Here is a 114,951-nt window from a genome sequence, read left to right on the forward strand (position 1 = left end):
GGTTCAAATCCTGCCCCCGCAACCAATAATCCCGGCGATAACAAAGAGCCCCTGACAAGGGGCTTAAGACGAATTCTCACTGATTAGAACCTATTTGCCCATTCTCTACGTCCGATGGACATGATGCGCCAGGGCTGGCTTTCGCGCTTGCGCCAAGCGTCACAGCAGTGGGCAACGATATCGTCATAGGATTTGAAGATCCGGTTCGATAGCCAGTTCTCGGTGAGCGTCCGGCGAACGCATTTCCGGGTTCTGGAGAGATGGATGCTATAGGCCGCGTTTCATCTCATCGGCCATGATGCGGTTGATTATTTCAGGATCGCATTGTGTCTCGACGAGGAACTCGCGGATAGCGCGGTCCCACGTCCTGATGTCGGCGAGTAGGCTTTGAAGTTCTTCGATGCCGTTCTCGGTCAGACCCTTCGTGCCATCCTCACTGCCATCACTGACGTAGACCAGTTCGCCTTCGCAGATGTTGTCCGAGTTTGCGGTGATTTCCTCGATCAGTTCGAGGTTCTCGCCGATCATGCCGGCGACGTGGCTGAGCGTGTAGATGAACCGTGAGCGTGCCATCAGGCGGCCTCGCATCAAGCTTTTGCCGGCGTCCAGTTCCAGGGCAGCAGGTCTTCAAGTCGATCCTTTGGGTGATCCTGGATCCGGGTGAGGACATCTGTCAGGTAGACCTCCGGATTGTGGCCGTGCAGTTTGACCGTCTCGATGATGGTCAGAATGTTGGCGATGCGCTCACCGCCCTTGTCCGAGCCGGCAAACAGCCAGTTCTTTCTTCCAATTCCCATTCCCCGTTCATTCTGCCCATGTCGGCGATGAAGTCGAGGTTCATTATCGCTGGCATCCGTATTTCGGCCAGAACGTAATCGTTCGCCGTATCGAAGAACGCGCGACAGGTCGATTTCTGAAGGTTTTGGGACCGTCAGGCGTGGTGGTTTCGATTGCCGGGTGGATGATCGACCCCGTGGTGTGCGGCGGCATGACCATGGGACCACCAGGCGTCGATCTCGTGGCGCTGATCGAATTGAACAGGCTGGTCACCAGGACCGACAAGCCTGCAGTCTTTCGAAGTGGACTTAGAATCACTCAGGAGGACCATCATGAGAACCCGCAATACGCTGATGCCGGCGTCCGGCCGGCAGCTCGACCTGATGTTCAAAACCCAGACGCTCGACGGACTGAGCGAGAAGGATCGCAAGAAGGCGATATCAACGCTGGCTTGCCTGCTGATGCAGGCCGCAGGCCTCCTCGTCGAGGAGTTCAACGATGACCAGCAATGATATGATTCCGACAGCGCTGCTCTCGCGCAAAGCTGTCGTCTACGTGCGTCAGTCCTCTCAGTCACAGGTTCTGACCAATCTGGAAAGCCAGCGACGGCAGTACGATCTTGTTGACGTTGCATGACAACACGGCTTCAGCGACATCGAGACCATAGACGACGATCTCGGACGCTCTGCAAGCGGAACGGTCGCGCGTCCTGGCTTCGACCGTCTTGTCGCGCTGTTGTGCGCCGGCAAGGTTGGCGCCGTTTTATGCTTCGATGCCTCTCGGCTCGCCCGCAACGGCCGCGATTGGCATCACCTGCTCGAACTATGCGGCCTGGTCGAAGCCCGCGTCATTGACCATGACGGCGTCTACAATCCGTGTCGACCCAATGATCGGCTCCTGCTTGGAATGAAGGGCAGTATCAGCGAGTTCGAACTCGGCGTACTCAGAGCCCGCATGCTCGATGCCGCCAGATCGAAGGCGCGCCGTGGAGAATTGCGGCTTTCCGTTCCATTCGGTTACATCTGGCATCGAGAAGCGGGGCTCGGGCTTGATCCCGATCTGCGATTGCAGGAGGGTGATCCGGTCTGTCTTCGCCCGCTTCCATGAGCTTGGCAGCGCACGCCAGGTACTATTGTCGATGACATTGGACAATATCCACTTCCCGCGACCGTCGGACGAAGGACGCATGACCAGCTTTGTCTGGACCCCGGTCCGTTACCGGAATGTCATCGGCATCCTGAAGAACCCCTTCTATGCGGGCGTCTACGTCTATGGAAAGAGCGAGAAGCGGACTGCCATCGTTGATGGGAGGGCACGGCGCAGCTACGGGCATGGCAAGCCGGTTGGCGCCTGGGAAGTGATGATCAGGGACCATCACGAAGGTTACATCAGTTGGGAAGAGTATGAGCGTAACCAACAGCAACTGGCGCTGAACAATTATGGTCGCTCAGGCGGGACCAAATCATGCCGCCTCCACGCAAGCGACCAGCGGACCAAGCAGCTTCAACTCAACGTCAGCCGGAACCTTCATGCGCCGACCGTTTCGCAGCAAGATCTCGACGATCGCCGGCCTCGTTGCCGCCGTAGTCGGCTGGCATGAGCCAACCTCCTCGGTGATCTCCACCGGGAGGAACACCGTCGGCCGATCGGCATAGCTGAAGGATTGCCGCCATAAGCGGATCTGCCCAGGATGAATGTCGTGCCGGCGCGCCACATCGCCAATGCGAGCACCGGGCTCATCAGCTTCCGCAAGTATCCTCAGCTTCGCCTCGTCAGACCAACGCCGTCTGCGTTCGGTACCGGACATGAGCTCCATGCGAGCCATGAAACCTCTTTGTTCTGGTATTAATGTCAGCATTAATGCTGGTTCGAATACCAGAACATCGCCTGATTTCCCCGATCAGCAAAAACAGCTCACCGGACGCTCAGCGATGAAGGCGTCCTTTTCGGCGACGACCGCCTGCTCATGCTGACGGGCGGCACGCTCGACCGAAAGTTCGAACTGCATCGCGGCAAACGCCTTCACCACCTCTGGCGGAAGGTCCGGAAACTGGCTGAGATCAAGCGGCGATGACATGCGCCCTTATCGCAAGGCAGCACAAAAAAGCCAAACAAAACAATGCAAAGACGGCCGGATATTCACCCCGCCGCCGACGGCGCGGCAACCCGTCGTGCCATCACCCGTCGCCAGTCAAGACCTTCGAACAAAGCCTCATACTGACCCCTGGAAAGACGCATCGTCCCATCCTGAACCTTGGGCCAGGCAAAGCTTCCCTGTTCGAGGATTTTGTAGATGAGTACCAGCCCTGTGCCATCCCACACCAGGATCTTCAGACGATCACCACGCTTCGACCGGAAGGTCACCATCACCCCGGAATGCGGGTCGAGCTTCAACCCGGTCTGCACCATCAGAGCCAGCGCCTGATGCCCGCAGCGGAAGTCAACCGGCCGCGTTGCAATCAGGATCGGCAGGCGTTGGCCTGCGACGATCATGAGGCTCCTCGCACAGCGCGAACCAGAGCAGCGACCCGGTCAACCGGCACATCGCAAGGAATACGCATCACAACGTCTGAGCCAATCTCCAACGTCAACACCGATGATCCCGCCTGCGGCACTTCGCAGGCCAGCTTTGGCAACGACAAGGGATTGACAGGCTCAAGGCTCTCCGAAGCGATTGCCAGAGGCACGAATGCAGGATCGCCACCATCATGCGGCGACAAAGTCGTGGCCGCCGCAAGCGGCAGGGCCAGAATACCGTCGCGCACCTGACGTCGCCAATCGGAAAGCTGGTTTGCTACAACACCGTGACGACGAGCGACATCCACGACACGCGCACCAGGCTCAAGGCTTTCCGCGACAATGCGAGCCTTCACGTCATCCGGCCACCGCCGGTTACCGCGGCGCGGCTCAACGACATCATAGCGACCAACAAATCCATCATCCGCCATGCAAATCTCCAGATAAAGCTGGAAACCTTCTCGCATGCCCAGCTTTGCTCAAAAAGCAGCGGATCCAATGGGACACAGACGGCGCTTACGATGAGGACCAGGTTTCCCCAAAATGAGTTGACGCTACACAGCGTCAACTTCGCTCCTACCCACGAGCCCAACAGCCATCACCAACAAAGCGAACTAAAGAGTACCGTGAAAAATGGTGTGAACCCTTCAACGGCTCACACCAAGGCATCCGCTACCTCGCAAGCCAACCGCCATCGACAGCCAGTACCTGACCGGTCACATAGCCACTGGAAGGAGAGGCGAAGAACAGGGCTGCCGTGTCCAGGTCTGAGGGAGTGCCCCATCGGCCAGCCGGAATGCGCTCGAGGATTGATCGGTTTCTGCTCGGGTCGTTTCTCAACGCTTCCGTATTGTCGGTATCCATATAGCCCGGTGCAATCGCATTGACCGTGATCCCCTTGGCCGCAAGCTCATTGGCCATGAGCTTCGTCAGACCGGCAACCGCGTGCTTGCTCGAGGTATAGGACGCAACGCGAATGCCGCCCTGGAAGGACAGAAGCGAGGCGATATTGATGATTCTGCCTGCGATCTGCTTGTTGACCATATGCTTGACGACCGCCTGCGAGAGCATGAAGGTGCTCTTCAGGTTGATATTCATGATGTCGTCCCAGTCCTGCTCCGAAAAGTCGGTGAAATCCGCTCGACGGATCTGTCCCGCGTTGTTCACCAGAATATCGATGTTGGCGGTTTCCGTCAGTTTGTTGACGACATCGGCAAGGCCGCCTGGATCGGTGAGATCATAGACGATTTCTTCGAAATTACGGCCCGCATCGGCAATCTTCTGTGCTGTCTCACTCATGGAACGAGAGCCGAGAGCTATGATGTCGGCACCCGCATTGGCGAGTGCCAGTGCCAATCCTTGGCCCAGTCCTGTTCGCGCGCCGGTCACCAAGGCGCGCTTTCCACTCAAATCGAAGAGATTCATCTTATTTGAGCTCCTTCATCGGCACGAAGTCCATATCGGTGAAGGATTGGTTGTCACCGGCCATGCTCCAGATAAACGCATAGGAGCCGGTACCCGAACCACAATGAATCGACCAAGGGGGAGAAACTATGGCCTGTTCGTTTCGGATGATCAGATGGTTCGTCGCCTGAGGGCGACCCATCAGATGCACAACGAAGGCTTCTTCCGGAATTTCGAAATACACATAGGCTTCCATACGCCTATCATGCAGATGGGCTGGCATCGTGTTCCAGACGCTGCCTGGCTCCAGGCGTGTCAGACCCATCAGTAGCTGGCATGTCGGCAGAACCTTGGGGTGGATGTATTGATAGAGCTTGCGCTTGTTACACGTCAGTTGATCACCAAGATTGTTCTCGATGGCATCGCTCTTGCTAATGATGCGGGATGGGAATGCTGCGTGAGCGGGCGCGCTGTTAATGTAGAATTTCGCGGGCGCCGACGGATCGACGCTCTCGAAGCTAATGTCCTTGACGCCCAGGCCGAGATAGAGGCCGTCCTGGAAGTCCACTTCGTAAACGGTGCCATCAGCTGTCACCTTGCCCTTGCCGCCGATGTTGATGAGGCCGAGTTCACGGCGCTCCAGCAGAAAATCTGTCCCCACCACCTTGGCCAGTTCGGGGCCAATCTGCACGGCCTGCGACGTTGGCATTACGCCAGCAATCAACATACGGTCATAATGCGTATAGGCCGCATGGATTTCACCGGCGACAAACAGACGTTCGATCATGAAATTCTCACGCAATTCTGCGCTCGTCATGCGTTCAGATTGCGAGTAATGGACGGCGTGCCGCGTCTCAATGGTGGTTGTCATTCTTTCAAACTCCCTGTTATTCAAAGATGTCCGGATGCGCCCCTTCGAGGGCGGGAAGGTCTTGCAACAATTCGGACAGGTGATTCTTCATTGCGGCTTCTGCGGCCTCGACGTTGCGGGCATCCAGAGCGGCAACGATGGCCTTATGTTCCTGAAGCAGCTTCCTAAGTGTTTCTTCCTTGCCCAGTGAAAGGCAACATGCCCTATCGATATGGGCCTTTAGGTCTTCCACAACGTTCCACGCCATCATGAGGCCCGCACCATCGGCAAGCGTGCGATGGAACAGATCATCGTAGCGGCGAAATTCCGTGCGATCGCCTGCCTCTACGGCGCGTTCCTGTGCCTTTAGGCAATCGTCCAGCCGACTACGAGCATGAAAGTGGAACGAAGCGCAGGCGTAGCGAATCACCGCAGTTTCAATGGCTTCGCGAACAAAGGCGGCCTGCATGAGCTTGGCCACGGAGATCTTCGCCACCACGGCACCGCGCTGCGGCAAAATCTCAACCAGCCTGCTCTTGGAGAGCGCGATCAGAGCTTCCCGGCCGGGTTGTCGCGAGGAACCGTAGCGCTCGCCTATTTCTTGCTCGGATAGCCGAGAGCCAGGCGGCAGGACGAGGGTGAGGATGTCGCCCCGAAGCTGCCGCTCCACGCGTTGCGTTACGCTTTCCGATGCAGCCTTGCCTGTCATCCAGCTCATATCCTCTATTGTTGTCACTTCCATACAGTTTCATACTTCGACATTCAAGGTTGTTTTGAGCTGTTCGGATCCGTTGCCGAAAGAGCGGCAACAGCATGTCGCGTTCAATCGTCCTCGATTGAACGATAACGTACATGCGGCAGGAAAAGATCGAAAGCGCGGCTCTACTGGATCCAATAAGGTGCGCCGCGCTTTAGAACCTCGGGCGAATTGCCTCAGATTTGTCGGCCGAGGCTTTAGCGGTCGGCACACGTTACCGTGCAGGTTGAGAAGGGAAAATTTGATGTAGATCACCACTGACAGAGGTGAGAATTTCGCCTTGCTTTAGCCATTCCACAGCAAGCGGCCAGAGCTTTTCGCGATAGCGATCGTGAAAAAAGGCGAAGTGACCGATAGTCTTTTCGTCTATGGTTTCGGGTTTCAACCTGAGAAAATGCCGATCGGCATTTTCGTAATAGCTGAGCAGCCGTTCGGTAGCAGAAACAGTTGCGAATGGATCATCGGTCGTTGCGATGGCAAGGATAGGCGCGGACAGACCGAGCATGTTTTGCTTCAGATCCGCTGCAGCCGCTTCAGTGCGGCTACGCGGTTTGCGTCTAATCGAGCGTTCGAAAGCTGGTCCCATTCTGCTCCAGTCGAGAGCAACGCCAGCTGGCGTATCTTCCATCCAACCCAGTTTTTTCGCTGGAAAGTAGCCGCAAAGCCTTGTCAGCAACGGCATTACGACATGCCAGCGCCAGAGCATTGCCCATTTTTGCTCGTCCGCATAGTCGCGGTAATGGGCGAACTGAGCACCGACCATGAGCACACGCTGAACCAGATGATTTGATTGCGCGAGCCCAAGTGCAAAGCCACCTATGGAGTGGGCGACCGCATGGATCCTGGCATCGGGTGAAAGCTGGCGAATGTACCGAAGAGCGCCTTCGAGATCCTTCTCGCCCCAGTCTGCCCAATCGGCACTACAGTCTTTCAAGGATGGTGGGCGAGATTCGCCGATACCTCGATAGTCATAGGTCAAAACGTCGTAGCCATGCTCGAACAAATACTGCGCAAAGCGCGCATAGTAGCGGCAGCGCACGGACGTGGCGCAGGTTATGAGCACAAAAGGTCTGTTTTTGACTTCTCCAGAACGCCAGACGAAGCCGCCGAGAGAGTAGCCGTCAGTGGCTTCAAAGCGGATCGACTGTTCTATCCAATCTTGCATGCTTCATGTTCCTCAGCTTGGGAGATCATGAAGAGAAGTTCGAACCGCTGCAATTCATCAAAAGTGTAGCTTCCTGCAGTATCGTGATCGCCCGTCTATTGGCGGAGCTTTCGCTGCGCAACCTCACGCGTACGACCGGCAAGCGTTTGGAAATGTGCGGACCTTGCGCTCGTTCTTCGCCAGAAGAAGCCGATTTCTCGATGGGCCGGCCAATCCGAAATCTCCTTCAGGACAATGCTTGGCTCTCTGATCATTTCAGACAAGGCGTATAATTCTGGAAACAGTGACAGACCCATCTCAATGGATACCATCTGCCGCAATGTATCGAGGCTGGTTCCCTCGTAATCTTCCGCCATGATGGCGCCGGATACGGTTGCAAGTTCCCGCACATTCTCCAGCAGCCGGTGGCCCTTGCCGAGTGTGAGGAGCGTTTCGCTCTTCAGATCCTTCAACGCGACCGTTTTTCTGTCTGCCAGTCTGTGCCTTGATGACACGCCCAGGAAAATTCGCTCAACGCAAATCTGTTCGAAAGTGAAGATGTCTTCATTCTGCGGCTTCTGACCAAGGGCGCAATCAATGGCGCCATTCAGGACCTGATCTTCCAGGAAAGCTGGACGATCTTCCCGAACGTGCAGCCGAAGCGTCGGATAGGCTTCATGCAACTGAGGCAATACCGAAGGCAGAAGATAGGGCCCGAAGGTTGGCACGACACCGAGGCGGATGAGACCACCCAGATTATCGCGTCCCGACGTCGCAATGGCCACGATCTCGTCCAGCGTGGAAAGAATGGTGCGCGCTGCGGCAGCGATTTGATGCCCGACGGGGGAGAGGGTAATCGCTCCGGGCGTGCGTTCGATAAGGCTCACATACAGTTGTTTTTCCAAGAGCGCAAGTTGTACGGACAGCGTGGGTTGGGAGACATGGCAACGCTCGGCGGCGCGACCAAAGTGACGGGTAGCGTCTAGCGCTACAAGATACTCCAGTTGGCGGTGTGTCGGTCTGAATGGCATATGATAGATATTGTCTATCAAAGTCATTGTGTCAATGAATTGGAACTATCGTTCCATTTTTGTGATGCTGCGCGCCATTGGAGGTAACGATGACGCCGCTGTTGAAAGCCCTGAAGAATCGCTATTCGCTTATAGAGCGCAAGATTGAGCTGGAAGCGAATATGCCCCAGCCAGATCCACTTCGCATCATGGAGTTGAAACGCTTCAAAATGCAGATGCGAGACCAGATCACTTGGATGGAGCGTTCGCCGTAGTCGGCTGTGGAGGGTTTCTGATAAATCTCTGTATTTAAAGTAATTTTCTATCCAGCGAAATTCTCAGCTCGTTTCCTTGTAAAAGGCGCCGATGGCAAGAAGAAGCCAACCAGCGATCATGCCAAGGCCTCCCATGGGCGCCGCCATAGGAAACAAGGCGCCATGGCCGAAATGGCGAGATAGCAGATCGCCAGCAAAGAGCATGGTTCCAATCGCCAGGACAAAGGCTGAAAGGTGCGCGGTCTTGAGCCGCGCTCCGGCTATCCAAAGCCCAAGAAGAACAGGCGCATGGGCAAGACACATGGCGGAGGCAGAGCCGAGCAGGCGCGTATCTTCACCATGACTTGCCGCAGCAGCAAGCATGACGCCAGAAGCACCCAGAAAGCCGGAGAGCATCAGGATGAGGGGACGTGTACGTTCCAGCATCAGGCTTGATCCTCCCCGCGGTTCTGCATGTGGTGCGCCAGACGCTCTACTGGAGCCCAGATGATCTCGCGCAGTTTCGGATTGGATATCGTCTCCTCCATGGCGCGGGAGAAGCAGAGAAGCCATTCATCGCGCTCCGCAACACCGATTGCTGCGCCGAAGTGGCGTGCTCTCAAACGTGGATGGCCGTATTTCTCGACATAGACCGGAGGACCGCCAAGGTAGCCCGTCAGGTAGTCGTAGAGCTTGGCCTCGCTGCCCGAGAGATCCTTCGGATGAATGGCGCGGCAACGGGCAGCCTCAGGCAGTTCATCCATCAACTGATAGAAGCGTTGCGTTAGCCTGCGAACCGTCGAATCTCCGCCGATTGCTTCATAGAGAGTTATCGTGTCGCCGCTCATCTGCTGCTCGCCATCGTTTTCCCGCTTATCGAGGTAGCGGCAAGCCGGGACATGAGCAAGCGGTCGTTATGCCACGGGCGAGTTATTCGGAGCCCGCATCCACGTCATCCGCCTCTTTGTCAGGCAGAGCGCCAGTTCCCGGTGTCTTTTCCTCGTCTGTCAGCTCGTCTCGCGCATGCGGTCCCGCAGGCGGAGTTTCCTTTTCAGGCACTGTATTCTGCTTCGTCTGCTCAACGGCCGTCTGGGCGGCTTTGTCTTCGGTCATGGAAGGTCTCCGTTTGCTTTGGACAACGAAAACCCGGCATAGAAGTTCCTCAGGTCAGGGCCGGAGCCTCACCGCCCTCGATCATTTCATCGGGAATGTCGTCGAAGGAGGCATAGTTGAGGTTATAGAGCTTTGAATAGAGCTTTTCGTTACGCATCAGTTCCGTGTGGTTGCCGCTCTCGATCAGTTCGCCGTTCTGCAACACGATAATGCGATCAGCCTCGCGAATCGTTGCCAGCCGATGTGCGATCACCAAGCCTGTGCGTCCCTCCAGAAGCTTGACCAGTGCCTTCTGGATCAGCATTTCCGTATAACTGTCGATGTTGGCGGTTGCCTCGTCGAGAACAAGGATCTTGGCATCCGCGACAAGGGCACGGGCGAAGCTGATGAGTTGCCGTTGGCCGAGTGACAGGTTTCCGCCCCGTTGGCCCAGCAGGCTGTCATAGCCCTCTGGCATGCGCATGATGAACTCATGGGCGCCCACGGCCTGGGCGGCCTCGATGACCTGTTCGCGCGTGGCGTCCGTTTTGTGATAGCGAATATTTTCCAGAACGCTTCCGGTAAACAGGAATGGCTCCTGAAGCACCATTGCAATCTGACGGCCGAGCGATTCCTGCGTCAGGTCGCGTACATCATGACCGCCAACCAAGACAGAGCCCTGTTGCACATCATAGAAGCGGTGGATCAGCGACATGCAGCTGGATTTGCCGGAGCCGGTCGGACCAACCAGAGCGACCGTTTCGCCGGGATTGACCCGGAAGCTGACATTCTTCAGCACCGGGTGCTTGGGATTATAGCCGAACACGACATCGCGGAACTCGACGGAGCCATCCATATCCGGCGAAAGAACGGTCGCATCTGGTTTGTCCTTGATGTCTACCGGCACATCCAGGACGTCTGTCAGGCGCTGACCGGAGGCCATGGCGCGCTGCATCACCGAATATTGCAGGGTAAGAGACCGGATAGGGTCGAAGAAGCGTTGGATGTAGAAGAGGAAGGCGACCATGACGCCCACGTCCAGTGCCTGATTGAGAACACGCGCACCGCCGACAACGATAACCAGGGCCATGGCAATGCCGGTCAGCGTATCTACAATCGGCACCATGACCTGCGCCAGACGCGCTGCATGCAGGTGGGTGCGCAGGTTCGCCTTGGCCTTGTCATCGAACAGCATGAAATTCACGCTCTGGCGATCCATGCCCTGTACGGCGCGAACACCATGAATGGCCTCTGCCAGAGCACCGCTGGCGATGGAATTTGTTTCATGCGCAGCCATGAAGGAAAGCCGTGCCTTCGGCAACCAGAACAGGCGCACGACAAACAGTACCGGCAGAGCCGAGAGTGTAAGCAGGCCAAGTCCAAAATCGAGATAGAGCATCACGGCCACGATGCCGATCAAAAGCGTGATATCGCCGACCGAGAGCACCGAGGTTTCCAGAAATTCCTGCATGGAATTCACATCGCCCTGCAGGCGCGACATCAGCCGTCCGACCTCCGTCTTGTCCATGAAGGAGAGCGAAACACGCTGCAAATGGGTGAACATTGCGCGGCGGATATCGAACAGCACGTCCTCGGCAACATTGCCGACCAGGGTTTCCTGTGCGTAGGAAGCCACGAAGTTGATCAGGATCGCAATGAGAAAGGCAGCGAGTGCATAGAGCAGGACATTGTCTCGTGCGCCTTGCTGCATGCCGTGGTCGATCGCGTAGCGAATGATCAAGGGAATGATCAATTGCATGGCGGTGAAGGCCAGTACCGCAGCTACCGCCAGCCAGACCTTGTGTTGATAGGGCTCGACGAAAGCCCAGATCCGCTTGATGATGTTTTTGTCGAAGACCTTGCCGAAGATCTCCTCTTCGATCCGGTGGGAGCCTACCACAGCGCGGGGCGGGCGGCGTCCGTCATCGCGAATGTCCGAGCGTTCGGTTTCGAGTTCCTCTGCCATCTCGCCCTCCTCAGCCGGTCAAAATGTCATCGTCTGGACGAATCTGCAGGTCGTAAAGCGCGCGGTAACGCCCGTTCAGCGCCAGCAATTGATCGTGCGTTCCCTGCTCTACGATGCGGCCTTCCTCAACAAAGAGGATCTTGTCCGCGTGCATCAGTGAACTCAAACGATGCGCAACCACGATGGTGACGCGGTCGCTGGCATAGCGGCGCATGGCGCTTCGGATACGCTGTTCGGTGGCAGCATCGATGGCAGCTGTCGAATCGTCGAACACCATCACCGCGGGCTTCAGCATCAGCGCGCGGGCAATGGAGAGACGCTGGCGCTGACCGCCGGATAGCGACACACCCCGTTCTCCTACGACTGTCCCGTAACTCGATGGCAGACCTAGCACGTAATTGTGCAGTTGTGCGCTCTCGCTTGCCTTGGCAATGCGGTTCTCGTTGGCCCAGGGGTCGCCATAGGCGATGTTGTTTTCAATCGTGGTCGTGAACAGAAAGCTGTCTTGTTGCACGACCACCACGGAACGGCGCAGGGACTTCAGCGAAACGTCCTTGATATTCTGCCCATCGATCGTGATGCGACCTGTATCCACGTCGTAAAAACGTGGAATGAGGTGGGCAATCGTGGATTTGCCGCTGCCCGGTGGGCCGACGATTCCTATCGTTTCGCCGCGGTTTGCCTCAAAACTTATGCCATTCAGCGTCGGATTTTCGGGGGCGGAAGGATATGCAAAACCGACGTTTTCAAACCGCAGCCTGCCCTCGGTTATAGTCAGTTCCGGCGCCTTCGGCGCGTCCTTGACCGCGATATCCATGTCGAGAAGACCGAAGAGGCGCGCACCGCAGGTAGACGCACGTGCAAAGGCATTCACCATCAGGCCAAGCTGGCGCACCGGCATTTGCAGGATGGTCATGAATGTCAGGAAAGAGGCAAGTGTACCAACTGTTATTTCGCCGGCAATCACCTTGCTTCCACCCACCCACAGGACAAGGCCCATGGAGATGAAGAAGGAGAGATTCATGGCGCTGGTATTGGCAACGCGAATGCCCACGCGTTGATGGGCAAGCTCTAGCGCATTGCGGGATGCCGCATCGAATTTGGTCAATTCATGGTCCTGTGCCGCGAAAGCGCGAACGACCCGGATGCCGCCGAGGTTCTCTTCCATCACGCGCGTCAACACCTGTAGGCGCTCTTGCAAATCCAGCCAGGTCGCGCGCAACCTCAACTGGGCGACCGACGACCGCCAGCCAACGAAGGGTACGAAACTGAGCGCCAGAAGGCCCAGGAGAAGATCTGTCGATAACAGCAGATAGGCGCCAATACCGATCAGCACGGATAGTAGAACCATGCGAACCAGGGCCGTGGAGAAATACATGCGCACGCCTTCCAGATCGAGAAGGCCGATGGTGATAAGATCCCCGGAATGAACACTGTCATGGAAACTGAAGGAGAGCCGCTGGATCTTTTCGTAGCAGGCAAGACGAAGCTCATAGCCTATGTGGTGGCCGACCGCCTCGCTGAAGTAGTTCTGCACCATGGTGAAAAGACCGCGGAGGATGCTCGCTGCCAGAAGCAGAATCGCTGTGACCAGAAGTGCATCCTGCGCATCGGTATTGGAGGAATCTCCCGCCACGATGCCCTGCGCCTGATCGATTGCCCGACCCAGCAGTTGCGGAATCATCAGCTGAAAACCGGACGCAATGAAAGTGGCACCAATGGCGAAACTTGTTTGCCAGGGGTGGCGTAGGGCCATCACGGTGATGCGGGTGATGATGGAGAGGCCTTTGCCCCAACCGGCAGCCTTGACGTGTGCGATCGATGCAGCCGAGCTCACGCCGCTGCCTGAAGAAACAGTCGTCACAGTGGTATCCAGCAATTCTATTGCCACCGATGTTGCCACCGGCGGAACATTCACGGAGAAGATGGTCGGAACAGGAACTCTCTGGAAGAGAGACTAATAGAGACCGATTCTTCCTATATTGGAAGCTGCAGCTTGAAAATTGCTAAAATGGCCGAAAGTGCGGCACGTCAGACAGGTGACACAATTTTGAGATTATTTGTCAGATGTGTGGCGGAAATGTCATCATGAAAAGAAGAGGCCGCGCTTGGGGTTCAAGGCGCGGCCCAAGAGACTGAAGCGTCAGGAGATCACGCTGCCAGTGGTTCCGGAGATTTTGCTCCGGTCATGAATGCGACCGCATCGGACATCGAGTAGTCCTTGGGATTGATGACGGTCAGACGTTTTCCGAGGCGGTGAATGTGAATGCGGTCCGCCACTTCGAACACATGCGGCATGTTGTGCGAGATGAGCACGATAGGAATGCCGCGCGAGCGGACATCGAGAATGAGTTCGAGAACGCGGCGGCTTTCCTTGACGCCAAGTGCTGCGGTCGGTTCATCGAGGATGATGACCTTCGAGCCAAAGGCGGCTGCGCGTGCAACGGCTACGCCCTGACGCTGACCGCCGGAAAGCGTTTCCACTGCCTGGTTGATGTTCTGGATGGTCATCAGGCCAAGTTCTGAAAGCTTTTCGCGCGCAAATTTCTCCATCGCCGGACGGTCCAGCTTGCGGAAGACGCTTCCCATGACGCCGGGTTTGCGGATTTCACGACCAAGGAACATGTTGTCCGCAATCGAGAGCGCCGGTGAGAGAGCGAGGTTCTGGTAGACCGTCTCAATGCCGGCCTGTCTCGCTTCGATCGGGGAGCGGAAGCTCACCGCCTTGCCTTCCAGCTTGATCTCACCTTCATCAGGATTGATCGCACCCGAAATGGCCTTGATGAGCGACGATTTGCCAGCGCCGTTATCGCCGATGACCGCCAGAATTTCACCCGGATAGAGATCGAAATCTGCGTGATCGAGCGCCGTCACCTTGCCGTAACGCTTGACCAGTCCACGGGCGGAAAGAATGGGTTCCTGTGCCATTAGCCTGCTACCTTTCTGATCCACTGGTCGATTGCCACGGCTGCGATAATGAGAAGGCCGATGAGCATATAGGTCCATTGCGGGTCGGTGCCGATGAGGCGAAGTCCAAGCTGGAACACGCCAACGATCAAGGCGCCGAAAAGCATTCCGAGGATGGAGCCGCGTCCGCCAAAGAGCGAGAGGCCGCCGATCACCACGGCCGTGATGGATTCGATGTTTGCGAACTGGCCAGCTGTCGGAGAAACCGAACCGATACGGCCGATCAGGGCCCAGCCGCCGAGAGCGCAGATAACGCCGGAGATCGTGTAGACAGAAATCAGCATCTTCTTGACGTTAACACCGGCAAGTTCCGCCGCATCCGGATCATCGCCGACCGCATAAAGATGGCGCCCCCAGGCTGTCGAATTCAAAACATACCAGAGGCCCGCCACCAGCAAGACCATGGCGATCACGCCATAGGTGAAGACGGCACCGCCCAACTGGATGCTTTGCCCGAACAATTGCAGCAGAGGTGCGCTTGCCGCGAGATCTTGCGAGCGAATGGTCTCATTGGCCGAATATAGGAAGTTGGATGCAAGAACGATCTGCCACATGCCCAGCGTTACAATAAACGGCGGAAGCTTCACACGTGCAATCAGGAAACCGTTAATCGCGCCGCACAGGGCACCCACACCAAAACCTGCGAGAATGGCAAGCGGTGCTGGGACGCCATAATTGATGGCAAGCTGGCCCATTATCACGGAAGACAAAACCATGATCGCGCCGACCGAGAGGTCAATACCCGCCGTAAGGATGACCAGAGTTTGCGCTGCACCGATGATGCCGACGATCGCCACCTGCTGCAGGATCAGTGTCATAGAAAAGGCCGAGAAGAACTTCGTTCCCAGGATAGAGCCGAAGATCACAACCGACATCAAGAGCACCAACAGCGGAACGGCTGCCGGGTTCCCATGAAGAAAATGCTGAAACTTCTGCAGTGCGGTCTTGTCGTGCGTATCGAACTGCGCAACCTGCGTCGAACTACCTGACAGAACCTTTTCATATTCGAGATGTGGCTTGGTGGCGGCTTGTGGCTCGCTCATGGTTTTCCTCCCTAGGGCATCATCACTGGATGCGAGGGCCGGCATGCAGGTCACGAACCTCAAATCGCCGGCGATGGAAAATTCATTCTTCAATCGGAGAAGGTATTCAGCACGTTATCGCTGTTTGCTCTCTAAATGGAGGGCGGCCGAAGCCGCCCGCCGATCTTGTCTCTCAACGGTAGTGAGGCATCAGCCCCAGCACTTCGCAGTGCCTTCCTTCGTGTCGATGGAAGGAACGCCCTTGGCGGGCTTGTCGGTGACCAGCGAAACGCCGGTGTCGAAGAAGTTCTTGCCTTCGGTTGGCTTCGGCTTGGTGCCATCCTTGGCGAAGGCTGCAATCGCTTCGATGCCCTTCGATGCCATCAGCAGCGGATATTGCTGCGATGTTGCACCGATCACGCCTTCCTTGACGTTCTTGACACCTGGGCAGCCGCCATCCACGGACACGATGAGCACGTCCTTCTGTTTGCCAACTGCCTTCAGTGCCTCATAAGCACCGGCAGCTGCCGGTTCATTGATGGTGTGAACGACATTGATACCCGGATCTTTCTGGAGAAGGTTTTCCATCGCCGTACGACCGCCCTCTTCGTTACCGTTGGTAACGTCGTGGCCGACGATGCGCGGATCCTTTTCGTCGCCGATGCGGTTAATGTCGCCAACATCAATGCCGAAGCCCTTCATGAAGCCCTGGTTGCGCAGAACGTCAACAGAAGGCTGTGCCGGGGTCAGGTTGAGGAAGGCAACTTTCGCCGTCTTCGCCTTGTCGCCGAGTGTTGCTGCTGCCCATTTGCCGATCAGCTCACCAGCAAGAAGATTGTCGGTCGCGAAGGTTGCATCGGCAGCAGAGATAGGATCCAGGGGAGTGTCCAGTGCGATCACGAGGACACCGGCCTTGCGCGCCTTTTCAACGGCAGGAACAATGCCCTTGGTGTCGGAGGCCGTCAGAAGGATACCCTTTGCGCCGTCTGCGATGCAGGTTTCTATTGCAGCGACCTGGCTTTCGGAGTCGCCGTCGATCTTGCCGGCATAGGACTTCAGTGTCACGCCCAGTTCCTTGGCCTTTGCAGTCGCGCCTTCCTTCATCTTGACGAAGAAGGGGTTGGTGTCCGTCTTGGTGATAAGGCATGCGGAAACGCCGGCTGCAGAGGCCGGAGCAGCAAAGGCAACGCCAAGTGCGAGTGTCGCGAATGCAGCTGTCAGAACGGTTTTCTTCATGGAACTTCCTCCCAGGTTAACTCAGGATCCGCGCGGCGGATCTTGTTCGGGCCTCGACCGGTTTCAAGCACCAGACGCCTCCTCCAAGCCGCCTGCCCGTGGCCCTCATAATGTCGAAACTTCTCATACTGTCAATAAATAAATCCAGTTGATTTATTAATTCTTGATCGATAGGTTGGGGCTTGAGGAGCTTGGGTGCCTTAAGGGAGGGGTGGCCATGACTGTCCATGACAACTCCAGCGATAGCGTCGTTCTGCCGCCTGCTGTCAGCTTTGCGGGCGGTTCCAATCAGGTGCGCGTACGTGCACACAACGAAAGATTGGTCCTTTCGCTTGTGCGTCTGCACGGATCGCTTTCCAAGGCAGACATCACCAGAGCCAGTGGTCTTTCTGCTCAAACCGTTTCCGTTATCATGCGCTCCCTCGAAAATGATGGTCTTCTGCTGAGAGGCGAACCGGTACGCGGGAAGGTGGGGCAACCTTCCATTCCCATGCGTCTCAATCCTGATGCGGTCTTTTCCTTTGGGGTGAAGATCGGGCGGCGCAGTGCTGATGTCGTGCTGATGGATTTCATAGGGCGGATCCGCCATCAGTTCCGACAGACTTATGCCTACCCAAAGCCGGGTGAAATCATCGCCATCATCATGTCGGGGATCGAGTCGATTGAAGCCCGACTGGATCGGGATATCCTGTCGCGCATCGCCGGTATCGGGATTGCAGCACCCTTCGAGCTCTGGAACTGGGCTGAAGAAGTCGGCGCCCCTCCAGGGGCCATGGATGAGTGGCATGGTGTCGATCTCCAGGCCGAAATTGCTGTCCGGGTTCGCCATGCGGTTCACCTTCAGAACGACGCAACGAGTGCCTGCGGTGCGGAGCTCGTCTTTGGTGTCGGTCCTTCCTATCCTGATTTCGTCTATTTTTTCATCGGCTCCTTCATCGGCGGCGGCATTGTCCTGAATTCGGCGGTCTATTCGGGCCGAACGGGCACCGCCGGCGCGCTTGGTCCCCTGCCGGTGCGTGGCAAGAACGGCGAGAACCGGCAGCTTCTGGATATCGCTTCGATCTTCGTCCTCGAGAAGCTGCTCCTCGAGCGGGGCATCGATCCACAGCCTCTCTGGTATTCGGCTGACGAGTGGGTCGACTTTGGTGAACCGCTGGAACTGTGGATTCGCGATACCGCAGAGGCGCTTGCGCAAGCCATTGTCGCATCGGCCTCCGTCATTGATTTTGGTGCTGCAGTCATCGATGGCGGTTTTCCTGGCTGGGTGCGAAAGCGCGTCGTGCAGGCAACGAGGGAGGCGGTTACCCGGCTCGACCTGCAGGGTGTCATCATTCCCGATATTCTGGAAGGTGGGGTGGGCGCTCAGGCGCGTGCCATTGGTGGCGCCAGTCTTCCGATCTTCGCCCGCTACCTCATCGACCAGAACGTACTTTTCAAGGAACTCGCCTGATGCTCAAGGGTCTCAATCCATTGCTCAGCCCGGAACTGCTCTTTACCCTGCGTGCCATGGGGCATGGAGATGAGCTGGCAATTGTCGATGGCAATTATCCGGGTCTCGAACATGCGCGGCGGCTGGTGCGGCTGGACGGCCATCACCTGATTCCGGTCCTGGATGCAGTTCTGTCGGTCCTGCCGATCGATGACTTCGTCCCGGAGGCCATTTTCCGCTCGACTGTCGGCAAGGACCGAGATGCACTCGATCCTGTTCACGAAGACATCATCGCCTGCTGCGGGCGGCACGAACCCAAGCAACCTGTCGTCCCGTTGCTCGGCCCGGACTTTTACCCGCGCGTGAAGGCGGCACACACCGTAATTCAGACAAGCGAGCCTCGGCTCTATGCGAACGTTATTCTCAAGAAGGGTGTCATTTATCCTTGAGAGGGGCGGGTGCTGCCGTACCATCTGGGGCGGACCTGCGGCAGTACCCGTACCAGTTCTGCAAAGAAAAAGACCGGCAAATCGCTTCGCCGGCCAAGCTCCCATGGGGGATGTGTCGCATCTCACCGAAACAGGCTGGGCAGCCACAATGAAAGTGCGGGCACGTAGGTCACGAGCATGAGCACTGCAACACTGGCACCAAAGAAGGGCCAGATGGTGCGCATGGCTTCGCGAATGGTAATTTTTCCGACGGCACAGGCGACGAACAGCACCGTTCCCACGGGCGGTGTGTTGAGGCCGATACCTGCATTCAGGATCATGATGACGCCGAAATGAACCGGATCGATCCCGAAGGCTTTCACCACCGGTAGCAGAACCGGCGTCGAAATGATGACCAACGGCGCCATGTCCATGAATGTGCCGAGGATCAGCAGGATGATGTTGATGACCAGCAGCACGATGATCGGATTGTCTGAAATCGCCGAAATTGCGCTGATCATCAGGCCCTGCACCTGAAGGAATGCCATCAGCCAGGCAAAGGATGCAGCCGTGCCGATGACCAGCAAAACCATGGCTGTTGTGCGCACGGCACCCATGACGGCTTCGACGAAGCCATGCCAATCAAGTTCGCGGTAGACGAACATGGCCACCAGCAGTGCGTAGAGCACAGCGATGCAGGAGCTTTCCGTTGCCGTGAAGACGCCGGAGCGAACACCGCCGAAAATGATGGCAATCAGCAGAATGCCGGGCGCTGCGGAGACAAAGTAATACAGAACCTTGGCAAAGCCTGGAAAGGGCTCTGAAGGATAGCCGCGCTGCTTGGCCACGAACCATGCCGTGAACATCAAGGCGGCTGCCAAAAGAAGTCCGGGAATGATGCCTGCCGTGAAGAGGTCCGCAACGGACACATTTCCACCAGCTGCGATCGAGTACAAAATCATGTTGTGCGATGGCGGGATCATCAGGGCAATGATGGCTGCATTGGCAGTCACGTTGACTGCATAGCCACGGTCATAGCCGCGCGCCGCCATTTGCGGGATCATCAAACCACCGACGGCTGATGCATCCGCCACGGCAGAGCCGGAGATACCACCGAACAAGGTGGATGCGACCACGTTCACCTGCCCCAGACCGCCGCGTAGGTGGCCGACAATGCCGGCAGCGAAGCGGATGAGACGCGTGGCGATACCGCCGCGCACCATGAGGTCTCCGGCGAAAATGAAGAAGGGAATCGCCATCATCGCGAAGACGTTCATGCCAGAGTTCATCTGCTGGAAGATGACAATGGGCGGCAGGCCCATATAGAGAATGGTGGCAAGTGAGGCGATACCCAGGCAGAAGGCGATGGGCATGCCGATCAGCATGAGCAGGGTGAAGGACCCGAAGAGGATCGTATAGGCCATTATGCTGCCTCCAGAACTTCAGTGTCAGCAGCAGGCTCTAGATCGAGTGCCACGTCGATAAAGCGTTCAAGGCCGAAAAGAGCGATCATTGCGCCACCCACGATCAAGGGGAAAAAGTCGACGCCGCCGGGCCAGCCCAGAACGGGAATGGTTGCGCCCCAGGTGCCTGCAGAAAGCTGGACGCCATAGTAAACCATGGCGGCGCCAAAAAAGGCGACGAGCCCGAGGCTTACCAGATCCATCAGGCGCTGGATCGAGCGGGGCATGGCATAGCGCACGATATCAAGGCCGAGATGCACGCTCTCACGCACACCGACCGCGGCGCCCAGCATGATGAACCACAGCATGAGGTGTAGCGAGAGCGGCTCGGACCAGCTGGGAGAATCGTTCAAAACGTAGCGGGCAAAGACCTGCCACCCGACGATTCCGGTCATCAGGATGATGCCGGTCCCTGCAATGTAAAGCGAAAGCCGACTAAGCCCGGCCAGGAATGGGCGGATGCCCAGCATGAATTTTCTCATTTCCCCGAATTCCTTCTGCGCTACTGTCAGATCAAGCGCATTGAAAAAGCCGGCTCCTAATGCATGTCGCGCTCAACCGAATTCGGTTGAGCGGAACGAACATGCATCATTTCAAAGTCTTACAGCGTCGTTCGTGCGTTCAATGGAACGCCCGGCGCTGTAGGGCGAGCCGGCTTGCAATCGTCGTGTTACTTGACGTCCTGGATGCGGGTCAGCAGATCCTTGAGCTTCGGATCGGTGACGAACTTGTCATAGACCGGCTTCATGGCAGCCGAAAATTCGGCCTTGTCGACCTTGATGACGTTCACACCACCGGCACGAACCTTTGCTTCGGAGGTCTTTTCGCGCGCGCTCCAGAGTTCACGCATCTTCGCAACAGATTCTTTGGCTGCAGCCTTGATGATCTTCTGATCTTCCGGCTTCAGCTTGTCCCAGGAGATCTTGGACATGACCAGGATTTCCGGGTTCAGCGAGTGTTCCGTCAGTGTGTAGTTCTTCGCGATTTCGTAGTGACGGGCCGATTCGTAGGAAGGCCAGTTGTTTTCCGCACCATCGACAACGCCGGTTTCCAGCGAGGAGTAAACCTCACCCATCGGCATGGGCGTCGGGTTGGCGCCGAAAGCCTGCATCATGGCAATCCAGAGGTCGGACTGCTGGACACGAATTTTCAGGCCTTTGAGGTCCGAAAGTTTCTGGATTGGCTTCTTCGTTGTGTAGAAGGAGCGGGCACCGGAATCGTAATAGGCAAGACCGACGAGACCATGCGGCTCGAATGCCTTGAGGATCTCATCGCCGATCGGGCCGTCAACCGTCTTGTGCATGTGTTCTGTCGAGCGGAACAGGAACGGCATGCCGAGCACGACCGTTTCCTTGACGAGGTTGTTGAAAGGCGCAGCGTTGACGCGGTTGATATCGATGACGCCGAAACGGGTCTGTTCGATCGTATCCTTCTCGCTGCCAAGAACGGAATTGTTCATGACCTGAATGTTGATGCGGCCACTGGTGCGCTCTGACACGAGCTTGCCCATGTATTTGACCGCATCGACGGTCGGATAGCCGTCTGGGTGAATGTCGGCCGAGCGCAAGGTAATCTGCTGCGCCTGTGCTGCTAGTGCCGTGCTCATGGCAAAGCCAATCGCGAGGCCAAGAATCTTGGTCAGTTTCATGCTTTCCTCCTGTTGTCGCGTGGTCGTTCTCCTCCAACCACGCTGTTTATGTAGGCGTGTCTAAAGCGTGTCGCGATTTTTCAGATTCGCTCCTGACGCTTTAAGTGTTTGTCTTACCGCATGTCGTTATCGCAAAACCGCCGCACACTTTTGCGCGCCATGCTCTAGCCCTGCCACTTGGGCAGGTTGAAAAGTTCTTCCGGGTTCTCGATGAGTGCCAGATGCCTGCTCTTTTCGTTCGGCAGCCAGCCGAGAACAGTTTCCAGCAGGGCAATGTCGTCCGGATAATCCTTCTGTTCCTTTGCGAGATTGTGAGGCCAGTTGGTGCCCCAGACGATGCGCTGAGGCGCATAGGCCGAGATAAGGCGCGCGATGGCTGCCACGTCGTCGTAATCCGGGCCGCCGGTCTTCGAGCTTTCATACACTCCGGCAAACTTGAACCAGCAGCGTCCCGTATCAATCAGTCTCTTGACTGCATCGACATGTGGGCTGTCCGGCGTTATGCCACAGAAGAACTTGCCATGGTGATCCAGCACCCAACGGGAACGCAGCCGCAGAAGCCTTGGCTCGTGATCCAGAATGTTGCTGCCGTCGAACTGAACGGCCAGCATCCAGTCGCGTGCGGCAGCTTTGGCATCCAATACTTCTAATGCAGAAAGATCGGTTGCGCCGCCGGGTAGATCCATGATCCGCAGGCCAATTACACCTGCTTCGCCCAGTGCATCAAGTTCTGCATCGGAAACATCCGGTCCAACAGCCGCCACGCCCCGCGCCAAGTTGCCCATGGCGTTTAGGCAGGCAACCGTATTGCCATTGTCCCGTTGCTGCGCATTGCCCTGGGTGATGATGACCCTGTCGATGCCAAGCCATGTCATAAACTCGCGGTACTGATCCGGCGTCGGCAGGTCGCCCGCCGGCAATCCCGGACCGCCGGGAAGAGCCGGATAACCGGGCAGATACATGTGCATCTGCGTATCGACCGCGCCTTTCGGCAGGGAAATGCAAGGCTTGCGGCCAGTGGTCGGGCGAACGAGCATCACGCGTCCTTCATCTTGAATTCGGCGAGCGCATCGCGGTTGATTTCAATGCCGAGACCTGGACCATCGGGAATTGTGACGACGCCGTCAACATGCTCGATCGGGGTCTTGACGATAGCCTGTCGGAACGGATTATCTGTGCGGTCGAACTCGAGGATCGGCTCGATTGGGTTGACGCGCACGGGGCTCGGGATCATCGCAGCCATGAACTGAAGTGCAGCGGCAATGTGAACGGCCGTTCCCCACACATGCGGCACGACGCGAACACCATGCAGTGCTGCCAGATCGGCAACGCGCTTTGCTTCCGTAAAGCCGCCAACGCCTGCAAGATCAGGCTGAAGGATATCGACGCAACGCGTTTCGACCGGCTCACGCATGCCCCAACGGGAATGCCATGTTTCACCACCGGCAACCGGGATTGGCTGGCGCTGGCGGACCTCGCGATAGGCGGCCAATTGTTCCGGCACGACTGGCTCTTCGAACCAGTCGAGGTTGAGTTCCGCGGCGGCCTGACCGAAGCGGACGGCTTCCACCACGTCGTAACCGTGGTTTGCGTCTACCATGATGCGCATGTCGGACCCGACGGCATCGCGCGCAGCCCGAACGACGCGCAGGTCTTCCTCGACCCCGAAGCCGATTTTGATCTTGGTGGCGTGGAAACCTTCCTTCCAGTAGCGGGCAACGTCCGTCGCATTGTCCTCTACGCGGTCGACGCCGTCACGCTTGAAGCTGCCTGTCGCATAGGCCTTCACACTTTCCCGGAAACGCCCGCCGAGCAGGATAGACACAGGCACGCCGAAATGCTTGCCCTTGATATCCCAGAGCGCGATGTCGATGCCGGACAGTGCTGTGACAGCAAGACCGCGCTGACCCTGATCGCGCAGTGCGTTGTAAAGGCGAGCCCAGATCTTTTCCGTTTCGAGCGGATTTTCGCCGATCAGCCAGTTGGCATAGGCCTGAACCACGGCCGCATTGGGCCTTGCTGGCCCAAGGCATTCGCCCCAGCCCGTCGTGCCGTCGTCGCACACGATCTCCACCAGAATATGTGCTCGGCGGTCGAAGCGCATGGATGCGCTCTCGAATGCCACGTCGAGCTTGTGCTCCAACAGATGCGTGCGAACTTCGGCAATCTTCATAGTTTTTTCCCGTTGCAGCGTTTCATCCGCACCAGGTCGGATGAAACGCCCAGTCTTCAGTCAGTTGGATCAGCCGCGCTTCCAGGGGCCGATGAGGTCCAGCAGCATGCCTTCTTCTTCCTTGGTCAGGTCGTCGAGTGGCGCGCGAACCTTGCCAGCGTCAAAGCCCTGCAGGCGCACGCCCGCCTTGATGGCAGCAACCGCATAGCCCTTGCGACGGTTGCGGATTGCCATAAACGGATAGAAAAAGTCCTTGAGTATCTTCTCGCAATGTTCGCGTTCACCTGCGCGTAGAGCCTTGTAGAACTCGACGGCGAGGCCGGGTACGAAGTTGAAGACGGCAGACGAATAAGTCGTGAAACCAGCGCCGAGATAGGCTTCGGCAAACAGTTCAGCAGTCGGCATGCCACCGAGATAGGTCAGGCGATCGCCCATGGTGGCGGTGATCTGGCGAACAAGGCCAATATCTCCGGTGCCATCCTTGAAGCCGACCAGGTTCGGGCACTCGTCACACAGGCGCTTCAACGTGTCGACGGAAAGTACCGAGTTATCGCGGTTGTAGACCATGACGCCGATGCCAACGGATTGGCAGATTTTCTTGACGTGCTGATAGAGACCTTCCTGCGGCGCGTCGATGAGATAATGCGGCAGAAGCAGAATGCCGTCTGCGCCAGCCTTTTCGACAGACTTTGCCAGTTCGGTGCCGACGTGGCTGCCAAAACCACAGCCGGAAACGATTGCGGTCTTGCCGGATGCTTCCTTTGCCGCCTTGACGATGCCGGGGATTTCATCCGGTGAGAGCGAGAAAAACTCGCCTGTACCGCCTGCTGCAAACAGAACTGGCGCCTCGAAGCCGGACAACCACTCGATATGGCGACGATAGCTTTCAGCCTGAAACTGGCCTTCGCCGTCGAAATGCGTCACTGGGAAAGACAGAAGGCCAGCGCCGAGCGCCGCCTTGATCTCTTGAGGCGTCATAATCAGTGTATCCTTTGTAGAAGTCTCCTCCGCTCAATTTCGTATAGACTCAACATACAAGTGTCAATAACTTATCTTACAAATTGCCGCTGCTCTCGGAGAAGCGTGCGGTAGCGGGATTGGCTGCCGCGCAGATGGCGTCGCATTGCATCGCGGGCTGCGTCTTCATCCCCAGCTGAAATGGCGGAAATGATTGCATTATGCTCCTCGTTCAGCAGTTTGATATAGGCAGCCTGATCGGCTTCCGATTCTTCATTTCGAAGCGCTGCACGGGGGATGATGTTCTTGCCGATCAGCGACAGGAAATCCCTGAAACGTGAATTGTTTGTCGCTTCTGCGATGGCCAGATGAAGAGCGAAATCCGCCTCGCTGGTGGGCTTGTTCGCATCAAGACAGGCCTGCACTGCATAATGACGCTCGAAAATAACCTCTTCCTGCGCAGGAGAGCGGCGAAGAGCAGCAAGGCCTGCCGCTTCCACTTCTACCGCCGTGCGCAGCTCCAGAAATTCGATGACGGAGGAAACACGCGCATAGTCAATGTTTTCGATCGACATGGGGGCAGGGCTGCTAGCAACCGGCGGCTCCAGTACAAAAACGCCGGCGCCCTGACGCGCCTCCACGAGGCGGTCCGCCCGCAGTGCAGCGATAGCCTCGCGCACAACCGTTCTGCTCACGCCATGCTTTTCGCCCAGTTGCGCTTCGCTCGGCAGCTTCGTGCCGGGCGGATAGTGCCCTGCAGTGATTGACTGCCGCAGAACGTCGCCCAGTCGCGAGGCCAGCGTGCCTGCACCGCCCGGTGTCCCGCTCTTGCCTGCAATTGCCATGGACATCTCCTTCAAGGCCTGCATCTCCGGATGGTCTGCTTCGCCCGCCTATACATCAATGCAATAGCTGTAGCGTGTTGACGCGCTTCTGCCAACATGTATGATGAGTTGACCCGGCGAGCCTACGAGTTGTGGCGCGCTGCCTGCCGATGGAGGAAATCTTGAAACGACTGTTGATCACCGGTGCCGCCGGCGCGCTGGGGCGTGCCATGCGCACGCGCCTTGCCGATGTGGCCGATATTCTGCGCCTGTCAGATATCAGCAATCTGGGTGAGGCCGGACCGAACGAGGAACTCGTCCAATGCGATCTGGGGGATGCGGAAGCGGTGCACAGACTGGTCGAGGGATGCGACGGGATCGTGCATCTGGGTGGCGTGTCGGTTGAGGACAAGTTTTCCAAGATCCTGAATGCAAACCTGCTCGGCCTGTACAATCTCTATGAAGCGGCACGCGCCAACGGCCATCCGCGCATCCTGTTTGCCAGTTCCAACCACACAGTCGGCTTCTACCGTCAGGATGAGAAGATCGACGCGACATCACCAACGCGGCCGGATGGTCTCTACGGCGTTTCCAAATGTTTTGGCGAGCAGCTCGCCCGCATGTATTTCGAGAAATTCGGGCAGGAAACGGCATTGGTTCGTATCGGCAGCTGCATGGAAAAGCCGAGTAATCATCGCATGCTGTCGAGCTGGATGTCTTACAACGACTTTAAACTCCTGATCGAATGCACATTCCGTGCGCCGATGTTGGGTTGCCCGGTGGTCTGGGGTATCTCGAACAATGATGCGGCGTGGTGGGACAATTCGCACGCCAGCTATCTGGGCTGGAAGCCGCAGGACAATGCCGAGCACTATCGTGCGGAAATCGATGCAGCGCTTGGCAAACCTGATCCGAAAGCTGCGCTTCATGTTTATCAGGGCGGCAATTTCGTTAACGATCCTATTTTCAAGGAAGGTTGACATTGCTGCCGCAGGAGCCGTTTGGCGGGGGCGGCTCCTGCATCTTTCTCAATCGTCGGAATAACGTTCTTCCGCCCATGGGTCGCCACGCATGTGGTAACCATTCTTTTCCCAGAAGCCTGGTCTGTCCTGCCGTGTGAATTCGATGCGGGTCAGCCACTTGGCGCTCTTCCAGAAATAAAGATGCGGAACAACTAGGCGCATGGGGCCGCCATGTTCGGCGGTCAGCGGTTCACCCTGCCAGTGTGTGACAAGCATGGCGTCTTCCACGGCAAAGTCCGACAGAAGAAGATTGGTCGTGTAGCCGTCATAGCTCGTCAGCATCACAGCATCTGCATCTTCTTTCGGGTGAACCTGATCCAGCAGATCTCTGGTCGTTACGCCGGTCCATTCATTGTCATAGCGCGACCAGGTGGTAACGCAGTGAATGTCCGTCGTGAGTTTCGATTGCGGCAGCGCCTGAAATTGTTCCCAATTGAACGTCAGCGGATTTTCCACTTCGCCTCTGATGTCGAGCCGCCACTGCATTGCGGAGATAACAGGCTGTTGCCCAAGGTCCAGGACCGGCCAGTTCGTGACCAGATGTTGGCCCGGTGGCAGACGATCCGTCTCCGGTCGTGTGATCCTGCCTGTCAGAAACTTTCCCTCTGCCGCCCACTTCCGTTTGGTTGCGGTGAGTTTTGTTGTTTCAGGCTGGCTGGGTTCGTCCGCCATGGATCCTGCCTCATATGTTCGTCATCCGGTTCAATGTGTGGCGACTAAAGGTGGCTGTCCAGACGCTGATCGATTTCTTTCATTATATCGAGACGGATATAATGCTGGATTGTCGAGCGAGATTCGCTATATTCACGCAGATATTTCGATCGGGAGAGTCTATGAAAACCCGCCGTCTGGTCATCAAACTCGCCGCTTCCATTTCTCTGTCAGTCCTTCTCGTTCTGCCGACACAGAGTTTTGCGGCTGAAAAGATCACCGTCTTCGCCGCCGCCAGCATGAAGACGGCGTTGGATGCAGCCAATGTTGCCTACACGGCCAAGAGCGGTAATCAGGTCGTGGTTTCCTACGCTGCGAGTTCGGCACTGGCCAAACAGGTAGAGGCGGGCGCTCCTGCTGATGTGTTCATCTCTGCCGATCTTGACTGGATGGACTATCTGACGAAGAAAAACCTGATCAAACCAGATAGCCGCAAGAACCTGCTTGGCAACCGCATTGTGCTCGTCGCCCCTAAGGACAAGGCAAAGCCGGTCGATATAAAGGCCGGGTTCGATCTTTCCGCGCTGGTGGGAGATGGCAAGCTTGCCATGGGTGCCGTCGATAGCGTTCCCGCTGGCAAATACGGCAAGGCCGCGCTGGAAAAGCTTGGTGCCTGGAGTGCTGTTGCGCGGAAGGTGGCCGGTGCGGAAAATGTTCGCGCGGCAGTTCTGCTCGTATCGCGGGGTGAAGCGCCCTACGGCATCGTCTATCAGACGGACGCAGCCGCTGATCCCGGTGTTTCCATCGTCGGTACCTTCCCTGCTGATAGTCATCCCGCCATCATCTATCCGGTTGCCCAATTGACCGAAAGCAAGAGTGCAGCAGCAACTGATTACCTGAAGTTCCTGTCTTCCGTTGAAGTTTCTGGCTTTTTCACAGCGCAGGGCTTCACAATCCTCAAATGATGCCCTCGCATAACAGCCTCCACGCGGTTAAAGTTTTCACAAACGGGGCGCTTGCGTGGAATTGCTAAGTCTGAGTGAGGAGGAGTGGACGGCGATCAGGCTCAGCCTGAAGGTGGCCAGTGTTGCCGTCCTTACCAGCCTGCCGCTGGGTGTGCTGGTTGCCTATCTTCTGGCGCGCAAGCGCTTTTGGGGTCATGCGCTGCTCAATGGCATCGTTCACCTGCCGCTGATCCTCCCGCCAGTCGTGACTGGCTATCTGCTGCTGATCGCTTTCGGGCGCCGCGGGTTCATCGGTTCATTTCTGGAAAGCACCTTCGGGCTGATTCTGTCCTTCCGCTGGACCGGGGCGGCGCTGGCCTGCGCCGTCATGGGCTTTCCGCTTCTGGTCCGCTCTATTCGTCTTTCGATCGAGGCTGTGGACGGAAAGCTGGAAGAGGCGGCTGCGACATTGGGTGCATCGCCGGTCATGGTCTTTCTGACGGTCACGTTGCCGCTGATTTTACCCGGCATCATCGCCGGTCTTGTTCTCGCTTTTGCAAAAGCCATGGGCGAGTTTGGTGCCACGATCACCTTTGTTTCCAACATTCCCGGTGAAACGCAAACACTGTCCGCTGCCATATACACTTTCACCCAAGTGCCGGGGGGGGATGCGGGTGCTCTGCGCCTGACGCTTATTTCGATCGCAATTTCCATGGCCGCGCTCCTGCTTTCGGAAGCGCTGGCGCGCCGTGTCGGAAGAAGGATCGAAGCCGAATGACCTTCACAGTAGAGATTCGTCATCGACAGGGCGGTTTTCGCATTGAGGCGGAATTCGCTTCCGAGGGAGGTGTGACGGCACTCTTCGGGCGTTCCGGCTCTGGCAAAACATCCGTGCTACGCATTGTCGGCGGGTTGGTGAGACCTGATCACGGGCGCATACTCGTCGGCGATCAGGTGCTGCTGGATACGAACAAGGGCATCTGCTTGCCCCCGCATCGACGGGGTCTGGCTTACGTCTTTCAGGAGCCGCGGCTGTTTCCGCATCTGACCGTTCGCCAGAACCTAGGCTACGGTCAGTGGTTCGCGCGCAGTCGATCCTCTTTCGCCGATCCTGAAAAGATCATCAGCATGCTTGGGCTGGAGGCGCTGTTGCCGCGTCGTCCTGGCCTTTTGTCGGGCGGTGAGAAACAACGTGTCGCCATTGGCCGGGCGCTTCTGGCCGCTCCGCGTATTCTTTTGATGGACGAGCCACTGTCGGCGCTGGATGAGGCGCGCAAGGCGGAAATCCTGCCCTATATCGAGCGGCTGCGCGATGAGTTGAACCTGCCTATCCTCTATGTCAGCCATTCGGTGGGCGAAGTGGCACGTCTGGCCGACCACGTCGTCGCCATGGCGGATGGGCGTGTGACTGGCATCGGCGGCGCTTCCGAGATCCTCGGTATGCAGACGATGGCGACGGGGCGGGAGAGCGGCAGCGTTCTGGAAGGGCTGGTGCGGTTGCATGGTGAAGATCCCGACCTTGCGGCCATTGAGCTTCGCGGCTGCTGCCTCCTCGTTCCGCGCGGCGATCTCCATGAAGGGCAAAAGCTTCGCGTCCATATTCCTGCCCGCGAGGTTTTGCTGGCGACCGCAGAGCCACACGGGATCTCCGCCCTCAATGTGCTCAGGGGTGAAATCCAAGCCCTGACAGGTTCGGACGGTGGCGCGGTGGATTTAACGCTTCTGTGCGGCGAAGAAGTGCTACGCGCCCGTATTACCGGTCTTTCTGCCAAGCGGATGGACCTTGCGGTAGGGCAATCCATTCACGCAATCATCAAGACGGTTGCGCTGAATGCACCGGGTCTAGCGCACTGATCGTGCTGCGATGTTCATTCAGCCAATTGAGGTCGTCTGCAAGCGCGTTTTGGAGGATCTCTTCCATGTGACGGAAGCGGCTGATCAGTTCCTCGCCAAACTCGGTCAGCTGCGCTCCACCGCCTTGCTTGCCGCCGCGCTGGGATTCAACTGAAGGTTCTTCGAACATCGTGTTGATCGCATCCACTAGCAGCCATGCCCGCCGGTACGACATATCCATCCGGCGACCGGCAGCGGAGATGGAGCCAGTGTCGCGGATATGCTCAAGAAGCTCGATCTTGCCGCGCCCAAGCCGCTCTCCAGGCGGAAACGAAACTTTCAGCAGCGGTTTCAGGGTCTGATCGGGCGGATTTGCCATGGCGTAGATGAACCTATGCGGAGATGTCAAGAGGTCAACAGGCGTCCATTGTGGCCGAGCGTCATCATGCTTTCAATTGACAACCATACGTTAACGACAGAAGACTTTGCCGATCGGCGATCATTGCCGACATTGCCGTTCATGCTGCGGTGGGAGGACATCATGTCGAAGCGAATCTCGTTTGCGGTCGCCTCTTTTCTGGCTCTTGGCCTTCTCGGTCCCGCTCAAGCGCAGCAAGCAATAAAGGCACCACAGTCGAACCGGACAATCGAGACGGTTGAGGACAGCGATTACATCGGCTTCGACCTGAGGACGGTCAAAAACGTTACGCTCCAGCAGTGCCAGACGGCCTGCATCGACGATAAATCCTGCCGCGCCTTTACCTTCAATGTGAAGGCGAAATGGTGTTTCCTCAAATCTGATTACAACCAGCTGAACAGCTTTGCCGGCGCAGTTGCCGGCAAGATCGTTGTCGCCAACAGCCAGCCGGATATCGGTGCGCCGCCAGCGCTTTCCATGGTTGGCGATGAGGCGACCAATCAGGCTGCTGCTCTTCGCGATGAATTGGCCGTTCCGCCAGAACTGGAAGGGCAGGGGCTGGAAAGCCTGAAGGCGCTCGCGCAGCTTGAATTCGTCAATGGCAATCCACCCGCCGCGATAAACGCGCTGACGGCGGCGCTCAACATCGAACCGGATGATGCGGGCCTGTGGAGCGAACTGTCGCGTGCGTCCGCTCAGATTAAGGATGATGCGGACGCCAAGGCACGGGCTGTTTCTGCTGCGATCAATGCCTATGATGCCTCCCGAACAGCACAAAGCCGCGCCGAGGCGCTTGCTTTGCTGGGCGATGCGCTTCATGCGCAGGAAAACCACCGGGGCGCTATTGATGCGCTGAAGGAAAGCCTGGCGCTTATTCCTTCCAAGACCGTACAGGCACGTTACAACGACCTCAAGGAGCGCTTCGGCTTCCGCGTTGTCGGTAACAGCGTGGATAATGATGCGGCAAGCCCGCGCGCCTGCGTGCAGTTTTCAGAAGCGCTTTTGAAAACCGGCACCGATTACGGCCAGTTTGTCGTCCTCAACGGTCAGGCCCCGCAGGCGGTCGAAGCCAAGGACAAGCAGATCTGCGTCGAGGGTCTGAAGCACGGCGAGCGATACAAGCTGACGCTTCGCCGCGGCCTGCCCTCAATCGTTGGCGAAAACCTGCAAGCCGCCGTCGATTTGAATGTCTATGTCAAGGATCGCTCACCCGCTGTTCGCTTCACAGGTGACAGCTTCGTTCTGCCATCCACGGCGAGGCGCGGTATTCCGATAGTTTCGGTCAACACCACCAGCGCCAAGCTGAAGCTTTACCGCATCGGTGATCGGAGTATTGCGCCGCTGCTCGCCAATTCGCAGTTCCTGACCCAGCTGGATGGTTATACCGCCGGTCAGGTGGAGCAAAGCAATGGCGAACTGGTCTGGCAGGGCTCCATCGACATTGCACAGGACATCAACAAGGATGTGGTGACGAGCTTCCCGGTCGATGAGGTTTTGCCGAAGCGCAAGCCCGGCGTCTATGTGCTGACGGCGGCGACTGGCACGGGCACTGTGAATGAATGGGACAACAAGGCGACGCAGTGGTTTGTCGTGTCCGATCTGGGCTTGAGCACTTTCGCCGGAACCGATGGGCTGAGTGTTTTTGTGCGATCGCTGGGTTCCGCCGAACCGGCAGTGGGCGTTGATCTGCAATTGCTCGCCAAAAACAATGAAGTTCTCGGCACCGCCAAAACAGATGCCGATGGCAAGGCTGTGTTCAGCGCCGGTCTCATTCGCGGCACGGCCAGCATGGTTCCAGCCGTCTTGATGGCCTCGAAGGGCGGCGAGGATTTCGTTTTCCTCGATATGACGCGCGCAGGCTTCGACTTGTCCGATCGCGGCGTGACGGGCCGTCCGGCTCCGGGTGCTATCGACGTTTACGCCTGGACGGAGCGGGGCATCTATCGCCCGGGTGAAACGGTTCATGCGGCGCTTCTGGCGCGAGATGTGACATCCAACGCCATCGAGCAATTGCCACTGACCTTCGTGTTTCTGCGCCCGGATGGTGTTGAAGACCGTCGCATGACCGGCACGGGAACGCTGGGCGGCTATGCCGTGGATCTGCCGGTTCTGGCCAGCGCCATGCGCGGCACCTGGACAATGCAGGTGTTCACAGACCCTAAGGCGACCGCAATTGCCGAGAAACGCTTCCTCGTCGATGACTTCGTGCCGGACCGGATCGAATTCGACCTGAAAAGCGAGGCAAAGGAAATCATCGTCGGCGAAAAGACGCCGGTGACCGTCGATGGCCGCTATCTCTATGGCGCACCTGCTGCCGGACTGGGCCTTGAAGGGGAGATCGTGCTGAAGCACACGCGTCAGCGCGAGACTTTCAAGGGCTATTTCTTCGGTCTGGCAAATGAAGAGGCGAGTGAGGCCGAGCGGTTGCCGCTCGAAGCGCTTGATCCGCTGGACGAGCAGGGCAAGGCCAGTTTCGATGGCGGGTTGACCGAGCTTGCCTACACCACCCAGCTGACCGATGCGAACATCGTGGTCCGCCTGAAAGAGGGTGGCGGTCGCGCTGTGGAGCGCACGCTGACACTGCCTGTTCGCGCCGATGGTGACCGTATCGGTATCAAGCCGGAGTTTTCCGGCGATCTTGCCGAGAACACTGTGGCGAATTTCAATGTCATCATGATTGGTGCCGATGGCCAGAAGCGTGCCGCCCCTGGCCTGTTGTGGAAGCTGGTGAAAATCGAGCGCGATTATCAGTGGTATCGCGAAGGAAATTCCTGGCGTTATGAGCCAGTCAATCGCACCAAGCAGATCGCGAATGGCAAGGTGGATGTGGCCGCCGTCGATGGGGGCAAGATTGCTGTACCCGTTCAGTGGGGTCGCTATCGCCTGGAAGTGACGGGGAGCGGGCAGGACGCGCCTGCCTCCAGCGTCGAGTTCGATGCGGGTTGGTTCGTGACCGCAAGCTCGACCGAGACGCCGGATGCGCTGGAAATCGCACTGGACAAGGCCTCCTATAAGGTTGGTGAAACGGCGAAACTGAAAGTATCCTCCCGCTATGCCGGTCAATTGATGATCGCCAATGGCGCTGAGAACCTGATTTCCGTCCAAAATGTCTCGATCGGTGAAAAGGGCGGCGAGGTTTCCATTCCCGTCACCAAGGAATGGGGTGCGGGGGCCTATGTCACCGCCTCGCTTTATCGTCCCGGCAATGCGCGGGAAAGCCGCATGCCGATGCGCGCCATCGGCGTCACCTGGTTGAAGGTGGACCCGCAGGATCGGGATCTCACGGTGTCGCTGACAGCGCCAGAAAAAATGCTGCCGCGCCAGCCGCTTCAGATCGGCGTGGATGTGAAAGGTGCAGGCGTGGGGGAAGAGGCCTATGTCACGGTTGCGGCTGTCGATGTCGGTATCTTGAACCTCACGCGCTATGAGCCGCCTGCGCCTGACAACTGGTATTTCGGCCAGCGCCGTCTCGGCCTTGAAATCCGCGATATCTATGGTCGCCTGATCGATGGCTCGCTGGGGGCGACCGGCAAGCTGCGCACCGGCGGCGATGGCGGAAGTGTTGCGCTTCAGGGAAGCCCGCCGAAAGAAAAGCTGATTGCCTTCTTCTCCGGCATCGTTCGTGTTGGGCCGGATGGCAAGGCCAATGTCAGCTTCGATATCCCACAATTCAACGGCACGGCCCGCGTGATGGCCGTCGCCTGGACGAAAACGGCAGTCGGCCATGGCACGAAGGATGTGGTGATCCGCGATCCGGTCGTCGTGACCGCCAGCCTGCCGCGCTTCCTTGCCCCCGGCGATGAGGCCATGTTGCGGCTCGATATCGCCAATACGGATGCACCGGCGGGCGACTATCAGGTATCGCTTGCGGCAAGCCCGCAAATCAGCGTCACGGGGGCGAATGCGTCCCGCACGATCAAGCTGAATGCCGGTGCGAAAAATACGGTCAACCTTGCGATCAAGGGCGTGCGTGTTGGTGATGGATCGCTGACGGTGACCTTGGCTGGAAACGGTCTTGCGCCCATGCAGCAGCGTCTGGAACTGCCGGTGCGCCCGGCAGTTCTGCCGGTTACTGAAAAGCGCATCATCTCGCTGGCCCCGAACCAGAGCCTAACGGTGGATGGCAATCTGCTGGCGGATGCGCAATTGCAAGGCGCGAGCCTGACGCTTGGCGTGGCCCGTTCGGCAGATTTCGACATTCCCGCGCTGCTGATGTCGCTCGATCGTTACCCCTATGGTTGCGCAGAGCAGACGACCAGCCGTGCGGTGCCGCTGCTTTATCTGTCCGAGCTTTCCAAACAGAGCGGCATGGCAGACGATCCCGACGTGAAGAAGCGGGTTCAGGATGCCATCTACCGCGTTCTCGCCTATCAGTCTTCCTCCGGCAGCTTCGGTCTCTGGGGACCGGGATCGGGGGATCGCTGGCTGGATGCCTATGTGACTGAATTCCTGACGCGGGCGCGCGAGCAGGGTCTCGATGTGCCGGATCAGGCGCTGGTGCAGGCACTGGAAAACCTGCAGAATTCGCTGGCCTATGAGGTGAACATCAAGGATCAGGGCGAACAGGTTTCCTACGCGCTCTATGTTCTTGCCCGAAACCGCAAGGCCTCGATCAGCGATCTGCGTTACTATGCGGATACAATGCTGAACGACTTCCCGACGCCGCTTGCGAAGGCACATCTGGCGGCTGCCCTTTCGCTTTACGGCGATGCGCAGCGCTCGAAGATGGTCTTTGCGTCGGCTCTTCAGATGACGGAACAGGCTGTTGCAACACCGGTCAGCCTGTCGCGGTCGGATTATGGCTCCACCTTGCGCGATGGTGCAGCGGTTCTGGCATTGGCGGCGGAAAGCCGTCCGGTTCCGGCCATTGTTCCGCAACTGGCGGCAGCCGTGGCCAACGAAGCCCGCAAGAAGAAGTATATGAGCACGCAAGAGCAGGTCTGGATGCTGTTGGCGGCGCGGGCACTGCAGAATGGCGATAGCGGCCTCAAGGTGGATGTGAACGGACAGGTGACGGCCGGTGCCTATCGCCAGCGGATGACGGGTGATGAATTGCTGGCCAAGCCGGTGACGCTGACCAACCGCGCGGCGGAGCCTGTCTCTGCAGTTATCACCACCTACGCCTCGCCCAAGCAGCCACCGGCCGCGGGTGGCAACGGCTTTGCCATCAGCAGGGCCTATTATACCCTGGATGGACAGGAGGCGAATGTCACGCAGGCGAAGCAGAACGAGCGCTATGTCGTTGTGCTGACCGTGAATGAAACGAATGACTGGCCGTCGCGCCTGCTCGTTCAGGATCTGTTGCCAGCGGGCTTCGAGATTGACAATCCGAACCTTGTCGATAGCGCCCAGCTGACGAATTTCGAATGGGTCGGACAGGTGCAAGTGGCTCATACGGAGTTCCGCAACGACCGCTTCGTCGCCGCCTTTGACCGCAACAAGGGCGATAATCGCGAGTTTTCGCTGGCCTATGTGGTGCGTGCAGTGACACCGGGAACCTATGATCACCCTGCTGCGAATGTCGAGGACATGTATCGTCCGGAACTGTCGGCGCGCACGGCGGCAGGGCGCATGCAGGTTCAGGAAGCGCAGTAGGCGCCATGGGCAGGCGGCTGAAATGGTGGCTGGCAGGTGGAGCGGGGGTCATGCTCGCGGCTGCGCTTTGCCTGCCGTTGGCAATTGATGCCGCTGACCGGGCCTATCCGCCCCCGCTGGATGCGGCACGGATTGCCTCCCCGGAGGTGCGCGATGCAGACGGGCAACTGCTGCGCGCCTTTGCCACGAAAGACGGGCTATGGCGGCTGAAGACGCGGGCCAGTGATGTCGATCCGCAGTTCATTCGCATGCTGATTGCTTACGAGGATCATCGTTTTTACCAGCATCCGGGCGTGGATATTCGGGCGTTGGGGCGTGCGGCGTTTCAACTGGTTACGCATGGGCGCATCGTATCGGGCGGCTCCACCCTTTCCATGCAAGTGGCCCGCCTCATCGAGCCACGAGAAAGCCGCTCCGTCTTCGCCAAGCTGAGGCAGATGGTGCGCGCGCTACAGATCGAGCGCCGTTTTTCCAAAGCGGAAATTCTCGATCTCTATCTGACACTGGCCCCCTATGGCGGCAATCTGGAAGGGGTACGGGCAGCAAGTTTCGCCTATTTCGGCAAGGAGCCGAAACGGCTTTCGGTGGCGGAGGCCGCTCTTCTGGTTGCTTTGCCACAATCGCCCGAAGGCCGGCGGCCGGATCGCTTTCCCGATACCGCCAAGGCTGCGCGGGCTCGCGTTCTCGCACGCGCCCATGTGGAAGCAGCCGTGGGGGATGGCGAGGCAGAACGCGCCGCGCTGGTTGCTGTGCCACGCGAAAGGCGGCAGCTGCCGGCGCTTGCCGCGCATCTGGCGGAAGTTGCGCTACGCAAGAAGCCAGGCGAATCACTTTACCCGACAACATTAAGGAAGCCGGTGCAGGACGCGCTGGAACGCGTGGCGCGAGAGGCAGGCGCGCGGCTGCCGCCCAAGGTATCGCTCGCCATGATGATGGCGGATTCGACCACGGGCGAGATTATCGCCGATGTCGGTTCCGCCGATTACTTCGATGCCTCGCGCTCCGGCTGGATCGATATGACGCGCATCAACCGCTCGCCGGGGTCGACGCTGAAGCCGTTCATCTACGGCCTCGCCTTCGAGGAAGGGCTGGTGGCGCAGGAAACCATCATCGAAGATCGCCCGTCTGATTTCTCCGGCTATCGACCGAAGAATTTCGACATGAGCTATCAGGGTGATGTCAGCATTCGCCAGGCGTTGCAACTGTCGCTCAATGTGCCAGCGGTGCGGGTTCTGGATGGTGTTGGCCCCAGCCGTCTGATGGTTCGTTTCCGGCGGGCGGAAGTTCAGCCCGTTCTGCCGGTGGGCGAAGCGCCGGGGCTTGCCATCGGGCTCGGCGGTGTCGGCATGACCTTGAAGAATCTCGTTCAGCTCTACGCAGGTCTTGCCAATCAGGGCTGGCCGGTGAAACTCGGCGATGGGGTGCGCGAGCAGCCGAAGCGGGATGGTATGCAGCCACTGCTTGAGCCTTCTGCCGTATGGCAGGTGACGGATATTCTCTCCGACGTTCTTCCCCCACAAGGAAGCCCAAAGCTCGGCCTCGCCTACAAGACCGGCACCAGCTACGGCTACCGCGATGCCTGGTCGGTTGGTTATGACGGACGCTATGTGCTGGGTGTGTGGGTTGGCAGGCCGGATAATGGCGCGGTTCCTGGCATTACAGGCTATGGCACGGCGGCCCCCATTTTGTTCGAGGCTTTTGCCCGCTCCGGCCTTGCCATCGCGGGCCATCCTTCCGCACCACCCGGTACACAGCGGTTGGCGCTGACGGATCTGCCGATTGGTCTCAGGCGCTATTCGGTCATGGCGAATGGCCTGCTGCGTTCCACCTCACGGGAACCGGCCCCGCAGATCGTCTATCCTCCCGAAGGTGCCAGAGTGGATCTTGGAGCGCGCAGCGGCGAGGAGATTGCGCCGCTGATGCTGAAATTGCAGGGCGGACGGGCACCCTTTCGTTGGTTGGCGAATGGCAAGCCGCTGGAGGATATGGCACGCACACGCAATTCCGAATGGAAGCCGGATGGGGCGGGCTATTCGACGCTCACGGTCATTGACGCTCGCGGGCGCGCTGCAACAGTACGAGTGTTTATTGAATAGCCAAGCATTCCCAGGAAAAGTGGGCACCGGTTTTCCGTCCGGGAATGCGTCCATAAAATCAAAATGTTGTTCGCGCTATGGCGTGAAAGAAGGTGCCGCTCACATGGCCGCGTCTGCCGCCGGAAAGGCCAAGCGGCTGGCCGGTTCCATCCGCGATTTCGGCAAATGGATCATCGCGTCCGGGGTCTGTGACGCTTGCATAGTGAAATTCGTGGCCGCGTAAAACATCGCCACCCGAACCCAAAGGCCCATCGGCCAGAAGGCGAACCTGTCTATACCCGAGGTTCATCTTGCGCTTGGCGAAACTGGTGGAGTGGCTGAGTAGCGCAGTCATGACATGGCGCACGCCGTCGGCGTCCACCAGACCGGTTCCCAGCACCATGAAGCCACCGCACTCGCCGTGCACCGGTTTCATCTGGGCAAAATGCCGGATTCGATTGCGGAAGCGGTTTGCGGCGGAAAGCTTGCCTGCATGAAGCTCGGGATAACCGCCAGGAAGCCAGCAGATGTCGCAATCAAGCGCCGGACCTTCATCGTTCAGTGGTGAGAAAGGCACAAGTTCCGCCCCTTGCGCGCGCCAGTGGGCACCCAGATGCGGGTAGAGGAAGGTGAAGGCGGCGTCCGACGCAATCGCGATCCGCTGGCCGGGGGGAGGAATGGCAGCGGCGGCATCGCCACGCCGCAAAGAAACGGGCTGCGCCAGTGCAAGCACGGCATCAAGATCGACCGATGTTTCCATCACATCCGCCAGCCGGTCGATATAGTCCTGAATGCCGCCGTGCTCGCTGGCCTGCACGAGACCCAGATGCCGCTCCGGCAGAGCCAGCGCGTCGCTGCGCAGAACAGCACCCACCACGGGCATGCCTGCAGCCTCGATGGCCGTGCGCGAAAGGCGTATGTGTCGCTCGCTGCCCGCCCTGTTGATGATGATACCCTTGGTGCGGACTTTCGCATCGTAATGCTTGAAGCCAACCGCGACAGCCGCTGCCGTCTGGCTCTGGCCCGATACATCCAGCACCAGCAGCACCGGAATATCCAGAAGCCGCGCCAGATCGGCGGCGGAGCCGGTACGCCCTGCGCCGCCATCAATGCCATCGAACAGGCCCATGGCGCTTTCAATCAGCAGCAGATCCGTATCGTCTGCGGCCTGGCCCAGCAAATGGGCCACCAGATCCGGCTCCATGGCCCAGCTATCCAGATTGAGACCTTCCAGACCAGTCGCCGCCTGATGGAAGCCGGGATCGATATAATCAGGCCCGGATTTCACGCCGCGCACCCGAATGCCACGCCGCGCAAAGGCGCGAAGCAAGCCAATGGTAACGCTTGTTTTTCCGGAACCGGAACGTGGTGCGCCAATGATGAGGGCTTTGGGGTTGAGTCGGCTGTCTGTCATGCTCATGCTTTTGCCAGTGACGATGCTCAACCGCAACGATATAGATGCATTCATGGACGTTGAAGGCAAAGAACTACGTCGTGGCTGGACCACGGGAACCTGTTCCGCTGCGGCGGCGAAGGCGGCCTGCCTTGCCCTGATGGGCCGAGGTTTCCCCGAAATGGTTGAGATTACCCTTCCCGGAGGCCAGAGACCGGCTTTTTCGCTTGCTTTGGAAGAGCAGGGCGAAGACTTTGCCCGTGCCGGGATCATCAAGGATGCAGGCGACGATCCGGATGTCACGCACGGCGCTTTGATTATCGCGACCATCCGTCGCGGTGAACAGGGAAAGGGACTGCAGTTCTTAGCCGGCAAAGGTGTTGGTACCGTGACGCGCCCCGGCCTTCCCATTCCACCGGGCGAACCGGCCATAAACCCTGTTCCGCGCCAGATGATTGCCGCCGCGATTGTTGAAGTGACCGGAGGCGATACGGATTTCGATGTGGAGATTTCCATTCCCGATGGAGAGGTGCTAGCGCAGAAAACTCTGAATCCAAGGCTGGGCATTGTCGGTGGCCTCTCCGTGCTTGGCACCACCGGCATTGTCATTCCGTTTTCCTGTTCGGCGTGGATTCACTCCATCTGGCGCGGCATCGATGTGGCACGCGCTGAAGGGCTGCCCCATGTCGCCGGTTCCACCGGCATGACCACGGAAAAGGCAGTGCAGGCGTATCACAATCTGCCTGAAACCGCGCTTCTCGACATGGGCGATTTCGTCGGTGGCATGTTGAAATATCTGCGCAAACATCCGGTTCCGAAAGTGACTGTTGCGGGCGGTGTCGCCAAGATGACAAAGCTCGCGCAGGGAATGCTGGATGTGCATTCCAAGCGTGGGCTTGCGGATCTGCAGGCATTAGCGAAGGTGGCTGCTGAAGCCGGAGCGGATGCGGCCTTGGCCGATGAGATTGCCAAGGCCAATTCGGTGCTGCACGCATTCCAGCTGGCCGAGGTACGCGGTATTCCGTTGGGCAATCACATTGCCGGTCTTGCTTGGAAAACGGCAGCCAAAGCCTTGCAGACGCCTGAGATTGCGCTGGAGGTGCTGGTGTTTGACCGTCAGGGAAAGCTGGTCGGTGAAGCGCCGTTCACACTGTCGGATCAGGTTTCTGCGCTACCCTTGCCCGACCTGAACCGTCGCACGTAATCCGGGCTGTAAAGCGCGCTCTCACGAAAATCTTCCGCCTGCAGACCAGGCCCGACGAAGATCAGCGCCGTGCGCTCGATCGGTTCTGCAGCCACTTGAGCTGCGATGGTGGACAGCGTGCCGCGCAGAATCTTCTCATCCGGCCAGCTTGCCTTGACCACGATGGCGACGGGGCAGTCTGCACCGTAATGCGGCGTCAGCTCCGCAACGATCTTGTCCAGCGCGTGGATGGCGAGGTGAATGGCGAGCGTAGCACCTGTGGCGGCGAAGTTCGCCAGATTTTCTCGGTCCGGCATTTTGGACGCGCGGCCGGACACGCGGGTGAGGATCAGGCTTTGCGCCACTTCTGGAATGGTCAACTCACGCTTCAGCGCGGCGGCGGCAGCCGCAAACGAAGGTACGCCCGGCGTCAGCGTATAATCGATGCCGAGCCGGTCCAGCCGGCGCATCTGTTCGGCGACAGCACTCCACACCGAGAGATCGCCGGAATGCAGGCGTGCGACATCCTGACCCGCTTCCTGGGCAGCAATGTACTCTGCCTCGATTTCATCGAGCGACAGCGAAGCGGTATCAACGATGCGTGCATCTTGCGGGCAGTAATCCAGAAGTTCGCGCGGCACGATGGACCCGGCGTAAAGGCATACAGGGCAGCGCGCGATAAGGTCACGGCCACGCACGGTTATGAGGTCTGCGGCACCGGGGCCTGCGCCAATGAAGTAAACGGTCATAAGCTATTCTCCGAAATGGCAATGGCGCAGGTGACGCCTCGCGAAACGTGGCGGGGGCCGACAAGGCGGGCGGTTGGTCCGGCTGCTGCAAGGGCTGCGGCTTCTGACAGACTGGGCAGGCCGGTATGGGCAAGGCTTAATTCCGAGCGGGTGAGTGTTCGGGACGTAACGGCTTGCAAGGCTTCATCCGGCAGAATGAGGAAATCGGCACCAAGCTGATTTGCAGCTTCGCGAATGCCTTCTTCTTCTGCCTTGATGCCGCCGGTCGCGATGAAAAGCGGATGGGCAAGCTTGAGATCATGCGCTTGCAAAGCTTCATCGATGACCGCCAGCACCACAGCCGCTGCTGTGCCTTTCCGGCAGCCAATGCCAAGCGCCATCATGCCTTTACCCAGGCCCATTGCGTTACCGGCATGGCAGCGCGCCAGCCGGTCATGGGACCAACGGGCTCGGCGCGATCTATGGACAGCCGGATAAGCTTGCCTCCAAGCCGCACCTGTGCATCGAGAAGGACCCGCTCCATTTCCAGCGTCACCGCATTGGCAACCAGCCTTCCGCCAGCGGGAAGTGCGGTGATGGCTGCCTCCAGCACGCCATCCTTGCTGCCACCGCCACCAATGAATATGACATCCGGTGTCGGCAGCCCAGAGAGTGCGCCGGGCGCCTTGCCCTCCACCACCTGAAGCCCCGGTACGCCGAAGGAGGCCGCATTGCGCCGAATTCGAGCGACCCGCTCCTGGTGATGTTCAATGGCAATGGCGCGCATGGAAGGATGCGCCAGCATCCACTCGATGCCGATGGAACCCGCACCTGCACCCACATCCCACAGCAGTTCGCCCCTGCGGGGAGCCAGCGCGGAAAGCGTTACCGCGCGAATTTCCCGTTTGGTGATCTGGCCATCATGCTCGAAGAGATCGTCGGGTAGGCCAAAGCCCAGAGGCAGAATGCGGGCCTGCAGTTGGGCCTGCACCTCGATGGCGATAAGGTTCAGCGGATCAAGGCCAACCAGATCGAAGCTCGATGCCTTTACCCGGCTTATCTTCTCCCGTTCCCGACCTAGTGCTTCCAGAACCGTGATCCGGCTTTCGCCGAACCCGTTCTCCGCTAGCAGCTTTGCAATAGTTGCAGGGCCGTGTTCGTCAGAGGTCAGAGCCAGCACCCTTCGCCCTGGATGCAGAAGGGGCCGGATCAGATCGAGCGACCGCCCGTGTAGTGAAACCGTCTCGATATCCTGCAAGGCCCATCCCAGTCGTGATGCCGCCAGCGAAAAGGCGGACGGCGCTGGATAGGCAATGAACTCGCTCGCCGGAACCTGTCGCGCCAGCGTCACGCCCACGCCGAAGAAGAAGGGATCGCCTGAGGCCAGCACACAGACTTTTCTGCCCCGCAGCGCCGTCACGGACTTCATTTCGCTATCGAATGGCTGCGGCCAGGGGCGGGCCTCGCCTGTGATTGCTGCCTTGGCAAGCTCCAGATGCCGTGCGCCGCCGAAGACGAATTCCGCCCTGGCAATCGCCTGCCTTGCTCTCTCTCCCAAACCGGCAAGACCATCTTCGCCAATGCCGACGATGGACAACCAGATGTCAGCAGGTAGAAGGGATGAGGGCAAATCAGGAGCCATAGCGGTGCACTCCATTCTCATTCTGGGCGGGACGACGGAAGCGCGGCAGCTGGCCGAAGCCTTGCGCGGCATGAACCGTTTCGGGCTGGAGCTTTCGCTCGCGGGTCGCACCAAGGCCCCCGTGGCGCAGCCGGTTCCGGTGCGTGTGGGTGGCTTCGGCGGAGCGGAAGGTCTTGCCGACTATCTCAAGGCCAATGCCTTCGATCTGCTGATCGATGCGACACACCCTTACGCGGCGCGCATTTCCGCCAATGCGGCGAAGGCTGCGCAAATTTCTGGTGTACCGTTGGTCGCTCTGCGCCGCCCCGGCTGGGAGCGGCAGGCAGGTGATCGGTGGACCGAGGTGGAGAGCGTTGAGGCTTCGGTTGCGGCGCTGGGGCGCGAACCGCGCCGCGCCTTTCTGGCGCTTGGTCGGCAGGAGCTTCTGCCCTTCAAGGCAGCGCCGCAGCATGATTATCTCGTGCGCAGCGTCGATCCGGTGGAGCCGCCGTTGAACTTGCCAAACGTGCGTTACCTCACAGCCCGTGGTCCCTTCAACGAAGCGGATGAGCAGGCGCTGCTGGCGGAAAGCGGCATCGAGGTGATCGTTTCCAAGAATTCGGGCGGTGCCGCCAGTTACGGCAAGATCGCCGCGGCGCGTGCTCTTGCGCTGCAGGTCATCATGATCAAGCGTCCGGTTTTGCCGGAGGTTCCATCGTTCCAGACGGTCGAGGCGCTCACTGCCCATGTGGATCAGGCCTTCCCACCCATCCAGGAACGTGGTGAATAGACCAGCGGGGGCTGGCTTTCCCGCTCGATCAGTCGTGTTTCCGTGGAACCGACGATGATGCAGGTCGCCATATCAGCTATATCGGAACGCGCTTCGGACAGCGGCACGACGTTGATGCGTTCATCGGGGCGACCGGCGGCGCGACCGAATATGACCGGAACTGTTCCCGGTAGGTGGGCGCGCAGGATGTCGAAAGCCTGCCCCAGCTGGTGCGGGCGCGCCTTGCTGACGGGATTATAGAAGGCCATTACGAAACCAGCTTCCGCGGCGGAAACCAGGCGTTTTTCGATCACGTCCCAAGGCTTGAGGTTATCGGAAAGCGAGATGGCGCAGAAATCATGCCCCAGTGGCGCGCCTGCCTTTGCCGCCACGGCCAGCATGGCGGTGACACCCGGAACCACGGCAAAATCAACCTTGCGCCATTCCGCCGGGCCTGCCTCAATGGCCTCGCAGACGGCGGCGGCCATGGCGAAAACGCCAGGGTCGCCGCCCGAGACGACGCACACCTTTCCGCCTTGCGCAGCAAGGGTGAGGGCGGCACCGGCGCGGGAGATTTCCTCGCGATTGTCGGAGGCGTGGCGGCGCTGGTCGGGGCGCAGATCCAGCCGGTCCACATAGGGGCCATAACCGAAGAAATCCGTCGTCTCAGCCACAGCAGAAAGAGCTTCCGGCGTGATCTGCTCAGGGCTGCCGGGGCCGAGGCCGACAACGGTGAGTTTGCCCGTCATGGCGCAAATCCTTGCGGGCGGGCTTTCCAGCCGGGAACCAGCACCAGCGAGAAATAGGGTGCCGGCGCCGTTTCATCCCGTTCAGCCAGAGGCATGGCATGGCCGGTGGGCATGGTGCCGCGCTCCACATAGATCGCGCCGCCGAGCTTGCCGGTCGCGGCCAATGCGCGGCGGATCTTCGGCAGGTTGCGGCCAACTTTCATGATCACCGCGCCATCGGTTCCGGCCAGTCGCGCCGTCAGTGCGTCCTCGGGCAGAGTGCCGGGCAGAACGCTGAGGATATCGTCGCCCTGCACCAGCGGCAGACCGGCCAGTGACCAGCAGCCGGACATGGCCGTGACGCCCGGAATGACTTCCGCCGGAAAATGCGGCGCAAGCCGCAGATGCAGGTGCATATAGGAGCCGTAGAACAGCGGATCGCCTTCGCTTAAGACTGCCACGTTTCGGCCCGCCTGAAGATGCACGGCAATCTCTGCCGCCGATTGATCAAAGAAGCCATCGATGGCGCGTTTATAGCTTTCGCTGTCCTTGTCCTCCTCCACTGTCACCGGATAGACGAGCGGCAGTTCGAGGATATCAGCCCGCACATGGGCGTCCACAATGGTGCGCCCATTGCCGCGCGTGCCGCGCTTGGCGAAAAAGGCCAACACATCGGCATTGTTCAGCGCCTTGACGGCCTTCAATGTTAGAAGTTCGGGATCACCGGGACCGGTTCCGACACCATAGATCTTGCCGGGAATCGCTTCGCTCATAGGCCGGCCCTCGCCAGTGCGTTGACGGCGGCTGCCGTCATGGCTGAGCCGCCCATGCGGCCCTTTACGATGGCATAGGGAATGCCGTGTCGGCTTTCTGCAAGTGCTTCCTTGCTTTCGGCAGCACCCACGAAGCCGACCGGCATGCCGATGATGGCGGCAGGCTTCGGGCAGCCCTTGTCCAGCATTTCCAGGAGGTAGAAGAGCGCGGTCGGCGCGTTGCCGATGGCGACGACTGAACCTTCCAGCCGATCTCGCCACAGTTCCAGCGCGGCTGCAGAGCGTGTATTGCCCACCTGTTTGGCAAGGTCCGGCACCTGCGGGTCGCGCAGCGTGCAGATGACCTCATTCTGGGCCGGAAGCCTTGCGCGGGTCACGCCGTGGGCCACCATCTGCGCATCGCAGAAGATGGGTTTTCCTGCCAGAAGCGCATCGCGCGCGGCGGCCACAAAGTCGGCTGAAAACTCGAAATGCGCTGCTGCTTCCACCAGTCCGCAGGCATGGATCATGCGGATGGCGACATCCGCTTGTTCCTCGCTGAAACGGGAAAGATCCGCCTCCTCGCGGATGATGGCGAAGGATTTGCGATAAATCGCATCGCCATCGCGGATGTAATCGTAGTCCGTCATCAAGGTCCTTCGCCAAGTGCTGCGGCAATCCCGCCGGGACCGAGCCGCACTAGGCAATCATGGTTCGTTTCGCCGTCCCGCCGTGACGTCTCAATGAGGGACGCAAGGGCTCTGAGAGCCGCTCTCTCATGGCCAGGGGCAAGCTGTTGGATTGGGGTATCCGTGGTTTTGCCGCAGAATACAAGATGGCTGCCGTTTTCGCTGCCCACCAGTGCAAGCGGCGAGGCGGTGGGATGCGCGCAACCCTTGCCGCAGCCGGAGAGATGAAGCCGGATTGACCCGTCAAAGAGGGAGGAAGTTTCCGCCGCAGCAAAGCGACCGGCTGCGTGCGTTGCCAGCCGTGCGGAATTGCAGGAAGGCGAACCCGGACAGGCATCAATCTGCCGTAGCGGGTCATCCGCCTTAACGACGAAACCAAGCTGCGTGGCGACTTTTTGCAGGCTTTGGCAGACCTCTCTGTTTGCGAAGACGAGCAAACTATGATCCGGCGCAGGCCTGATGCTTCCGATGCTGAGTGCTTCTGCCTGCTTTGCAAACTCCTCAAGCGTGCCCGCTTTCGTCTGGCCGAAGGGCAGGGCAATTCGCAGGGTGTGCAGATTCAGCCCAAGTGCAAAAGGCCCGAACGGGTTCTGGCGGAGTAGGATTGCTTGAGCCGTGATAGGTTTCAGATGGCGCAGCACATCTTGCGGAAGCGTGGCAGGATCGATCTGCCGCCCTCGTGCCTTCGGTCCAAGGCTGGCGAAATGATCCAACAGCGCCGCCACGCAAAGGGCCGCGTTTTCATCCCTTACAGAACCGATGACGTGACCGGTCTGGAATGTGCCGCCGAGGAAGACCGTCCATTCGGCCTCCTCAGTCGCGACCAGCCGGATATCGGCCAGCAGATCATCAAGGCGGATCAGCCCATTGGTTTCCAGCACGACGGAAAGCTTGGGTGCGAGCCTGCCGCGCAGCGCTCTCGCATGGTCCATGATGGCAAGGCCCAGCGGGCGCGGATCCATGCCCTTTTCAAAGCCTGCCAGTGGCGACCATTCCACCGCCAAGCCTTCGCGCAGCGGCAGGTCTAGGGCGCGAACATCCGCTTCCAATTTTGCGGCTGAATCTAACGTCAGACCCCGAATTTGCAGGTTTCCACGGGCCGAAATATCCAGAATGCCGTTGCCGTGCTCGATGGCGAGCTTGCAGATCGCAGCCAGTTGTTCGGGCGATATGGCCTCTGTCAGCGCCACACGGGAGAGATAACCATCGCCGGTCAGCATCGGCGCATGGAGGGCTGGACAGGCGCCGCGCGCCATGGAGGAGGCCATCACGTTCATCGCCGCGCCCTCGCATGGGCAGAGCCGTGCAGCATTTCGAGATCACGATCCACGGAGTTGCGGCGCGGCTGCCAGAGCCCGCGACGGCGGGCAGACATCAGCCGTTCTGCGATGGAGCGGGCGGCTTCCGGGTTCTGGTCCAGCACGAAGTCCCTCACCCGTTCATCGGCCACATAGGCATCGTAGATGGCTTCGATCAGACTTTGCGGAACCGCTTCCGTTGTCTCGGCAAAACCGACGAGGCGATCCACCGTCTCGGCAAATTCCGCAGCACCTCGCGGGCCGTGGCGCATCTGGCCGCTGATGAAGCGCGGGTTGATGGCGCGGGCGCGCACCACCCGCGTCACGGCTTCCGCTACGGAACGGGCGCGGGGTTTTTGCGGGTTGGTGGTATCGAGTGAAATCAGATCCGCCTTGCCGCCGAGGGCTGCCACGGCTGCGGCAAAGCCACCGATAAAGGCCACATCGCCGGAACCATCCAGCAGGTCGCGGCCCGGATCGTCGCCGGTATGCACCAGCAGATCCGCTTGCCGCACCCGTTCGGTAAAGGCTTCGGAAGCTTCAAAGCCATCACCATCAGGCCCGCCAAAGGCATGGCTGGTCATGGAAAGATAGGCGCGGCCCAGCTCCTCACGCGCCTGCCAGTCGCCGGAGGAAAGCTTTTCCTCGATGCCGGAGCCATAGGTTCCGGGAGCCGAACCGAAAATGCGCGGTGGGATTTGCCCGTGCCGCTTCGCCACTTCAGCCAGCGGATTGTCGCCCTCCGCTTCTTCGCGGGTTGCGATGGAACGCGTCGCAGCATCCAGCAGCGCAATCAGAGAGGGGAACATATCGCGAAACAGGCCGGAAATGCGGAAGGTGACATCCACACGCGGGCGGCCCAGCTGCGCGGGGGGCAGAACTTCAATGCCGGTCACCCGTCCGGTCGCGGCGTCCTGAACCGGTCTCGCTCCCATCAGCGCCAGCCCCTGTGCCGCTTCCTCGCCGCCGCTGCGCAAGCTGGCACTTCCCCAGAGATCGATCACAAGGCTTTTCGGCCAGTCGCCATGGTCTTGAAGATAGCGGCGGATCACTTCGTCGGCGGCCAGTCTGCCCAGCTCGAAGGCGGTGGGCGTCGGCATAGTGCGCGGGTCGGACGCGTAGAGATTACGGCCTGTGGGCAGAACATCGCGGCGGCCACGGGCAGGCGCACCGGAGGGGCCGGGGCGAATAAAGCGGCCATCGAGCGCGGCCAGCAGCGCCTCGCGCTCGGCTTTCGCACTTTGCAGTCGCAGCGGATCGGTTTCGCCTTCATCGGCGCGGCCAAACACATGCTGGCCGTCCTTTATGGCAAAATCCTTGAGGTCGCAGAGAAAGGCGTCAATTCGGGAAAGGGCGGTATCGGGGTCTTCCTCGCGGGAAATCCCGGCTTCTGCCGCCAGCCCAGTTTCCTCCGCCGTTTCAACGATCAGCTTGGCCAGCCGGTCGCGGCGCTTGCGGTCCAGGCCGTCGGCCTGCGCATATTCGTCCACCAGCAATTCCAGCTTTTGCTGGGCGGGGGAAAGCCCTGCCGTGGCCAGCATAGGCGGCAGATGCCCGATGGTCTGGGCGGCAATCCGCCGCTTGGCGACGGCCGCCTCGCCGGGATTGGAGACAATGAAGGGGTAGAGAACCGGCAGATAACCAGTCACGATGTCCGGGAAACAGTTTTGCGACAGCGCGACATTCTTGCCCGGCAGCCATTCCAGCGTGCCATGGGCGCCGACGTGAATGATGGCCTGCGTGCGCAGCTCCCTCTGCATGAAGCAGCCGAAGGCCAGCAGCGCATGGCGTGGCGGGCGGGCGGGGTCGTGATAATCCGTGCGACGATCCGCCTCGCGACCACGGTCCGGGGCCAATGCGACGGTCACATGACCAAATTGCACGGCGCGGAAATGGAATGCGCTCCCTGCATATGCTTCGTCGGCATCATAATTTCCCCAAGCGGCTTGCACGGCAGAACGTGCCTCTTCGGGAAGCGTGCGCAAATAGTCCGAATAGACCTGCGCATCCAGCTTTTCCGTCCGCCGCAACACGCGGTCCATCAGGTCTTTGGCGGTCGCTGGTATGTCGCTCACCGCATAACCTTCGGCCTGCAGGTCTCGCAGCATTTGCAAAACGCTTTCCGGCACATCGAGGCCGACTGCATAGCCGGTTCGGCCATCGGCACCGGGATAATCCGGCATCAGAATGGTGATCCGTCGCTGCGCTTTCGGCGTGGCATAAAGCGCCAGATGCTTGAGAATGCGATCAGCCGTCGCCTCCACCCGATCCGGCTCTGGCGCATTGGCAAAGCCGGTGAAGCCGAAATCTTCGCCCGCTTGCCGTTCCGCCTTGAAGGACAAAACACCTGCCAGAATGCGCCCATCCAGTTCCGGCAGGACCACATGCATGGCAAGATCGGAGGGTCCAAGTCCGCGCTGGTTTTCCGCCCAGGCCTGCCGCTTTGTCGTCGCAATCACGGTTTGAAACACCGGCACGCCAAGCACATCGAACAGCGTCTCGCCCTCCAGTTCTGCATTGCTGGCAAAGGCGGTGGCGGTGATGATGGCCGTAGGCTGCAAAGGGGCTAGCATATCCCGCACATGGGTCAGCGTTGCAGCGTCCTTGAGGCCCGGAACGAAGATGGGCAGAACGCAAACGCCTTGATCTTCCAGAGCCTCCACCAGCGCATTGATGGGTTCGACATCGCTGGCCAGCAGCATGGAACGATAGAAGAGCAGCGGCAGAAGTGGCTTGTCTGCACGTTCGCTCAGGGTCTCGTCCAGCGATACCACGCCGTGATGAGGCCGGTAGAGGCCAAGCTTGGGAACGTCGGTTGCCTCTGGCACGGCAGTGACGATGTCTCCAGATAGCCTTTTTATAAGTCGGCTAACAAGTCGATCCAGATTATCCGGTCCACCGGTTCTGAAGAAGGCCAGCACCGACTGGATTGCCGGAAGATCCACGGTCGAAGCCGCTTCCAGCCGCTCATCGCGCTCGCTGCATTCTCCGGGCAAAAGGTAGAGCGGAATATTCCGCTCTCTAGCGATACGCGCCAGCTCATCCACGCCATAGCGCCACCGGTCATAGCCGCCGAGAATGCGCACAAGGATCAGCTTTGCGTGCCGCGCCACCTTGTCGATCCAGAGATCGACCGACATGGGGTGGCGCAGATCGGCAAGCTGGGCAAGGCGAAGAGTGGGGCGTGCGCCTTCCAGCCGGCTCCAGGCGCTGGCGACCCCGTTCAGGTCGCTATCGGTGAAGGACAGCACCACCACATCCCCCGGCGTCTGGTTCAGATCAACCGGTTCGATCAGATCGTCAAGCGACGAGGATGTGGTGGCGAGAATATGCATCAGGCGGCCAGCAACTTCCCGATCTTCTCGGCGTCGATGCCCTTTTCACCGATCACGACAAGGCGAGAACGGCGGTCTTCACCGGCACGCCAGGCACGGTCGAAATAATGGTTCACGCGGGGGCCAACCGCCTGCACCAGAAGCCGCATCGGCTTGCCGGACACTTCCACATAACCCTTGATGCGCAGAACCTTTTCGGTATCCGTCACATCGGCAATCCGCTTGGTCAGTTCTTCGGGGCTGGCAATGGCCGGGATATCCAGCACGAAGCTGTCGAAGTCATCGTGCTCGTGGTCCAGCTCGTCATCGTGATGGGTCTTGCGGTTCTCGATATCGTCTTCCACTGCCAGACCAAGCCCGATGAAAATGGCCGGATCAATCTGACCGTTCTGGGAATTCACGATGCGTACGGCACGAGGAAGGTGGTCCTCCACATGGGCGCGGGCCTTTTTCAGATACGCTTCATTCAACAGGTCTGACTTGGTGAGGATCACCAGATCGGCGCAGGCGATCTGGTCTTCGAAGACTTCTTCCACCGGGTCGTCATGGTCGAGCGACTGGTCTTCTGCCCTTTGGGCGGCGAGCGCCTCCATGTCATCGGCCACGCGGCCTTCGGCGAGCGCCAGACCATCGACAACGGCAACGACGCCATCCACCGTTACCCGGCTTTTCACGCCCGGCCACTGGAAGGCCTGAACGAGCGGTTTCGGCAGGGCAAGGCCCGAGGTTTCGATCAGGATGTGATCGACCTTGGGTTCCATGGCGAGAATCTTGTCGATGGCGGGCACGAAGTCATCGGCCACCGTGCAGCAGATGCAGCCATTGGCCAGTTCGATGATATTGTCTTCCGGGCAGTTTTCGATACCGCAGCTCTTCAGGATTTCGCCATCAATGCCGACATCGCCGAATTCGTTGACGATGACAGCAAGGCGCTTGCCTTTGATGTTTTCCAGCGCATGGCGCAGCAGCGTGGTTTTACCGGCGCCAAGAAAGCCGGTGACGACGGTGCAGGGCACGCGGGCGAGCGAGTTGGTCATGAAGTCTGTCCTTCGACGTTTGTAAGAATTGGTTGAAGCGGCGGAATGCGGGCAATCATACCGCGCTTGAGGGCGTGCGGGCGACCCTTCCAGGGCATCAGGCCATCGGTGGAACCGGCCAGCAGGCGCGCACCTTCCAGCAGGTCTTCGGCCGCATCGGTGGTCAGGTCACCGAAGACGTAGGACCAGCCATTTGCGCTCTGGATGCTGGCGCTCAGGGCTCGCTTGCAATTGGCAAGACAGGCGACGGAGCGGATTTCAACCCCCTCAGCGAACAGCGATTTCGCACGATCGGCCAGCACGGCACCATCGCGCGGTGCATCGGCAGCTTCCTGGCCGCTGCGGCAGGTTTCGCAGACATAAACGACCACGTGGGGTGCTGCGTCCGTTCCGGCCCGTTTCAAATCTTGTCGTATAGAAAGATCCAAGAATCCACCCCAAATCATTGTTGCAATGGGGCGCATCCATGTCAGGTTACTCACCTCACATGGTTTGATACATCCTTGCCCGGAGCACCCCGCCCGGCGGATTTCATGCATAAACGGCAGGTCTCCTGGCTCGCGACCATCGTGCCTGCGCCGCCTTCCCGAAGCATTCTTCAGTGGCATTGTGCGCCGGACGCTCCAACCCGGTTCAACAGGTGGAAGGCCGCTTACAGTTGCGGGGGCAGCCGTGGCTTGGGCGAAACACCGCACCACGTTCCCTCTTAGCTTTTCCCGTTGCCGGGAAAAGACCGTTCACAGCCGTTCACTATGCCCTTGTGCAACTTGCTGTCAATGGTGATTGCAGCAGGGGTGATTGTCGCCTGAGGTGTTTCGACTATAGTCCGCCGCTCGAATGAAGAGCACAGCGAGGAGAGGCCAATGAAGGAGATTGACGAGAGCGAAGCGGAACGTCATCGCCGCAAGATGGCCAATCGCAAGGCGGTGCAAGATGCGGAAGTGGCCTCCAAGACCATCGAGAAGGGTTTGCTTATCGTCAATACGGGACCGGGCAAGGGCAAATCCACGGCGGCCTTCGGGCTTGCTCTGCGTATGCTGGGCCATGGGCGAAAGGTCGCAGTCGTACAATTCATCAAGGGCGCCTGGGATACGGGCGAGCGCGTGGCGCTTGAAGCTTTCCGTGATCGCGTGATCTGGCATACCATGGGCGAGGGCTTCACCTGGGATACGCAGGACCTCAAGCGCGATGTTGCCGCCGCTGAACGCGCCTGGGAAAAGGCGTTGGAAATGATGGCGCTGCCGGATGTGGGCCTGCTCATCCTCGATGAACTGAACATCGCGCTGCGTTATGATTATCTTGATCTCGAAAAGGTCGTCGCGGATTTGACGGCTCGCAGGCCGGATCTGCATGTGATCGTCACGGGTCGCAATGCCAAGGCGCCGCTGATTGAAGCGGCTGACATGGTGACGGAAATGACGCTGGTGAAACACCATTTCAAGGCAGGCGTGAAGGCACAGGCTGGAATCGAATTCTGATGGTGACGAATCCTGCCAAGGCATTGATGTTTCAGGGCACCGGCTCGGATGTTGGAAAATCCCTGCTGGTCGCTGGGCTTGCGCGTGCCTTTACGCTGCGCGGCTTGAAGGTCTTGCCGTTCAAGCCGCAGAACATGTCCAACAATGCTGCCGTGACCGCTGATGGCGGGGAAATAGGCCGGGCGCAGGCGCTGCAGGCGCGCGCCGCGAAGGTGCCCCTGTCTGTGCACATGAACCCGGTTCTCCTGAAGCCGCAGAGCGAAGTCGGCGCGCAAATTGTCGTGCAGGGCAAGGTGCGCGGCAATGCCAAGGCAGCTGAATACCAGCACATCAAGGCCGGGCTCATGCCAGCCGTTCTGGAAAGCTTTGAGCACCTGAAGGCCCAGGCTGATCTGGTGCTGGTGGAAGGGGCAGGCAGCGCGTCCGAGGTTAATCTTCGTCGCAACGACATTGCCAATATGGGCTTTGCACGCGCCGCTGATGTGCCTGTCGTACTGATCGGCGACATTGATCGCGGCGGTGTCATCGCCAGTCTTGCAGGCACGAAGACGGTGCTTGACCCCGATGACGCGGCGATGATCCTTGGGTTCATCGTCAATCGCTTCCGGGGCGATCCGAGCCTGTTCGATGAGGGCATGCGGATGATCGAGGGTTTCACGGGCTGGCGCCCAATTGGTTTGTTACCGCATTTCCCGGAAGCTTCGCGGCTTCCGGCAGAAGATGCGCTGGCTTTGAACTCGAAGCCTGCAGCAAAACCGGGGGCGAAGATCCGCATCGCGGTGCCGATCCTGCCTCATGTTTCCAATTTCGATGATCTGGACCCGCTGGACGCCGAGCCGGATGTCGAGTTGATCCGTGTCAGGCCCGGCGGTGTCCTGCCTGCCGATGCGGATCTCGTTCTTCTGCTGGGGTCCAAGGTGACGATTTCCGATCTGCAGGCACTGAAAGCTGCAGGTTTCGATATCGATATTGCCGCCCATGTGCGGCGGGGAAAGCCGGTTCTTGGCCTGTGCGGTGGTTACCAGATGCTGGGGAAAAGCGTCGTCGATCCTGACGGTATCGAGGGACCGGCAGGCGCAGTTGAGCCGGGGCTTGGCCTTCTGGATGTTGAAACGCGGCTGACCGGAGACAAGCGCCTCGTGGCCGTACAGGGCAAGACGACGGATGGTATTTCTTTTGCCGGCTATGAAATGCATGTGGGTGAAACGGAAGGTGTTGATTGCGCCCGCGCCTTTGCAGTGATCGAGGACCGGACTGAGGGAGCGCAATCGAAATCCGGTCTCGTTGCCGGCACCTATGTTCACGGCCTTTTTGCGGATGATGCCCAGCGTTCTGCCTGGCTTAAAAAGTTGGGCGGAGAGGCGTCACGGCTGGATTACGAACAGGGCGTGGAAGAGGTTCTTGATCGGCTGGCCGCGCATATGGAGCGGCACCTCGATCTCGATCTGCTGCTCACATTAGCGCGCTAGTCGCTACCGCCAGCAGACCAAAGAGAGCGATGAGCAGAAGATCGGCAGTGCGGGATAGGGTCAGCGCCCGGCGAATATCCGCGGCTGTGGCCTCGCGGCGTCCTCCTTCGCCCATGAAATGGTCATCTACCAATTCGCCGCCATAGACGCGGGGTCCGGCAAGGGCGAGACCCAGCGCACCCGCCATGGCCGCTTCCGGCCAGCCGGCATTGGGTGATTTGTGCTTGGCCGCATCGCGACGCACCGCCTCCCATGCTTTCCGGTGCGATGCGCCGGGTGTCATGAAGGCAGCTGCGGTGAACAGAAGCGCGGTCAGTCGCGAGGCTGGCAGGTTGATGAGATCGTCGAAGCGGGCCGCTGCCCAGCCATAGGCATAGTAGCGCTCATTCTTGTGGCCGATCATGCTGTCAGCTGTGTTCGTCGCCTTATAGGCGGTGCCGCCAGCCAGACCCAACAGACCCAGCCAGAGCGCTGGGGCAGTGATGCCGTCTGAGAAGTTTTCGGCAAGGCTTTCGATCGCTGCGCGGCACACCCCTGCCTCATCCAGCTGGTCGGGGTCTCTGCCAACGATCATCGAAACCGCCTTGCGTCCGGCCTCCAGTCCGCCGGTTTCCAGCGCATCGGCCACGGCGCGCACATGGTCCTCAAGGCTTTTCTGAGCCAAAAGACTGGATGACAGGAGCGCTGCCAGCAGAATACCGAGCGGCAGCAGAAACAGCATGCCCTCAAGGCTTGCGGCCAGAGCGATGGTCAGCGCGAGCAGAAAGATGAAGCAGAGCAAGCCGTTGCGTCGCCGCGTCTCAAAACTCTCGGACGCTATGTTGAAGCGCGCTTCCAGCCTGGAGATCAGTTTGCCGATCCAGATCACCGGATGGCCAATGCGGTCCACCAGCCATTGCGGATAACCCAAGAGCCGTTCAATAACGAGAGCGATAAAGGCAAGCGTGAAAGCCATGGAATTCGAAATGCAGCCAGAAAAACACAAACGGATCGACCACGGAGGAAGTTTGATGCGGGCAGTGCGGGAGTTTCCCGATGCGCCAACACCTTGGATCGACCTGTCCACCGGTATCAGTCCGCATTCTTATGGCTATTCACCGATCCCTGCCACCGCTTTCTCACGTTTGCCGGAACCTTCGGCGCTTCTTGATCTCTGTGCAGCGGCAGCGCGCTGTTACGGCGCGCGCGCCGGGGACAATCTAGCCGCGGCTCCCGGCACCCATCTGCTGGTGCCAATGATTGCACAGCATGCTTTTGGCGGACGTGCTGCCTCCAGCGTGAAGGCCGCAATCCTTTCGCCCACCTATGCGGAACATGCGCAAGCCTGCCGGATGGCCGGTTTCAAAACCGTGGAAACAGATGATTTCGATGCCCTTTCACAAGCGGATCTCGCTCTAGTCGTCAATCCGAACAATCCGGATGGGCGGTTCACTCCCGATTCCGATCTGTTGGCGCTTTCGCATAAGCTGGCGGCAAAAGGTGGAATGCTGATTCTCGATGAAGCGTTTCGGGATGTGCTGGATGAACCTTCCGCTTTGGTGGCAGATGTTCATGTGGGGCTCTCAGTCCTCCGCTCCTTCGGCAAGTTTTATGGTCTGGCGGGTATTCGTTTGGGCTTTGCCGTCACCGAACCGGATCTTGCTCAAGGTTTACGACAGCGGCTCGGGCCATGGGCCATTCCCGGTCCGGCGCTGCATATCGGTCTGGAGGCGCTGACAGATGTTGAATGGCAAGCAGCAATGCGGCGCCAGCTGGCGGATGAGGCTGGCAGGCTGGACGCTATGCTGAATGAGGCGGGTTTGATCGTGGCAGGCGGCACCCCGCTGTTTCGTTACGTGCGCGATCCCAGCGCGCAAGCTCTATATCAGCATCTGGGACATGCTGGAATTCTGGTTCGCCGCTTTGCCGAGCGGCCTGATTGCTTACGGATCGGCTTGCCAAAAGGTGAAGAGTGGGCACGGCTGCAAGCGGCTCTCTGCACAGCAAACTGGCAGCGTTGAACCCTGCAGGAAAGATTTGCAATCCATGCGGTGTGGGATAGGTTCTGGTCCATTCGAAACTCCGCATGCAGGTGAATCCGATGTCCATGAGCAATAACCTTCCTGAAGTCTTCGATGCTGTCGAGAAGAAGAAGGAGGCGTTCATCGGATTGGCAAACCGCGTCTGGGAGACGCCGGAAACCTGCTACATGGAAACGCAATCGGCTGCCGCGCACCGAGAGATGCTGGAGACTCAAGGTTTTCGCATCACGGAAAACGTTGCGGGTATCCCGACAGCCTTGATCGGAGAAGCAGGAGAGGGCGGTCCGGTCATAGCCTTCCTTGGCGAATATGATGCGCTGGCCGGTCTCAGCCAGAAGGCCGATGTTTCGCATTTCGCGCCGTTAGCACCGAATGCAAACGGCCACGGCTGCGGACATAATCTTCTGGGCTCCGCATCGCTGCTCGCAGCCACAGCGCTGAAGGATTGGCTGCAGGCTACAGGCACACCCGGTCGTGTTCGCTATTACGGCTGCCCGGCAGAAGAGGGCGGTGCCGCCAAGGCCTTCATGGTGCGGGCTGGCGCTTTTGAGGATGTCGATATCGCCATTTGCTGGCATCCGAGCAATTTCGCCGGCGTGCAGCGGGAGACCTCGCTTGCCAATTGCCGCATCGATTTCACCTTTCGGGGGCGCGCGTCGCACGCTTCTGCCAGCCCGGAGCTGGGGCGCAGTGCGCTGGATGCCGTCGAACTGATGAATGTCGGTGTCAACTATCTGCGTGAACACATGCAACAGGATTGCCGCATTCACTACGCGCTTCTGGACGCAGGCGGCATTTCTCCAAATGTGGTGCAGGCCTATGCCAAGGTGCGTTACGTGGTGCGCGCGCCAGAACTTCCCGGCCTTTTCTCGCTGATCGAGCGGGTGAAGAAGGTGGCTGAAGGTGCCGCCCTGATGACCGAAACCACCATGGAAAGCACCATCCTCGCTGGCGTTTCCAACCTTGTGGTCAATAGGCCGCTGATGGATGTCATGCAGGATATCTGGCAGAGCCTTGGCACGCCGCAATTCGACGAAAAGGACAAGGCCTTCGCAAAATCGATCCGCGATACTCTGTCTGTCGAAGACATTGCCGCCAGCTGGGCGCAGGAGCGTCTGGAGGCGCGAGACGATCTGGCGCTGCCGGATTTCATTTTGCCGGCTCATAACGAATTGCGCCAAATGGGCGGATCGACCGATGTGGGTGATGTCAGCTGGGTGGTGCCAACCGTGCAGGCCTATGGCCCAACGCTTGCCATCGGCACGCAACTGCACACCTGGCAGGTGGTGGCGCAGGGCAAGAGTTCGCTTGCACACAAAGGAATGGTTGCAACGGCCAAAGTCATGGCAGCAACTGGCCTTGCTGCCATTGAAAGCCCGCAGCTTCGTGAAGCTGCCTGGGCCGATCTGAAGAAGAGATTGAAGGGTCAGCCCTATCGCAGCCCGATTCCGGACGGTGCCGAGCCTCCCGTCGCTGCCATGACGATCAAGTAATGTCTACATGTCTAGATATCTAGACATGTAGACTGGTGACTTTCGCGTGGGACGTTGTCTGAGGCGATTGCGATTTCCTGCGCCGCGCCTATATCGTGAAGCATGCTGGATTTCCTGTCGCCCTATTGGCCGCACATCGTTTTCGTCTTGTCGGTCGTCATGGGTGCGACTGCGGCCATTCATGTCGCGATGACGAAGGAGGAAGTTCGCTCAGCGGTGGGCTGGGTGGGCGTTATCCTCCTCTCCCCCATCATCGGCGCTTTGCTCTATCTCATCGCGGGTATCAACCGGGTTCGTCGCAAGGTCATCTTCAATCGACGACGCCTGAGACAGGGTGGAGTGCTTGCCCACCTCGATAATTACGATGCCGATGACATTAGCGTGGCCATGGAATTTGGTCGTCGTTTTCTGGCGATGAAGACACTTGGCGATCGTGTGGCACGCCATCCGATGACCAGCAGCAATGAAATAGAATTGCTGGATGGTGGCGATGCGGCGTTCGAGGCCATGCTGTCTGCCATTTCCGCAGCCAAGCGCAGTATCATCCTAGAAACCTATATCTTTGATCGTGACAGGATTGGTCGTCGCTTTGTTGCCACTCTGGGAGAAGCGGTCGCGCGCGGCGTTCAGGTGCGCGTTCTGATCGATGCCGTTGGCGCGCGTTACTCCGTGCCCAGTGTTCTCGGCATGCTGAAGGATGTCGGCATCAGCGTCGCAGTGTTCAACGGAAATGTCATCGTAGGGCTCCGTCAGCCTTACGCGAACCTGCGCACCCACCGGAAAATCATGATCGTCGACGGTGCTGTGGCGTTTACCGGCGGCATGAATATTCGCGAAGATTTCTCCCGCGCATGCAAGGGTGAAGGCTGCGCGATCGACACGCATTTCCGCATTACCGGTGCGGTCGTTGCTGATCTTTTCGCCATTGCTGCCGAAGACTGGCACTATGCCAGCGATGAGATTCTCGACGGCGAAGAATGGCAGATTGCAGCCCCAGCCCACGCGCCGGGGCATGCCAAGCTCATTCGGGCGGTCGCCTCCGGGCCAGACCGTAGTGTGGAAACCAATCACAAGATGCTGATGGGTGCCTTTTCCGTCGCCCGCTCCAATATCCGCATTGTTTCACCCTATTTCCTGCCGGATCGCGAGTTGATCAGCGCTATGGCGACTGCAGCACGTAGAGGCGTGACGGTGGATATCGTCGTTCCCGCTTCCAATAACCTGACGCTGGTTGACAGGGCCATGACCGCACAGTTCGATCAGGTTCTGAAAGGGCATTGCCGGTTGTGGCGCGCATCCGGTCCCTTCAACCATTCCAAGCTTCTGGTGATTGACGGGCGCTGGGCCTATGTCGGTTCCTCCAACATGGATCCGCGTTCGCATCGGCTGAATTTCGAGGTTGATCTGGAGGTGTTCGATCTTTCGTTTGCCGAAATTCTGGAACAACGGATCGATCGGTCAATCGAAACTGCAAGTCAGGTCACACTGGAGCAACTGCGAACCAGACCCTTTGCGGTGCGCCTCTTCGAGCGAATTCTATGGCTTGGTTCACCCTATCTTTAAGCTGAGGAACCAATCTGTCTCTGGCGGAATATGAGACTAGTATTATATGCATATAATAAGGCAGCAAACGTGAGCGCATGACCAAACCGAACACCATACCCGCCCATATCATCGCGTCTATTCGAAACCGAAAGAACCGTAAGAGTGGGGCATTGGATATTGTTCTGCCGGAGGAGCAGGGTCTCAAGGTTGCCTCCTACAATGTTCACAAATGCGTCGGCGTGGATGGAAAATTCGATCCCGCCCGCATTGCCCATGTCATTCGCGAGATCAATCCGGATGTGATTGCCCTTCAGGAGGCCGATACGCGCTTTGGCGAGCGGCGAGGATTGCTCGATCTACACTGGATCGAGCGTGAGACGGGGCTCTGTCCGGTGCCGATCAGCGGTATTGCCAAGGCTCATGGCTGGCACGGCAATGTGCTCTTTTTTCGCAATGGTGCCGTCCGGGACGTTCATCCGGTCAAGCTGCCCGGGCTTGAGCCGCGCGGAGCGCTGCTGACGGAACTGGAACTGGCGGATGGGACTGTCTTGCGGGTGGTTGCCGCACATCTGGGTCTTTTGAATAGATCGCGGCAAAGCCAGGCACGCATGATTCTGGACTTGCTGCAGTTACGCGATGAGCAGCCGACGCTTCTGATGGGCGATCTGAACGAATGGCGGCTTGGCAATCGTTCCTCGCTAAACTCGCTTGCATCCAAATTTCGCGGAATGCCTTCGGCGGTCCCAAGCTTTCCCTCGCGGCTGCCGGTTCTGGCGCTTGATCGCATCATGTGTTCACATGAAGGGCTGATCGAACAGGTGCATGTTCATGATACGGCTCTGGCACGCATTGCTTCGGATCATCTGCCGATAAAGGCGTTGTTGCGGACGCATTCGGTTGTGCAGGCAGAGTGAGTATCAGCCTCGCAGCTTTGCTGCCACCTCTTCCGCAATAGCAAGTGAAGCAGTCAACCCCGGGCTCTCAATTCCGAAGAGATTCACGAGGCCGTCGATCCCATGCGCTTGCGGGCCATCGATTCGAAAATCCGCCGCCGGATCAGACGGGCCGGAAATCTTGGGCCTGATGCCGCTATAGCCGGGAACTAGCGCATTGCGAGGCATTTCGGGCCAATAGCGCTGGACGGCGTCTTCGAAGCCCTCGACGCGCTTCGGATCAACTTCATAGTCAATCTCATCCACCCATTCGACATCAGGACCGAAACGCGCCTGTCCGCCAAGATCGAAGGTCAGATGCACGCCCAGTCCGTGCGCGTGCGGAGCTGGATAGATGAGATGGCTGAAGGGTGCACGGCCCGTCAGCATGAAATAGTTGCCCTTTGCATAGCCGGTTTGCGGAATGGCCGACACCGGCAATCTCTCGATGCAGGTGGCGACACGGCTGCCGTGAAGACCTGCGGCGTTGACGAGCATCCGGCTGGTGATCGTCACGGGATCTGCGCCGCCGACCCGGATCTCAAAACCTCCTGCGATCGGAGTTGAACCCTCGAAAGGTGCGTGAAGGGCAATGGAGGCTCCCGCATCCTCCGCATCGCCCTGCAATGCTAGCATGTATCCATGGCTATCGATGATACCGGTGGAAGGAGAATAGAGAGCTGCAACGCAGTTTAGCGCTGGTTCGAGCTGTCGTGCCTGCCGCTTATCCAGCATCACCAGATCCAACACGCCGTTCGCCTCGCCTTTGCGCTGCAAAGCCTCGATGAGATAAAGCTCCTCGGCAGAGGTTGCCACGATCAACTTTCCACATTTGCGGTGCGCTATGCCGTGGGATGTGCAATAGGCATAAAGCTCCGCCTTTCCCCGGACGCACAGATGCGCTTTCAGGCTGTCTTTCGGATAATAGAGACCCGCATGAATGACCTCGCTGTTGCGTGATGAGGTCTCAGTGCCGATGGCGCCTTCCTTCTCGAGGATGAGCACCGAGTGACCGGACCGCGCAAGTTTGCGCGCACAGGCGAGGCCCACGACGCCTGCTCCTACCACTACAACGTCTATGTCCATGACCCTCAAAATCCTTCCGAAATCAGACTCCCGCCTGGCGCAGCATATTTATTGCGTGGTTAGCTCTCCGGCGAAAGGATATTTCCAGACAGGCGATACTGGAGAAAGGAAATCTCTATCAATCTGGTCGTGTTAAGGTAATGTTACAGAATAAGGCGACAATGTGACGGAGGATCTCATGACCCAGTCCTTGCAACATCTTCCCGCGGAGCTTGCCGCTCCGGGATCGGCCAGAATCGGCTATCCGGCCTTGCTACCCACCCTTCTGGCCTTCGCCGCAATAGCTTTCATTGGCGCTGTAACCCTTGGTCTCATCGCTTGAGCCGAACGGTGCGCACCGTTCGGATCTTGAAAAAGCCCTTCCGTGCCGCCCGCGGAAGGGCTTTTTCGTTCAATCATTCTTCAGGTAAGCTTCTACCGTTTCCACCCACATGGATACGCCAATCGGCAAGGCATCGTCATTGAAGTCGAACTTCGGATGATGCAGGGGTGGATCGCGGTCCGTCCTGCCGGTCCCGAGCAGGATGTAGCTGCCGGGTGTCTCTGCCAGCATGAAGGCGAAATCCTCGCTGCCCATACTGGGGCGCGGCAGATCCAGCACATTCTCTGTTCCGACGACCCGTTGTGCCACGCTGCGGATGAACTGTGTCTGTTCAACGTGGTTGATTGTAGGCTCGTAGCCGCGTTCGTAATGGATGGTGGCGCTCATGCCATAACTTGCGGCCTGTCCTTCTGCGACTTCTCGCACACGCGTCTCCAGCATGTCTCGAACCTTGGGGTCGAAGGAGCGGATGGTGACGGCAAGCTCCGCGCGTTCCGGAATGACATTGCTGGCCTTGCCGGAATTGAAAGCGCCGACGGTAATGACCGCCTGATCCATCGCGTGGAGGTTACGTGTCACGATCGTCTGCAAGGCCATGACGATGCTTGCGCCGCAAACGATTGGGTCGAGCGCATCCTGCGGTTCGGCCCCGTGTCCACCACGACCGTTGACCACAATCAGGCATTCATCGGCTGCGGCCATCATTGGCCCTTCCTTCACGGCGATCTTGCCGAAGGGAATGGATGGATCATTGTGGAGACCAAAAACCACGTCGCAGGGGAAGCGCTTGAACAGCCCGTCCTCGATCATGATCTTGGCTCCGGCGAAGTTTTCCTCGGCCGGCTGAAAGATCAGATGAACCGCGCCATCAAAATTACGGCGCTCCGACAGCGCCTTTGCTGCGCCCAAGAGGATGGCTGTGTGCCCATCATGGCCGCAGGCATGCATCAGGCCCGGCGTCTGGCTGGCGTGATCGAGGCCGGTTTCCTCGAAGATCGGGAGCGCATCAATATCAGCGCGGATACCAATCGCGCGGTCGCTCGAACCGTTACGAAGTGTGGCGACGATCCCGGTCTTGGCCAGGCCGCGGGTAACTTCCCAGCCCATCTGCGTCAGTTGATCGGCGATGAAGTCGGAAGTTTTGAACTCGGACAGGCCCAATTCCGGATTCTGATGAAGGAAGCGCCGTAGCGCCACGAGTTCCGGCATGTCGTTCGAGATCTGGAGTGTCATATCATCACCACTGCTGGCAGTTAAGGCATCATTAGCAAAGTATGAGACATAGCAGGCTGTACCCTTGCGGGTAAATGCCCTGTACTACCTGCATAAAATTACGCCTCGAATTCAAGCTCCGGCCAAGCGAGCCAAGAAGACGCTTGAAGAAGAAACATGTTGGTGTCATGGAACTCCGTGCAACGCAGAGAATTGAAGCCCGAGGCCGGTCGACCAACTTGCTGCGCAAGACACGAAATGCATCGCATCCTATATTCCAAAGGGCTGAATATGTTCAGGTTTCATTCATGCCTGTCCGGCTAGTGGCGATAGATGTCAGTATTGGAGAGACCGTTGATCATCTGCAAGTCTTCCGCCTTCATGTGTCGCACATACCGGCCAGGAAGGCTGCTTACTGTCTGCAAGGCTCACCACCTGCCATTTCCATTTCTGAAGCCTTGATTCTGTCCGCCTGAAGGCCGGATGGCCCGCCGTTCAAGACCGCCCACTCCTGATCAGAAGTCGACACAATGTCATTTCATAATACCCCCGCTTCCTCCTCGCGCGAAACCGAAGGCAAGCAGATCGATCATAACGAAGCGATCCGTGCCACCTATTTCAATGCCGAGGCCCTGCGGTCCTGCGGTGAGGCTCTGGCGCGCGACGGTGCGGCAACGCTTCCGGGTTTCATGACCTTCGAATTTCGCGAACGGCACAAGGAGAACGAACGCGAAATTCTGCGCGTTTACCGTTCGACAGCCAAGGACGTGGAGGCCGGTGCGACCATTACACCGGCTGCGGAGTGGCTGCTGGACAATCACTACATCGTGGAAGAAGCCATTCAGGAAGTTCGTCGCGACTTTCCGAAGAAGTTCTATCGTCAGCTGCCGACCATGCGCATCGGTTCGATGGAAATGCCACGCGTTCTGGCGCTGGCATGGCTTTATGTGGCGCACACCCACAGCACCGTGAACCGCGATAACCTGACGGCGATGACAGAGGGCTTCCAGGTCCATCAGTCGCTGGAAATCGGTGAACTGTGGGCGTTGCCGTCCTTCCTGCGTTTCGTGCTGATTGAAAACCTGCGCCGCATCTCCATTCGGGTGGAGAAGTCGCGACGCATGCGCCAGCAGGCCAATGATGCGGCAGATGCCATCATCAAGTTGAACGACGAAGCCGCAAGCGCCGATCTGTTGAAGAAGATTGAGCCGCTGACGGACGATAATACATTTTCGACGCAGTTCCTCTATCGCCTGCGTAATGCGTCGCAATCGCCAAGCTTCGCCATCCAGTGGCTGGAAGCACGTCTGGCGGCTGCCGGAACCGACACCGAAGAAGTGATGATGGCGGAGCAGAACCGCCTGTCCTCCGGCAACGTCACAATGGGTAACATCATCAAGAGCCTGCGCGAAATCGATGACACTGAATGGAGTGTCTGGTTCGAGGACGTGTGCCTTGTTGACAAGGTTCTCCGCGAGCAGAGTGACTACAACGATCTCGATTTCGGATCGCGCAACTCCTACCGCAACCGGATCGAGAAGCTGGCGCGTTACGCGAAGAAGACAGAAATCGAGGTTGCCAGTGCAGCCATTGCCCTGGCGCAAGAGGCTGCGCAGGCCACTGAGCCGGATCCGCACAAAGCAAATGTCGGCGCATTTCTGAACGGCATGTATCGCGAAGAGCTGGAAAAGCGTGTCGGCTACACGCCAACCTTTGCCCAGAGACTTCTGCGCACCGTGCAGAAGCTGAACTGGTTCGCTGTGGCTGCGCCGGTTCTCCTCCTCACCTTTCTGGCGCTCGCGATCGTCGGCTTCTTCCTGGCCCATGCGGGCATGTCCTGGCCGGTCATCATTCTCTTCCTGCTGATGTTCTCGCTGCCAGCCTCGGAGGGTGCAACGGGCCTGTTCAACACGCTGGTGACCTATGTTGTCAAACCGGCGCGTCTCGTCGGCTACGAGTTCAAGGAAGGCATTCCGGAAGAGGCTCGCACGCTGGTCGTCGTGCCTTGCCTCATCACCAACCGCGATACGGTTGATGAACTCATCCGCAATCTCGAGGTACATTACCTCGCCAACCCGCATGGTGAGATCTATTTCGCGCTGCTGAGTGACTGGAAAGACAGCAATGTGGAGCAGTCTGACGCCGATCTCGAAGTGCTGGAATATGCCCGCCGCGAAGTGGCTACACTCAGCAACCGGTATGCATTTGACGGCAAGACGCGCTTCTACCTGCTGCATCGCCGCCGTCTGTTCAATCCGTCGGAAGGTGTCTGGATGGGTTGGGAACGCAAGCGCGGCAAGCTGCATGAACTCAACCTGCTGCTGCGGGGCGACAAGGATACGACCTATCTCCAGGGCGCCAATACCGTTCCGGAAAATGTACAATATGTCATGACGCTGGACGCCGATACGCGCCTGATGCGCGATGCGGTGACCAAGCTGGTCGGCAAGCTGCACCATCCCATCAACCGTCCGGTTCACGATGTGAATTCGGGCCGGGTTATTCATGGTTATGGGCTTCTGCAGCCACGCGTGACACCTTCGCTGACGACGGGCAAGGATGCCTCGGTCTTTCAGCGCGTCTATTCGATGAGCCGGGGTATCGATCCTTACGTCTTCACCGTTTCCGACGTTTATCAGGATCTGACCGGCGAAGGCAGCTTTACAGGCAAGGGCCTTTACCACGTCGATGCCTTCGAGACTGCTCTTCGCGGTCGCATCGAGGAAAACGCCGTTCTCAGCCATGACTTGCTGGAAGGTTCGTTCTCCCGCTGCGCGCTCGTCACCGACGTGGAACTGGTGGAAGATTTCCCGACCCGTTACGAGGTTGAAGTCTCGCGTCAGCATCGCTGGGCGCGTGGCGACTGGCAGCTGCTTCCTTACATCCTGGACACAACCCGTGGTGTGACGGGGCTCGGCCGCTGGAAGATGATCGATAATCTGCGCCGTTCGCTGACGCCGATTGCCTGGTTCTTCGCCTCTGTACTCGGTTGGTACTTCATGTCGCCGCTCGGTGCGCTGATCTGGCAGATCCTTTTGATCTTCTCGCTGTTTGTCGCGCCTACTCTGTCGCTCATCACCGGGCTTCTGCCGCGCTCCACCGATATCGTGCCGCGCGCGCACTTCTATTCCGTCTGGTCCGACATTCGTTCGGCCAATGCGCAGGTTGCGCTTCGCATCGTGTTCATTGCCGACTCGGCTTTCATGATGATCGATGCCATCGTGCGTTCGCTCTATCGCCTCTTCGTCAGCCGTAAGCTGATGCTGGAATGGCGTACCGCGGCAAGCGTGCAGTCTTCCGCGCAGGGCAGCCCACAGGCCTATTTCCGCTCCATGTGGCATGCGCCGGTCGCCGCGATCCTCGCCATCATGTTCGCGGCCCTGCCAGACGATAATGCCTTCCTCGTCGGTATTCCCTTCGCGCTTCTGTGGATCCTGTCGCCGATCGTCGCATGGTATGTCAGCCAATCGGCGGAAACCGAAGATCGTCTCTTTGTACCGGAGGCAGTGTCCGTCGAGCTACGCAAGATCTCCCGCCGTACCTGGCGTTACTACGAAGCGTTCACGACTGAAGACCAGAACTTCCTGCCGCCGGATAACTTCCAGGAAACGCCGGAGCCGATCGTTGCCAAGCGTACGTCGCCAACCAATATCGGCGTCTATCTGCTCTCTGTTGTATCGGCGCGTCATTTCGGCTGGCTGAGCTTCCAGGAAACGCTGGAACGCATCGAGCAGACGGTGACGACCGTCGAGAAGATGGAGAAATTCCGCGGCCATCTCTACAACTGGTATCACACGGATACGCTGGCAACGCTTGGGCCGCGTTATGTCTCAACGGTCGATAGCGGCAACCTTGCCGGTCATCTGATCGCCGTTTCTTCCGCCTGCCGCGAATGGGCGGAAGCGCCATCGGCGCATCTTCAGGCCAATCTGGATGGTATCGGTGATGTCGCCGGTATTCTTTCGGAAGTGCTGAAGGATCTGCCGGATGACCGCAAGACGGTGCGTCCGCTGCGCCGCCGCATTGATGAGCGCATTATCGGCTTCGGAAACGCTTTGGCGGCGGTAAAGCGCGAACACGAGTTCGCCTCCATCCGCATCATCAACCTTGCGGTTCTGGCACGCGACATCCAGAAGCTTGCCGCCAACCTGGATCATGAAGTCAGCTCCAACCAGACGGCGGAACTGCTGCGCTGGGCGGAATCTCTGGTTGAGGCCTGCGAAGCGCATATCGCTGATACCACGTTCGACATGACCAATATCGAGCCGCTGCGCCAGCGTCTCATTCAGCTGCGGGATCGTACGCGCCAGCTGGCCTTTGGCATGGATTTCACCTTCCTTTACCGGAAGGATCGCCGTCTGCTCTCCATCGGTTACCGCGTGGAAAGCAACGATCTCGATGAGGCCTGCTACGACCTTCTGGCATCCGAATGCCGGTTGACCAGCCTGTTTGCGATTGCCAAGGGCGATCTGCCGACCGAGCACTGGTATCGCCTTGGCCGTCAGGTTGTGCCGATCGGTGCCCGCGGTGCGCTGATCTCCTGGTCGGGCTCGATGTTCGAATACCTCATGCCGCCGCTCGTCATGCAGGAGCGTCAGGGTGGTATTCTGAACCAGACGAACAACCTGATCGTTGAAGAGCAGATGAACCATGGCCGCCGCCTGAATATTCCGTGGGGCATTTCGGAAGCCGCCTTCAATGCGCGCGACCATAACCTGAACTATCAGTATACCAACTTCGGCGTGCCGACGCTGGGCCTCAAGCGTGGCCTGGGTCAAAATGCGGTCATCGCACCTTATGCTTCAATCCTTGCCAGCCAGTACAAGCCGCTGGAAGCGCTGGAAAACCTGCAGAAGCTGCGGGCAGTAGGAGCTTTGGGCCGTTACGGCTTCCACGATGCGGTGGACTTTACGCCCACGCGCGTGCCGGAAGGCAAGCGTTGCGCGGTGGTTTACAATTACTATGCCCACCACCATGGCATGTCGATCGCGGCGATCGCCAACGTCGTCAACAATGGCAAGCTGCGCGAACTCTTCCATTCCGATCCGGTCGTGGAAGCTGCCGAACTGCTGTTGCAGGAAAAGGCACCGCGCGAAGTGCCGGTCATGGGCTCCAAGTATGAACCGGAAACCCCCGGCAAGGGACAGGCAGACCTGCTGCGTTCGGAAATCCGTACCATCCAGAACCCGGCTGGCCGTGATCGCGAGCTGATCCTGCTGTCGAACGGTCATTACTCGACCATGATGACGGCAACCGGCACCGGCTATTCCCGCTGGAACGGCCTTGCCGTCAACCGCTGGAAGGCCGATCCGGTTGAGGATCGCTGGGGCAATTTCCTCTTCCTGCGCGATACCGTCACCGGCCAGTGGTGGTCCACGACATCAGAGCCGCGTCGTGCAGAGGGCGAAAAGGTCAAGACCGTGTTCGGCGATGAAAAGGCCGAATTCGTCAAGACCGTCGGCACGCTCACCAGCTCCGTCGAGGTGATTGTCGCGACCGAACACGATGCGGAAGGCCGCCGTCTGACGCTGCTGAACCAGGGTACGGAAGACCGCTTCATCGAAGTGACTTCCTATATCGAGCCGGTTCTGGCGCACGAAGATGATGACAATGCACATCCGGTCTTCTCGCGCATGTTCATTCGCACGGAAATTGGCCGTCGCGGCGATGTGATCCGCGCCTGGCGCAACCGTCGCAACCCGAATGAGCCTTCAATGCAGATCGCGCATCTGGCAGCGGATAATGCCGGTTCGTCGCGCCCGACCGAGTTCGAAACGGATCGCCGCCGCTTCATCGGCCGTGGCCGCACGCTTGCCGAAGCGGCTGCCTTCGATGCGGATGCGACGCTTTCCGGCACTGATGGCTTTACGCTCGATCCGATCCTGTCCATGCGCCGCGTCGTGCGCGTGCCGGCGGGCAAAAAGGTCAGCGTGATCTTCTGGACGATTGCTGCGCCAAGCCGCGAAGAACTTGATATCGCCGTCGAGCGCTATCGTCATCCGGATGCCTTTGGTTCGGAACTGACGCAGGCCTGGACGCGTGTTCAGGTGCAGATGCGCCATATCGGCATCAATTCGCAGCAGGCGGCTGCCTTCCAGCATCTGGGCCGCTATCTGGTCTATCCGGACATGCACCTGCGTGCCGATGCCGCAACGGTCAACTCTGGCCTTGCTTCCCAGCGCCAGCTTTGGGGTCTGTCGATTTCCGGTGACCTGCCGATCTTCACGCTGCGCGTGAACGACGAAATGGATATGGAAGTCGTCAAGGAAGCGCTTTCGGCGCAGGAATATCTGCGCTCTCGCGGGGTGATGGCGGATCTCGTCATCGTCAACGAGAAGCCCGCTTCCTATGCGCAGGACATGCAGCATGCGATTGACCAGATCAGCGAAAGCATTCGTCGCTTGGGTCAGTCGGAAGGTCGTCAGCAGGTCTTTGCGCTTCGTCGCGACCTGATGGACGATGCAACCTGGGCCGCCCTGATTGCTGCCTCGCGTGTCGTGCTTCATGCCCGCAACGGCAAGATCGAGGATCAGGTCAACCGTGCCGTCTCGCTCTTCTCCGACAAGCGCGGCGTCGAGGTGGAAATGGACCGCCGTGCCCTGCTGACGGCTGCCGATTTTGGCACTGTGGCGGACGAGGCCGGTGCTGCCGATCTCGACTTCTGGAATGGTTACGGCGGTTTCTCGACCGACGGTCAGGAATATGTCGTGCGTCTGCAAGGTGGGGCCGCAACGCCGCACCCGTGGATCAACGTCATCTCCAACGAGCGCTTCGGCTTCCACGTCGCGGCGGAAGGCGCTGCCTTCACCTGGAGCCAGAACTCGCGTGACTATCAGCTTACGCCGTGGTCGAACGATCCGGTTACCAACCGTCCGGGTGAGGCGCTTTATGTGGCCGATCTGGACAGTGGTTCGGTGCTGACACCCTATGCAGCGCTATCCCGCAAGCCTTCGGTCTCCTTCGAGGCTCGGCATGGTCTCGGCTATTCGATCTTCCGTTCGCAAGACGAAGGCGTTGCCATGACCGTGACGCAGACGGTTGATCGCACCCGTCCGGTGAAGTTCTCCAAGCTGGTGCTGAAAAACACCAGCGGACAGGCTCGCCGCCTCCGGGTCTATGGCTATGCGGAATGGATCCTCGGCAACAACCCGCAGCGGACGCAGCCCTTCATTCTCTCCAGCAGAGATGAGGCAACGGGTGCACTGCTTGCCAGCAACCCGTACAGCATCGATTACAGCAGCCGCACAGCCCTGTTCGGTGCGGATGTTGCGGCCTCCAGCTTCACCACCAGCCGTCGCGAGTTCCTTGGGCGTTTTGGCTCCATGGCGGCTCCTGCGGCTGTCGCAAGCGGGGCTGCTCTGACCGGCACACTGGAGCCGGATGGTGCGCCTTGCGCGGCTCTCGCCTGCGATATCGAACTCGCTGCCGACGAAGAAAAGACAATCACCTTCTTCATGGGAGATTGCAGCAGCCGCGAAGAGGCGGCTGCTCTGGCTGCCGAGGTGCGTGGGGTCAATGCGGCAACCGTCGTTGACGGTGCGAAGAGCTTCTGGAACGACTTCACCGGTCGTCTGAGGATCTCCACGCCGGACAAGGCGCTGGATCACATGATCAATACCTGGCTGCCCTATCAGGCACTAAGCTGCCGCATCCTGTCGCGCACGGCTTTCTACCAGTCGTCGGGTGCCTATGGCTTCCGCGACCAGTTGCAGGATACGCTGGCCTTCATGATGCATGATCCGGCCCTGGCTCGCCGTCAGATCGTAACGGCTGCCGGTCGACAGTTCCCCGAAGGGGATGTGCAGCACTGGTGGCTACCGGTTACGGGTGCTGGTGTCCGTACGACCATCTCGGATGATGTGGTGTGGCTTGCCTATGCGGCTGACCAGTACATCAGGACCACCGGTGATGTGTCGGTTCTGGATGAGCAGCTTCCGTTCCTCAAGGGCGCGGCACTTACACCCGGCCAGCACGACGCCTTTTATAAACCCGAGATCTCGGAAGAGACGTCGACGGTCTACGAACATGCGGCGCGTGCTCTTGATCTCGCCATCAAGCGCACGGGTTCCAACGGTCTGCCGCTCATTCTGGGTGGCGACTGGAACGACGGTATGAACCGCGTTGGTGTTGGTGGTCGTGGCACCAGTGTCTGGCTCGGCTGGTTCCTGGCTGCAGCACTTCGCCGGTTCCTTCCTCACGCCGAACAGCGTGGTGATCAGGAACGTGTCGGGCGCTGGTCCGGCCATCTGGAAAGCTTGAAGAACGCGTTGGAAACGGCTGGCTGGGATGGCCAATACTATCGCCGTGGCTACTTCGACGATGGTAGTCCGCTGGGTGCCGATGGCAATCTGGAATGCGCCATCGACTCGCTTGGCCAGTCGTGGAGCGTGCTCTCCGGCGAAGGTGATCCGGCTCGATCCGAGCAGGCCATGAACGCGGTGATGACCAAGCTTGTGTCTGAAGAGGACGGCATCATACGTCTGTTCACCCCGGCCTTTGCCTCGACGCCCAAGGATCCAGGCTACATCAAAGCCTATCCGCCGGGTGTGCGCGAAAATGGCGGTCAGTACACGCATGCGGCCACGTGGGTCGTGCTGGCGCTGGCGAAACTTGGACGCGGGGACGATGCCTGGAAGGCCTTCCAGCTTCTCAACCCGGTCAATCATGCGCTCAGCAAGGACGATGCCGATCGCTACCGTGTCGAGCCGTATGTGGTGGCTGCTGACGTCTACGGCGCTGGCGATCTCACCGGTCGCGGTGGCTGGACCTGGTATACCGGTTCGGCAGGTTGGCTCTATCGTGCAGCCGTCGAAGGCATTCTTGGCATCCGCCGCGAAGGCGACCGTTTGTTCGTTCGTCCGGCCCTGCCCAGCGAGTGGACTGGCTTCGAAGCGACGCTGACGCTTGATGGCAAGAACTTCGCCATCAAGGTGGAAAAGGCTGCTGCTTCCAGCGAAGCGGCTGTCACGATCAACGGGACTGCGGTGGCGTTGGCAGAGGGCTTCGCAATCGGCTGATTGCAACGCGCCCCATGAATAAAGCAAAGCCCGGTCTGCACGCGCAGGCCGGGCTTTGTTGTATCAGCGTTTGTGCATGATCAGCTTCAAGCTTCCGATAACGTGACGCGGCCGAAGCACCAGCAGCGTTTCAATTAGCCGATCTTCTCCCTGATAGATTTCTATCGGTTGTCGCGTTGCTTCATTAATATCGATAGAAGACCGGCCCGAAACAAAGGAGCATGAGGGCGTGCAGTCGATGGATAACGTGCTCCCCATACCACTGCCTTTCGAGGTGAATACGAGGCGGATGTTTGAGTCTCCAGTGACCAGTTCGCAATTCTGTCTGGGTCTGCATTTGGCGGTTCCAATGACAGGTTCCGCCCCTCGCATAACAAGAGCGAAAGAGACCGGGGTTTCGATAGCCTTGGCGCCTGCATGGGCCAGAGAGAGAAGCGAGAGGCTAGAGATTGCTGTGGCTGCGAGCAGAGTTAAATATTTTTGACCGCTCATTGCGTCCCTGCAAGTGATTCCGTTCCTGAGCTTTGCACCCCAACATGAGAAAGGCGGCAGGACAAGCCCGCCGCCTTCGAACATCATCGATTGAAATTTGATCAAGCCTGCTGCAGCAATCTCTGTTCCAGAGCAGGCTTGTGCTCTTCGGCCAGAATGCCGCTGGTTTTCAGCAGCGAGGCGAAGCGACCGCCCATGGCGCTCAGTTCGTCGAAGGTTCCTTTTTCGATGATCCGGCCATGGTCGAGGAACAACACCATATCGGCATCGCGGATGGTCGACAGACGATGCGCGATGATGAAGGTGGTGCGGTTCTGGCGCAGGCGGTCGATGGCTTCCTTCACGCGGGCTTCCGTTTCAACGTCGAGCGCAGATGTTGCTTCGTCGAGCACCAGAATAGGTGCGTTCTTGAGAATTGCGCGGGCGATGGCAATACGCTGGCGTTCACCACCGGACAGGCGATTGCCGCGCTCGCCAACTTCCGTCTGATAGCCTGCCAGGCGGCTTTCAATGAAATCCGTGGCAGCTGCGGCTTCGGCTGCGGCAATGATTTCCGCCTCGCTCGCACCTTCACGGCCAAGGCGGATATTGTCGCTGATGGATCGGTTCAGAAGACCTGCATCCTGGAAAACGGTCGCAATGGAGTGGCGCAGCGAACGGCGGGTGACGGTGGCGATATCGGTGCCATCAACGAGAATCGCTCCCTGCTGCGGATCGTGGACGCGTTGCAGCAGGTTCACCAGCGTGGTCTTGCCTGCACCGGTCGGGCCGACGATAGCAATTGTCTGACCGGCCTTGGCGGTGAAGGAGACATCACGAACGCCTTGTGTGGTATTGGCGAAGTCGAAAGAAACGTTGCGGAATTCCACCTCACCGCGAACCGCATTCAGTTCGCCGGCATTGGCGGGTTCTTCGCGATCCTTTACCGAATCCTCCAGGCGGAAGAAGTCTTCCAGCTTGGAGCGCGCCTCGAAAATCTGAGTGGCGAACTGCCGCAAGAGATCAAGGCGGCCAATGAGAAGGTTTGCAAAGCCAATGAACGCGATGATGTCGCCGACCTTGATCTCGCCGCTGCGCACCAGAAAGATGCCGATAATGAGAATGATCAGCATAGAAACCGTGGAGGCCATGCGGTTCAGCGCGCTCGCAATCGCCCACCAGTCGAGAACCGGATACTGGGCCGAGAGCAGCCGTTCGGTGAAGCCCTTCAGTGCCTTCGTTTCGGCCTCGATGCGGTTGTAGCTGTGCAGGACCGTAACGTTGCTGATGGAATCGCTGACATGCGAGAAAACCGTATGATAATGGCCTTCAACGGAGGTCTGACCCTCTTTCGTGCGGTTCATGACGACACGACCAATGATCCAGTAGACCACGCTCAAAATCACAAGTACCGAACTCAGGCGCCAATCCATCGAGAAGGCTGTGGGAATGAGCAGCACGAGCGCGACGATGGTGGCGAGATGCGTGCGCATGAACTCCAGCCACAGGCCGAACAGGGTTTCGCTTGCGCGCAGCAGGGTGTGCAGGGCATTCGATGTACCGCGCTGGTGATGCCAGGATAGCGGCATGGACACGATGCGGCCGAAGGCTTCGGTCAGCAGGGAGGCGCGGCGACCGTGGGCCAGCCGGTCCGCTTCACGCGCTACGAGCACGTAGGCAATTGTGTTGAAGACACCAAAGCCACCCCACATCAGCAGAATGGGTGTTACGTCTCCCTGCGAAGATATGGCGTCGATGATCCGTCCGAACAGAATGGGTTCAGCGATCGTAATGACTGCCAGCACGATGTTAGCGATGACGACCATCGTCACCCGAAGACGATGAGCTCCCAGGTATCTCAGGGCGCGTGCGTACACTTGAAACAGGCTCACGGCATTACCTCATGCTGATATCTCATTTTCTTGCATAGCAGCCTGCACCTGTATGCAGCGTGAACGCTATCAAAAACGGGTATAGAAAGACTGGGGCGATGCGCAAGGCTGACGTTGAAACTCACTGCGACAATGTCTGGCCAGGCGGGATCTACCCAAAGATATGCAACTATATATAAACACATTTTAGGCATGCGCTTTTGACCTGCAGGGAACCTGGCCTGCTGCGCTGCGTGATTATTGGGGGACGGAGTGAATATTCACTCGCTTGTGCAATTTCTGGCAATAGCCCACGAAGCAGAGTCCGCTGGCGAGCTGGTGGGCGAGTTGGAATCTCTGCTCGCTATCCACGGGTTCAGCTATTACGGTATCTGGTTTCACGACAAAGTGTTCGCCGATACGAGTGACTTTATGCTGACCGGTCGGTGGCCCGCCGGGTGGCGTAAGCACTATGCCGCCCGTAAATATGAATCGATCGATCCGCTGCGGCGAATGCTGGCGGTAACGCAAAGACCATTCCGCTGGAAGGACGCGATCGCCGCCTACCAGGACGATCCGCAGCAGAAAAAGGCACTTCGGCTTCTTCGTGATGCGGCTAGAAACGGATTGAACGACGGTTATGTGTTTCCAATCTACGGAAGGACGGGTCTGATCGGCACGATGACCATTGCCGGAGAACCCATAGATTTGTCTCCTGTAGAGATCTGTCTGTTCGAAGCGGTAGCGCGCAAGTCGCTGTGGCGATTCCTCGAATTGCGTGGCGGGGCGGCAGAGCTTGAAAAACGGACCGCACTGGAGGCAGATCTTACCCAACGGCAACTGGAAGTTCTGCGCCTGTTGTGTGACGGCATGACGTCCAACGAAATCGCCAGAGCGCTGGAGATTTCCAACCACACGGTTGACTGGTACATCAATGTGATTCAGGAGAAGTTTGACGCGCGCAACAGGCAGCATGTCATCGCAATGGCGTTTCGGGCGGGCATCGTTACGTGACAATGCAAGCTGACGCGAAACTGACATAAATTTAAACGATTCAATAAGACGGAAATTGCCATTCCTAAAAATGCCGCTAATGTTCCTTCGCAGTGCAACATGCATGGTTACTGCTAAGGGGGATAGCTTTGCAAATCCGGAAGATTCTTGTCGCCAACCGTTCCGAAATCGCCATCCGCGTGTTCCGCGCCGCCAACGAGCTTGGCATCAAAACGGTGGCCATATGGGCAGAGGAAGATAAGCTTTCGCTGCATCGGTTCAAGGCGGATGAGAGCTATCAGGTCGGGCGCGGCCCGCATCTGCCGCGCGATCTTGGACCAATTGAAAGCTATCTTTCCATTCCGGAAGTCATCCGCGTTGCCAAGCTGTCCGGCGCCGATGCGATCCATCCGGGCTATGGCCTGCTGTCCGAAAGTCCGGAATTCGTTGAGGCCTGCAACGCTGCAGGAATCATTTTCATCGGTCCGACATCCGACACAATGCGTCAGCTTGGCAACAAGGTGGCAGCGCGCAACCTGGCAATTTCCGTAGGAGTTCCTGTCGTGCCAGCAACGGAGCCGTTGCCGGACGATATCGAAACCGTGAAGAAAATGGCGGCCGAGATTGGCTATCCAGTGATGCTGAAAGCCTCCTGGGGCGGCGGTGGGCGCGGCATGCGCGTCATTCGCTCCGAGGCGGACCTTGCAAAGGAAGTGACCGAAGCCAAGCGCGAGGCCATGGCTGCCTTCGGCAAGGACGAAGTCTATCTGGAAAAGCTGGTCGAGCGCGCGCGCCACGTGGAAAGCCAGGTGCTGGGCGATACACACGGCAATGTGGTGCATCTCTTCGAGCGTGACTGCTCCATCCAGCGCCGTAACCAGAAGGTGGTCGAGCGCGCACCGGCGCCTTATCTTTCTGAAGCGCAGCGCCAGGAACTGGCTGGCTATTCTCTGAAGATCGCCGCGGCGACGAACTATATCGGCGCCGGCACCGTCGAGTATCTGATGGATGCCGATACCGGCAAATTCTACTTCATCGAAGTGAACCCGCGCATTCAGGTCGAGCATACGGTCACGGAAGTTGTGACCGGCATCGATATCGTCAAGGCGCAGATCCACATTCTGGAAGGGGCGGCCATCGGCACGCCGGAGTCCGGCGTCCCGGCGCAGGCGGACATCCGCCTCAACGGCCATGCGCTGCAGTGCCGCATTACGACGGAAGACCCCGAACAGAACTTTATCCCCGACTATGGCCGTATCACCGCCTACCGTTCGGCAGCTGGTTTCGGCATTCGCCTGGATGGCGGCACGGCCTATACGGGCGCGATCATCACCCGCTACTACGATCCGCTGCTGGTGAAGGTCACAGCTTCGGGTGGCACGCCGCAGGAGGCGATCAGCCGCATGGACCGTGCTCTGCGCGAATTCCGTATTCGTGGCGTGGCGACGAACCTGACCTTCCTGGAAGCCATCATAGGCCATCCGAACTTCCGCGATAATTCCTATACGACCCGTTTCATCGATACGACACCGGAGCTTTTCCAGCAGGTGAAGCGTCAGGACCGCGCGACCAAGCTTCTGACCTACCTCGCCGATGTTACCGTCAACGGCCATCCGGAAACCAAGGGTCGGCCGATGCCGTCGGCCAAGGCGCCGAAGCCGATCGTTCCCTATATCGAGGCGGAGGTTCAGCCCGGCACCAAGCAGAAGCTCGATGAGCTGGGGCCAAAGGCGTTTGCCGAGTGGATGCGCAACGAAAAGCGCGTTCTTTTGACCGACACGACCATGCGTGACGGCCACCAGTCGCTTCTCGCCACCCGTATGCGCACCTTTGATATTGCGCGTATTGCACCGGTCTACGCCAAGGCGCTGCCCAACCTCTTCTCGCTGGAATGCTGGGGCGGCGCGACCTTCGACGTTTCCATGCGCTTCCTGACGGAAGATCCGTGGGAGCGCTTAGCGCTGATCCGCGAAGGTGCGCCGAACTTCCTGCTGCAAATGCTGCTGCGCGGTGCAAACGGTGTGGGCTACACCAACTACCCGGACAATGTGGTGAAGTACTTCGTGCGCCAGGCGGCGAAGGGCGGCATCGACCTGTTCCGCGTGTTCGACTGCCTGAACTGGGTGGAAAACATGCGCGTCTCCATGGACGCCATCCAGGAAGAGAACAAGCTCTGCGAGGCGACGATCTGCTATACGGGCGACCTCCTGAACAGTGCGCGTCCGAAGTATGATCTGAAATACTATGTCTCGCTGGCGGAAGAGCTGGAAAAGGCAGGCGCGCACATCATCGCGCTGAAGGATATGGCGGGTCTCCTGAAGCCTGCCGCTGCGCGCGTGCTGTTCAAGGCGCTGCGGGAAGCAACCAGCCTGCCGATCCACTTCCACACGCATGATACCTCAGGCATCTCGGCGGCAACTGTTCTCGCCGCTATCGATTCCGGCGTCGATGCCGTAGATGCGGCCATGGATGCCTTCTCTGGCAATACGTCGCAGCCCTGCCTCGGTTCGATTGTCGAGGCGCTTTCCGGTACGGAGCGCGATTCGGGTCTCGATCCGGAATGGATCCGCCGCATCTCCTTCTATTGGGAGGCGGTGCGCCACCAGTACGCCGCCTTCGAAAGCGATCTCAAGGGTCCGGCCTCGGAAGTCTATCTGCATGAAATGCCGGGCGGCCAGTTCACCAACCTCAAGGAACAGGCCCGTTCTCTGGGTCTCGAAACCCGCTGGCACGAAGTGGCGCAGACCTATGCCGATGTGAACCAGATGTTCGGCGATATCGTGAAGGTCACGCCGTCCTCCAAGGTTGTCGGCGATATGGCGCTGATGATGGTGAGCCAGGATCTGAAGGTGGCGGATGTGGAAAATCCGGGCCGTGATATCGCCTTCCCGGATTCGGTTGTTTCCATGCTGCGGGGTGATCTCGGCCAGCCTCCGGGCGGATGGCCGGAAGCCCTGCAGAAGAAGGCGCTGAAGGGCGACAAACCCTATACCGAACGGCCCGGCTCGCTGCTGAAGGACGCCGATCTCGATGCCGAGCGCAAGGTGATCGAGGAGAAGCTTGGCCGCTCGGTCGATGACTTTGAATTTGCCTCTTATCTCATGTATCCGAAGGTCTTCACCGATTTCGCCCTGGCGTCGGATACCTATGGTCCGGTCTCGGTTCTGCCGACACCTGCCTATTTCTACGGTATGGCCGATGGTGAGGAGCTGTTTGCCGATATCGAGAAGGGCAAGACGCTGGTTGTCGTCAACCAGGCAGCCAGTGCGCCGGACGCGCAAGGTCTGGTGACGGTGTTCTTCGAGCTGAACGGCCAGCCGCGCCGCATCAAGGTGCCGGATCGCAGCCGCGCCGCGACAAGCATTGCCCGCCGGAAGGCGGAAGCAGGTAATGCCGCGCAACTCGGTGCGCCGATGCCCGGTGTCATTTCCCGCGTCTTCGTTTCGGCTGGCCAGAAGGTCAAGGCGGGCGATGTGCTGCTCTCCATCGAAGCGATGAAGATGGAAACGGCGCTGCATGCGGAAAAGGATGGCGAGATCACGGAAGTGGCCGTGAAGGCTGGCGACCAGATCGATGCCAAGGATCTGCTGGTCGTTTACGCTGCCTGAGAATAATCTGGATGGCCGCGGGCGGATTTTGATCGTCCGCGGCCGCTTCATGCCAATCGGCCGGGCCGGCCGTGTCACGGTTACCGCTTGGCGGTTTCCGGCCTGGTGCGCTTTCGTCACGCCCCTCTTTTTCCCTCAATCTCGCTTTCATCGATCTCTGAGCCGCCATGGCATCGCGAGCAATCACGTCTCGTGACAATCGTCGGGCGTTTTGTGTCTTGATTGCATATTTGTGCACGTTTATGCGTGTTTTTGCGGTATTCAGGATGAGGTGTGCATGACGGATCTGATGGTGCAGGAAAGGCAGGCTGAAATCCTGCGGCGTCTGAAACAGGACGGGCGGGTGCTGGCGGCGTCTCTTGCGGCGGAATTTCGCATTTCGGAAGATACGATCCGCCGCGACCTGCGCGACATGGCCCATGCCGGCCTGTGCGAACGGGTTTATGGCGGTGCCCTGCCGGTCTCGCAGGGTGCTACAACGCTCACCCAGCGCATGAGCGTCGCTTCCGAGCGGAAGAAGTCGCTTGCCTTGGCCGCTCTTGCCCTCATCCCGCAAAGGTCCGCCGTGTTCTTCGATGCCGGCAGCACCAATCTTGCGATTGCCGAGGCCCTGCACGAGGACCTGATGGTGACGGCGGTGACCAATTCTCCCGCCATCGCGCTCATGCTCGCCGAAAAGCCCCTGGTGGAGGTGATCCTGATCGGCGGCAGCCTGGACCGCGTGGTCGGCGGGGTCGTCGGTGCACGGGCGATCGAGGCAATGTCGGTCATCCGACCGGACATCTGCTTCGTCGGGACCTGCGGTATCGACGCAGACGGAGGCCTGTCGGCCTTCCGCCTGGAAGATGCGGCCTTCAAGCAGTTCGTCTGTGGCCGAAGCCGAAGGGTCATCGTCGCCGCCACGCGCGAAAAATTCGATGCGACCGCACCCTATGCGGTGGCCGCTGCTGGCCAATATCATTGCCTCGTGACTGAACCGGGCGTTCACGCGCATCGGCTGGCACCGCTGCGGGAGGCGGGGTGCGAAATCATTGAGGCCGGATCGTCAGAGGGTCGCAAGACCGGGAGAGATTGAGAGCAATGACTGAGAATACTGCTGCTGCGGGCGCTTTTGACCGCGCCCCCATCATCACGCGCGAGCGTGCTGCCGTGGCGCTGATGTTTTTGATGAACGGCTTTCTCGTTGGGGCCTGGGCTCCCAAGATTCCCGAATTCGCCAGCCGTCTTTCCTTGAGTGAAAGTGCACTTGGCCTGATGATCCTGACATTCGGTCTGGGCTCCATCACCATGATGCCGGTCGCGGGCATGCAGATTGCGCGCTTCGGTTCGGCCTGGGTCACGCGTATTACGGCAGTGCTTGTTGTCCCGACACTGCTTCTGCTGACAGCGGTCGGATCTGTCTGGACGGCGGCTGTGGCCATCTTCCTGTTCGGCGGGCTGATTGGCGCTATGGACGTTGCCATGAATGCCAATGCGGTGGCGACGGAAAAGCATATGCGCCGCTCCATCATGTCGTCCTGCCATGCCTTCTGGAGCCTTGGCGGGCTTATTGGTGCCGGCACCGGCGGAATTCTCATTGCCAATGCGGGAGCCTATGGTCATGCGGTCATCGCCACGTTTGCGGCGGCTGTCATGGTTGCTGTTGCCTGGCCGATGATGCTGGCAGACAAGCCTCACGCTGAAGAAGCGAAGGAAAAGATTCTTCTGCCGATGACGCCGCTGCCGTGGCTCATCGGCCTGGTGGCGCTGTTCTCCATGATACCGGAGGGCGCAGTGCTGGATTGGGGCGCGCTTTATCTGCGCAATGAGCTTGGTGCTTCGGTTCAGTTGTCCGGCTTTGCCTATGCCGCCTTCTCGCTGACAATGGCCATCATGCGTTTTGCTGGTGACATCGTGCGCGACAGGCTCGGCGCAGTCAGGACGTTGCGGATTTGCACGGTCATCGCCATGATCGGCTTGCTGATTGCAGGCTTTGCGCCGAATGCGACATTGGTCATCATCGGCTTCGCCTTTGCCGGGATCGGCATCTCCAACATGGTGCCAATTGCCTTTTCCGCTGCTGGAAACCTGCCGGGCATGGCGCAGGGCATTGGTCTTTCGGTTGTCACAACCATGGGCTATTCCGGCATTCTGGTCGCGCCCTCGCTGATCGGCTTCATTGCGGAGCATGTGGGGCTGGGCACGATCTTCGCGGCATTGCCCGTCTTGCATGTTGTGGTTCTGCTTCTCTCAGGGCTCGCGCGCCATGCAGATAGGCCTGCAGGATCCCATTGATGAGATCAGGAATGTGATTTCGCAGAGGTGTTGACAAGCACCCGCGCATGATCCACCTGAAGGGCACTTTTTCTGGCAAAGGTGAACTCCATGTCTTCCCCTTATGATCCCAAACCACGCCGCGCTTCCGTCGCTGTTGATGTGGGCGGCGTCATTGTGGGAGGTGGTTCGCCCGTCGTGGTCCAATCGATGACGAACACGGATACGGCGGATGTCGATTCCACCGTGGCTCAGGTGGCTGCGCTGTTTCGAGCGGGTTCCGAGATCGTACGCATCACGGTCGATCGCGATGAGAGTGCGGCGGCTGTGCCGAAGATCCGCGAGCGTCTTTTGCGGCTCGGTATGGATGTGCCGCTGGTGGGAGACTTCCACTATATCGGACACAAGCTGCTGAGCGATCACCCGGCCTGTGCCGAGGCATTGGCAAAATACCGCATCAATCCGGGCAATGTCGGCTTCAAGGACAAGAAGGACAAGCAGTTCGCCGACATCATCGAGATGGCGATCCGCTACGACAAGCCGGTGCGCATCGGCGTCAACTGGGGCTCGCTCGATCAGGAGCTCTTGACCCGACTGATGGATGAGAACCAGGCCAAGGGCTCGCCGCTTTCGGCACGTGAAGTTATGCATGAGGCCATCTGCCAGTCGGCTCTTCTGTCTGCGCAGTTGGCGGAAGAGATCGGCCTGCCGCGCAACCGCATCATTCTCTCCGCCAAGGTCAGCCAGGTTCAGGATCTGATCGCCGTCTATGGCATGCTGGCCGACCGCTCCGACCATGCTCTGCATCTTGGGCTGACCGAAGCGGGCATGGGCACCAAGGGTATCGTCGCCTCTTCCGCCGCCATGGGCTATGTACTGCAGCACGGCATCGGCGACACGATCCGTGTATCTCTCACGCCGGAGCCAAACGGCGACCGTACGCGCGAAGTGCAGGTGGCGCAGGAGCTTCTGCAGGTCATGGGCTTTCGTCAGTTCGTGCCGGTGGTCGCCGCCTGTCCCGGCTGCGGGCGCACCACATCGACGGTATTTCAGGAACTCGCCCAAAAAATTCAGGACGATATCCGCAAGAACATGCCGGTCTGGCGTGAGAAATATCCGGGCGTAGAAGGTCTTAACGTCGCGGTCATGGGCTGCATCGTCAATGGTCCGGGCGAAAGCAAGCATGCTGATATCGGCATTTCGCTTCCCGGTACAGGTGAGACACCTGCCGCACCCGTCTTCATCGATGGGCAAAAGGCGCTGACCTTACGTGGCCCTAACATCGCCTCGGAATTCGAAGCCCTTGTCATCGATTACATCGAGAAGCGGTTCGGTCACAAAACAGCAGCGGAATGAATTTCGGGCAAGGAGTAAGGGACCTCCTCGTTCTTGCCGCAATTCATGGTAAAGGAATCGCCTCCATCACGACGGGGACAGACGATTCCATGCTCAAGAAAATCATTATTGTCGCTACCTGCGCGACCTATCTTTCCGCCTGCACGACGACTGATCCCTATACGGGCCAGCAAAAGGTTTCCAATACGGCAGGTGGCGCTGCCATCGGTGCGGGCCTCGGTGCGCTTGCCGGTCTAGCTGTCGGCAATTCGCCGGTCGGTCGCCGCAATGCGGCACTCATTGGTGCAGGCGTCGGGGCGCTCGCAGGCGGCGCTATCGGCAACTACATGGACCAGCAGGAATCGGAACTGCGCGCACAGTTGCAGGGGACCGGCATTTCCGTGACCCGCGTTGGCGACCGTATCATTCTCAACATGCCGTCCAACATCACCTTCCCGACGGATCAGGATCAGGTCCTGCCGGGCTTCTATCCGACGCTCGATTCCGTCGCGCTTGTTCTCAACAAGTTCAATCGCACGCTGATCGACGTGAACGGCCATACGGATTCCACCGGAAGTGCAGCCCACAATCAGGAGCTCTCCGAGCGCCGCGCTGCGTCCGTCGCCAATTATCTCGGTGGCCGGGGTGTGGATCAACGCCGCATGTCGACGCTTGGCTTCGGCCCGTCGCAGCCGGTTGCCTCTAACGCAACACCGAATGGCCGCGCGCAGAACCGCCGCGTGGAAATCCAGATCGCACCGATCACGGCCGGCTGATCGGTCTGAGGCTTTTTCAGGCAAAGGGCGTCGTTTTCCAATGGCGCCTTTTTCATGCCTTTCCTCTGTCAGAGGGCGCTGGAGATCATCTTGACGCCAGCGGCGCCGAAGGCGAGCGCCATCAGCGCATCGAGAGGGCGACGCGCACTGCGGTAAAGGCTCGCCGCGCGTTCCGTTGAGAACAGGAAGGCGTAGGACATGAAGACCGTGAAGCCCGTGAGCAGGCAGCCGCAGACCACCAGTACGACCGAACCGGCGGATGCGCCGGGCGGCAGACCAAGGGAAATCGTTGCCAGCCAGCCGAAGATGGCCTTTGGATTGGTCAAATGGATGGCATAGCCGGTGAGATAGATCCGTGAGAGCTTCTTTTCCCGGATCTTGCTCTCCAGCTCCGTGCTGGAAGAAACGCGACCGAGGCTTCTTGCTGCCTTGAAGGCCAGATACAGCATGTAAAGTCCGCCAACCACCTTCAGGATCTGTAGCACTTCGCCGTAACGGGTCAAAACCGCGGCGAGCCCAAGGGCCGCGGCCATGGCCCAGGTGAATGAGCCGGTAAAGATGCCGAGTGCTATGACAATGGCGCGCTTTCGGCCCTCATTCATGGCTGTGCCGATAATGGCCAGATTGGCAGGGCCGGGGGTAATGACTGCTACAAGATAGAGGCTGTAGGCTGCCACCAGTTGCGGCCAATGCTGCATCAATTCGGTCATGAGAAGCTTCCGGTTCGATTGTGTCGCGACAGTGCGACTGAACCCGGTCGAAAGTCACGCGACAAAGTGTGAAGCAATCCATCACCAAAACTGATGCCGGTGCGGCTCAGTTCTTGCGATTGGCAACAAACCGGGCAGCAGCAACCAGAACCTGCGCTTTTTCGCCATAGATTTCGAGGAGCGAAATTGCTTCGGCCACCAGCTGGTCAAGCCGCTGTTCGGCCCAGGCGATGCCCCGTCTAGCCACGAGCGTTGCCTTGCCACGGTCAGCATCCTTGCCCGTTGCCTTGCCCATGGTGGCGGCATCGGAGGTTATATCCAGCACGTCATCGGCAATCTGGAAGGCAAGGCCGATGATCTCTCCGAAGCGTCTCAGACGGGCCCGATCTTCGGGGGAAGCGCCGGCCATGATGGCGCCCGCTTCACAGGCAAAGCGCAGGAGCGCGCCCGTCTTCATGGCCTGAAGGGTGACGACACCATCTTCGTCCGGTGCCGTGGTTTCTGCTGCCAGATCGAGCGCCTGTCCGCCCGCCATGCCGCCAATGCCTGCCGCACGGGAAAGCGCCAGCACGAGATTGACCTTGCGATCAGGAGCAAGATCGGTCTCCGGTGCGGCGATGATATCAAAAGCATAGGTCAGGAGACTGTCACCTGCCAGAATAGCGGTTGCCTCGTCGAAGGCCTTGTGAACGGTCGGCTGGCCGCGACGCAGGTCGTCATCATCCATGGCGGGCAGGTCGTCATGGATAAGCGAATAGCTGTGCAGGCATTCAAGGGCCGCACCGACGCGCGAAGCTGCCTCCAGATCGCCACCAAACAACAGCGCGCTCTCCTGCACCAGAAAGGGCCGGAGCCGTTTGCCGCCATTCAGCGTGCCGTGGCGCATCGCCGCCAGCAGATGGTTCGGCCGGGCGATCTCGTCGTCGCGAACCGTGCTGTCGAGCAGGTCCGAGAGCAGACGTTCCATGTCGTTCGCGCGTTGGCGCAAGTGATCTTCGAAAAGGGAGCTGTCCAAGGTCTTCATGGCGGTTCCTTGGCATGAGCGACGGGCGGAGGCAACGAGGTTTTGCGAAAAGCCTTGAGTAAGCGGCACTGCCACTCGCTTTCGATGCGCGGTGCCGGTATGAACGCAACAGGAATGGCTAAAACGAGTAGGGATGTTGGACGTTTCCTCCGACCAGCAGCAATCCGAAGAGGACGAGGCACCGCCCATGGCGAGCCCAAAGCCCGACTGGCGGATCAGGGAAAGGCTGCTGTTCGCCGCCAAGTTCCTGGGCGCATTTCTTCTGCTGCCTTATGTTCTGGTCCTCCTCTACGCGCTCCCATTCGTGCGCCCTGTTTCAACCTTGATGCTGGCCGATCTTGCCCTGTTCAGGGGCTATGACCGGCAGTGGGTGTCGTTCGAGAACATTTCTCCAACGCTGGTGCGTTCGGTCATGATGTCCGAAGACGGCCAGTTCTGCGCTCACGGAGGCGTCGATTGGGTGCAGATGCGCGGGGTCGTTCAGGATGCACTGGAGGGCGAGGCGACGCGTGGCGCAAGCACCATTCCCATGCAGACGGCAAAGAACCTGTTTCTGTGGAATGGCCGAAGCTTCGTTCGGAAGGGCCTGGAACTGCCGCTTGCCATGTGGGCAGATCTTGTCTGGTCGAAGCGGCGCATGATGGAAATCTATCTCAATGTCGCCGAATGGGGCCCCGGCATCTACGGGATCGAGGCTGCCTCGCGACACCATTTCAAGGTGCCTGCCTCGAAATTGACAAGGCGTCAGGCAAGCTTGCTTGCTGTTGCGCTGCCCAATCCGATCACCCGCGTGGCCAGTAAGCCCGGACGGGGAATGCAGCGATTGGCTGGCGTTATCGAACGGCGTGCGCAAGGAGCTGGTGCTTACATAACCTGCGTTTATAGTTGATCGCACAATTTCTCGTTGGAGCCAGCGGATCACTGCCTGTAGGCTTACGGAAAACCAGTGGAGATCAATGCATGGATGGGCTCGTACTTTATATCGCCAACAAGAATTACTCTTCTTGGTCCCTTCGTCCATGGATTGCCATGAAAGCGGCAGGCATTCCCTTCGAAGAGGTTCTGACGCAATTCGATGACAGCGGCGGAAACCCGAAATTTCGCGAGTTTTCTCCCACGGGCAGAGTGCCGGTTTTGAAGCATGGCAGCCTGCATATATGGGAGTCGCTTTCGATCATCGAATATGTGGCCGAACTTTATCCGGATTCGGGTGTCTGGCCTTACGATCCTGCTGACCGGGCGCTGGCCCGATCCATTTCCATGGAAATGCTTTCCGGCTTCCGTGCCCTGCGTGGCGCCTGCCCCATGAACATGCGTCGCGAGAAGAGGGCTATCGATCTGCCGGAGGGTGTCGCGGCGGATGTGGCGCGGATCACGGAGATCTGGAAGACGATGCGGCATCGCTCCGGCGGACCATTTCTGTTCGGTGCGTTCAGCGGTGCGGATGCGATGTTTGCGCCGGTGATCAACCGGCTGGATGTCTATGATATAGCGGTTGACGACGACACCAGATCCTATATGGCTGCCATGCAGGCGCATCCGGCATGGATCGAATGGAAGGAGGCGGCCTTGGCCGAACCCTGGATCGTTCCGGCGGATGAAGCCTGATTTGCCTTCCGGGTCTGAATTGACTCGAAAAAATCCCTGTGGGGACTGGTCAAAGCCTGTTCCGGCATGTATAAGCGCCGCAAATTTCCGAGATCGAAGCTAGTCTTTCACGGTCGATACCGGCCGCAGACCACGCTTTGCACGCCTATTTGGAGTAACGAGAATGGCAGTACCGAAGAGAAAAGTGAGCCCGTCCAAGCGCGGTATGCGCCGTTCGGCTGACGCCCTGAAGAACCCGACCTATGTCGAAGACAAGAACTCCGGCGAACTGCGTCGTCCGCACCATATCGACCTGAAGACCGGTATGTATCGTGGTCGTCAGGTTCTGACGCCGAAGGAAAGCGCATAAGCGTTTTTCATCGTTCTGATGCTGAAAGGCTGGCGTTCTGCCGGCCTTTTCTGTTTTGTGCGTTGGAAAATTATAAATGCGATCGGGGGCGGTCGTGATCGTCGCTTAAGGCTTCGCCTCTGAGAGCTGTCGCCCGGTCTTTTCGCGAGAGCGGTCCGGGAGCCATGAGGCTCCCGTTCGCCAGCCTGATGGATCTCGTGCAGCCTTGGCTCAGGAGCCGAAGCTGTCCAGCCGGTTCTGCAAGGTGCGCAGCTGCTCTTTCAGATCGTCTATGTCGCGCGGATCCGCGCTCTTCTTCGTCGCTTCGGGCGCGGGCTGAGGCGTCGCACCAAAGGGTGAGAACATCTGCATGGCCTGGCGGAACATTTCCGTGTTTCGCCGAACTTGCTCTTCCATCAGCTGCATTGGAGCCTGGAGATTCTTTGTCAGCGGCGTTTCGCCGAAAGCGCGCGTCATCTGTTCACGCATCTGCGTTTGCTGATCGGCGAAGGTCTTCATCGAGTGTTCGAGGAACGTAGGTACAACCATCTGCATCTGGTCGCCGTAATAGGAGATCAGCTGGCGGAGGAATGAAATCGGCAACAGTGTGTTTCCGGTCTTCGATTCCTGCTCGAAGATAATCTGTGTCAGAACGGAATGGGTGATGTCCTCGCCGCTCTTGGCGTCCTGTACCGTGAAATCCTCGCCGCGCTTGACCATCTGCGCAAGATCTTCCAGCGTCACGTAGGTGCTGGTGCCTGTGTTATAGAGCCGGCGGTTGGCATATTTTTTTATGACAACTTCACCATCCGTCTTGGCCATATTTCTCTCCTGATCCCGTCAATATGGAATTTTGTATTTCGCTCCCGCGGCAACACTACGCTTAAATAAACCGCGCTGACAATGGATTTGTGCGATGCGAGAGCTTTGGATGATTCGCCCTCTAGGTTGAATCCCGGCATGCAAAGTTTTGACAGGTGCCATGTGAAATCCATCGAAGGTCCCCTTTGACTTGTGGCTCAAGCTTTGCCAGTCTCCACCGCAACCAATCAGGGATTTTCGGAGGAACACCCATGAGTCAGCCATCCATCGTTATTGCGTCTGCGGCGCGCACCGCCGTCGGTTCATTCAACGGGTCATTCGCCAACACGCCCGCCCATGAGCTGGGTGCGGCGGCTATCAAGGCGGCACTGGAACGCGCCAGGGTTGAAGCCGCCGAGGTCGATGAGGTAATTCTCGGACAAATTCTCACGGCTGGCGAAGGGCAGAATCCAGCGCGTCAGGCTGCGATAAAGGCAGGAATTCCTCAGGAAAAGACCGCCTGGGGCATGAATCAGCTCTGCGGCTCGGGTTTGCGCGCCGTTGCACTGGGCATGCAGCAGATCGCACAGGGTGATGCGAAGATCATCGTCGCCGGCGGTCAGGAATCGATGTCCATGGCCCCGCACTGCGCACATCTGCGAAACGGCACCAAGATGGGCGACATGAAAATGATCGACACCATGATCAAGGATGGCCTGACGGATGCCTTCTACGGCTATCACATGGGCATCACGGCCGAGAACGTGGCACGTCAGTGGCAGCTTTCTCGCGATGAGCAGGATCAGTTCGCGCTCGCCTCGCAGAACAAGGCCGAAGCTGCACAGAAGGCTGGCCGTTTCGTGGACGAGATCACGCCTTTCGTGGTCAAGGGCCGCAAGGGTGATGTCACGGTCGATGCCGATGAATATATCCGCGCCGGCGCCACGCTTGAAAGCATGACCAAGCTGCGTCCTGCTTTCGACAAGGAAGGAACTGTTACCGCTGGCAATGCGTCTGGCATCAATGACGGCGCTGCCGTGGCACTGCTCATGACCGAGGAAGAAGCCGTGCGCCGCGGCCTCGTCCCGTTGGCGCGCATCGTTTCCTGGGCAACGGCGGGCGTTGATCCGCAAATCATGGGAACGGGACCTATCCCGGCATCGCGGCGAGCGCTGGAAAAGGCTGGCTGGTCGGTCAAGGATCTGGACCTGGTGGAGGCAAACGAAGCATTTGCTGCGCAGGCCTGCGCCGTCAACAAGGATATGGGCTGGGATCCGTCGATCGTAAACGTGAACGGCGGCGCGATTGCCATCGGACATCCGGTGGGTGCTTCCGGTGCACGCGTCATGAATACGCTTCTGTTTGAAATGAAGCGTCGTGGCGCCAAGAAAGGTCTTGCAACACTGTGCATTGGCGGCGGAATGGGCGTCGCCATGTGCTTCGAGGCCATGTGATGATTGTGTTTCCGGCCACATAGAAGGGCTGGCGTGTGAAAATGAAGCGCGTCGTCGCTTTAGGCGATGCGCTTCAAAATTTGTGTCGCATGCCGTGATCGTATTTGAGCTGAACACAAATGCGCGGCATGCCTTTTCGGGGGGAACTTCATGTCGAGAGTAGCATTGGTATCGGGCGGAACGCGTGGCATTGGAGCAGCGATCGCGCTGGCTTTGAAAACGGCGGGCTACAAGGTCGCAGCGAATTACGCCGGTAACGAAGAAAAAGCGAACGCATTCCGGGATGTGACAGGCATTCCCGTCTTTAAGTGGGACGTGTCATCTTACGAGGCATGCGTGGATGGCGTTGCTCGGGTAGAAGCGGAGCTTGGACCGGTCGATGTGCTGGTCAACAATGCCGGCATCACGCGTGACGCCATGTTCCATAAAATGAGCCCGGCTCAATGGAATGAAGTCATCAACACCAATCTGACCGGTCTCTTCAATATGACCCATCCGGTCTGGTCGGGTATGCGAGACCGCGGCTTCGGCCGCATCATCAATATTTCCTCCATCAATGGGCAGAAGGGCCAGATGGGACAGGCGAACTATTCCGCAGCAAAGGCGGGCGACCTCGGCTTCACCAAGGCGCTTGCGCAGGAGGGGGCTGCGAAAAACATTACCGTCAACGCGATCTGCCCCGGCTATATCGCGACTGAAATGGTCATGGCGGTTCCGGAAAAGGTGATGAACGAGCGCATTCTGCCGCAGATCCCGGTCGGGCGTCTTGGCCAGCCGGAGGAAATCGCTCGCTGCGTAGTGTTCCTCGCTTCAGACGAGGCTGGCTACATCACCGGCTCGACGATCTCTGCCAATGGTGGCCAGTATTTTTCGTGATGGGACTGAAAGGACGAGCGTCGACGATTTAGCGGCGGCGCTCGTTCAAGCCTGGTCACGAGAAACCTCATCACTTTGGTCGCCGGAAAATCCTGCGCGTGGCCAATGCGGCGTTACTGCGCTTCTGGCGCAGGAGCTTCTGGGTGGAGCTATCGTAAAAACACACACGGCTGTTGGGCCGCATTTCTACAACTGCATCGACGGGCAACGTGTTGATCTCACTGCTTCGCAGTTTGACCAATTGCCAACATATCAGGATTTGCCTTCTTCCCGAGAAGAAGCGGAAAGCGACTGTACTGCAGAGCAGTTGAGCGCCCTGCGCCGAGCATTTTGCTTGTCGTGAAAAAAAGGCCGGGGCTAAACACTTAGTGCTCCGACCTTTTTTCTTCGTCGGAATGACAGATAATTAGCGGCAACGCGCTTCGTAGTTGCGACCGTAGCGGTCACGATAGATGCAGTAACCGCGACGTTCCTGCGATTGACCGATGGCAGCGCCAACAAGACCGCCACCGACTGCGCCGACGGCTGCGCCGCCCCAGCTGTTGGTTACAGCACCGCCGATGACTGCGCCGGTGCCGGCACCAATAGCCGTTCCGCGTTCTGTCGCCGTGCAGGATGCAAGCATGCCGACCAATGCTGCGGCGGTAAGTATCTTTTTCATGTCCTGGTTCCTTCCCTGTTAAACCTTGCGATGTTCTTGATTAGATCCTGCCCATAAGAAGCAGGATGATGATGATGAGTACAACGAGGCCCAACCCACCCGATGGACCATAGCCCCAATTGCGGCTGTGGCCCCAGTTTGGCAGGGCACCGATCAAGAGAAGGATCAAGATCACAAGAAGAATAGTGCCGAGCATTTTTGGCCTCCGATACTGAAATGCGGGCGACGGATCGTCGTGCGGCGGTAACGGCTTGGCTCACTTTTGGTTCCAGGCTTGCCTCACGATTCGGCCGCTTTGTTCAATTGTCTGTGTTCTCGATCCTCCTACCGGATGATGGCGATTGAATCAGCGCGAGCGGCGGCGATGGCTCTTGCTGGTTGATACCCATTGACGATTAATTTGTCTTCTCCGGCATTTCTGCTTGCCATTCGCGGACGCAGTCGCCATGTGTGGTTCGACCGCCCGCGAAGGTGGTGACAGTAATTGTGCGGAAGACAGGCTTTGAATTCACAAGCCCCCATGATCTTGAGCGGTCGCGGTGTAACTGCGGTCCTCGGCCCGACGAACACCGGCAAGACGCATTATGCGATCGAGCGAATGGTGGCGCATGGCTCCGGGGTCATCGGACTTCCTCTGCGACTTCTCGCGCGCGAGGTCTATACAAGGCTGGTCGAGAAAGTGGGACCGACCCATGTGGCGCTTGTCACGGGCGAAGAAAAGATCAGCCCACCCAATGCCCGCTTTTCCGTTTGTACCGTCGAGGCCATGCCGCGCGAAACAAAGTCGGCATTTGTTGCCATCGATGAAGTGCAACTGGCAGGCGATCTGGAGCGCGGCCACATCTTCACCGACCGCATTCTGCACCTGCGAGGACGGGAGGAGACGTTGCTGCTGGGAGCCGGTACCATGCGCCCGATCCTGGAGCGGTTGCTTCCAGGTCTGACGGTGATCGAACGCCCGCGCCTTTCCCAGCTGTTCTATGCGGGGCAGAAGAAGATTACCCGCCTGCCGCAACGCTCGGCCATTGTCGCCTTCTCGGCTGATGAGGTCTATGCCATTGCTGAGCTCATCCGACGCCAGCGGGGCGGTGCCGCCGTTGTTCTGGGTGCGCTCAGCCCTCGTACCCGCAATGCGCAGGTAGGGCTCTACCAGTCCGGGGATGTGGAATATCTGGTTGCAACCGATGCGATCGGCATGGGCCTCAACCTCGATGTCGACCACGTGGCCTTTGCACAGGATCGCAAGTTCGACGGCTATCAGTTTCGCAATCTCAACCCGGGCGAACTCGGCCAGATCGCCGGGCGTGCGGGACGGCATCTAAAGGACGGTACGTTTGGCGTGACGGGTCAGGTCCAGCCGTTCGATGACGAGTTGGTCGAGCGAATCGAGACCCATCAGTTCGATCCCGTGAAGGTTCTGCAGTGGCGTTCAAAGGTGCTCGATTTCTCCTCATTGAGAGATTTGCGGGCAAGCCTCGATGTGGCACCTGTCATCCAAGGGTTGACCCGTGCGCTTCCGGCAACGGACAGTCAGGCGCTGGATTATCTTTCGCGCTATCCGGAGGTCATTGATATGACCACAAGTCCGGAGCGAGTCGAAAAATTGTGGGATGCCTGTGCGCTCCCGGACTACCGACGAATTACGCCTGCCCAGCATGCGGACCTGATTTCGACGATTTTTTCAGATCTGGTGCGAATCGGCTGGGTGAATGAAGATTTCATGGCCGAACAGGTGCAGCGCGCCGACCGGACGGATGGCGAGATCGATACGCTTTCCGCGCGAATCGCACAAATTCGAACGTGGACTTATGTATCCAACCGGCCGGGGTGGCTTGCGCATCCGACACACTGGCAAGAAAAGACTCGGGAAATCGAGGACAGGTTGTCGGACGCGCTGCATGAAAGGTTGACGAAACGCTTTGTTGATCGCAGGACATCTGTGCTCATGAAGCGCCTGAGAGAGAATGCGATGCTGGAAGCTGAAATCAGTGTGAATGGAGATGTCTTCGTAGAGGGACATCACGTCGGTCAACTCGCCGGTTTCCGGTTTACCCCGATAGCGGGTACCGAGGGGCCAGATGCGAAAGCCGTGCAGGGGGCAGCCCAGAAGGCGCTGGCGCTCGAATTCGAGGCGCGCGCCGCGCGTCTCTACGCGTGCGGCAATGGTGATCTGGCGCTCGGGTCGGACGGCTTCGTTCGCTGGCTGGGTGAGCCGGTCGCAAAGCTCGCGGCAGGCGACCACATCATGCATCCGCGCCTTATCCTGCTTTCCGACGAGCAGTTGACCGGCAATGCACGCGATCATGTGGCGGCGCGCCTTGAGCGCTTCGTCAACCATCACATTGCAACGGTTCTGAAGCCGTTGGACGATCTGTCTCGCGCCGAAGACCTCCAGGGTCTGGCAAAGGGTCTGGCGTTTCAGTTGGTCGAGAATCTCGGCCTGATGTTCCGGCGCGATGTGGCCGATGAGGTAAAGTCGCTGGATCAGGATGCGCGCGCTTCGATGCGCCGCTACGGCATCCGCTTCGGCGCCTACCATATCTTCATGCCGCTTCTGTTGAAGCCGGCCCCGGCGGAACTGATCACGCTCCTTTGGGCGCTGAAGCACGACGGTCTGGACAAGCCGGGTTATGGCGATCTGATACCGGCACTTGCGGCGGGCCGCACCTCGGTTGTCACCGACCCCTCTTTCGAGCGTAGCTTCTACAAGCTTGCGGGCTTTCGCTTCCTTGGCAAGCGCGCCGTGCGTGTCGATATCCTCGAGCGTCTGGCTGATCTCATCCGTCCGCTCTTGCAATGGAAGCCGGGTTCCAGCGCGCGTCCTGACGGCGCCTACGATGGACGTCGTTTTGTCACGACAACCGCCATGCTTTCCATTCTGGGCGCGACGCCTGATGACATGGAAGAGATTCTCAAAGGCCTGGGCTATCGCGCCGATGCAGTGAGTGCAGAGGAGGCGCAAGCGTTTCTGGCCAGCCAGCAGCCTTCGTCAGTTGCGCCAGCCTCTGATGCGGCTGAAACCGCTGATTCAGGAGTTGATGCAGATCCAGCGCCGCAGGAACAGGCTGGCGAAATGCCTGTCGCACCTGAAGTTGCTGCCGAAGCGACTGCGGGTGAACCTGCCGTAGCTGAAGAGCCGAAGCCTGTCCTTCTCTGGCGTCCCGGCGGTGGCCGTGCGGAAAATCAGCGTGGCGGACAGCGTCCGCAGGGCGAGCGCCGCGCACCAAACAATGCCCCACGTCAGGGCGAAGGTCGTCGCGACAATCGTGACAACCGCGAAAGAGGCGAGCGCACCGAGCAGGGCGGACGTCCGAACCGGGACGGTGGCTCTCATCGTGATGGTGGCAGACCCAACCATCGCGGTGATCGCCAGGAGGGTCGTCCTGATCGCGGTCGGGGAGACCGTCCGGAGCGTGGTGACCGCGGCAAAGCGCCGCAGCCCGCTCGGTTCGAGGCCAAGCCTGCGCGCAAGGAGAAACCAATTGATCCGGATTCACCTTTCGCAAAGCTCGCGGCCCTGAAAGAGCAGATGAAGAAGTAAGATGACGGGAGAGCCACTTGGAGAGCAGCGTCAGCGCATCGACAAGTGGCTTTTCTTTGCCCGGCTTGTGAAGTCCCGAGCTTTGGCTCAGGCCCTTGTTGAAGGCGGGCTCGTTTCGGTCAATGGCCAGGTGATCACACTGCCGAGCCGACTGATCCGTTGCGGGGACCGTATCGATCTTGCCCTCGAGAGCGGCGATAAGCGGCTCGTGATGCGAGCTGCTGGCGAGCGCCGTGGCCCCTATACGGAAGCATCCCGACTGTACGAGGATGTCTCCGAACCACAGGCGAGGCTGTCGGCCTTCGAACGCGCTCAGCGAATGGTTCGCCCTCTGAAATAAATTTCACCGTGATTCCCTGGTTTTCGCGGATGAAATTGCGCAATTCGCCGCGCCGTTTCGAACTTTGTTTCGCTTCTCGCGAACGTGCAACAAACTGGCTCCATGGACGTTTTGGTCCATTCTCTTTTGCCTTGCGAATGGCGCGCAAAGCCTTTAGGGACAAGGCAAGCGGGCTTTAGCGTTTCGCGGATCAAGCGGATACCTGTTGGAGCCCTTTGCCGTCGCTTTCCGACGGTGCCTGAACACTGGATTTTTGCTGGAGTGCCTCATGACGTATGTCGTGACTGATAACTGTATCCGTTGCAAGTATACTGATTGCGTCGAAGTCTGCCCGGTAGATTGCTTCTATGAGGGCGAGAACTTTCTGGTAATCCATCCGGATGAGTGCATCGATTGCGGTGTTTGCGAGCCGGAATGTCCGGCAGAGGCCATCAAGCCCGATACGGAGCCGGGCCTCGACAAGTGGCTGAAGGTCAATGCTGAATATGCTCAGGTCTGGCCCAACATTACGGTGAAGCGTGATGCGATGCCGGAAGCCAAGGAAATGGACGGCGTGCAAAACAAATTCGAGCAGTATTTCTCTGCAGAGCCGGGTAAGGGCGACTGAGCACCCGACGGACTTCCGTTTAATCTCTGCTTAAGTATTAGGCAGTGACGAATCGTTGCAAGCATGCGACTGCGAAAGCAAATCATTGATTCGCGCCCATAATTGTGGTAGACAATAGAAACTGTTCCACAAAGCGGCATTCGCGTGCCCAAAAACATCACGAAAGCAAAAAATCACCCGCCGCGGTTTCCGTGACATACCACATGTGTGAATGTCTTGGTCGCAGATCGCGGAGAGGGAGTTGTTTTCGCGCGCGTTTGGCGGATCAGTATGGAGTCACCCGACGGTTCCCCCGTCTCATCCGGGCCTGACAGACCCGGCCCCGGCACATGGACAGCCGGGTGCGTAACAGGGAGTTTGTTAAACGAATGACGACCCAGCAGAAAAAATCTTCAGCGCGCCACGGATTCAAGACCGGTGAAGCCATTGTCTATCCGGCGCACGGGGTGGGTACTATCACGGCGATCGAGGAACAGGAAGTTGCTGGCATGAAGCTGGAGCTTTTTGTGATCGATTTTGAAAAGGACAAGATGCGCTTGAAAGTTCCAGTTGCCAAGGCTGTGAGCATCGGCATGCGTAAGCTGTCCGAGAATGATTTTGTCGAACGCGCTCTCAAGGTCGTTCAGGGCAAGGCTCGTGTAAAGCGCACCATGTGGTCACGGCGTGCCCAGGAATATGATGCGAAGATCAATTCCGGCGATCTAATTTCTATCGCAGAAGTGGTTCGTGATCTCTATCGGGCTGAAAACCAGCCTGAGCAATCCTATTCCGAACGCCAGTTGTACGAAGCTGCACTTGACCGCATGGCCCGTGAAATTGCTGCCGTCAACAAGATGTCGGATACGGAAGCCGTCCGCTTGGTTGAGACCAATCTTGCCAAAAGCCCAAAGCGTGGCAAAGCCATCGATGAAGACGATGCGCAGGAAGAAGCGGCTTGAACGCTCTTTAAGAAACATCTTAAAAAACCCGGCGGCAGCCGGGTTTTTTATTGGAACTATATTTTTCTTGAAGCGTTAACCCGCCGGAACGGCGAAGAGTGCTGTCTTGCAAATCTCTTCGCCACGAAAACCGTGGAGCGAGGCCTTGGCCGATCTTCCGCCGACCAAGAAGCCGGGGATTCGAACGCATGAGCCGCCAATTTTTGTTGAAGCGCAGTGATCCAAGGCTGGGGGCCGGGGAGTACTCAGCTACGCCATTTTCCAATCATTCAGTTTCAGGGAGAGCGCTATGAACGCCATGTCCGCAGATCGCAATATGATCAAGATCGCCATGTCGGCACCCTACCTCGCCCGTGATGAGGAGCGCGATCTGGCTGTCCGCTGGAAAGACGATCAAGACCAGGATGCCCGCAACCAGATTGCCTTGGCCCACATGCGCCTTGTAATCGCCATGGCTTCCAAATTCCGCGGCTTTGGTTTGCCGATGAGCGACCTTGTTCAAGAAGGCCATGTAGGGCTGCTGGAAGCGGCGGCAAGGTTTGAGCCAGCGCGCGATGTACGATTTTCGACCTATGCGAGTTGGTGGATCCGTGCTTCGATGCAAGATTACATCCTGCGCAACTGGTCTATTGTTCGTGGCGGGACCAGTTCAGCGCAAAAGGCGCTGTTCTTCAATCTGCGTCGACTGCGCGCAAAGCTCGCACGTGGTGACAGCAACCTCACGGCTCAGGCTATCCACGAGGAGATTGCAACGGCACTGGGGGTCAGCTTGGCTGACGTTCAGACCATGGACGCCCGCCTCTCCAGCAATGATGCCTCATTGCAGGCTCCCTCGATTTCGGGCGATGCCGCCAGCGCGGAGCGATTGGATATGCTGGAAAGCGCCGAACCGCTTCCCGATGAACAGGTTTCCGGCATGATCGATGGCGAGCGCCGGATGCGCTGGCTGCAGGGTGCGCTGACAAAGTTGAACGATCGGGAGAAAAAAATCATTCGTGCACGGCGTCTGACGGATGATGGTGCGACGCTGGAAGCTCTGGGTGCAGAACTGGGAATTTCCAAGGAGCGCGTCCGCCAGATCGAAAGCCGCGCAATTGAAAAGCTGAAATCAGCGCTGGTCTCGATCAATCCGCAGATGGCGGCCGCCTGCTGAAGGCAACCTCATGTATGGGATGTCTTATCACCACATCAGGAAGCCGTGGAGCGAAGGCCGACGGCTTGCCGACCCATATCGTTTATAGCGGGGACTTTCCGTCAAGCGCTTGTTTCCCACTGAAGATCAGTCGGAAATGATCTTCAACCGCTGGCCAGGGGTTATCGATGCACCAGTCGGCAGTGCGTTCAGAACACGAAACAGGTCGAGCTTGCGGTCCGTTCCCATCATCCGGGCAGACAGTGTGGTTATCGTGTCGCCCTGTTGAGCCGTCACCACACGAACGCGCAGCGGCTTCAGATCCGCCGCTTCCTGAGGGGTTATCTTGCGGAAGCTGTTGCGGATCGTTTCAGCCGTCGCCTGGAGGGTTGAATTGCCTTTTGGCACCGCTGTCAGGAATCGGAAGATTCGCTTGTCCATGCGGATTACGGTTACATCGAAGTCCCACCGTTCCGCAGAGGCTTTCGCATTGGCGGCAGGCAGGCCGTTTACGGTGATTTCGCGAACGGTATTCGGTTGCAGGCCAGCAACCCAGCCGCTGGTCAGATAATTGGTCAGGCTCTGCGTATCGCTGCCTTCCACGCCGTCAAAGCGGATAGCCGTTTCATCCGGTCCGGTTGCCAGAACGGCTTCAGCCTTGTTGTCGATGCGGAAACCCTCCGGCACATCGAAACGGATACCAAGGCCTGCATGAAGGAAGGTCTCGTTGCGAACATAGCCTTCCTCCGGGCTGTCGCCATAGAGAAGTCCATCGATGCCGTTGAGATAATAGTCGCGCCCCTTATCTCCGACGGTTCCTTCCTGGCCGAAAGCGCGGGCGTGCTGGCGCGCCAGTTCAACGCGCTGAGGGGCGTTGGGGTGGCTGGAGAGAAAGTCCAGGCTTTGGTCGTTTTCCGGATCTACCGAGGAGAAGCGTGCATAGGCGGCCATGCTGTCCAGGAAGCGCGCCGCTGCATAGGCGTCGTAACCGGCCTCACCCAGCATGCGTACGCCGATCACGTCCGCCTGCAGTTCCTGCTGCCTTGAAAAGGCGGCGAGACGCAGCTTACCACGGGCCAGAGCCTGCTTGCCTGCGAGATCGCTTGAGAGAACTTCGGCCACGACACGGCTGGCAATGACTTCGGCCTCTTCCCGTTTCTGTCGTTCTATGCCGTGATTGGCGGTTACATGCGCCATCTCGTGGCTCAGCACGGCGGCGACCTCCGAGGCATCGTTTGCAAGCGCCAGCAGGCCACGGGTCACGTAAAGATAGCCGCCTGGTAGCGCAAAGGCATTGATGGCTGGCGAGTTCAGAATGGTGATGCGATAGGACTGATTGGGATTTTCCGATACTGCGGTCAATGCGCCGGTGATACGCGCAACCAGCCTTTCCGTCTTCGCGTCGTGATATTCTCCGCCATAGCTCGCCAAAATGCGCGGATGTTCTCGTGCCCCCATAGCGGCCCGCGGATCATTCTTCTGTACCGTATCGACGATCTGAGGGTTTGAGGAGGGTTTCAGATCGGCCTGATAGCTTTGGTCCAGAATGGACTGGCAACTCGTCAGAAGCGTGGCTGCGGCAAGCATTGAAACGAGCGCGCGGTATCCGTGCCGCTTCCGGGAGGTGCGGGTTGCTGCAAGTGCCTGTCCGGGGCAGTCTCCCCCGGTGATGCTGGAACCTTCAATCGGAAATATCATGCTTCCAAGCCCGCCATCCGGCGCATCCTGCGACCCTTGCCGCGATCTCCTGCGAATATGCGGATGGCAAGATGTTTCTCCGTGAACCGCTTCAACTTACTTAAGTAATCAGCGGCGAAAGGGCAAACATCATTCCGCTCTTTTCTTGCATTGCGGCATCGCATTGATGCAAGTCTAAAATGTGGCGCGGGAGTTAACGCCTCGTGAACCTTTTCAAGATTTCAGCGCGATTTTAGTGGCGCTGCACAACTTTGCCGTTCTCGATGTGGATCATGTCCTGCGCCAGACGGCTGATATCATCCGGGTTGTGACTGACGAGAAGCACGGTATTTGCGGTTTCGCGATGCAGGTTCAGCAGCAGAGTTCCCATGTCCCCGCGCAGGGCAGGGTCCAGCGCCCCAAACGGCTCGTCTAGCAATAGAAGCGGTTTCTTGCGCACAAGAGCGCGGGCGAAGGCCACCCGCTGTCGCTCACCTCCAGACAGGGTCGCCGGTTTTCGTTTCTCCATGCCCGACAGGCCGACCCAGTCCAGCGCATCACTGACCGCGCGCCTGTCCTGCGCGGTAAGTTTAAGGGCCGGATCAATCCCAAGGCCGACATTGGTAAAGAGGTCGAGATGCGTGAAGAGGTTGTTATCCTGAAAGACAAGGGAGATCGGCCGCTCGGCCGGATGTGCGTTCGATAGATCATGACCATTGATGATGACCTGACCGGTATCCGGCTGTTCGAACCCGGCAATAAGATTCAGGAACGTCGATTTGCCTGATCCAGATGGTCCCGTGATGGCGGTTATGATGCCCGTTCTGACAGAGCAGTCGAAGTGGAATTTCGTCGCTCCGAGTGTCAGGCGAACATTGCGCATCTCGAGACCAGGACTGTGTTTGCTCATCTGTGTCGCCTGTTGCCTACGGTGCCAAGGATCGTGAAACCAAGGCAAACCATGCCCAGCAGCAGCGCAAAACCATCCGCATCAGCGGTTCTATAGCTACCCATGCTACTATAGACCAGCCATGGCAAGGTTAGCAGATCTTGTGAACTGAACAGCGCCACGGCCCCCAGATCGCCCAGCGACAGCGCCATGGCGAAGGAAAGTGCCGTCAGGGCTGGCCTGAAGAGGATTGGCCAATCGATAATCCGCAAGCGGTCCCAGCCTGTCAGGCCAAGATGGGCGCAAAGCCTGTCCGTTTGTGCTGCATGGGTCCGGAAGGCTGGCTCAATCACGCGGACCACGAAGGGAAGGGCCATCAGCATGTTGATGGCAGCGATGATCGTCAGCGCGAAGAGATTGACATCACCGAATGGTCTCAGCGTCAAGAACCAGCCCGTTCCCAGCACTACCGGCGGCACGAGCAGCACAAGGGAAGATACTGCCGAGAGGCTTGACCTAAGCACGCGAGAGGCTCGGGAGCTGCTTCTTCGATCGCGCAGCACATGGTTGGCGCCGATGATCCCGAAACCGACGGCGACTGCTGACGCGCCCGCGCAGAAAGCTATGGAAAGACTGGTGAGGAGTGCCTGCCGGAAATCTGGCTCCAGGGCGAGCCGCACGAGGTCAGCCGACAGTCCGGAAACGACGATCATCGCAAGCGGCAGAATCAGAAAAGCGGCGGCCAGGAGAATGATGATGGCGTCGCTGCTGCGGGCAAGACGCGAGCGGCCATCGTAGCGGTTCCACAATCTACCTTCGCCGACGGCCGTGTCTTCCGCTTTTGGCAGCAGGTTCAAGCAGAGCAATATGACTGTCGTCACCGCGATCTGCATCAAAGCAAGGGCGATTGCGCGCGGCGGATCGAAATCGAAACGCAGTGCCTGATAGATCGCTACCTCGAGTGTTGTCGCGGCCGGACCGCCACCCAGAACCAGCACCAGCGTGAAACTGGTGGCGCAGAGCATGAAGATGAGCCCACCGGTTGCCGGAATGACACGCATAAGAGCGGGTAGTTCCACATAACGAAGAATAGACAACCGCCTCATGCCGAGACTTGCCGTCAAACGCCAGTATTCTTGGGGCAGCCGCTCTAAGGCCGCCAGCATCATGCGAGTCGCCAGTGGCATGTTGAAAAATACATGGGCAATGAGAATGCCGCCCAAGCCATAGATGCTGATGGGTTGCTCAAGACCCAAAGCCTGGAGCGCCTTGTTCACAAGTCCCTGACGCCCGAAAATGCCAATAAGACCCAGCGCACCGATGAGAACAGGTAATCCCATGGGCAGTGCCATGAGGCGCACGAGCCAGATGCGCCCGAGGAATTTCGTTTGCCGAGCAAGTGCCAATGCAACCGGCAGTGCAAGGCACAGAGAAAGCGCGGTGGAAAGGCTTGCCTGCAACAATGTGAAATGTAGCAGGCTGAGGGTATAGTCGTCCACGACACTGCCTTGGACGATACCAGCGGGAGCGAATGCCAGAAGAACGGCCACCGGCACCAGAACGAGCAGAGCGATGACGGTCAGGGCTGCAACGCCACCCGCCAGCCCGCGCCGCTGCTCTGCCCGTGTCAGCATTGTCGATTATGCCCCCAGGTTCATTTTGCGCTCATCGCCGTCTGCCACTCGCGAATCCAGGCCTGACGGTTCTTGGCGACCTCGGCGGATGGCATCAGGAAGGTTTTCTCTGGCTGCTGCAGTTTGGAAAAGGCCCCTGGCAGCGGCGTGGCAGTTGCAGCGACGGGCATCATCCAGTTGGTTGTCGGAATAATTGACTGGAACTCCGGGGAGAGTGTGAAGGACAGGAATTTGCGGGCCAGATCCGGGTTCTGGCTGGCCTTCAGCGCGCCGGATACCTCGATCTGGATGTAGTGGCCTTCCTCAAACTTCGCGGCCTGATAGCGATCCGTCTTTTCCTCGACCATGTGATAGGCAGGCGAGGTGATGTAGGACAAGACCATGGGCGCTTCACCTTTGGTGAACAGGCCATAGGCTTCCGACCAGCCGGGTGTCACCGTCAGAACACGGTTCTTCAGCTTTGCCCAAGCCTCCGGTGCCTTGTCGCCATAGACGGATTTTACCCACAAAAGCAGGCCGAGGCCGGGTGTCGACGTGCGAGGATCCTGAATGACGATCTTCTGGGAGGCATCGCCTTCAACCAGTTCCTTCAAGCTTTTGGGTGGCGTTTTCAGGGCTTGCGTATCGTAGACAATCGCGAAATGCCCGTAGTCATAGGGAACGAAAATGTCGTCCGTGAAACTGCCGGGAACCTTGGCAGAGGCTGCGTCAATGCCGTGGGGTGCAAAAAGGCCGGTCTGCTTCGCTTCATCAATGAGATTGGTATCGAGGCCGAGGACAATATCGGCCTTGGATGTCTGGCCTTCCAGCTTCAACCGCGTCAGCAGCGCGACGCCGTCGGAGACGCCGACGAAGTTGACCGTGCAGCCACATGTCTTCTCGAAAGCCGCCCTGACCTTTGGTCCCGGCCCCCACTTCGATATGAAGCTTTCATAGGTATAGACTGTAAGGCTCTTCGCTTCCTGAGCGTTGCTGGTCGATGCCAGCAACAGACCGATAAGACCAGAAAGAACGGCTAGGGCAAATTTCATCAACGCCACCTCGACCAAAAGAGTTCAGGGAATAGGCGTCGATTTGAACGGTCTAATCCCTCCGCCGGTGTTAACCGGATCAGGTTCCGCGGGTTGGCTTCGATACTGGAAACCTCTCAGCCATCTTCATGGCACCCCGTTAGAGCGTCGAAACATGTACCGGGCGGCCCGCTCTTTGGCAAGCAGTTCGCGCTTATCGGTTGGCGGCAGTCAATGTCCGCAACTGCTGTGGCATGGCAGCAATGCTACCAACACGGTTTGCGATGGCATAGGCGACCGTATCCTGCAGGATATGCGGCATGACGGGTTTCGTCAGTACACCGAGCGGGCGCACATCTTGGCCTTCCAATTGTTCAGGATTCGCAGTCATGAAGACAACGGTAATTCCGAACCGCTCTGCCAACTCGCGTCCTATTGAAGGACCGGTCGCGCCGTCGGAAAGATTGACGTCGACGAATGCGATATCCGCGTGCGGGGCCAGCGCCAAAGCATGGTCACGACCGCTGGCGAAACCGGCCACCGTCAATCCCATTTCCTCAATGGTTTCGGCGATATCGAGAGCGATCAGAAATTCATCTTCGACAATCAGAACTCGTTGATTCATGGCTGTATCTTCCAGCCGACGACGCATAACTTGAGCCGACATGGGAACATCCCTTCGTTGAACGCTGGCGTAGCCGGACCCGCATATCCGACCCTGTAGCCTCCGAACGTGCCAATATGGGAATTGTTCCGGGACGTGACTCAATTCCGGAAAACTAACGAAAAATTAATCTTAACATAAACTTAAGCAAGTTCAGCCTTCCAGCTCTTCCCGCAGCATTTCAAGCTCCAGCCACTCTTCTTCCATGGCTGTCAGCTTGCTGCGCAAGGCTTCCATCTCTGAGGCAAGACGGTTGAAGGCTGCCGGATCCTTCGTGAAGAGATTTGGATCGGCCATCTTCGCCTCGCGGACCGCAATGTCCTTGCTGATCTTTTCCATCTCTTTCGGAAGGTTTTCGAGCGCAAACTTCTGCTTGTAGGAAAGCTTGCCCTGAGCTTTGGGTGCCGAGGACTGGGCGGGAGCGGCCGCAGCTTCCGCCTTGGCTTTTTCCTTTTCGGCCTTGCGCTTTTCCTCCAGCGCGCCTTTGCGCTGAGCCATCATGTCCGTATAGCCGCCGGCATATTCGATCCAGCGTCCGTCAGGCGCTTCCGGATTTGCCGGCGCGATAGTGGATGTCACGGTGCGGTCGAGGAAGTCACGATCGTGGCTGACAAGGATGACGGTGCCGCTGAAGCCGGAGACGATTTCCTGCAACAGGTCCAGCGTCTCGATGTCGAGGTCGTTGGTCGGTTCGTCAAGGATCAGCAGGTTCGAGGGCCGTGCCATGATGCGGGCCAGAATGAGCCGCGCCCGCTCGCCACCGGAAAGGTTGCGGATCGGCGTGCGCATCTGTTCCGGCTGGAACAGGAAGTCCTTCATGTAACCGGCCACATGGCGCTGTTCGCCATTCACCAGCAGGTTTTCGCCGCGCCCATCGGTCAGGTAATGACTGAGCGTATCATCAAGGTTCAGGTCCTCGCGCTTCTGGTCTAGTGTCGCGATTTCAAGATTGGTGCCGAGCTTGATCGCGCCGGAATCCGGCTCCAGCTGGCCGGTCAGCATTTTCAGAAGCGTCGTCTTGCCCGCGCCGTTCGGGCCGACAAGACCGATGCAGTCGCCACGATGAACGCGGATTGAGAAGGGTGCTACGATCTGGCGGTCCTCGTAGCGCTTGGTGATGGCTTCCGCCTCGATCACCAGCTTGCCGCTTTCCTTGCCTTCGGTGGCGCTCGCCTGAATCGTACCTTGCGGCCCGCGATGCCCGCGATACTCCGCACGCAGGCTCTGCAATTCGCCCAGACGGCGCATATTGCGCTTGCGCCGGGCGGTCACACCATAGCGTAGCCAATGCTCTTCGCGCTCGATCTGACGGCCGAGCTTATGCTGTTCCAGCTCTTCGGTTTCCAGAACCTCGTCGCGCCAGGTTTCGAAATGGGCAAAGCCGCGATCCATGCGGCGAGAGAGGCCGCGATCCAGCCAGACGACAGCGGTCGAGACCTTCTCCAGAAAGCGACGGTCGTGCGAGATGAGAACCAGCGCGCTGCGGCTTTTCAGAAGCTCGCCTTCCAGCCATTCGATTGTCGGCAGGTCCAGATGGTTGGTCGGCTCGTCCAGCATCAGAATGTCGGGTTCGGGAGCCATAACGCGGGCAAGTGCTGCACGGCGCGCTTCGCCACCGGACAGGCGGCGTGGATCTTCCTCACCGGTCAGGCCCAGATGGCTCAAGAGATAGGTGACGCGGTAGGGGTCGTCTCCCGGTCCCAGCCCCGCCTCACAATAGGCCTGAACTGTGTCGTATCCGGCAAAATCCGGCGCCTGTTCCAGATAGCGGATGGTGGAGGAGGGATGGCGGAACACCTCGCCGGACTGCGCTTCGACAATGCCGGCTGCAATTTTCATCAGTGTCGATTTGCCGGAGCCGTTGCGGCCCACAAGGCAGATGCGGTCGCCCGGTTCCACTTGAAGATTTGCACCATCAAGCAGCGGCGTGCCGCCGAAGCTCAGGCGAATCTCATCAAGCTTGAGAATGGGAGGAGCCATGAGCGTCAGGCTCCCGACTTGTCATAGGGGCGGGCGAGCAGCATGGCGCGACCCTTGGATAGCGTGACCGAAATGATCCCTTCCGCAACATTGGAGATGGTGCGGGAAGAGCCGAAAGTCAGCTTGAAATTCTTCAGCGGATAGCGCGCGTTGCGGATGGTCAGACCTTCCAGCGCGGTGAAGCCGAGCACGGAGAACAGCGACCCCTTGGGCAGGTCCAGCTCCATGCCGGCATCGTTGCACAGCGGAAAGGCTTCTTCCTCGCCGGAGGTCAGCATCACCTCGAAATTGTCTTCCACAAGGCTCAATGCGGAAAGGTAATGTTGCAGCACGTGGTCGGAACGTTCACCGCCAAGCGCACCGACAAGGATCAGTCGTTCTGCGCCGCGCGAGATCGCTTCTGCAATGGCGATTTCGCCATCGGTCGCGGCCTTGGAGGCAGGGTAGGCGCGCCTTTCGACCTTGGGAAAGGCCGCCTTCAGAGCCTCATCGCTCGAATCGAAATCACCGACCCAGATTTCAGGCGTCAGTCCCAGCGCGCTTGCGTGGTGAATACCGCTATCGGCGGCGATCACGCGGCTGTCTTTCGTCACGGCGCGCAGCCGGTCCGTCACGGTAATGTTGCCGCCCAGAAGAATGGAAAATGTCGGTGTGCTCATGGGGTCTGCCCATATCCTATTCGCAGGGGATATGAAAAGCCGGAATTGCCGGTTTTCCGGCACTCTTGCGTCAATAGAGGTCGCTGATTAGGTTTGGCCGAAGCAGGAGACGCATTCATGCAGTTTACGGGTACGGCCGATTACATTGCCGACAAGGATTTGATGGTGGCAGTTAACGCCGCGATCCGTCTGGAACGGCCGCTTCTGGTCAAGGGTGAACCCGGCACCGGAAAGACGGAGCTGGCGCGGCAGGTGGCGGTAGCACTTGGGCTGGAGATGATCGAGTGGAACATCAAATCCACCACCAAGGCGCAGCAGGGTCTATATGAATATGATGCCGTTTCGCGCCTGCGCGATAGTCAGCTGGGTGATCCGCGCGTCAACGACGTGGCGAACTACATTCGCCGAGGCAAGCTCTGGCAGGCCTTTGCCGCAGGACAAAAGGTCGTGCTTCTGATCGATGAGATCGACAAGGCCGATATCGAGTTCCCCAATGACCTGTTGCAGGAACTCGACCGCATGGAATTCCACGTTTACGAGACAGGCGAGACCGTGAGAGCCAAGGTGCGGCCCATTGTCATCATCACATCCAACAACGAGAAGGAGCTGCCCGATGCCTTCCTGCGCCGCTGCTTCTTCCATTACATCCGCTTCCCGGATGCCGAGACGTTGTCAAGGATCGTCGAGGTGCATTATCCCGGTATCAAACAGAAATTGGTGAGTGCGGCGCTGACCCAGTTTTACGAGATCCGCGAAATGCCGGGGCTGAAGAAAAAGCCTTCAACGTCCGAAGCACTCGACTGGATACGCCTGCTGGTTTCCGACGATGTGGACCCGGACGACCTGCGCGCCGACGTCAAGAACGCACTGCCTAAGCTGCACGGCGCTCTTCTCAAGAACGAGCAGGATGTGCATCTCTTCGAGCGGCTGGCCTTCATGGCTAGGCGCGAGCGATAGGCGGGGAAGTACGGTCTTCCACCCTGATTGACCTTCGCGGAATTAGGGCCTATCTAGAAGGCTCATCGTGGTGATTTGGCCGGTCGGCTTGCAGCCACGTTAAATAAGTCGCTAAAGGGCCGCGAGAAGAGATTTAAACCCTTCCACGGACCGGTTGCGATATTCGCCACCGGTTTTTTTGTTTTTGTCGAGTTCGAACCATGCCCATCAAGATTCCAGATACGCTTCCTGCCTTCGAAACACTGTTGAACGAAGGCGTGCGGGTCATGACAGAGACGGTGGCTGTGCGGCAGGACATCCGTCCGTTGCAGATCGGTCTGCTGAACCTGATGCCGAACAAGATCAAGACGGAAGTGCAGATGGCGCGCCTCGTTGGTGCGTCTCCGCTTCAGGTGGAGCTTTCCCTGGTGCGTATTGGCGGACACAAGGCCAAGAACACCTCGGAAGAGCATCTTCTGGCGTTTTATGAGACCTGGGAAGAGGTCAAGCATCGCAAGTTCGATGGCTTCATCATCACCGGTGCGCCGGTCGAGACGCTTGCCTTCGAAGACGTGACCTATTGGGACGAGATGCAGCAGATTTTCAATTGGACGGAAACCAATGTCCATTCGACACTGAATGTCTGCTGGGGCGCAATGGCGGCTATCTATCACTTCCACAAGGTGCCGAAGCATGAGCTGAAGGCCAAGGCTTTCGGCGTCTATCGTCACCGCAATCTCTGCCCGTCCTCCATCTACCTCAACGGTTTCTCGGATGATTTCCAGGTGCCGGTTTCACGCTGGACCGAAGTGCGCCGCGCCGATATCGAAAAGGTGCCGGGGCTGGAAATCCTCATGGAATCGGATGAAATGGGCGTGTGCCTCGTTCATGAGAAGCGCGGTAACCGGCTCTATATGTTCAACCATGTGGAATATGACTCCACCTCGTTGGCGGATGAATATTTCCGTGACGTGAATGCGGGTGTTCCCATCAAGATGCCGCATAACTATTTTCCGCATAATGATGTTACACTGACGCCGCAGAACCGCTGGCGCAGCCATGCGCACCTGTTTTTCGGCAACTGGATCAACGAGATCTACCAGACGACGCATTACGATCTGAACCAGATCGGTATTCGGTAAGATGTGATGTTCATTCCCTTCTTCCTGAAGCTCAAACAAGCGAAAGTCCCGGTCACACTGCGGGAGTTTCTGGACCTTCTGGGGGGAATGGAAGCAGGACTTGCGGATTTCGATGTCGAGGCCTTCTACTTCCTCGCCCGTGCTGCGCTGGTGAAGGATGAGCGCCATATAGACCGTTTCGATCAGGTCTTTTCCGAGCACTTCCGTGGGCTCGGCATCTTGTCCGCTGAAGGTGGCGTGGATGTCGAAGCACTGCCGGAAGACTGGCTGCGCAAGCTGGCCGAGAAGCATCTGACGCCGGAAGAGAAGGCGCTTGTGGAGTCGCTTGGTGGCTTCGACAAGCTGATGGAGACGCTTAAAAAGCGGCTGGAAGAGCAGAAGGGCCGTCATCAGGGCGGTTCGAAATGGATCGGCACCGCTGGTACCTCACCCTTCGGTGCCTATGGCTATAATCCAGAAGGCGTTCGCATCGGACAGGAAGGCTCACGCCATCGCAAGGCGGTGAAGGTGTGGGACAAACGCGAGTTTCGCGATTTTGACGATGCCCGAGAGATCGGCACCCGCAATATCAAGGTTGCGCTGAAGCGCCTGCGCCGCTGGGTGCGGGAAGGGGCCGCCGACGAGCTGGATATGGCAGGCACCATCCGCTCCACCGCCGAACACGGTTATCTCGATGTGCAGACACGGCCGGAACGGCGTAACGCCGTGAAGCTTCTGATGTTCTTCGATGTCGGCGGCTCGATGGACGATCATGTCATGGTGGTGGAGGAATTGTTCTCCGCGGCCCGCGCCGAGTTCCGGCATCTGGAGCACTTTTACTTCCACAACTGCCTCTACGAAAGTGTGTGGCGCGATAACCGCCGCCGGTCCGAAAGGCTTTCCGTCACCGATATCCTGCGGAGCTATGGGACTGACTACAAGGTCATCTTCGTGGGCGATGCGACCATGAGCCCCTACGAGATCACCCATGCGGGCGGGTCTGTCGAACACTGGAACAAAGAACCCGGAGCTGCATGGATCGCCCGGATAACTGATCATTTTCACCGTATCGCCTGGATCAATCCGGTGCCGGAGGGACATTGGGATTACACGCAATCCGTTCTTATCATGAGACAATTGCTGGAAGATCGGATGTATCCGCTGACGCTTCAGGGGCTGGAGCAGGCCACGCGGCAGTTGTCGCGATAGTGCTTCATGGCCGATTGCTAAAACCTCTGAAATAAAGCAGTTTGCCGCCCACATCGAAAAGTATGACAGGATGGCAGGCATGACGACGCAGGGCGAAATCTTCGGCACCACCCCCAAGGGCGAAACGGTTTACCGGGTCAAGATTTCCGGCGGTGGCCTGACGGCCCATGTCATCACCTGGGGTGCGGTCATTCAGGATCTCCGCCTTGAAGGTCACGAAGCACCGCTGGTCCTGGGTTTCGATACGTTCGAAAATTATCCGAAATATTCCTCCTATTTCGGCGCGACGCCGGGACGTGTCGCCAACCGCATCGGCAAGGGCCAGTTCACGCTGGATGGCATTCATTATCAGCTGGATCTGAACCAGAACGGCAATACGCATCTCCATGGTGGCAGCGATGGGCTGGGCAAAACCAACTGGACGATCATTGCACATGCTGAGAATAAAGTGATCCTGCAGGTCACTGACACTGATGGCCGGGGCGGTTATCCGGGTAATTGTACGGTCACTGCGACCTATGAGCTGAAGGATGATGGTGTTCTCAACGTCGTCTATGAGAGTGTCACGGATCAGCCGACGCTCGCCAACATCTGCCAACACACCTATTTCAACCTTGATGGCCGCGACGATACGCTCGGCCACGACATCATGATCGCTGCCGATCATTATCTGGAGCTGGACGAGCATCAGGTGCCGACCGGTAAACTGATGCCGGTTGAAGGTACGCCGATGGACCTGCGCCAGCTCGGGCCGCTGCGTCGTACGGATGCAAGCGGCGCGCAGGTGAATTTTGATCACAATTATTGCCTGTCGAACGAGCGCGTGGAGAAGCGTTCCGTGGCACTGGTGCGCAGCGTCAATTCGGGTGTTTCGTTGGAGGTCCGCACCACGGAGCCGGGTGTGCAACTCTACGGCGGCTTCAAGCTGAAACCGACCGTTCCCGGTCTCTCCGGCAAGCTCTATGGTCCCTATGCAGGACTGTGCCTGGAAACGCAGATCTGGCCGGATGCCATCAATCATCCGGTCTTCCCGAATGCGATTCTGCGTTCCGGCGAAGTGCTTCGTCAGGAAACGGATTACGTGTTCTCCAAGAGCTGAGTTTTCCTTTGGCCATCGGGGTGCCTATGCCCGCCTTCAACCCGCTGATCGAACAGATTTCGCCGCCGCCCGTGCCATCGGTTCAGGCCTGGGCGCGGGCCTATGATGGCGCAAATGGCCCGCTGATCGATCTGTCGCAGGCGGTTCCCGGCTATCCGCCACATCCAAAGATGCTGGAGCTGTTGGGCGAAGCGGCATCCTCGCGCGCCTCCACCGGTTATGGAGCGATTGAAGGCGATCGCATCCTGCGCGATGCCTATGCGGCACATGTGAGCGAGGCTTACGGCGCGCCACTGACTGCGCAGAATGTGCACATTACCTCGGGCTGCAATCAGGCTTTCATCTGTACGGTGATGGCCGTTGCCGGTGCGGGCGATACGGTGTTGATGACCAACCCCTATTACTTCAACCACCAGACAACGCTTGCCATGCTGGGCATTACCACGAAGCTGGTGGAATGCCATCCGGCAAGGGGATTTTTGCCGACCATCGAGGATATTCAGCGGCGGATCGATCAGGGCGTAAAGGCTCTGGCAATCGTGTCGCCCAACAATCCGACCGGTGCCATTTATCCGCCGGATCTATTGGGTGCGATTGCGGATCTATGCCATTCGAACGGGCTCTGGCTGATCCTCGATGAGACCTACCGGGATTTTCTGCCTGCCGCCGGTGTCGCGCCGCACGGGCTCTTCGCCCGTCAGGACTGGCAGGATACGATCGTCTCGCTCTACAGTTTCTCGAAAAGCTTCTGCATTCCCGGCCACCGGCTGGGTGCCATCACTGCCGGACCCGCCTTTATCGCGCAGGTCACCAAGATCATGGATAACCTGCAGATCTGTGCGCCGCGGGCGGCTCAGACGGCGGTGGCTCAGGCCTTGCCGCTGCTTTCGGATTGGCGGGAAGAAAACCGGCAGAAAATCCTCAGGCGCGCGCAGGCTCTGGACGAGGTCATGCGCGGTGTTTCAGGCTGGACGCTCGAGGCGTTGGGTGCCTATTTCGCCTTCATACGCCATCCTTTTGGTGGCGTCGGTTCTGCAGAAGTTGCGGAAGCGCTCGCCAAAAAGGCCGGCGTTTCCTGCATTCCGGGAGGCTATTTCGGCCCCGGCCAGGAGCACTATCTGCGGTTTGCTTTTGCCAATGCCGATGTGGACGGCCTTCAAATGCTTGGCAAGCGGCTGGGAGATTTCAATCTATGAAAATGCCCGGACCGTGAGGTCCGGGCAGGTTCAGTCCGTCTATCGAGAGGGACAGAAATCAGAACTGCATGTCTTCTTCCATGCCTGCATCATCTGCTGGCTCTTCGGCAGGAGTTTCGGCTGCCTGCGCTTCGTCACCGCCAATCATACCGGCGATGGCGTTACCCAGAAGCACGCCACCAGCCACACCCATGGCTGTCTGCGCCGCACCTGCCAGGAAGCCGCCGCCACGCTGTGGCTGGGCGTAACCCTGCTGGCCGAAACCAGACGCTTGGGGTTGGCCGCCCCACGGGTTGCCTGGATTGCGCGGCCCTGCCATGGGGCCACCATGCGGACCACCTTGAAGCATGCCCTGCTGTGGCGCATGGGTGGAACGGGCTGGCTGCGAGCTGCCGAACAGGCTGGAAAAGAAGCCGCCGCTGGAGGCAGGCCGGGAAGCGAGCTGGTATTCCAGCTCCTCGATCCGCCGCTGTGCCTGTTCCAGCGCCTGTTCCTGCACAACGATCGTCTGCGCCATGAAATAGGGTGCTCCGGGCTGGCTGGCGATGCGATCACGAATGAAGGCATCCGCTTCCGCATCGCGCGGGCCCGACTGGCTTTCCACCCGGGAAAGCTTGCCGAACAAACCCTCGATCGCCTGGCGGTCGTTGTAGTCCATCGTAGATTTCCTCCTTGAGGTTGTTTGGACTTGGTTATTCTTCGCGCTGGCCGGTGAGGCTCAGCAGAAGCTGGAAGATGTTGACGAAGTTCAGGTAGAGCGAGAGAGCGCCGAAGACGGCAAGCTTCTGCTGGCTTTCCTGATCGAAGTTCTCGGCATACTGCTCCTTGATGTTCTGCGTATCCCAGGCAGTCAGGCCGACGAAGACGATGATGCCGATGACGGACACGGCAAACTGCAGGGCGCTGGAGCCGAGGAAGATGTTGACGATCGAGGCAATCATCACACCGATCAGACCCATGATCAGGAACGAACCGAACTTCGCCAGATCGCGCTTTGTCACATAGCCGTAGAGGCTGGTTGCGCCGAACATGGTGGCAGCGATGAAGAAGGTGCGTGCGATGCTGGCGCCCGTGAAGACGAGGAATACGGAAGCGAGCGACAGACCCATGACGGCACAGAAGGCCCAGAAGGTCATCTGCGCGGTGGAGGCCGACATCGTCTGGATCTTGAACGAGAAGAAGAAGACGAAGGCGAGCGGAGCCAGCATCACCACCCACTTCAGCGGGCTGGAGAAGATTGGCACGTAAAGAGCAGGCGTCGTGCCGACGATAAAGGCCACGATGCCGGTGATGATGAGGCCGAGGCCCATATAGTTGTAGACGCGCAGCATATGCTGGCGCAGTCCCTCGTCAAAGGCGGCCTGGGACTGGATGGCCGGGTTGTATCCGAAACGCGGATTCATGGCTTACTCCTGTGCGTTATTCTTCGTTGTTCAGTAAAGGGAACGGGCAAGACGTTCTGCCTCGTCCTTCAGGCGTGGTGCGCTCTGCCGCTCCGAAACAAGTGCATAGGCGACCTCACCGATCTGCCAGTAGGAAGCCGAGACTTCACCTTCGCGTGCCTGCATCACTTCCTGCACGGCAAAGAAACCGGGCCGTACGGCAAAGAGCGATAACTTCTTCTGTTCTGCGTCCGTCAGCGACATCTCGACGCTCGGGCCGAAGGCGGACGGGAAGATCTGCACATCGCTCACCTTCCACTCCTTCGGGATCTGCGGCATGACGATGGCGGTCGCGGAACGGATTTCCGCCGCATCATACTGCGAGGAGCCTGTTTGAGACGGCATGGATTCGCGCAGAACGGATGTGTCATGCGCGCGCATGGCTTCTTCCACGAAGGTGGGTGCCGGCGTGGACGCCTGGACGCTTGAAATTGTCAGTGGGCCGTAATGCTGGCTCAGCATCCATCCCGCGGCCACCAGCGCCACCGTTGCCGCCATTCGCTGAAACGTGCGCAGATAGGCACCTCGCGACAGGGCAGATTGAAGACGACGGGCCGCCTCGCGCGTGTCTGCGCGGCCGTGGTTGCGGCCGCCTGACAACGCCAGGCGCAGCTCGCCGCGAATGGCCAGATCCGCCATGACGCGCGCCGCCACATCCGGGTTTTCCGACAGGTAGGACTCTACCTCAATGCGACGGCTGGCAGTCAGCTGGTCGTCGATATAGGCTTCAAGGTCGGAACTCTGGATCGGGTCAACGGGTGTCATCGCGGCCCCCTTCGATTATTCTCAAGTGATTGGCATCCAGCGGCTTTCGACCGCTTTCCTCGAATTCCCGCAGGCGCTGGCGTGCACGGGAAATGCGCGACATCAGCGTACCCACAGGGATGGACAGCGCATTGGCGGCTTCCTGATAGGAAAGCCCTTCGATCGCCACCAGATGCAGCGCATCGCGCTGCTCTTCCGGCAGGGCGAAAAAGGCTTCCCGCAGCTGCTTCAGCCGGATGGATTGATCGGGATCCGGGTGATGCGCGGTTTCCGCCAGATCGGCTGCCGCATTGTGCCGGTTGTCCGTCGAACGCTGACGGCGCAGCCGGTCGATATGCGTGTTGTGAACGATAGAGAGCAGCCAGTTTCGCAGGTTGCCGCCGGTTCGGAAGGTAGACTTCTTCTCATAGGCGCGCACCAATGCATCGTGCACCAGATCTTCCGCGTCGTCCGCATTGCGGACGAGCGAACGGGCGTAACGCCGAAGCGTTGCCAGCTGGTTCAGAACATCGAACGGGTTTCTCTTGTCGCTCATGCCCCAATATACGCGGCGACGTTGAACTTTATTCCGGGGTCGATGTGATTTTTTTCAAATCGGCTGCGCAATTTCCGAGTCCACATAGCGGGCACGCGGACGAATGAGCCTTTCATCCTGCCGCTGGTCCAGCGCATAAAGCCGCATCATCCGTCCGCAGTCGCGCTATGCTCGCAAAACGGCGGAATGACATTTCCGGTTTATGTTAGGCCTTTCGCTCACGCCCGCCTTGCTGTCACGATCA

The 114,951-nt window shown here is 58.7% G+C and carries 100 protein-coding genes, 4 pseudogenes and 3 riboswitches (1 of these 107 only partly in view); of the genes and pseudogenes, 43 read left to right on the forward strand and 61 right to left on the reverse strand.

The window, feature by feature from the left end; translation table 11 throughout:
* Positions 1-83: 83 nt before the first annotated feature.
* The 3 genes and pseudogenes from E8M78_RS23950 to E8M78_RS20120 all read right to left on the reverse strand — a co-directional run.
* Positions 84-215: pseudogene (locus E8M78_RS23950) on the reverse strand (IS630 family transposase); the annotation flags it as partial.
* A gap of 52 nt (positions 216-267) precedes the next feature.
* Positions 268-573, reverse strand: coding sequence for a hypothetical protein (locus E8M78_RS24160; RefSeq protein WP_137136747.1), 306 nt, complete (start codon positions 571-573; stop codon positions 268-270).
* Between the two features lie 14 nt (positions 574-587).
* Positions 588-797: pseudogene (locus E8M78_RS20120) on the reverse strand (transposase domain-containing protein); the annotation flags it as partial.
* Positions 798-1,109: 312 nt separating this feature from the next.
* On the opposite strand from E8M78_RS20120, the gene E8M78_RS20130 reads away from it, so the two are divergent.
* Both E8M78_RS20130 and E8M78_RS20135 read left to right on the forward strand, forming a co-directional pair.
* Entirely contained in the window at positions 1,110-1,289 is a 180-nt protein-coding gene (locus tag E8M78_RS20130; RefSeq protein ID WP_137136748.1) for a hypothetical protein, read from the forward strand.
* Positions 1,276-2,242, forward strand: a pseudogene (locus E8M78_RS20135) (recombinase family protein); the annotation flags it as partial. The gene E8M78_RS20130 and the pseudogene E8M78_RS20135, both read left to right, overlap by 14 nt.
* 435 nt (positions 2,243-2,677) lie before the next feature.
* On the opposite strand, the gene E8M78_RS23450 reads toward E8M78_RS20135, so the two are convergent.
* The 8 genes and pseudogenes from E8M78_RS23450 to E8M78_RS20175 all read right to left on the reverse strand — a co-directional run bounded on the left by E8M78_RS23450 (position 2,678) and on the right by E8M78_RS20175 (position 8,480).
* A complete protein-coding gene (locus E8M78_RS23450; protein ID WP_170973493.1) occupies positions 2,678-2,854 on the reverse strand; it encodes a hypothetical protein in 177 nt (58 codons plus the stop codon).
* Positions 2,855-2,916: 62 nt separating this feature from the next.
* Positions 2,917-3,270, reverse strand: a complete 354-nt coding sequence (tnpB, locus tag E8M78_RS20145; protein ID WP_137136750.1) for an IS66 family insertion sequence element accessory protein TnpB — start codon at positions 3,268-3,270, stop codon at positions 2,917-2,919.
* Positions 3,271-3,521: 251 nt separating this feature from the next.
* Positions 3,522-3,638 (reverse strand): annotated as a pseudogene (locus E8M78_RS23955) (transposase); the annotation flags it as partial.
* 328 nt (positions 3,639-3,966) lie between these two features.
* On the reverse strand, positions 3,967-4,719 hold the full coding sequence (gene kduD, locus E8M78_RS20155) for a 2-dehydro-3-deoxy-D-gluconate 5-dehydrogenase KduD (protein WP_137136752.1): 753 nt from the start codon (positions 4,717-4,719) through the stop codon (positions 3,967-3,969).
* A gap of 1 nt (position 4,720) precedes the next feature.
* On the reverse strand, positions 4,721-5,569 hold the full coding sequence (kduI, locus tag E8M78_RS20160; protein ID WP_137136753.1) for a 5-dehydro-4-deoxy-D-glucuronate isomerase: 849 nt from the start codon (positions 5,567-5,569) through the stop codon (positions 4,721-4,723).
* A gap of 16 nt (positions 5,570-5,585) precedes the next feature.
* Complete coding sequence (locus E8M78_RS20165; protein WP_137136754.1) at positions 5,586-6,257, reverse strand: GntR family transcriptional regulator; 672 nt, start codon at positions 6,255-6,257, stop codon at positions 5,586-5,588.
* A gap of 262 nt (positions 6,258-6,519) precedes the next feature.
* Positions 6,520-7,470: an alpha/beta fold hydrolase gene (locus E8M78_RS20170; RefSeq protein WP_137136755.1), complete on the reverse strand. Its 951-nt coding sequence runs from the start codon at positions 7,468-7,470 to the stop codon at positions 6,520-6,522.
* 95 nt (positions 7,471-7,565) lie between these two features.
* Positions 7,566-8,480, reverse strand: coding sequence for a hydrogen peroxide-inducible genes activator (locus tag E8M78_RS20175; RefSeq protein ID WP_137136756.1), 915 nt, complete (start codon positions 8,478-8,480; stop codon positions 7,566-7,568).
* An 89-nt stretch (positions 8,481-8,569) separates the two neighbouring features.
* Here E8M78_RS20175 and E8M78_RS20180 point away from each other — a divergent pair, with 89 nt between their 5' ends.
* Positions 8,570-8,734 (forward strand): YdcH family protein, encoded by a 165-nt coding sequence (locus E8M78_RS20180; protein ID WP_137136757.1) that lies wholly within the window; start codon positions 8,570-8,572, stop codon positions 8,732-8,734.
* Between the two features lie 63 nt (positions 8,735-8,797).
* Here E8M78_RS20180 and E8M78_RS20185 read toward each other — a convergent pair whose 3' ends face one another.
* From E8M78_RS20185 to E8M78_RS20220, 8 genes are all read right to left on the reverse strand, one after another.
* A complete protein-coding gene (locus tag E8M78_RS20185; protein ID WP_137136758.1) occupies positions 8,798-9,160 on the reverse strand; it encodes a DUF423 domain-containing protein in 363 nt (120 codons plus the stop codon).
* Positions 9,160-9,561 carry a group II truncated hemoglobin gene (locus E8M78_RS20190; protein ID WP_137136759.1) on the reverse strand — a complete coding sequence of 134 codons (402 nt, stop codon included), beginning with the start codon at positions 9,559-9,561 and terminating at the stop codon, positions 9,160-9,162. Before E8M78_RS20190 ends, E8M78_RS20185 begins: the two co-directional genes overlap by 1 nt.
* An 82-nt stretch (positions 9,562-9,643) precedes the next feature.
* Entirely contained in the window at positions 9,644-9,826 is a 183-nt protein-coding gene (locus tag E8M78_RS20195) for a hypothetical protein (RefSeq protein ID WP_137136760.1), read from the reverse strand.
* Positions 9,827-9,875: 49 nt separating this feature from the next.
* Positions 9,876-11,771, reverse strand: a complete 1,896-nt coding sequence (locus E8M78_RS20200) for an ABC transporter ATP-binding protein (protein ID WP_137136761.1) — start codon at positions 11,769-11,771, stop codon at positions 9,876-9,878.
* 10 nt (positions 11,772-11,781) lie between these two features.
* Positions 11,782-13,635, reverse strand: a complete 1,854-nt coding sequence (locus E8M78_RS20205) for an ABC transporter ATP-binding protein (protein WP_170973495.1) — start codon at positions 13,633-13,635, stop codon at positions 11,782-11,784.
* A gap of 287 nt (positions 13,636-13,922) precedes the next feature.
* The gene (locus tag E8M78_RS20210) at positions 13,923-14,699 is read right to left on the reverse strand and encodes an ATP-binding cassette domain-containing protein (RefSeq protein ID WP_137136762.1); all 777 of its coding nucleotides are present in this window, start codon (positions 14,697-14,699) and stop codon (positions 13,923-13,925) included.
* Positions 14,699-15,781, reverse strand: coding sequence for an ABC transporter permease (locus E8M78_RS20215; protein ID WP_137136763.1), 1,083 nt, complete (start codon positions 15,779-15,781; stop codon positions 14,699-14,701). The genes E8M78_RS20210 and E8M78_RS20215 overlap by 1 nt, the downstream gene beginning before the upstream one ends.
* Before the next feature lie 189 nt (positions 15,782-15,970).
* Positions 15,971-16,996, reverse strand: coding sequence for a sugar ABC transporter substrate-binding protein (locus tag E8M78_RS20220; RefSeq protein ID WP_137136764.1), 1,026 nt, complete (start codon positions 16,994-16,996; stop codon positions 15,971-15,973).
* Positions 16,997-17,213: 217 nt separating this feature from the next.
* Here E8M78_RS20220 and E8M78_RS20225 point away from each other — a divergent pair, with 217 nt between their 5' ends.
* Together E8M78_RS20225 and E8M78_RS20230 are read left to right on the forward strand one after the other, a co-directional pair.
* Positions 17,214-18,446, forward strand: coding sequence for an ROK family transcriptional regulator (locus E8M78_RS20225; protein WP_137136765.1), 1,233 nt, complete (start codon positions 17,214-17,216; stop codon positions 18,444-18,446).
* Positions 18,446-18,874: an RbsD/FucU family protein gene (locus E8M78_RS20230; protein ID WP_137136766.1), complete on the forward strand. Its 429-nt coding sequence runs from the start codon at positions 18,446-18,448 to the stop codon at positions 18,872-18,874. The genes E8M78_RS20225 and E8M78_RS20230 overlap by 1 nt, the downstream gene beginning before the upstream one ends.
* Before the next feature lie 122 nt (positions 18,875-18,996).
* Here the strand turns inward: E8M78_RS20230 and E8M78_RS20235 are convergent, their stop codons facing one another.
* The 7 genes from E8M78_RS20235 to E8M78_RS20265 form a co-directional block, all read right to left on the reverse strand.
* On the reverse strand, positions 18,997-20,277 hold the full coding sequence (locus E8M78_RS20235; RefSeq protein ID WP_137136767.1) for a TRAP transporter large permease: 1,281 nt from the start codon (positions 20,275-20,277) through the stop codon (positions 18,997-18,999).
* Positions 20,277-20,798: a TRAP transporter small permease gene (locus E8M78_RS20240; RefSeq protein WP_137136768.1), complete on the reverse strand. Its 522-nt coding sequence runs from the start codon at positions 20,796-20,798 to the stop codon at positions 20,277-20,279. Before E8M78_RS20240 ends, E8M78_RS20235 begins: the two co-directional genes overlap by 1 nt.
* A gap of 188 nt (positions 20,799-20,986) precedes the next feature.
* The gene (locus E8M78_RS20245; RefSeq protein ID WP_137136769.1) at positions 20,987-21,964 is read right to left on the reverse strand and encodes a TRAP transporter substrate-binding protein; all 978 of its coding nucleotides are present in this window, start codon (positions 21,962-21,964) and stop codon (positions 20,987-20,989) included.
* Positions 21,965-22,128: 164 nt separating this feature from the next.
* Entirely contained in the window at positions 22,129-23,001 is an 873-nt protein-coding gene (locus E8M78_RS20250) for an amidohydrolase family protein (protein ID WP_137136770.1), read from the reverse strand.
* Positions 23,001-24,137: a mandelate racemase/muconate lactonizing enzyme family protein gene (locus E8M78_RS20255; RefSeq protein ID WP_137136771.1), complete on the reverse strand. Its 1,137-nt coding sequence runs from the start codon at positions 24,135-24,137 to the stop codon at positions 23,001-23,003. Before E8M78_RS20255 ends, E8M78_RS20250 begins: the two co-directional genes overlap by 1 nt.
* A 69-nt stretch (positions 24,138-24,206) precedes the next feature.
* The gene (gene kdgD / locus E8M78_RS20260; RefSeq protein WP_137136772.1) at positions 24,207-25,115 is read right to left on the reverse strand and encodes a 5-dehydro-4-deoxyglucarate dehydratase; all 909 of its coding nucleotides are present in this window, start codon (positions 25,113-25,115) and stop codon (positions 24,207-24,209) included.
* 71 nt (positions 25,116-25,186) lie between these two features.
* Positions 25,187-25,939, reverse strand: a complete 753-nt coding sequence (locus tag E8M78_RS20265) for a FadR/GntR family transcriptional regulator (RefSeq protein WP_137136773.1) — start codon at positions 25,937-25,939, stop codon at positions 25,187-25,189.
* Positions 25,940-26,100: 161 nt separating this feature from the next.
* Here E8M78_RS20265 and E8M78_RS20270 point away from each other — a divergent pair, with 161 nt between their 5' ends.
* Positions 26,101-26,898 carry an NAD(P)-dependent oxidoreductase gene (locus E8M78_RS20270; protein ID WP_137136774.1) on the forward strand — a complete coding sequence of 266 codons (798 nt, stop codon included), beginning with the start codon at positions 26,101-26,103 and terminating at the stop codon, positions 26,896-26,898.
* Positions 26,899-26,946: 48 nt separating this feature from the next.
* Here E8M78_RS20270 and E8M78_RS20275 read toward each other — a convergent pair whose 3' ends face one another.
* Positions 26,947-27,612 carry a sulfite oxidase-like oxidoreductase gene (locus tag E8M78_RS20275; RefSeq protein ID WP_137136775.1) on the reverse strand — a complete coding sequence of 222 codons (666 nt, stop codon included), beginning with the start codon at positions 27,610-27,612 and terminating at the stop codon, positions 26,947-26,949.
* Between the two features lie 161 nt (positions 27,613-27,773).
* On the opposite strand from E8M78_RS20275, the gene modA reads away from it, so the two are divergent.
* The 3 genes from modA to modC are packed head-to-tail and all read left to right on the forward strand — an operon-like array spanning position 27,774 to position 30,389.
* Positions 27,774-28,556, forward strand: a complete 783-nt coding sequence (gene modA / locus E8M78_RS20280) for a molybdate ABC transporter substrate-binding protein (protein WP_137136776.1) — start codon at positions 27,774-27,776, stop codon at positions 28,554-28,556.
* A gap of 55 nt (positions 28,557-28,611) precedes the next feature.
* A complete protein-coding gene (modB, locus tag E8M78_RS20285; protein WP_137136777.1) occupies positions 28,612-29,313 on the forward strand; it encodes a molybdate ABC transporter permease subunit in 702 nt (233 codons plus the stop codon).
* Positions 29,310-30,389, forward strand: coding sequence for a molybdenum ABC transporter ATP-binding protein (gene modC, locus E8M78_RS20290; RefSeq protein ID WP_137136778.1), 1,080 nt, complete (start codon positions 29,310-29,312; stop codon positions 30,387-30,389). Before modB ends, modC begins: the two co-directional genes overlap by 4 nt.
* Here the strand turns inward: modC and E8M78_RS20295 are convergent.
* On the reverse strand, positions 30,349-30,747 hold the full coding sequence (locus tag E8M78_RS20295; protein ID WP_137136779.1) for a winged helix-turn-helix domain-containing protein: 399 nt from the start codon (positions 30,745-30,747) through the stop codon (positions 30,349-30,351). The genes modC and E8M78_RS20295 overlap by 41 nt on opposite strands.
* 162 nt (positions 30,748-30,909) lie before the next feature.
* Here E8M78_RS20295 and E8M78_RS20300 point away from each other — a divergent pair, with 162 nt between their 5' ends.
* Both E8M78_RS20300 and pbpC read left to right on the forward strand, forming a co-directional pair.
* Positions 30,910-36,381 carry an MG2 domain-containing protein gene (locus E8M78_RS20300; protein ID WP_137136780.1) on the forward strand — a complete coding sequence of 1,824 codons (5,472 nt, stop codon included), beginning with the start codon at positions 30,910-30,912 and terminating at the stop codon, positions 36,379-36,381.
* Between the two features lie 5 nt (positions 36,382-36,386).
* On the forward strand, positions 36,387-38,477 hold the full coding sequence (pbpC, locus tag E8M78_RS20305; protein WP_137136781.1) for a penicillin-binding protein 1C: 2,091 nt from the start codon (positions 36,387-36,389) through the stop codon (positions 38,475-38,477).
* 58 nt (positions 38,478-38,535) lie between these two features.
* Here pbpC and E8M78_RS20310 read toward each other — a convergent pair whose 3' ends face one another.
* Complete coding sequence (locus E8M78_RS20310; RefSeq protein WP_137136782.1) at positions 38,536-39,870, reverse strand: cobyrinate a,c-diamide synthase; 1,335 nt, start codon at positions 39,868-39,870, stop codon at positions 38,536-38,538.
* Positions 39,871-39,922: 52 nt separating this feature from the next.
* Between E8M78_RS20310 and E8M78_RS20315 the strand changes: the two genes are divergently transcribed.
* On the forward strand, positions 39,923-41,053 hold the full coding sequence (locus E8M78_RS20315) for a cobalt-precorrin-5B (C(1))-methyltransferase (protein WP_137136870.1): 1,131 nt from the start codon (positions 39,923-39,925) through the stop codon (positions 41,051-41,053).
* Here the strand turns inward: E8M78_RS20315 and cobM are convergent.
* From cobM to cbiE, 3 genes are read right to left on the reverse strand one after another with little or no spacing between them, the layout of a single operon-like run.
* Positions 41,008-41,781, reverse strand: a complete 774-nt coding sequence (cobM, locus tag E8M78_RS20320; protein ID WP_137136783.1) for a precorrin-4 C(11)-methyltransferase — start codon at positions 41,779-41,781, stop codon at positions 41,008-41,010. The genes E8M78_RS20315 and cobM overlap by 46 nt on opposite strands.
* Positions 41,778-42,182: a cobalamin biosynthesis protein gene (locus tag E8M78_RS20325; RefSeq protein ID WP_246658411.1), complete on the reverse strand. Its 405-nt coding sequence runs from the start codon at positions 42,180-42,182 to the stop codon at positions 41,778-41,780. Before E8M78_RS20325 ends, cobM begins: the two co-directional genes overlap by 4 nt.
* The gene (gene cbiE / locus E8M78_RS20330) at positions 42,161-43,402 is read right to left on the reverse strand and encodes a precorrin-6y C5,15-methyltransferase (decarboxylating) subunit CbiE (protein WP_246658412.1); all 1,242 of its coding nucleotides are present in this window, start codon (positions 43,400-43,402) and stop codon (positions 42,161-42,163) included. Before cbiE ends, E8M78_RS20325 begins: the two co-directional genes overlap by 22 nt.
* On the opposite strand from cbiE, the gene E8M78_RS20335 reads away from it, so the two are divergent.
* Positions 43,401-44,171 (forward strand): cobalt-precorrin-6A reductase, encoded by a 771-nt coding sequence (locus E8M78_RS20335; RefSeq protein ID WP_246658419.1) that lies wholly within the window; start codon positions 43,401-43,403, stop codon positions 44,169-44,171. The genes cbiE and E8M78_RS20335 overlap by 2 nt on opposite strands.
* Here E8M78_RS20335 and E8M78_RS20340 read toward each other — a convergent pair.
* The 7 genes from E8M78_RS20340 to E8M78_RS20370 are packed head-to-tail and all read right to left on the reverse strand — an operon-like array spanning position 44,135 to position 52,417.
* Complete coding sequence (locus E8M78_RS20340) at positions 44,135-44,899, reverse strand: precorrin-3B C(17)-methyltransferase (protein WP_137136786.1); 765 nt, start codon at positions 44,897-44,899, stop codon at positions 44,135-44,137. The genes E8M78_RS20335 and E8M78_RS20340 overlap by 37 nt on opposite strands.
* Positions 44,896-45,651, reverse strand: a complete 756-nt coding sequence (locus E8M78_RS20345; protein ID WP_137136787.1) for a precorrin-2 C(20)-methyltransferase — start codon at positions 45,649-45,651, stop codon at positions 44,896-44,898. The genes E8M78_RS20340 and E8M78_RS20345 overlap by 4 nt, the downstream gene beginning before the upstream one ends.
* Positions 45,648-46,280 (reverse strand): precorrin-8X methylmutase, encoded by a 633-nt coding sequence (locus E8M78_RS20350; RefSeq protein WP_137136788.1) that lies wholly within the window; start codon positions 46,278-46,280, stop codon positions 45,648-45,650. Before E8M78_RS20350 ends, E8M78_RS20345 begins: the two co-directional genes overlap by 4 nt.
* On the reverse strand, positions 46,280-47,596 hold the full coding sequence (gene cobG, locus E8M78_RS20355) for a precorrin-3B synthase (RefSeq protein ID WP_137136789.1): 1,317 nt from the start codon (positions 47,594-47,596) through the stop codon (positions 46,280-46,282). Before cobG ends, E8M78_RS20350 begins: the two co-directional genes overlap by 1 nt.
* Complete coding sequence (gene cobN / locus E8M78_RS20360; protein ID WP_137136790.1) at positions 47,593-50,952, reverse strand: cobaltochelatase subunit CobN; 3,360 nt, start codon at positions 50,950-50,952, stop codon at positions 47,593-47,595. Before cobN ends, cobG begins: the two co-directional genes overlap by 4 nt.
* The gene (gene cobW, locus E8M78_RS20365; protein WP_137136791.1) at positions 50,952-51,989 is read right to left on the reverse strand and encodes a cobalamin biosynthesis protein CobW; all 1,038 of its coding nucleotides are present in this window, start codon (positions 51,987-51,989) and stop codon (positions 50,952-50,954) included. Before cobW ends, cobN begins: the two co-directional genes overlap by 1 nt.
* A complete protein-coding gene (locus E8M78_RS20370; RefSeq protein WP_246658413.1) occupies positions 51,986-52,417 on the reverse strand; it encodes a DUF1636 family protein in 432 nt (143 codons plus the stop codon). Before E8M78_RS20370 ends, cobW begins: the two co-directional genes overlap by 4 nt.
* 97 nt (positions 52,418-52,514) lie before the next feature.
* Positions 52,515-52,742: riboswitch (cobalamin riboswitch) on the reverse strand.
* 110 nt (positions 52,743-52,852) lie between these two features.
* Here E8M78_RS20370 and cobO point away from each other — a divergent pair.
* Both cobO and E8M78_RS20380 read left to right on the forward strand, forming a co-directional pair.
* Positions 52,853-53,467: a cob(I)yrinic acid a,c-diamide adenosyltransferase gene (cobO, locus tag E8M78_RS20375; RefSeq protein ID WP_137136792.1), complete on the forward strand. Its 615-nt coding sequence runs from the start codon at positions 52,853-52,855 to the stop codon at positions 53,465-53,467.
* Positions 53,467-54,936 carry a cobyric acid synthase gene (locus E8M78_RS20380; protein WP_137136793.1) on the forward strand — a complete coding sequence of 490 codons (1,470 nt, stop codon included), beginning with the start codon at positions 53,467-53,469 and terminating at the stop codon, positions 54,934-54,936. Before cobO ends, E8M78_RS20380 begins: the two co-directional genes overlap by 1 nt.
* On the opposite strand, the gene cbiB is transcribed toward E8M78_RS20380, so the two are convergent.
* Entirely contained in the window at positions 54,920-55,891 is a 972-nt protein-coding gene (cbiB, locus tag E8M78_RS20385) for an adenosylcobinamide-phosphate synthase CbiB (protein ID WP_137136794.1), read from the reverse strand. The genes E8M78_RS20380 and cbiB overlap by 17 nt on opposite strands.
* A 10-nt stretch (positions 55,892-55,901) precedes the next feature.
* Between cbiB and cobD the strand changes: the two genes are divergently transcribed.
* The 4 genes from cobD to E8M78_RS20405 all read left to right on the forward strand — a co-directional run bounded on the left by cobD (position 55,902) and on the right by E8M78_RS20405 (position 60,909).
* On the forward strand, positions 55,902-56,936 hold the full coding sequence (cobD, locus tag E8M78_RS20390; RefSeq protein WP_137136795.1) for a threonine-phosphate decarboxylase CobD: 1,035 nt from the start codon (positions 55,902-55,904) through the stop codon (positions 56,934-56,936).
* Positions 56,937-57,016: 80 nt separating this feature from the next.
* Positions 57,017-58,450 carry a M20 family metallopeptidase gene (locus E8M78_RS20395; RefSeq protein WP_137136796.1) on the forward strand — a complete coding sequence of 478 codons (1,434 nt, stop codon included), beginning with the start codon at positions 57,017-57,019 and terminating at the stop codon, positions 58,448-58,450.
* 102 nt (positions 58,451-58,552) lie between these two features.
* Entirely contained in the window at positions 58,553-60,013 is a 1,461-nt protein-coding gene (cls, locus tag E8M78_RS20400; RefSeq protein WP_137136797.1) for a cardiolipin synthase, read from the forward strand.
* A 77-nt stretch (positions 60,014-60,090) separates the two neighbouring features.
* The gene (locus E8M78_RS20405; protein ID WP_137136798.1) at positions 60,091-60,909 is read left to right on the forward strand and encodes an endonuclease/exonuclease/phosphatase family protein; all 819 of its coding nucleotides are present in this window, start codon (positions 60,091-60,093) and stop codon (positions 60,907-60,909) included.
* Between the two features lie 3 nt (positions 60,910-60,912).
* On the opposite strand, the gene E8M78_RS20410 is transcribed toward E8M78_RS20405, so the two are convergent.
* Positions 60,913-62,025 carry an NAD(P)/FAD-dependent oxidoreductase gene (locus tag E8M78_RS20410; protein ID WP_281405080.1) on the reverse strand — a complete coding sequence of 371 codons (1,113 nt, stop codon included), beginning with the start codon at positions 62,023-62,025 and terminating at the stop codon, positions 60,913-60,915.
* Between the two features lie 166 nt (positions 62,026-62,191).
* Here E8M78_RS20410 and E8M78_RS23455 point away from each other — a divergent pair, with 166 nt between their 5' ends.
* A complete protein-coding gene (locus tag E8M78_RS23455; RefSeq protein WP_170973496.1) occupies positions 62,192-62,335 on the forward strand; it encodes a hypothetical protein in 144 nt (47 codons plus the stop codon).
* A 69-nt stretch (positions 62,336-62,404) separates the two neighbouring features.
* Here E8M78_RS23455 and E8M78_RS20415 read toward each other — a convergent pair whose 3' ends face one another.
* Positions 62,405-63,568, reverse strand: coding sequence for a M20 aminoacylase family protein (locus tag E8M78_RS20415; protein WP_246658415.1), 1,164 nt, complete (start codon positions 63,566-63,568; stop codon positions 62,405-62,407).
* A 509-nt stretch (positions 63,569-64,077) separates the two neighbouring features.
* Here E8M78_RS20415 and E8M78_RS20420 point away from each other — a divergent pair.
* Entirely contained in the window at positions 64,078-72,564 is an 8,487-nt protein-coding gene (locus E8M78_RS20420; protein WP_137136800.1) for a glucoamylase family protein, read from the forward strand.
* A gap of 63 nt (positions 72,565-72,627) precedes the next feature.
* Here the strand turns inward: E8M78_RS20420 and E8M78_RS20425 are convergent, their stop codons facing one another.
* Both E8M78_RS20425 and E8M78_RS20430 read right to left on the reverse strand, forming a co-directional pair.
* Positions 72,628-73,056, reverse strand: coding sequence for a hypothetical protein (locus E8M78_RS20425; RefSeq protein ID WP_137136801.1), 429 nt, complete (start codon positions 73,054-73,056; stop codon positions 72,628-72,630).
* Positions 73,057-73,157: 101 nt separating this feature from the next.
* A complete protein-coding gene (locus E8M78_RS20430; protein ID WP_137136802.1) occupies positions 73,158-74,927 on the reverse strand; it encodes a glucan ABC transporter ATP-binding protein/ permease in 1,770 nt (589 codons plus the stop codon).
* A gap of 252 nt (positions 74,928-75,179) precedes the next feature.
* Between E8M78_RS20430 and E8M78_RS20435 the strand changes: the two genes are divergently transcribed.
* The 6 genes from E8M78_RS20435 to E8M78_RS20460 all read left to right on the forward strand — a co-directional run bounded on the left by E8M78_RS20435 (position 75,180) and on the right by E8M78_RS20460 (position 83,871).
* On the forward strand, positions 75,180-75,920 hold the full coding sequence (locus E8M78_RS20435) for a LuxR family transcriptional regulator (RefSeq protein WP_137136803.1): 741 nt from the start codon (positions 75,180-75,182) through the stop codon (positions 75,918-75,920).
* A 128-nt stretch (positions 75,921-76,048) separates the two neighbouring features.
* Complete coding sequence (pyc, locus tag E8M78_RS20440; protein WP_137136804.1) at positions 76,049-79,507, forward strand: pyruvate carboxylase; 3,459 nt, start codon at positions 76,049-76,051, stop codon at positions 79,505-79,507.
* Positions 79,508-79,784: 277 nt separating this feature from the next.
* A complete protein-coding gene (locus E8M78_RS20445) occupies positions 79,785-80,582 on the forward strand; it encodes a DeoR/GlpR family DNA-binding transcription regulator (protein ID WP_246658416.1) in 798 nt (265 codons plus the stop codon).
* A gap of 5 nt (positions 80,583-80,587) precedes the next feature.
* Positions 80,588-81,781, forward strand: a complete 1,194-nt coding sequence (locus E8M78_RS20450; RefSeq protein ID WP_137136806.1) for an MFS transporter — start codon at positions 80,588-80,590, stop codon at positions 81,779-81,781.
* Between the two features lie 90 nt (positions 81,782-81,871).
* A complete protein-coding gene (gene ispG / locus E8M78_RS20455) occupies positions 81,872-83,116 on the forward strand; it encodes a flavodoxin-dependent (E)-4-hydroxy-3-methylbut-2-enyl-diphosphate synthase (RefSeq protein WP_137136807.1) in 1,245 nt (414 codons plus the stop codon).
* A gap of 89 nt (positions 83,117-83,205) precedes the next feature.
* Positions 83,206-83,871, forward strand: coding sequence for an OmpA family protein (locus E8M78_RS20460; protein WP_137136808.1), 666 nt, complete (start codon positions 83,206-83,208; stop codon positions 83,869-83,871).
* A 68-nt stretch (positions 83,872-83,939) separates the two neighbouring features.
* Here the strand turns inward: E8M78_RS20460 and E8M78_RS20465 are convergent, their stop codons facing one another.
* Complete coding sequence (locus E8M78_RS20465; RefSeq protein ID WP_137136809.1) at positions 83,940-84,581, reverse strand: LysE family translocator; 642 nt, start codon at positions 84,579-84,581, stop codon at positions 83,940-83,942.
* Between the two features lie 106 nt (positions 84,582-84,687).
* Positions 84,688-85,605: a polyprenyl synthetase family protein gene (locus E8M78_RS20470; protein ID WP_170973497.1), complete on the reverse strand. Its 918-nt coding sequence runs from the start codon at positions 85,603-85,605 to the stop codon at positions 84,688-84,690.
* A gap of 187 nt (positions 85,606-85,792) precedes the next feature.
* On the opposite strand from E8M78_RS20470, the gene mtgA reads away from it, so the two are divergent.
* The 3 genes from mtgA (at position 85,793) to rpmF (ending at position 87,562) form a co-directional block, all read left to right on the forward strand.
* Positions 85,793-86,494 carry a monofunctional biosynthetic peptidoglycan transglycosylase gene (gene mtgA, locus E8M78_RS20475; protein WP_137136875.1) on the forward strand — a complete coding sequence of 234 codons (702 nt, stop codon included), beginning with the start codon at positions 85,793-85,795 and terminating at the stop codon, positions 86,492-86,494.
* Between the two features lie 71 nt (positions 86,495-86,565).
* Entirely contained in the window at positions 86,566-87,213 is a 648-nt protein-coding gene (locus E8M78_RS20480; protein WP_137136810.1) for a glutathione S-transferase family protein, read from the forward strand.
* A gap of 163 nt (positions 87,214-87,376) precedes the next feature.
* Positions 87,377-87,562, forward strand: coding sequence for a 50S ribosomal protein L32 (gene rpmF, locus E8M78_RS20485; RefSeq protein ID WP_062556221.1), 186 nt, complete (start codon positions 87,377-87,379; stop codon positions 87,560-87,562).
* Between the two features lie 210 nt (positions 87,563-87,772).
* On the opposite strand, the gene phaR is transcribed toward rpmF, so the two are convergent.
* The gene (phaR, locus tag E8M78_RS20490) at positions 87,773-88,363 is read right to left on the reverse strand and encodes a polyhydroxyalkanoate synthesis repressor PhaR (RefSeq protein ID WP_137136811.1); all 591 of its coding nucleotides are present in this window, start codon (positions 88,361-88,363) and stop codon (positions 87,773-87,775) included.
* Positions 88,364-88,614: 251 nt separating this feature from the next.
* On the opposite strand from phaR, the gene E8M78_RS20495 reads away from it, so the two are divergent.
* The 3 genes from E8M78_RS20495 (at position 88,615) to E8M78_RS20505 (ending at position 91,015) form a co-directional block, all read left to right on the forward strand.
* Positions 88,615-89,796: an acetyl-CoA C-acetyltransferase gene (locus E8M78_RS20495; protein WP_137136812.1), complete on the forward strand. Its 1,182-nt coding sequence runs from the start codon at positions 88,615-88,617 to the stop codon at positions 89,794-89,796.
* 150 nt (positions 89,797-89,946) lie between these two features.
* On the forward strand, positions 89,947-90,672 hold the full coding sequence (locus E8M78_RS20500; RefSeq protein WP_137136813.1) for a beta-ketoacyl-ACP reductase: 726 nt from the start codon (positions 89,947-89,949) through the stop codon (positions 90,670-90,672).
* Complete coding sequence (locus E8M78_RS20505) at positions 90,650-91,015, forward strand: hypothetical protein (RefSeq protein WP_205910274.1); 366 nt, start codon at positions 90,650-90,652, stop codon at positions 91,013-91,015. The genes E8M78_RS20500 and E8M78_RS20505 overlap by 23 nt, the downstream gene beginning before the upstream one ends.
* A gap of 63 nt (positions 91,016-91,078) precedes the next feature.
* Here the strand turns inward: E8M78_RS20505 and E8M78_RS20510 are convergent, their stop codons facing one another.
* Both E8M78_RS20510 and E8M78_RS20515 read right to left on the reverse strand, forming a co-directional pair.
* The gene (locus E8M78_RS20510; protein ID WP_137136814.1) at positions 91,079-91,333 is read right to left on the reverse strand and encodes a glycine zipper domain-containing protein; all 255 of its coding nucleotides are present in this window, start codon (positions 91,331-91,333) and stop codon (positions 91,079-91,081) included.
* Between the two features lie 40 nt (positions 91,334-91,373).
* Positions 91,374-91,529, reverse strand: a complete 156-nt coding sequence (locus tag E8M78_RS20515) for a DUF3309 family protein (protein WP_082547286.1) — start codon at positions 91,527-91,529, stop codon at positions 91,374-91,376.
* Positions 91,530-91,853: 324 nt separating this feature from the next.
* Between E8M78_RS20515 and E8M78_RS20520 the strand changes: the two genes are divergently transcribed.
* The 5 genes from E8M78_RS20520 (at position 91,854) to E8M78_RS20540 (ending at position 97,912) form a co-directional block, all read left to right on the forward strand.
* Positions 91,854-94,874: a helicase-related protein gene (locus tag E8M78_RS20520; RefSeq protein WP_137136877.1), complete on the forward strand. Its 3,021-nt coding sequence runs from the start codon at positions 91,854-91,856 to the stop codon at positions 94,872-94,874.
* Between the two features lies 1 nt (position 94,875).
* Positions 94,876-95,214 carry an RNA-binding S4 domain-containing protein gene (locus E8M78_RS20525; RefSeq protein ID WP_137136815.1) on the forward strand — a complete coding sequence of 113 codons (339 nt, stop codon included), beginning with the start codon at positions 94,876-94,878 and terminating at the stop codon, positions 95,212-95,214.
* A 268-nt stretch (positions 95,215-95,482) separates the two neighbouring features.
* Complete coding sequence (fdxA, locus tag E8M78_RS20530) at positions 95,483-95,821, forward strand: ferredoxin FdxA (RefSeq protein ID WP_137136816.1); 339 nt, start codon at positions 95,483-95,485, stop codon at positions 95,819-95,821.
* Positions 95,822-96,189: 368 nt separating this feature from the next.
* Entirely contained in the window at positions 96,190-96,759 is a 570-nt protein-coding gene (locus E8M78_RS20535) for a CarD family transcriptional regulator (protein ID WP_062556214.1), read from the forward strand.
* Between the two features lie 289 nt (positions 96,760-97,048).
* Positions 97,049-97,912 (forward strand): RNA polymerase factor sigma-32, encoded by an 864-nt coding sequence (locus E8M78_RS20540; RefSeq protein ID WP_137136817.1) that lies wholly within the window; start codon positions 97,049-97,051, stop codon positions 97,910-97,912.
* 126 nt (positions 97,913-98,038) lie between these two features.
* Here E8M78_RS20540 and E8M78_RS20545 read toward each other — a convergent pair whose 3' ends face one another.
* From E8M78_RS20545 to E8M78_RS20575, 7 genes are all read right to left on the reverse strand, one after another.
* The gene (locus E8M78_RS20545; RefSeq protein ID WP_137136878.1) at positions 98,039-99,478 is read right to left on the reverse strand and encodes a M48 family metalloprotease; all 1,440 of its coding nucleotides are present in this window, start codon (positions 99,476-99,478) and stop codon (positions 98,039-98,041) included.
* 343 nt (positions 99,479-99,821) lie between these two features.
* A complete protein-coding gene (locus tag E8M78_RS20550; RefSeq protein WP_137136818.1) occupies positions 99,822-100,478 on the reverse strand; it encodes an ATP-binding cassette domain-containing protein in 657 nt (218 codons plus the stop codon).
* The gene (gene thiP / locus E8M78_RS20555) at positions 100,475-102,091 is read right to left on the reverse strand and encodes a thiamine/thiamine pyrophosphate ABC transporter permease (RefSeq protein WP_137136819.1); all 1,617 of its coding nucleotides are present in this window, start codon (positions 102,089-102,091) and stop codon (positions 100,475-100,477) included. Before thiP ends, E8M78_RS20550 begins: the two co-directional genes overlap by 4 nt.
* Positions 102,092-102,111: 20 nt before the next feature.
* Positions 102,112-103,122: a thiamine ABC transporter substrate binding subunit gene (gene thiB, locus E8M78_RS20560; protein WP_137136820.1), complete on the reverse strand. Its 1,011-nt coding sequence runs from the start codon at positions 103,120-103,122 to the stop codon at positions 102,112-102,114.
* Positions 103,123-103,161: 39 nt separating this feature from the next.
* Positions 103,162-103,271, reverse strand: a riboswitch (TPP riboswitch).
* A 44-nt stretch (positions 103,272-103,315) separates the two neighbouring features.
* Positions 103,316-103,768, reverse strand: coding sequence for a response regulator (locus E8M78_RS20565; RefSeq protein WP_137136821.1), 453 nt, complete (start codon positions 103,766-103,768; stop codon positions 103,316-103,318).
* Between the two features lie 150 nt (positions 103,769-103,918).
* Positions 103,919-105,745 (reverse strand): ABC-F family ATP-binding cassette domain-containing protein, encoded by a 1,827-nt coding sequence (locus E8M78_RS20570; protein ID WP_137136822.1) that lies wholly within the window; start codon positions 105,743-105,745, stop codon positions 103,919-103,921.
* A 5-nt stretch (positions 105,746-105,750) separates the two neighbouring features.
* Positions 105,751-106,404 (reverse strand): thiamine diphosphokinase, encoded by a 654-nt coding sequence (locus tag E8M78_RS20575; RefSeq protein WP_137136823.1) that lies wholly within the window; start codon positions 106,402-106,404, stop codon positions 105,751-105,753.
* Between the two features lie 117 nt (positions 106,405-106,521).
* Between E8M78_RS20575 and E8M78_RS20580 the strand changes: the two genes are divergently transcribed.
* The 5 genes from E8M78_RS20580 to E8M78_RS20600 all read left to right on the forward strand — a co-directional run bounded on the left by E8M78_RS20580 (position 106,522) and on the right by E8M78_RS20600 (position 111,965).
* Entirely contained in the window at positions 106,522-107,361 is an 840-nt protein-coding gene (locus tag E8M78_RS20580) for a MoxR family ATPase (RefSeq protein ID WP_137136824.1), read from the forward strand.
* 57 nt (positions 107,362-107,418) lie between these two features.
* Positions 107,419-107,496, forward strand: a riboswitch (SAM riboswitch).
* A 65-nt stretch (positions 107,497-107,561) separates the two neighbouring features.
* Positions 107,562-108,482 (forward strand): homoserine O-succinyltransferase, encoded by a 921-nt coding sequence (gene metA, locus E8M78_RS20585; RefSeq protein ID WP_137136825.1) that lies wholly within the window; start codon positions 107,562-107,564, stop codon positions 108,480-108,482.
* Between the two features lie 6 nt (positions 108,483-108,488).
* Positions 108,489-109,670, forward strand: coding sequence for a VWA domain-containing protein (locus tag E8M78_RS20590; protein WP_137136826.1), 1,182 nt, complete (start codon positions 108,489-108,491; stop codon positions 109,668-109,670).
* Between the two features lie 70 nt (positions 109,671-109,740).
* A complete protein-coding gene (locus tag E8M78_RS20595) occupies positions 109,741-110,769 on the forward strand; it encodes an aldose epimerase family protein (protein ID WP_170973498.1) in 1,029 nt (342 codons plus the stop codon).
* 26 nt (positions 110,770-110,795) lie between these two features.
* On the forward strand, positions 110,796-111,965 hold the full coding sequence (locus tag E8M78_RS20600) for an aminotransferase (protein WP_137136828.1): 1,170 nt from the start codon (positions 110,796-110,798) through the stop codon (positions 111,963-111,965).
* Positions 111,966-112,023: 58 nt separating this feature from the next.
* Here the strand turns inward: E8M78_RS20600 and E8M78_RS20605 are convergent, their stop codons facing one another.
* The 5 genes from E8M78_RS20605 to E8M78_RS20625 form a co-directional block, all read right to left on the reverse strand.
* Positions 112,024-112,623 carry a DUF2076 domain-containing protein gene (locus E8M78_RS20605; RefSeq protein ID WP_137136829.1) on the reverse strand — a complete coding sequence of 200 codons (600 nt, stop codon included), beginning with the start codon at positions 112,621-112,623 and terminating at the stop codon, positions 112,024-112,026.
* Between the two features lie 34 nt (positions 112,624-112,657).
* On the reverse strand, positions 112,658-113,368 hold the full coding sequence (locus tag E8M78_RS20610) for a Bax inhibitor-1/YccA family protein (protein ID WP_137136830.1): 711 nt from the start codon (positions 113,366-113,368) through the stop codon (positions 112,658-112,660).
* Positions 113,369-113,398: 30 nt separating this feature from the next.
* Positions 113,399-114,172 carry an anti-sigma factor gene (locus tag E8M78_RS20615; protein ID WP_137136831.1) on the reverse strand — a complete coding sequence of 258 codons (774 nt, stop codon included), beginning with the start codon at positions 114,170-114,172 and terminating at the stop codon, positions 113,399-113,401.
* Complete coding sequence (locus E8M78_RS20620) at positions 114,159-114,707, reverse strand: sigma-70 family RNA polymerase sigma factor (RefSeq protein WP_137136832.1); 549 nt, start codon at positions 114,705-114,707, stop codon at positions 114,159-114,161. Before E8M78_RS20620 ends, E8M78_RS20615 begins: the two co-directional genes overlap by 14 nt.
* 218 nt (positions 114,708-114,925) lie before the next feature.
* Positions 114,926-114,951 carry the 3' end of a class I SAM-dependent methyltransferase gene (locus E8M78_RS20625; protein ID WP_137136833.1) on the reverse strand. 760 nt of this gene lie beyond the right edge of the window, so 26 of the gene's 786 nt are visible here — the last part of the coding sequence; its start codon lies beyond the right edge, outside the window; it ends in the stop codon at positions 114,926-114,928.

This window comes from Rhizobium sp. FKY42 (genome assembly GCF_005222835.1).
Lineage (GTDB): Bacteria > Pseudomonadota > Alphaproteobacteria > Rhizobiales > Rhizobiaceae > Neorhizobium.

Excerpts from the sequence above, each read along its gene's own strand:
- E8M78_RS24160 (WP_137136747.1), bottom strand. The coding sequence starts at position 573 with ATGGCACGCTCACGGTTCATCTACACGCTCAGCCACGTCGCCGGCATG.
- E8M78_RS20130 (WP_137136748.1), top strand. The coding sequence starts at position 1,110 with ATGAGAACCCGCAATACGCTGATGCCGGCGTCCGGCCGGCAGCTCGAC.
- E8M78_RS23450 (WP_170973493.1), bottom strand. The coding sequence starts at position 2,854 with ATGTCATCGCCGCTTGATCTCAGCCAGTTTCCGGACCTTCCGCCAGAG.
- tnpB (WP_137136750.1), bottom strand. The coding sequence starts at position 3,270 with ATGATCGTCGCAGGCCAACGCCTGCCGATCCTGATTGCAACGCGGCCG.
- kduD (WP_137136752.1), bottom strand. The coding sequence starts at position 4,719 with ATGAATCTCTTCGATTTGAGTGGAAAGCGCGCCTTGGTGACCGGCGCG.
- kduI (WP_137136753.1), bottom strand. The coding sequence starts at position 5,569 with ATGACAACCACCATTGAGACGCGGCACGCCGTCCATTACTCGCAATCT.
- E8M78_RS20165 (WP_137136754.1), bottom strand. The coding sequence starts at position 6,257 with ATGACAGGCAAGGCTGCATCGGAAAGCGTAACGCAACGCGTGGAGCGG.
- E8M78_RS20170 (WP_137136755.1), bottom strand. The coding sequence starts at position 7,470 with ATGCAAGATTGGATAGAACAGTCGATCCGCTTTGAAGCCACTGACGGC.
- E8M78_RS20175 (WP_137136756.1), bottom strand. The coding sequence starts at position 8,480 with ATGCCATTCAGACCGACACACCGCCAACTGGAGTATCTTGTAGCGCTA.
- E8M78_RS20180 (WP_137136757.1), top strand. The coding sequence starts at position 8,570 with ATGACGCCGCTGTTGAAAGCCCTGAAGAATCGCTATTCGCTTATAGAG.
- E8M78_RS20185 (WP_137136758.1), bottom strand. The coding sequence starts at position 9,160 with ATGCTGGAACGTACACGTCCCCTCATCCTGATGCTCTCCGGCTTTCTG.
- E8M78_RS20190 (WP_137136759.1), bottom strand. The coding sequence starts at position 9,561 with ATGAGCGGCGACACGATAACTCTCTATGAAGCAATCGGCGGAGATTCG.
- E8M78_RS20195 (WP_137136760.1), bottom strand. The coding sequence starts at position 9,826 with ATGACCGAAGACAAAGCCGCCCAGACGGCCGTTGAGCAGACGAAGCAG.
- E8M78_RS20200 (WP_137136761.1), bottom strand. The coding sequence starts at position 11,771 with ATGGCAGAGGAACTCGAAACCGAACGCTCGGACATTCGCGATGACGGA.
- E8M78_RS20210 (WP_137136762.1), bottom strand. The coding sequence starts at position 14,699 with ATGGCACAGGAACCCATTCTTTCCGCCCGTGGACTGGTCAAGCGTTAC.
- E8M78_RS20215 (WP_137136763.1), bottom strand. The coding sequence starts at position 15,781 with ATGAGCGAGCCACAAGCCGCCACCAAGCCACATCTCGAATATGAAAAG.
- E8M78_RS20220 (WP_137136764.1), bottom strand. The coding sequence starts at position 16,996 with ATGAAGAAAACCGTTCTGACAGCTGCATTCGCGACACTCGCACTTGGC.
- E8M78_RS20225 (WP_137136765.1), top strand. The coding sequence starts at position 17,214 with ATGACTGTCCATGACAACTCCAGCGATAGCGTCGTTCTGCCGCCTGCT.
- E8M78_RS20230 (WP_137136766.1), top strand. The coding sequence starts at position 18,446 with ATGCTCAAGGGTCTCAATCCATTGCTCAGCCCGGAACTGCTCTTTACC.
- E8M78_RS20235 (WP_137136767.1), bottom strand. The coding sequence starts at position 20,277 with ATGGCCTATACGATCCTCTTCGGGTCCTTCACCCTGCTCATGCTGATC.
- E8M78_RS20240 (WP_137136768.1), bottom strand. The coding sequence starts at position 20,798 with ATGAGAAAATTCATGCTGGGCATCCGCCCATTCCTGGCCGGGCTTAGT.
- E8M78_RS20245 (WP_137136769.1), bottom strand. The coding sequence starts at position 21,964 with ATGAAACTGACCAAGATTCTTGGCCTCGCGATTGGCTTTGCCATGAGC.
- E8M78_RS20250 (WP_137136770.1), bottom strand. The coding sequence starts at position 23,001 with ATGCTCGTTCGCCCGACCACTGGCCGCAAGCCTTGCATTTCCCTGCCG.
- E8M78_RS20255 (WP_137136771.1), bottom strand. The coding sequence starts at position 24,137 with ATGAAGATTGCCGAAGTTCGCACGCATCTGTTGGAGCACAAGCTCGAC.
- kdgD (WP_137136772.1), bottom strand. The coding sequence starts at position 25,115 with ATGACGCCTCAAGAGATCAAGGCGGCGCTCGGCGCTGGCCTTCTGTCT.
- E8M78_RS20265 (WP_137136773.1), bottom strand. The coding sequence starts at position 25,939 with ATGGCAATTGCAGGCAAGAGCGGGACACCGGGCGGTGCAGGCACGCTG.
- E8M78_RS20275 (WP_137136775.1), bottom strand. The coding sequence starts at position 27,612 with ATGGCGGACGAACCCAGCCAGCCTGAAACAACAAAACTCACCGCAACC.
- modA (WP_137136776.1), top strand. The coding sequence starts at position 27,774 with ATGAAAACCCGCCGTCTGGTCATCAAACTCGCCGCTTCCATTTCTCTG.
- modC (WP_137136778.1), top strand. The coding sequence starts at position 29,310 with ATGACCTTCACAGTAGAGATTCGTCATCGACAGGGCGGTTTTCGCATT.
- E8M78_RS20295 (WP_137136779.1), bottom strand. The coding sequence starts at position 30,747 with ATGGCAAATCCGCCCGATCAGACCCTGAAACCGCTGCTGAAAGTTTCG.
- E8M78_RS20300 (WP_137136780.1), top strand. The coding sequence starts at position 30,910 with ATGTCGAAGCGAATCTCGTTTGCGGTCGCCTCTTTTCTGGCTCTTGGC.
- pbpC (WP_137136781.1), top strand. The coding sequence starts at position 36,387 with ATGGGCAGGCGGCTGAAATGGTGGCTGGCAGGTGGAGCGGGGGTCATG.
- E8M78_RS20310 (WP_137136782.1), bottom strand. The coding sequence starts at position 39,870 with ATGACAGACAGCCGACTCAACCCCAAAGCCCTCATCATTGGCGCACCA.
- E8M78_RS20315 (WP_137136870.1), top strand. The coding sequence starts at position 39,923 with ATGGACGTTGAAGGCAAAGAACTACGTCGTGGCTGGACCACGGGAACC.
- cobM (WP_137136783.1), bottom strand. The coding sequence starts at position 41,781 with ATGACCGTTTACTTCATTGGCGCAGGCCCCGGTGCCGCAGACCTCATA.
- E8M78_RS20325 (WP_246658411.1), bottom strand. The coding sequence starts at position 42,182 with ATGGGCCTGGGTAAAGGCATGATGGCGCTTGGCATTGGCTGCCGGAAA.
- cbiE (WP_246658412.1), bottom strand. The coding sequence starts at position 43,402 with ATGGCTCCTGATTTGCCCTCATCCCTTCTACCTGCTGACATCTGGTTG.
- E8M78_RS20340 (WP_137136786.1), bottom strand. The coding sequence starts at position 44,899 with ATGACGGGCAAACTCACCGTTGTCGGCCTCGGCCCCGGCAGCCCTGAG.
- E8M78_RS20345 (WP_137136787.1), bottom strand. The coding sequence starts at position 45,651 with ATGAGCGAAGCGATTCCCGGCAAGATCTATGGTGTCGGAACCGGTCCC.
- E8M78_RS20350 (WP_137136788.1), bottom strand. The coding sequence starts at position 46,280 with ATGACGGACTACGATTACATCCGCGATGGCGATGCGATTTATCGCAAA.
- cobG (WP_137136789.1), bottom strand. The coding sequence starts at position 47,596 with ATGAACGTGATGGCCTCCTCCATGGCGCGCGGCGCCTGTCCAGCCCTC.
- cobN (WP_137136790.1), bottom strand. The coding sequence starts at position 50,952 with ATGCATATTCTCGCCACCACATCCTCGTCGCTTGACGATCTGATCGAA.
- cobW (WP_137136791.1), bottom strand. The coding sequence starts at position 51,989 with ATGACCAACTCGCTCGCCCGCGTGCCCTGCACCGTCGTCACCGGCTTT.
- cobO (WP_137136792.1), top strand. The coding sequence starts at position 52,853 with ATGAAGGAGATTGACGAGAGCGAAGCGGAACGTCATCGCCGCAAGATG.
- E8M78_RS20380 (WP_137136793.1), top strand. The coding sequence starts at position 53,467 with ATGGTGACGAATCCTGCCAAGGCATTGATGTTTCAGGGCACCGGCTCG.
- cbiB (WP_137136794.1), bottom strand. The coding sequence starts at position 55,891 with ATGGCTTTCACGCTTGCCTTTATCGCTCTCGTTATTGAACGGCTCTTG.
- cobD (WP_137136795.1), top strand. The coding sequence starts at position 55,902 with ATGCAGCCAGAAAAACACAAACGGATCGACCACGGAGGAAGTTTGATG.
- E8M78_RS20395 (WP_137136796.1), top strand. The coding sequence starts at position 57,017 with ATGTCCATGAGCAATAACCTTCCTGAAGTCTTCGATGCTGTCGAGAAG.
- cls (WP_137136797.1), top strand. The coding sequence starts at position 58,553 with ATGCTGGATTTCCTGTCGCCCTATTGGCCGCACATCGTTTTCGTCTTG.
- E8M78_RS20405 (WP_137136798.1), top strand. The coding sequence starts at position 60,091 with ATGACCAAACCGAACACCATACCCGCCCATATCATCGCGTCTATTCGA.
- E8M78_RS23455 (WP_170973496.1), top strand. The coding sequence starts at position 62,192 with ATGACCCAGTCCTTGCAACATCTTCCCGCGGAGCTTGCCGCTCCGGGA.
- E8M78_RS20415 (WP_246658415.1), bottom strand. The coding sequence starts at position 63,568 with ATGACACTCCAGATCTCGAACGACATGCCGGAACTCGTGGCGCTACGG.
- E8M78_RS20420 (WP_137136800.1), top strand. The coding sequence starts at position 64,078 with ATGTCATTTCATAATACCCCCGCTTCCTCCTCGCGCGAAACCGAAGGC.
- E8M78_RS20425 (WP_137136801.1), bottom strand. The coding sequence starts at position 73,056 with ATGAGCGGTCAAAAATATTTAACTCTGCTCGCAGCCACAGCAATCTCT.
- E8M78_RS20445 (WP_246658416.1), top strand. The coding sequence starts at position 79,785 with ATGACGGATCTGATGGTGCAGGAAAGGCAGGCTGAAATCCTGCGGCGT.
- E8M78_RS20450 (WP_137136806.1), top strand. The coding sequence starts at position 80,588 with ATGACTGAGAATACTGCTGCTGCGGGCGCTTTTGACCGCGCCCCCATC.
- ispG (WP_137136807.1), top strand. The coding sequence starts at position 81,872 with ATGTCTTCCCCTTATGATCCCAAACCACGCCGCGCTTCCGTCGCTGTT.
- E8M78_RS20460 (WP_137136808.1), top strand. The coding sequence starts at position 83,206 with ATGCTCAAGAAAATCATTATTGTCGCTACCTGCGCGACCTATCTTTCC.
- E8M78_RS20465 (WP_137136809.1), bottom strand. The coding sequence starts at position 84,581 with ATGACCGAATTGATGCAGCATTGGCCGCAACTGGTGGCAGCCTACAGC.
- E8M78_RS20470 (WP_170973497.1), bottom strand. The coding sequence starts at position 85,605 with ATGAAGACCTTGGACAGCTCCCTTTTCGAAGATCACTTGCGCCAACGC.
- mtgA (WP_137136875.1), top strand. The coding sequence starts at position 85,793 with ATGGCGAGCCCAAAGCCCGACTGGCGGATCAGGGAAAGGCTGCTGTTC.
- E8M78_RS20480 (WP_137136810.1), top strand. The coding sequence starts at position 86,566 with ATGGATGGGCTCGTACTTTATATCGCCAACAAGAATTACTCTTCTTGG.
- rpmF (WP_062556221.1), top strand. The coding sequence starts at position 87,377 with ATGGCAGTACCGAAGAGAAAAGTGAGCCCGTCCAAGCGCGGTATGCGC.
- phaR (WP_137136811.1), bottom strand. The coding sequence starts at position 88,363 with ATGGCCAAGACGGATGGTGAAGTTGTCATAAAAAAATATGCCAACCGC.
- E8M78_RS20495 (WP_137136812.1), top strand. The coding sequence starts at position 88,615 with ATGAGTCAGCCATCCATCGTTATTGCGTCTGCGGCGCGCACCGCCGTC.
- E8M78_RS20500 (WP_137136813.1), top strand. The coding sequence starts at position 89,947 with ATGTCGAGAGTAGCATTGGTATCGGGCGGAACGCGTGGCATTGGAGCA.
- E8M78_RS20505 (WP_205910274.1), top strand. The coding sequence starts at position 90,650 with ATGGTGGCCAGTATTTTTCGTGATGGGACTGAAAGGACGAGCGTCGAC.
- E8M78_RS20510 (WP_137136814.1), bottom strand. The coding sequence starts at position 91,333 with ATGAAAAAGATACTTACCGCCGCAGCATTGGTCGGCATGCTTGCATCC.
- E8M78_RS20515 (WP_082547286.1), bottom strand. The coding sequence starts at position 91,529 with ATGCTCGGCACTATTCTTCTTGTGATCTTGATCCTTCTCTTGATCGGT.
- E8M78_RS20520 (WP_137136877.1), top strand. The coding sequence starts at position 91,854 with ATGATCTTGAGCGGTCGCGGTGTAACTGCGGTCCTCGGCCCGACGAAC.
- E8M78_RS20525 (WP_137136815.1), top strand. The coding sequence starts at position 94,876 with ATGACGGGAGAGCCACTTGGAGAGCAGCGTCAGCGCATCGACAAGTGG.
- fdxA (WP_137136816.1), top strand. The coding sequence starts at position 95,483 with ATGACGTATGTCGTGACTGATAACTGTATCCGTTGCAAGTATACTGAT.
- E8M78_RS20535 (WP_062556214.1), top strand. The coding sequence starts at position 96,190 with ATGACGACCCAGCAGAAAAAATCTTCAGCGCGCCACGGATTCAAGACC.
- E8M78_RS20540 (WP_137136817.1), top strand. The coding sequence starts at position 97,049 with ATGAACGCCATGTCCGCAGATCGCAATATGATCAAGATCGCCATGTCG.
- E8M78_RS20545 (WP_137136878.1), bottom strand. The coding sequence starts at position 99,478 with ATGCTTGCCGCAGCCACGCTTCTGACGAGTTGCCAGTCCATTCTGGAC.
- E8M78_RS20550 (WP_137136818.1), bottom strand. The coding sequence starts at position 100,478 with ATGAGCAAACACAGTCCTGGTCTCGAGATGCGCAATGTTCGCCTGACA.
- thiP (WP_137136819.1), bottom strand. The coding sequence starts at position 102,091 with ATGCTGACACGGGCAGAGCAGCGGCGCGGGCTGGCGGGTGGCGTTGCA.
- thiB (WP_137136820.1), bottom strand. The coding sequence starts at position 103,122 with ATGAAATTTGCCCTAGCCGTTCTTTCTGGTCTTATCGGTCTGTTGCTG.
- E8M78_RS20565 (WP_137136821.1), bottom strand. The coding sequence starts at position 103,768 with ATGTCGGCTCAAGTTATGCGTCGTCGGCTGGAAGATACAGCCATGAAT.
- E8M78_RS20570 (WP_137136822.1), bottom strand. The coding sequence starts at position 105,745 with ATGGCTCCTCCCATTCTCAAGCTTGATGAGATTCGCCTGAGCTTCGGC.
- E8M78_RS20575 (WP_137136823.1), bottom strand. The coding sequence starts at position 106,404 with ATGAGCACACCGACATTTTCCATTCTTCTGGGCGGCAACATTACCGTG.
- E8M78_RS20580 (WP_137136824.1), top strand. The coding sequence starts at position 106,522 with ATGCAGTTTACGGGTACGGCCGATTACATTGCCGACAAGGATTTGATG.
- metA (WP_137136825.1), top strand. The coding sequence starts at position 107,562 with ATGCCCATCAAGATTCCAGATACGCTTCCTGCCTTCGAAACACTGTTG.
- E8M78_RS20590 (WP_137136826.1), top strand. The coding sequence starts at position 108,489 with ATGTTCATTCCCTTCTTCCTGAAGCTCAAACAAGCGAAAGTCCCGGTC.
- E8M78_RS20595 (WP_170973498.1), top strand. The coding sequence starts at position 109,741 with ATGGCAGGCATGACGACGCAGGGCGAAATCTTCGGCACCACCCCCAAG.
- E8M78_RS20600 (WP_137136828.1), top strand. The coding sequence starts at position 110,796 with ATGCCCGCCTTCAACCCGCTGATCGAACAGATTTCGCCGCCGCCCGTG.
- E8M78_RS20605 (WP_137136829.1), bottom strand. The coding sequence starts at position 112,623 with ATGGACTACAACGACCGCCAGGCGATCGAGGGTTTGTTCGGCAAGCTT.
- E8M78_RS20610 (WP_137136830.1), bottom strand. The coding sequence starts at position 113,368 with ATGAATCCGCGTTTCGGATACAACCCGGCCATCCAGTCCCAGGCCGCC.
- E8M78_RS20615 (WP_137136831.1), bottom strand. The coding sequence starts at position 114,172 with ATGACACCCGTTGACCCGATCCAGAGTTCCGACCTTGAAGCCTATATC.
- E8M78_RS20620 (WP_137136832.1), bottom strand. The coding sequence starts at position 114,707 with ATGAGCGACAAGAGAAACCCGTTCGATGTTCTGAACCAGCTGGCAACG.